Origin of the sequence: Neorhizobium turbinariae (assembly GCF_023223505.1) — a bacterium.
Taxonomy (GTDB): domain Bacteria; phylum Pseudomonadota; class Alphaproteobacteria; order Rhizobiales; family Rhizobiaceae; genus Neorhizobium; species Neorhizobium turbinariae.
The window spans coordinates 106049-220907 of record NZ_JALPRY010000012.1 but is presented as its reverse complement, the minus strand read 5'-3'; the positions used below and the strand labels follow the sequence as shown (position 1 = coordinate 220907).

At 60.6% G+C, this 114859-nt stretch carries 105 protein-coding genes, 1 tRNA gene and 4 pseudogenes (2 of these 110 cut by a window edge); 53 read left to right on the top strand and 57 right to left on the bottom strand.

The window, feature by feature from the left end:
• Together M0654_RS11805 and M0654_RS11800 are read left to right on the top strand one after the other, a co-directional pair.
• Positions 1-1002 carry the 3' portion of a methyl-accepting chemotaxis protein gene (locus M0654_RS11805; protein WP_248683249.1) on the top strand. The gene continues 936 nt to the left of window position 1, outside the view, so 1002 of the gene's 1938 nt are visible here — the last part of the coding sequence; its start codon lies off the left edge, out of view; it ends in the stop codon at positions 1000-1002.
• Positions 1003-1112: 110 nt separating this feature from the next.
• Entirely contained in the window at positions 1113-2105 is a 993-nt protein-coding gene (locus M0654_RS11800; RefSeq protein WP_248683248.1) for a DUF4424 domain-containing protein, read from the top strand.
• Positions 2106-2120: 15 nt separating this feature from the next.
• On the opposite strand, the gene dxs is transcribed toward M0654_RS11800, so the two are convergent.
• The 7 genes from dxs to M0654_RS11765 form a co-directional block, all read right to left on the bottom strand.
• The gene (gene dxs / locus M0654_RS11795) at positions 2121-4040 is read right to left on the bottom strand and encodes a 1-deoxy-D-xylulose-5-phosphate synthase (RefSeq protein ID WP_248683247.1); all 1920 of its coding nucleotides are present in this window, start codon (positions 4038-4040) and stop codon (positions 2121-2123) included.
• Between the two features lie 100 nt (positions 4041-4140).
• Positions 4141-5064, bottom strand: coding sequence for a pirin family protein (locus M0654_RS11790; protein WP_248683246.1), 924 nt, complete (start codon positions 5062-5064; stop codon positions 4141-4143).
• A 117-nt stretch (positions 5065-5181) separates the two neighbouring features.
• Positions 5182-5526, bottom strand: coding sequence for a DUF1850 domain-containing protein (locus M0654_RS11785; RefSeq protein WP_248683361.1), 345 nt, complete (start codon positions 5524-5526; stop codon positions 5182-5184).
• Between the two features lie 23 nt (positions 5527-5549).
• The gene (locus tag M0654_RS11780; RefSeq protein ID WP_248683245.1) at positions 5550-7661 is read right to left on the bottom strand and encodes a TRAP transporter permease; all 2112 of its coding nucleotides are present in this window, start codon (positions 7659-7661) and stop codon (positions 5550-5552) included.
• Between the two features lie 139 nt (positions 7662-7800).
• Entirely contained in the window at positions 7801-8736 is a 936-nt protein-coding gene (locus tag M0654_RS11775; RefSeq protein WP_118848861.1) for a TAXI family TRAP transporter solute-binding subunit, read from the bottom strand.
• Between the two features lie 144 nt (positions 8737-8880).
• Entirely contained in the window at positions 8881-9135 is a 255-nt protein-coding gene (locus tag M0654_RS11770; RefSeq protein ID WP_118848862.1) for an exodeoxyribonuclease VII small subunit, read from the bottom strand.
• A 2-nt stretch (positions 9136-9137) separates the two neighbouring features.
• Positions 9138-10070, bottom strand: coding sequence for a histone deacetylase family protein (locus M0654_RS11765; protein ID WP_248683244.1), 933 nt, complete (start codon positions 10068-10070; stop codon positions 9138-9140).
• Between the two features lie 137 nt (positions 10071-10207).
• Between M0654_RS11765 and M0654_RS11760 the strand changes: the two genes are divergently transcribed.
• Positions 10208-10606: an acyl-CoA thioesterase gene (locus tag M0654_RS11760; protein ID WP_245450380.1), complete on the top strand. Its 399-nt coding sequence runs from the start codon at positions 10208-10210 to the stop codon at positions 10604-10606.
• Between the two features lie 6 nt (positions 10607-10612).
• Here M0654_RS11760 and M0654_RS11755 read toward each other — a convergent pair whose 3' ends face one another.
• The 3 genes from M0654_RS11755 to M0654_RS11745 are packed head-to-tail and all read right to left on the bottom strand — an operon-like array spanning position 10613 to position 12485.
• Positions 10613-11176: a biotin transporter BioY gene (locus M0654_RS11755; protein WP_118848864.1), complete on the bottom strand. Its 564-nt coding sequence runs from the start codon at positions 11174-11176 to the stop codon at positions 10613-10615.
• Between the two features lie 2 nt (positions 11177-11178).
• Complete coding sequence (locus M0654_RS11750) at positions 11179-11808, bottom strand: energy-coupling factor transporter transmembrane component T family protein (RefSeq protein WP_248683243.1); 630 nt, start codon at positions 11806-11808, stop codon at positions 11179-11181.
• Positions 11805-12485: an energy-coupling factor ABC transporter ATP-binding protein gene (locus M0654_RS11745; protein WP_248683242.1), complete on the bottom strand. Its 681-nt coding sequence runs from the start codon at positions 12483-12485 to the stop codon at positions 11805-11807. The genes M0654_RS11750 and M0654_RS11745 overlap by 4 nt, the downstream gene beginning before the upstream one ends.
• A gap of 108 nt (positions 12486-12593) precedes the next feature.
• Here M0654_RS11745 and M0654_RS11740 point away from each other — a divergent pair, with 108 nt between their 5' ends.
• Positions 12594-13787 carry a winged helix-turn-helix domain-containing protein gene (locus tag M0654_RS11740; protein ID WP_248683241.1) on the top strand — a complete coding sequence of 398 codons (1194 nt, stop codon included), beginning with the start codon at positions 12594-12596 and terminating at the stop codon, positions 13785-13787.
• Here M0654_RS11740 and glgB read toward each other — a convergent pair whose 3' ends face one another.
• From glgB to M0654_RS11720, 4 genes are all read right to left on the bottom strand, one after another.
• Complete coding sequence (glgB, locus tag M0654_RS11735; RefSeq protein ID WP_248683240.1) at positions 13788-15995, bottom strand: 1,4-alpha-glucan branching protein GlgB; 2208 nt, start codon at positions 15993-15995, stop codon at positions 13788-13790.
• A complete protein-coding gene (gene treS, locus M0654_RS11730; protein ID WP_248683239.1) occupies positions 15995-19300 on the bottom strand; it encodes a maltose alpha-D-glucosyltransferase in 3306 nt (1101 codons plus the stop codon). The genes glgB and treS overlap by 1 nt, the downstream gene beginning before the upstream one ends.
• A gap of 13 nt (positions 19301-19313) precedes the next feature.
• Positions 19314-22568, bottom strand: coding sequence for a maltotransferase domain-containing protein (locus M0654_RS11725; protein WP_248683238.1), 3255 nt, complete (start codon positions 22566-22568; stop codon positions 19314-19316).
• Between the two features lie 121 nt (positions 22569-22689).
• On the bottom strand, positions 22690-23190 hold the full coding sequence (locus tag M0654_RS11720) for a cupin (RefSeq protein ID WP_248683360.1): 501 nt from the start codon (positions 23188-23190) through the stop codon (positions 22690-22692).
• A gap of 193 nt (positions 23191-23383) precedes the next feature.
• Between M0654_RS11720 and M0654_RS11715 the strand changes: the two genes are divergently transcribed.
• The gene (locus M0654_RS11715; RefSeq protein ID WP_248683237.1) at positions 23384-24388 is read left to right on the top strand and encodes a Gfo/Idh/MocA family protein; all 1005 of its coding nucleotides are present in this window, start codon (positions 23384-23386) and stop codon (positions 24386-24388) included.
• A 3-nt stretch (positions 24389-24391) separates the two neighbouring features.
• On the opposite strand, the gene ribB is transcribed toward M0654_RS11715, so the two are convergent.
• From ribB to M0654_RS11700, 3 genes are all read right to left on the bottom strand, one after another.
• A complete protein-coding gene (gene ribB, locus M0654_RS11710; RefSeq protein ID WP_248683236.1) occupies positions 24392-25492 on the bottom strand; it encodes a 3,4-dihydroxy-2-butanone-4-phosphate synthase in 1101 nt (366 codons plus the stop codon).
• 8 nt (positions 25493-25500) lie between these two features.
• A complete protein-coding gene (gene aroC, locus M0654_RS11705) occupies positions 25501-26598 on the bottom strand; it encodes a chorismate synthase (RefSeq protein WP_248683235.1) in 1098 nt (365 codons plus the stop codon).
• A 132-nt stretch (positions 26599-26730) separates the two neighbouring features.
• On the bottom strand, positions 26731-29886 hold the full coding sequence (locus tag M0654_RS11700) for a bifunctional diguanylate cyclase/phosphodiesterase (RefSeq protein WP_248683234.1): 3156 nt from the start codon (positions 29884-29886) through the stop codon (positions 26731-26733).
• Between the two features lie 298 nt (positions 29887-30184).
• Between M0654_RS11700 and M0654_RS11695 the strand changes: the two genes are divergently transcribed.
• Positions 30185-30445 carry a DUF1344 domain-containing protein gene (locus tag M0654_RS11695; protein ID WP_118851438.1) on the top strand — a complete coding sequence of 87 codons (261 nt, stop codon included), beginning with the start codon at positions 30185-30187 and terminating at the stop codon, positions 30443-30445.
• 24 nt (positions 30446-30469) lie between these two features.
• On the opposite strand, the gene M0654_RS11690 is transcribed toward M0654_RS11695, so the two are convergent.
• From M0654_RS11690 to M0654_RS11675, 4 genes are all read right to left on the bottom strand, one after another.
• Positions 30470-31057 carry a histidine phosphatase family protein gene (locus M0654_RS11690; RefSeq protein ID WP_248683233.1) on the bottom strand — a complete coding sequence of 196 codons (588 nt, stop codon included), beginning with the start codon at positions 31055-31057 and terminating at the stop codon, positions 30470-30472.
• A gap of 22 nt (positions 31058-31079) precedes the next feature.
• A complete protein-coding gene (fabI, locus tag M0654_RS11685; protein WP_118848874.1) occupies positions 31080-31898 on the bottom strand; it encodes an enoyl-ACP reductase FabI in 819 nt (272 codons plus the stop codon).
• Between the two features lie 131 nt (positions 31899-32029).
• Positions 32030-33121 carry a DnaJ C-terminal domain-containing protein gene (locus tag M0654_RS11680; RefSeq protein ID WP_248683232.1) on the bottom strand — a complete coding sequence of 364 codons (1092 nt, stop codon included), beginning with the start codon at positions 33119-33121 and terminating at the stop codon, positions 32030-32032.
• Positions 33122-33314: 193 nt separating this feature from the next.
• Positions 33315-33773, bottom strand: a complete 459-nt coding sequence (locus M0654_RS11675) for an RT0821/Lpp0805 family surface protein (protein ID WP_245450383.1) — start codon at positions 33771-33773, stop codon at positions 33315-33317.
• Positions 33774-33829: 56 nt separating this feature from the next.
• On the opposite strand from M0654_RS11675, the gene pdxH reads away from it, so the two are divergent.
• Complete coding sequence (pdxH, locus tag M0654_RS11670) at positions 33830-34450, top strand: pyridoxamine 5'-phosphate oxidase (protein WP_248683231.1); 621 nt, start codon at positions 33830-33832, stop codon at positions 34448-34450.
• 2 nt (positions 34451-34452) lie between these two features.
• Here the strand turns inward: pdxH and M0654_RS11665 are convergent, their stop codons facing one another.
• From M0654_RS11665 to M0654_RS11650, 4 genes are all read right to left on the bottom strand, one after another.
• Entirely contained in the window at positions 34453-35505 is a 1053-nt protein-coding gene (locus tag M0654_RS11665; protein ID WP_248683230.1) for a polysaccharide deacetylase family protein, read from the bottom strand.
• Positions 35506-35660: 155 nt separating this feature from the next.
• Positions 35661-37076, bottom strand: coding sequence for a metalloprotease TldD (gene tldD, locus M0654_RS11660; protein WP_248683229.1), 1416 nt, complete (start codon positions 37074-37076; stop codon positions 35661-35663).
• Positions 37077-37228: 152 nt separating this feature from the next.
• Complete coding sequence (locus M0654_RS11655) at positions 37229-37840, bottom strand: invasion associated locus B family protein (protein WP_245450385.1); 612 nt, start codon at positions 37838-37840, stop codon at positions 37229-37231.
• Positions 37841-37869: 29 nt separating this feature from the next.
• Positions 37870-38232: a hypothetical protein gene (locus M0654_RS11650; RefSeq protein WP_248683228.1), complete on the bottom strand. Its 363-nt coding sequence runs from the start codon at positions 38230-38232 to the stop codon at positions 37870-37872.
• A 16-nt stretch (positions 38233-38248) separates the two neighbouring features.
• On the opposite strand from M0654_RS11650, the gene coxB reads away from it, so the two are divergent.
• From coxB to M0654_RS11590, 12 genes are all read left to right on the top strand, one after another.
• Complete coding sequence (coxB, locus tag M0654_RS11645) at positions 38249-39133, top strand: cytochrome c oxidase subunit II (protein ID WP_118848879.1); 885 nt, start codon at positions 38249-38251, stop codon at positions 39131-39133.
• A gap of 18 nt (positions 39134-39151) precedes the next feature.
• A complete protein-coding gene (ctaD, locus tag M0654_RS11640) occupies positions 39152-40852 on the top strand; it encodes a cytochrome c oxidase subunit I (protein ID WP_248683227.1) in 1701 nt (566 codons plus the stop codon).
• Positions 40853-40916: 64 nt separating this feature from the next.
• Positions 40917-41870, top strand: a complete 954-nt coding sequence (locus M0654_RS11635; RefSeq protein ID WP_248683226.1) for a heme o synthase — start codon at positions 40917-40919, stop codon at positions 41868-41870.
• Positions 41870-42010 carry a hypothetical protein gene (locus M0654_RS11630; RefSeq protein WP_248683370.1) on the top strand — a complete coding sequence of 47 codons (141 nt, stop codon included), beginning with the start codon at positions 41870-41872 and terminating at the stop codon, positions 42008-42010. The genes M0654_RS11635 and M0654_RS11630 overlap by 1 nt, the downstream gene beginning before the upstream one ends.
• On the top strand, positions 42003-42623 hold the full coding sequence (locus tag M0654_RS11625; RefSeq protein ID WP_390920089.1) for a cytochrome c oxidase assembly protein: 621 nt from the start codon (positions 42003-42005) through the stop codon (positions 42621-42623). The genes M0654_RS11630 and M0654_RS11625 overlap by 8 nt, the downstream gene beginning before the upstream one ends.
• Positions 42624-42674: 51 nt before the next feature.
• Positions 42675-43550, top strand: coding sequence for a cytochrome c oxidase subunit 3 (locus M0654_RS11620; protein WP_118848882.1), 876 nt, complete (start codon positions 42675-42677; stop codon positions 43548-43550).
• Positions 43551-43616: 66 nt separating this feature from the next.
• On the top strand, positions 43617-44390 hold the full coding sequence (locus tag M0654_RS11615; protein WP_248683225.1) for an SURF1 family protein: 774 nt from the start codon (positions 43617-43619) through the stop codon (positions 44388-44390).
• Between the two features lie 82 nt (positions 44391-44472).
• Positions 44473-44838 (top strand): DUF1304 domain-containing protein, encoded by a 366-nt coding sequence (locus M0654_RS11610; protein ID WP_248683224.1) that lies wholly within the window; start codon positions 44473-44475, stop codon positions 44836-44838.
• A gap of 3 nt (positions 44839-44841) precedes the next feature.
• Positions 44842-45867, top strand: coding sequence for a 4-hydroxy-3-methylbut-2-enyl diphosphate reductase (gene ispH / locus M0654_RS11605; protein ID WP_248683223.1), 1026 nt, complete (start codon positions 44842-44844; stop codon positions 45865-45867).
• Positions 45868-45988: 121 nt separating this feature from the next.
• Complete coding sequence (locus tag M0654_RS11600) at positions 45989-46954, top strand: homoserine kinase (RefSeq protein ID WP_248683222.1); 966 nt, start codon at positions 45989-45991, stop codon at positions 46952-46954.
• On the top strand, positions 46951-47391 hold the full coding sequence (gene rnhA, locus M0654_RS11595; RefSeq protein WP_248683221.1) for a ribonuclease HI: 441 nt from the start codon (positions 46951-46953) through the stop codon (positions 47389-47391). The genes M0654_RS11600 and rnhA overlap by 4 nt, the downstream gene beginning before the upstream one ends.
• A gap of 97 nt (positions 47392-47488) precedes the next feature.
• A complete protein-coding gene (locus M0654_RS11590) occupies positions 47489-47797 on the top strand; it encodes a Dabb family protein (protein ID WP_118848886.1) in 309 nt (102 codons plus the stop codon).
• Between the two features lie 43 nt (positions 47798-47840).
• Here M0654_RS11590 and M0654_RS11585 read toward each other — a convergent pair whose 3' ends face one another.
• Positions 47841-48326 (bottom strand): peroxiredoxin, encoded by a 486-nt coding sequence (locus M0654_RS11585; RefSeq protein WP_118848887.1) that lies wholly within the window; start codon positions 48324-48326, stop codon positions 47841-47843.
• A gap of 85 nt (positions 48327-48411) precedes the next feature.
• Positions 48412-49227, bottom strand: coding sequence for a protein-disulfide reductase DsbD domain-containing protein (locus M0654_RS11580; RefSeq protein WP_248683220.1), 816 nt, complete (start codon positions 49225-49227; stop codon positions 48412-48414).
• Between the two features lie 190 nt (positions 49228-49417).
• On the opposite strand from M0654_RS11580, the gene M0654_RS11575 reads away from it, so the two are divergent.
• The 3 genes from M0654_RS11575 (at position 49418) to M0654_RS11565 (ending at position 51531) form a co-directional block, all read left to right on the top strand.
• On the top strand, positions 49418-50023 hold the full coding sequence (locus M0654_RS11575) for a YqgE/AlgH family protein (RefSeq protein WP_118848889.1): 606 nt from the start codon (positions 49418-49420) through the stop codon (positions 50021-50023).
• 103 nt (positions 50024-50126) lie between these two features.
• Positions 50127-50318 carry a CsbD family protein gene (locus M0654_RS11570; protein ID WP_118848890.1) on the top strand — a complete coding sequence of 64 codons (192 nt, stop codon included), beginning with the start codon at positions 50127-50129 and terminating at the stop codon, positions 50316-50318.
• An 88-nt stretch (positions 50319-50406) separates the two neighbouring features.
• Positions 50407-51531, top strand: coding sequence for a zinc-binding metallopeptidase family protein (locus M0654_RS11565; protein WP_248683358.1), 1125 nt, complete (start codon positions 50407-50409; stop codon positions 51529-51531).
• Here the strand turns inward: M0654_RS11565 and M0654_RS11560 are convergent.
• From M0654_RS11560 to thrC, 4 genes are read right to left on the bottom strand one after another with little or no spacing between them, the layout of a single operon-like run.
• The gene (locus tag M0654_RS11560; protein ID WP_390920157.1) at positions 51488-54349 is read right to left on the bottom strand and encodes an EAL domain-containing protein; all 2862 of its coding nucleotides are present in this window, start codon (positions 54347-54349) and stop codon (positions 51488-51490) included. The two genes, M0654_RS11565 and M0654_RS11560, sit on opposite strands and share 44 nt — an antisense overlap.
• Before the next feature lie 47 nt (positions 54350-54396).
• Positions 54397-55008 (bottom strand): GNAT family N-acetyltransferase, encoded by a 612-nt coding sequence (locus M0654_RS11555; RefSeq protein WP_118848892.1) that lies wholly within the window; start codon positions 55006-55008, stop codon positions 54397-54399.
• A gap of 30 nt (positions 55009-55038) precedes the next feature.
• Positions 55039-56337 carry a M16 family metallopeptidase gene (locus M0654_RS11550; RefSeq protein ID WP_118848893.1) on the bottom strand — a complete coding sequence of 433 codons (1299 nt, stop codon included), beginning with the start codon at positions 56335-56337 and terminating at the stop codon, positions 55039-55041.
• 34 nt (positions 56338-56371) lie between these two features.
• Entirely contained in the window at positions 56372-57763 is a 1392-nt protein-coding gene (gene thrC / locus M0654_RS11545; protein ID WP_248683218.1) for a threonine synthase, read from the bottom strand.
• Positions 57764-57910: 147 nt separating this feature from the next.
• Here thrC and M0654_RS11540 point away from each other — a divergent pair, with 147 nt between their 5' ends.
• The gene (locus M0654_RS11540; RefSeq protein WP_248683357.1) at positions 57911-58480 is read left to right on the top strand and encodes a PilZ domain-containing protein; all 570 of its coding nucleotides are present in this window, start codon (positions 57911-57913) and stop codon (positions 58478-58480) included.
• Between the two features lie 125 nt (positions 58481-58605).
• The gene (locus M0654_RS11535) at positions 58606-61494 is read left to right on the top strand and encodes an autotransporter outer membrane beta-barrel domain-containing protein (RefSeq protein WP_248683217.1); all 2889 of its coding nucleotides are present in this window, start codon (positions 58606-58608) and stop codon (positions 61492-61494) included.
• Positions 61495-61500: 6 nt separating this feature from the next.
• Here M0654_RS11535 and M0654_RS11530 read toward each other — a convergent pair whose 3' ends face one another.
• Positions 61501-62190 (bottom strand): HAD family hydrolase, encoded by a 690-nt coding sequence (locus M0654_RS11530; RefSeq protein ID WP_118851446.1) that lies wholly within the window; start codon positions 62188-62190, stop codon positions 61501-61503.
• Between the two features lie 108 nt (positions 62191-62298).
• A complete protein-coding gene (locus M0654_RS11525) occupies positions 62299-62979 on the bottom strand; it encodes an ArsR/SmtB family transcription factor (RefSeq protein ID WP_248683216.1) in 681 nt (226 codons plus the stop codon).
• Positions 62980-63050: 71 nt separating this feature from the next.
• Between M0654_RS11525 and M0654_RS11520 the strand changes: the two genes are divergently transcribed.
• Both M0654_RS11520 and M0654_RS11515 read left to right on the top strand, forming a co-directional pair.
• Positions 63051-63380: an NIPSNAP family protein gene (locus M0654_RS11520; protein WP_248683215.1), complete on the top strand. Its 330-nt coding sequence runs from the start codon at positions 63051-63053 to the stop codon at positions 63378-63380.
• On the top strand, positions 63377-63724 hold the full coding sequence (locus tag M0654_RS11515; RefSeq protein ID WP_248683214.1) for an antibiotic biosynthesis monooxygenase family protein: 348 nt from the start codon (positions 63377-63379) through the stop codon (positions 63722-63724). Before M0654_RS11520 ends, M0654_RS11515 begins: the two co-directional genes overlap by 4 nt.
• Here M0654_RS11515 and M0654_RS11510 read toward each other — a convergent pair.
• Both M0654_RS11510 and M0654_RS11505 read right to left on the bottom strand, forming a co-directional pair.
• Positions 63721-64071: a HepT-like ribonuclease domain-containing protein gene (locus M0654_RS11510; RefSeq protein WP_313791080.1), complete on the bottom strand. Its 351-nt coding sequence runs from the start codon at positions 64069-64071 to the stop codon at positions 63721-63723. The two genes, M0654_RS11515 and M0654_RS11510, sit on opposite strands and share 4 nt — an antisense overlap.
• On the bottom strand, positions 64071-64367 hold the full coding sequence (locus tag M0654_RS11505; protein ID WP_248683213.1) for a nucleotidyltransferase family protein: 297 nt from the start codon (positions 64365-64367) through the stop codon (positions 64071-64073). Before M0654_RS11505 ends, M0654_RS11510 begins: the two co-directional genes overlap by 1 nt.
• A 137-nt stretch (positions 64368-64504) precedes the next feature.
• Here M0654_RS11505 and M0654_RS11500 point away from each other — a divergent pair, with 137 nt between their 5' ends.
• Positions 64505-65635, top strand: a complete 1131-nt coding sequence (locus tag M0654_RS11500) for a site-specific DNA-methyltransferase (protein WP_118848901.1) — start codon at positions 64505-64507, stop codon at positions 65633-65635.
• 121 nt (positions 65636-65756) lie between these two features.
• On the opposite strand, the gene M0654_RS11495 is transcribed toward M0654_RS11500, so the two are convergent.
• Entirely contained in the window at positions 65757-66071 is a 315-nt protein-coding gene (locus tag M0654_RS11495; RefSeq protein WP_248683212.1) for a hypothetical protein, read from the bottom strand.
• A 216-nt stretch (positions 66072-66287) separates the two neighbouring features.
• Between M0654_RS11495 and M0654_RS11490 the strand changes: the two genes are divergently transcribed.
• Complete coding sequence (locus tag M0654_RS11490; RefSeq protein WP_248683211.1) at positions 66288-67058, top strand: S24 family peptidase; 771 nt, start codon at positions 66288-66290, stop codon at positions 67056-67058.
• A 12-nt stretch (positions 67059-67070) separates the two neighbouring features.
• Here M0654_RS11490 and M0654_RS11485 read toward each other — a convergent pair whose 3' ends face one another.
• Complete coding sequence (locus tag M0654_RS11485; protein WP_248683210.1) at positions 67071-67688, bottom strand: HAD family hydrolase; 618 nt, start codon at positions 67686-67688, stop codon at positions 67071-67073.
• Positions 67689-67707: 19 nt separating this feature from the next.
• A complete protein-coding gene (gene mutY / locus M0654_RS11480; protein ID WP_390920073.1) occupies positions 67708-68793 on the bottom strand; it encodes an A/G-specific adenine glycosylase in 1086 nt (361 codons plus the stop codon).
• 96 nt (positions 68794-68889) lie between these two features.
• Between mutY and M0654_RS11475 the strand changes: the two genes are divergently transcribed.
• From M0654_RS11475 to ppdK, 4 genes are all read left to right on the top strand, one after another.
• Positions 68890-69405, top strand: coding sequence for a DUF721 domain-containing protein (locus M0654_RS11475; protein ID WP_248683208.1), 516 nt, complete (start codon positions 68890-68892; stop codon positions 69403-69405).
• A 137-nt stretch (positions 69406-69542) separates the two neighbouring features.
• Positions 69543-70247: a DsbA family protein gene (locus M0654_RS11470; protein ID WP_248683207.1), complete on the top strand. Its 705-nt coding sequence runs from the start codon at positions 69543-69545 to the stop codon at positions 70245-70247.
• A 39-nt stretch (positions 70248-70286) separates the two neighbouring features.
• Entirely contained in the window at positions 70287-73748 is a 3462-nt protein-coding gene (gene smc, locus M0654_RS11465; protein ID WP_248683206.1) for a chromosome segregation protein SMC, read from the top strand.
• Between the two features lie 332 nt (positions 73749-74080).
• Positions 74081-76765, top strand: coding sequence for a pyruvate, phosphate dikinase (gene ppdK / locus M0654_RS11460; protein ID WP_248683205.1), 2685 nt, complete (start codon positions 74081-74083; stop codon positions 76763-76765).
• A 14-nt stretch (positions 76766-76779) separates the two neighbouring features.
• On the opposite strand, the gene M0654_RS11455 is transcribed toward ppdK, so the two are convergent.
• Positions 76780-77055, bottom strand: coding sequence for a hypothetical protein (locus M0654_RS11455; protein WP_248683204.1), 276 nt, complete (start codon positions 77053-77055; stop codon positions 76780-76782).
• A gap of 102 nt (positions 77056-77157) precedes the next feature.
• On the opposite strand from M0654_RS11455, the gene M0654_RS11450 reads away from it, so the two are divergent.
• The gene (locus tag M0654_RS11450; RefSeq protein ID WP_248683203.1) at positions 77158-78051 is read left to right on the top strand and encodes a DUF1499 domain-containing protein; all 894 of its coding nucleotides are present in this window, start codon (positions 77158-77160) and stop codon (positions 78049-78051) included.
• Positions 78052-78055: 4 nt separating this feature from the next.
• Here M0654_RS11450 and M0654_RS11445 read toward each other — a convergent pair whose 3' ends face one another.
• Complete coding sequence (locus M0654_RS11445; protein WP_248683202.1) at positions 78056-78967, bottom strand: MBL fold metallo-hydrolase; 912 nt, start codon at positions 78965-78967, stop codon at positions 78056-78058.
• A gap of 205 nt (positions 78968-79172) precedes the next feature.
• Between M0654_RS11445 and M0654_RS11440 the strand changes: the two genes are divergently transcribed.
• Positions 79173-79247 (top strand) — tRNA-Gln (locus tag M0654_RS11440).
• Between the two features lie 73 nt (positions 79248-79320).
• On the opposite strand, the gene M0654_RS22885 is transcribed toward M0654_RS11440, so the two are convergent.
• A complete protein-coding gene (locus tag M0654_RS22885) occupies positions 79321-79590 on the bottom strand; it encodes a hypothetical protein (RefSeq protein ID WP_248683369.1) in 270 nt (89 codons plus the stop codon).
• Between M0654_RS22885 and rfbC the strand changes: the two genes are divergently transcribed.
• The 9 genes from rfbC (at position 79474) to M0654_RS11390 (ending at position 88237) form a co-directional block, all read left to right on the top strand.
• The gene (gene rfbC, locus M0654_RS11430; protein WP_248683355.1) at positions 79474-80010 is read left to right on the top strand and encodes a dTDP-4-dehydrorhamnose 3,5-epimerase; all 537 of its coding nucleotides are present in this window, start codon (positions 79474-79476) and stop codon (positions 80008-80010) included. The two genes, M0654_RS22885 and rfbC, sit on opposite strands and share 117 nt — an antisense overlap.
• A 38-nt stretch (positions 80011-80048) precedes the next feature.
• The gene (rfbB, locus tag M0654_RS11425; protein WP_248683201.1) at positions 80049-81119 is read left to right on the top strand and encodes a dTDP-glucose 4,6-dehydratase; all 1071 of its coding nucleotides are present in this window, start codon (positions 80049-80051) and stop codon (positions 81117-81119) included.
• Positions 81116-82033, top strand: coding sequence for a dTDP-4-dehydrorhamnose reductase (gene rfbD, locus M0654_RS11420; protein ID WP_248683200.1), 918 nt, complete (start codon positions 81116-81118; stop codon positions 82031-82033). Before rfbB ends, rfbD begins: the two co-directional genes overlap by 4 nt.
• Positions 82030-82899, top strand: a complete 870-nt coding sequence (gene rfbA / locus M0654_RS11415) for a glucose-1-phosphate thymidylyltransferase RfbA (protein ID WP_248683199.1) — start codon at positions 82030-82032, stop codon at positions 82897-82899. Before rfbD ends, rfbA begins: the two co-directional genes overlap by 4 nt.
• A 369-nt stretch (positions 82900-83268) precedes the next feature.
• Positions 83269-84039 carry an ABC transporter permease gene (locus M0654_RS11410; protein ID WP_248683198.1) on the top strand — a complete coding sequence of 257 codons (771 nt, stop codon included), beginning with the start codon at positions 83269-83271 and terminating at the stop codon, positions 84037-84039.
• Between the two features lie 66 nt (positions 84040-84105).
• Positions 84106-85236, top strand: coding sequence for a capsular polysaccharide export protein, LipB/KpsS family (locus tag M0654_RS11405; RefSeq protein WP_248683197.1), 1131 nt, complete (start codon positions 84106-84108; stop codon positions 85234-85236).
• A 234-nt stretch (positions 85237-85470) separates the two neighbouring features.
• Positions 85471-86241: an ABC transporter permease gene (locus M0654_RS11400; RefSeq protein ID WP_248683196.1), complete on the top strand. Its 771-nt coding sequence runs from the start codon at positions 85471-85473 to the stop codon at positions 86239-86241.
• A complete protein-coding gene (locus tag M0654_RS11395) occupies positions 86238-86897 on the top strand; it encodes an ABC transporter ATP-binding protein (protein WP_248683195.1) in 660 nt (219 codons plus the stop codon). The genes M0654_RS11400 and M0654_RS11395 overlap by 4 nt, the downstream gene beginning before the upstream one ends.
• Before the next feature lie 2 nt (positions 86898-86899).
• Positions 86900-88237 carry an RkpR, polysaccharide export protein gene (locus M0654_RS11390; RefSeq protein WP_248683354.1) on the top strand — a complete coding sequence of 446 codons (1338 nt, stop codon included), beginning with the start codon at positions 86900-86902 and terminating at the stop codon, positions 88235-88237.
• Between the two features lie 454 nt (positions 88238-88691).
• Here M0654_RS11390 and M0654_RS11385 read toward each other — a convergent pair.
• From M0654_RS11385 to M0654_RS11375, 3 genes and pseudogenes are all read right to left on the bottom strand, one after another.
• Positions 88692-89527, bottom strand: a pseudogene (locus M0654_RS11385) (integrase core domain-containing protein).
• Between the two features lie 88 nt (positions 89528-89615).
• Positions 89616-89801: an IS110 family transposase gene (locus tag M0654_RS22940; protein WP_248683194.1), complete on the bottom strand. Its 186-nt coding sequence runs from the start codon at positions 89799-89801 to the stop codon at positions 89616-89618.
• The gene (locus tag M0654_RS11375; protein ID WP_248683193.1) at positions 89801-90370 is read right to left on the bottom strand and encodes an IS110 family transposase; all 570 of its coding nucleotides are present in this window, start codon (positions 90368-90370) and stop codon (positions 89801-89803) included. The genes M0654_RS22940 and M0654_RS11375 overlap by 1 nt, the downstream gene beginning before the upstream one ends.
• Before the next feature lie 362 nt (positions 90371-90732).
• Between M0654_RS11375 and M0654_RS11370 the strand changes: the two are divergent.
• The 5 genes and pseudogenes from M0654_RS11370 to M0654_RS22935 form a co-directional block, all read left to right on the top strand.
• A pseudogene (locus tag M0654_RS11370) lies at positions 90733-90870 on the top strand (IS256 family transposase); the annotation flags it as partial.
• 159 nt (positions 90871-91029) lie between these two features.
• The gene (locus M0654_RS11365; RefSeq protein ID WP_248683192.1) at positions 91030-91437 is read left to right on the top strand and encodes an adenylyltransferase/cytidyltransferase family protein; all 408 of its coding nucleotides are present in this window, start codon (positions 91030-91032) and stop codon (positions 91435-91437) included.
• 25 nt (positions 91438-91462) lie between these two features.
• Entirely contained in the window at positions 91463-92623 is a 1161-nt protein-coding gene (locus tag M0654_RS11360) for a CDP-glycerol glycerophosphotransferase family protein (protein WP_248683191.1), read from the top strand.
• A 422-nt stretch (positions 92624-93045) separates the two neighbouring features.
• Positions 93046-93498: pseudogene (locus M0654_RS11355) on the top strand (transposase); the annotation flags it as partial.
• Positions 93499-93713: 215 nt separating this feature from the next.
• A pseudogene (locus tag M0654_RS22935) lies at positions 93714-93980 on the top strand (transposase); the annotation flags it as partial.
• Positions 93981-94315: 335 nt separating this feature from the next.
• Here M0654_RS22935 and M0654_RS11345 read toward each other — a convergent pair.
• A complete protein-coding gene (locus tag M0654_RS11345) occupies positions 94316-94714 on the bottom strand; it encodes a DUF1515 domain-containing protein (protein ID WP_248683190.1) in 399 nt (132 codons plus the stop codon).
• 1021 nt (positions 94715-95735) lie between these two features.
• Between M0654_RS11345 and M0654_RS11340 the strand changes: the two genes are divergently transcribed.
• The 3 genes from M0654_RS11340 to M0654_RS11335 all read left to right on the top strand — a co-directional run bounded on the left by M0654_RS11340 (position 95736) and on the right by M0654_RS11335 (position 97821).
• Positions 95736-95999 carry a DUF982 domain-containing protein gene (locus tag M0654_RS11340; protein ID WP_248683189.1) on the top strand — a complete coding sequence of 88 codons (264 nt, stop codon included), beginning with the start codon at positions 95736-95738 and terminating at the stop codon, positions 95997-95999.
• Between the two features lie 76 nt (positions 96000-96075).
• The gene (locus M0654_RS22930; RefSeq protein WP_390920060.1) at positions 96076-96441 is read left to right on the top strand and encodes a DUF982 domain-containing protein; all 366 of its coding nucleotides are present in this window, start codon (positions 96076-96078) and stop codon (positions 96439-96441) included.
• A 609-nt stretch (positions 96442-97050) separates the two neighbouring features.
• Entirely contained in the window at positions 97051-97821 is a 771-nt protein-coding gene (locus M0654_RS11335) for an ABC transporter permease (protein WP_248683188.1), read from the top strand.
• Positions 97822-97984: 163 nt separating this feature from the next.
• On the opposite strand, the gene M0654_RS11325 is transcribed toward M0654_RS11335, so the two are convergent.
• Together M0654_RS11325 and M0654_RS11320 are read right to left on the bottom strand one after the other, a co-directional pair.
• Entirely contained in the window at positions 97985-98251 is a 267-nt protein-coding gene (locus M0654_RS11325) for a hypothetical protein (RefSeq protein WP_248683186.1), read from the bottom strand.
• 1 nt (position 98252) lies between these two features.
• Entirely contained in the window at positions 98253-99278 is a 1026-nt protein-coding gene (locus M0654_RS11320) for a glycoside hydrolase family 19 protein (protein ID WP_248683185.1), read from the bottom strand.
• Positions 99279-99449: 171 nt separating this feature from the next.
• Between M0654_RS11320 and M0654_RS11315 the strand changes: the two genes are divergently transcribed.
• Together M0654_RS11315 and M0654_RS11310 are read left to right on the top strand one after the other, a co-directional pair.
• Entirely contained in the window at positions 99450-99665 is a 216-nt protein-coding gene (locus M0654_RS11315; RefSeq protein ID WP_248683184.1) for a hypothetical protein, read from the top strand.
• Between the two features lie 58 nt (positions 99666-99723).
• The gene (locus M0654_RS11310; protein WP_248683183.1) at positions 99724-100110 is read left to right on the top strand and encodes a hypothetical protein; all 387 of its coding nucleotides are present in this window, start codon (positions 99724-99726) and stop codon (positions 100108-100110) included.
• On the opposite strand, the gene M0654_RS11305 is transcribed toward M0654_RS11310, so the two are convergent.
• The 10 genes from M0654_RS11305 to M0654_RS11260 all read right to left on the bottom strand — a co-directional run.
• Complete coding sequence (locus tag M0654_RS11305) at positions 100099-102258, bottom strand: FkbM family methyltransferase (RefSeq protein WP_248683182.1); 2160 nt, start codon at positions 102256-102258, stop codon at positions 100099-100101. The two genes, M0654_RS11310 and M0654_RS11305, sit on opposite strands and share 12 nt — an antisense overlap.
• Before the next feature lie 40 nt (positions 102259-102298).
• Positions 102299-103114 (bottom strand): S1/P1 nuclease, encoded by an 816-nt coding sequence (locus tag M0654_RS11300; RefSeq protein ID WP_248683181.1) that lies wholly within the window; start codon positions 103112-103114, stop codon positions 102299-102301.
• 154 nt (positions 103115-103268) lie between these two features.
• Positions 103269-105647, bottom strand: coding sequence for a bifunctional glycosyltransferase/CDP-glycerol:glycerophosphate glycerophosphotransferase (locus tag M0654_RS11295; RefSeq protein WP_248683353.1), 2379 nt, complete (start codon positions 105645-105647; stop codon positions 103269-103271).
• A gap of 528 nt (positions 105648-106175) precedes the next feature.
• A complete protein-coding gene (locus M0654_RS11290) occupies positions 106176-108254 on the bottom strand; it encodes a hypothetical protein (RefSeq protein ID WP_248683180.1) in 2079 nt (692 codons plus the stop codon).
• 272 nt (positions 108255-108526) lie between these two features.
• Entirely contained in the window at positions 108527-109822 is a 1296-nt protein-coding gene (locus M0654_RS11285; protein WP_248683179.1) for a hypothetical protein, read from the bottom strand.
• Complete coding sequence (locus M0654_RS11280) at positions 109717-110613, bottom strand: hypothetical protein (RefSeq protein WP_248683178.1); 897 nt, start codon at positions 110611-110613, stop codon at positions 109717-109719. The genes M0654_RS11285 and M0654_RS11280 overlap by 106 nt, the downstream gene beginning before the upstream one ends.
• A gap of 10 nt (positions 110614-110623) precedes the next feature.
• On the bottom strand, positions 110624-111025 hold the full coding sequence (locus tag M0654_RS11275) for a DUF6950 family protein (RefSeq protein ID WP_248683177.1): 402 nt from the start codon (positions 111023-111025) through the stop codon (positions 110624-110626).
• A 412-nt stretch (positions 111026-111437) separates the two neighbouring features.
• The gene (locus M0654_RS11270) at positions 111438-112007 is read right to left on the bottom strand and encodes a hypothetical protein (RefSeq protein ID WP_248683176.1); all 570 of its coding nucleotides are present in this window, start codon (positions 112005-112007) and stop codon (positions 111438-111440) included.
• Between the two features lie 2 nt (positions 112008-112009).
• Positions 112010-112720, bottom strand: coding sequence for a hypothetical protein (locus M0654_RS11265; RefSeq protein ID WP_248683175.1), 711 nt, complete (start codon positions 112718-112720; stop codon positions 112010-112012).
• Positions 112713-114859, bottom strand: partial view of a phage tail tape measure protein gene (locus M0654_RS11260; RefSeq protein WP_248683174.1) — the 3' portion only. The gene runs 61 nt beyond the window's last position; 2147 of the gene's 2208 nt are visible here — the last part of the coding sequence; its start codon lies beyond the right edge, outside the window; the stop codon is at positions 112713-112715. The genes M0654_RS11265 and M0654_RS11260 overlap by 8 nt, the downstream gene beginning before the upstream one ends.

Below are 114859 nucleotides of genomic sequence, written 5' to 3'. Positions count from 1 at the left end.
GTTGCCTACCGTCTGGACCAGCCGTTCGTAGGCCGCCTCGACCGCCTGCGCACGGACTTCAACCAGTCGCTCTCGCGCCTCCAGGCCGCACTCCAGGCCGTCGGTGCCAATGCTGCTGCCATCAACGCCGGCGCTGCCGAAATCCGCTCGGCTGCCGATGACCTCGGCCGCCGCACGGAGCAGCAGGCTGCCGCCGTCGAGGAAACAGCTGCGGCTCTTGAGGAAGTCACCACCACCGTCAAGGAATCGGCCCGTCGGGCCGAGGACGTGGGACGCCGCGTCGAGCGCGCTCGGCATGGCGCCGAGAAGTCGGGCGAGGTCGTTCGCCGCGCGGTCTCGGCAATGGAGCAGATTTCCAAGTCGTCCGGCGAGATCATCAACATCATTTCGGTGATCGATGACATCGCCTTCCAGACCAACCTTCTGGCGCTGAACGCCGGTGTTGAAGCGGCTCGTGCAGGGGATGCAGGCAAGGGCTTTGCCGTTGTCGCACAGGAAGTGCGCGAGCTTGCCCAGCGCTCGGCAAATGCGGCGAAGGAGATCAAGTCGCTGATCACCACCTCCAGCCACCAGGTGGATGCCGGCGTGGCGCTGGTTGGCGAAACCGGCAATGCGCTGGAAGCCATCGTCGGCGAGGTGCAGCAGATCAACGAGCACCTTGATGCCATCGTGGTCTCGACCCGCGAGCAGTCGACGGGCCTGCAGGAGATCAACGCTTCGGTCAACAACATGGACCAGAACACCCAGCAGAACGCTGCCATGGTGGAAGAACAGAACGCGGCAAGCCACAAGCTTGCCCAGGAAGCCCAGGCGCTCGACGCCCTGCTGCGCCAGTTCAACTTCGGCGGCGCACCTGCGCAGCAGTCGCGTCCGGTGGCAGCCACAGCGGAAGCCCGTCCGGTCGCGTCCCCCGCGCAGATGCTGCGTTCCACCGTTGCCCGCGCCTTTTCCGGCAAGACTGCAACGGCAGCGGCCGTGAAGGAAGAATGGACGGAATTCTGATCAACCCCTGAATGACTTTGCGAAAAGGCAGGCGGAACACCATCCGCCTGCCTTTTCTGTTTTGGCGTCCCGGCTTAATGTCACGACGCGCGTGACATGAGGGGGTGGGGATGCGTTGGACTTTTCTCGTCGGTGGCCTGCTGCTGGCGGCTTCGAACAGCTGGGCAAATGACACGACAGCCGAACTGACGACCGGCGGGCTCATCTATGTCCAGACCACCGATGTCGTGATGGAAGAAGAAGACCTCTACCTTTCGCGAGAGGAGGTGCTGGTCGACTACGTGTTCCGCAACACGAGCGAAAAGGAGGTGGAAAGCATCATCGCCTTCCCGATGCCCGATGTCGTTGGTGGCGCCCAGAACGATGTCGCCGTGGGTGACATGGAAAGCGACAACTTCCTTGGCTTCTCGGTGGTTCAGGACAGCCGCCAGATCAAGCCGGAACTGCAACAGCGTGTGCTGGCACTCGGTATCGACCGCACCGACGAGTTCGAGACGCACAAGATCCCGGTGCTGCCCTATAGCGACAAGACTGCGGAGGCGCTGAAGGCGCTGCCGGTGGATGTGAAGGCGGACTGGATCAGCAAGGGACTGATCTATGTCGACAGCTACGATGCCGGCCAGGGCTGGGAGGAGGAGATCCGCCCGGCCTGGACGCTGCGCTCGACCTACTGGTGGAAGACCAGCTTTCCGCCGAACAAGCCGGTGCGGGTGAGCCACCGCTACAAGCCAAGCGTTGGCGGCACGGTGGCCATGACCTTCATCGAAGGGGGCAAGCCCGTATCGAATTACAAGGCTTATGCCGAACGCTACTGCATCGACAGCGCGTTCATGAAGACAGCGGCAAGGCTGGAAGCGGCGGCCGCCAAGTCAGGACCGCATTATACCGAACAGTGGATTTCCTATATCCTCACCACCGGCGCCAACTGGAGCGGTCCGATCGGCAAGTTCAAGCTGACTGTCGACAAGGGGCGCGAGAAGGATTTCGTCAGCTTCTGCGGCACCGGCGTCAAGAAGGTCGGACCGACGACCTTCGAGATGTCAGCAACCGATTTTTACCCGCAGAAGGACCTGCACGTCCTCTTCCTGAATGCCGTGGAGTAGTTCCGCAGGCGAAGCTCAGCCGGCGAAGCCGACGCCGACGCGGCTTTGCCCGAGTGCCTTGAAGACCACCGATACGATGCCGGCGCGGTCGAGGCCCGCCTTGACATACATCGTCTCGGGGCTTGCCTGCTCCATCCACACATCCGGCAGTACCATCGACCGCACCTTGAGCCCGTTGTCGAGGAGGCCTTCGCTTGCCAGGAAATGCAGGACGTGGCTGCCGAAGCCGCCCACCGCACCTTCCTCGATGGTGATCAGCACCTCGTGGTGGCGCGCCAGCTGGCGAATGAGGTCGTGGTCCAGGGGCTTCGCGAAGCGTGCATCGGCAACGGTGGTGGAAAGACCGGCGGCATCGAGATCCTCGGCGGCCAGCAGACAGTCCTTCAGCCGCGTCCCGAATGAGAGGAGGGCAATCTTGGAGCCCTGCTTCACCACGCGGCCCTTGCCGATCTCAAGGATCCGGCCACGCTCCGGCATCTCCACGCCGACGCCTTCGCCGCGCGGGTAACGGAAGGAGATCGGACCAGCGTCATAAGCTGCGGCGGTCCGCACCATGTGCTTGAGTTCTGCCTCGTCGGCTGCCGCCATCACCACCATGCCCGGCAGGGTGGCAAGGAAGGTGGTGTCGAACGAGCCGGCATGTGTCGGGCCGTCTGCGCCAACAAAGCCGGCACGATCGATCGGAAAGCGCACGGGAAGCCCCTGGATCGCCACGTCATGCACAACCTGGTCGTAACCGCGCTGCAGAAAGGTGGAATAGATGGCGCAGAAGGGCTTGTAGCCTTCCGCGGCAAGGCCAGCGGCGAAGGTGACCGCATGTTGCTCGGCAATCCCCACATCGTAGGTGCGCGACGGAAACACTTCCGCCAGCTTGTCTATGCCGGTGCCGTTCGGCATGGCCGCGGTAATGCCAACGATCTTGTCGTCCAGGCGCGCTTCCTGGACAAGCGTTTCGCCGAAGACGCTTGTATAGGAGGGGGCATTCGGCTTCGATTTCGCCTGCGCGCCGGTAATGACATCGAACTTGTTGACGCCGTGGTATTTGTCGGCAGCCGCTTCGGCGGGTGCGTAACCCTTGCCCTTCTGCGTCACGACATGGATCAGCACCGGGCCTCGGCCGTTGTCGCGCACATTGCGCAGCACCGGCAACAGGTGCTCGAAGGAATGCCCGTCGATCGGGCCGATATGGTAGAAGCCCATCTCCTCGAACATCGTGCCGCCGGTAACGTAACCACGTGCATGTTCCACGGCACGGGTGATGGCTCGGTCGATCGACTTGCCGAGATAACCGGTGAGCTTCTTGCCCACTTCGCGCATGCCCAGATAGGTGCGGCCAGAGGCAAGGCGCGCCAAATAAGCGCTCATGGCGCCCGTCGGCGGTGCAATCGACATGTCGTTGTCGTTGAGGATGACGATCAGCCGCGCATCGAGCGCGCCCGCATTGTTCAGCGCCTCATAGGCCATGCCGGCTGACATCGCACCGTCACCGATGACAGCAATCACGTTGCGCTTTGAGCCGGAAAGGTCTGCCGCCACTGCCATGCCGAGGCCGGCCGAGATGGAGGTTGAGGAATGGGCGGCACCGAACGGATCGTATTCGCTTTCGGCCCGACGGGTGAAGCCGGAAAGGCCGCTCTCCTGGCGCAGTGTGCGGATCCGGTCCCGGCGACCAGTGAGGATCTTGTGCGGGTAGCACTGGTGGCCGACATCGAAGATCAGGCGGTCGTCCGGCGTGTTGAATACCTTGTGGATGGCGATCGTCAGTTCGACGACGCCGAGACCTGCACCGAGATGCCCGCCGGTCTTCGACACGGCGTCGATCATCTCGTCGCGCACCTCCCGCGCCAGTTGCGGCAGGTCGCGGTCATCCAGTTTGCGAAGATCTCCAGGCAGGTTGACCTTGTCGAGTAGTGGCGTTGCGGGCAATGATGTCACGAAGTTTGCCTTTTCTCGTCATGGTCAGAAGCTTGCGTCCTCAGAAGATGAGAAGAAAGCAGGCTTTTTCAAGTTTTGTGATGGGCTGTTCTAACCGATTTTATCCGACCGGCAAGGGTACGAACTCTTCTTCATCCCCCGGCACAATGTCGAAGCGTCCGGTGCGCCACTCCTCCTTGGCCTTCTCGATCCGTTCCTTGGACGAGGAAACAAAGTTCCACCAGATGTAGCGCTTGGAGTTGAGCGCGGCACCGCCGAACAACATGATGTGGCAGCCCGGCTCTCCCGCCTCGAGCGTGATGTTGTCGCCGGGGCGGAACACGAGCAGTTGGTCTGCCGCGAACCGATCTCCCGCAACCACCAGTCCTCCCGACAGGATGTAGATCGCCCGTTCCTCATGCGCTGCCGAGAATGGAAAACGACGGCCGGGCTCCAGCCGCAGGTCCACGTAAAGCGTATCGGAGAATGTCAGCACCGGTGAGCTCAGTCCTTCGAAGGAACCAATCACCACCCGCCCGGTTGCGCCGCCTGCGTCGATCGTCGGCATTGCCTCGCGGCTGGTATGGGCGAACCGCGGGTCGATCTCCTCCTGGTTGTCGGGCAGCGCCAGCCAGGCCTGCAGTCCCGACACCGACATCGGGTGGCCGCGCAGGTTCTCGGGCGTGCGCTCCGAATGCACGATGCCGCGGCCGGCCGTCATCAGGTTGATGTCTCCCGGCTTGATGACGAGTTCGGTGCCGAGACTGTCGCGATGCTTGATCTCGCCGTCGAACAGATAGGTGACGGTGGAGAGCCCGATATGCGGATGCGGCTTCACGTCGAGCGCTTCATCCGCCCTGAGCAGCGCAGGGCCCATGCGGTCGAAGAAGATGAACGGCCCAACAAGTCGTCGGTGGCGCGTCGGCAGCGCACGCCGCACCGCAAAGCCGCCGATGTCGCTGCTGCGCGGGATGATGAGGTTCTCGATCGCGTCACAGGCAAAGGCATCGCCTGCAACAGGATCGGTTCCGGGAAAGAAGGACATGGCTTACTCGCTAAGGCGCTTCCTGATCTTCAGGATATTGCGCCAGGAAAGACTTCAGTTCAACGAGCAGGGGCGGGAGGTCGGTGGTGATGATCTTCCAGGCTTCTGGTGAGGCAGCTAGTCGCACGGCTTGAGCAGGACTTCGTCCCCCGCCGTCGCACCAAGTTCCGTGCAGCCACCCGTGTGGCAAAGCCGCCAGGCACTCGGTGTTGCACCGGAGGCCGCAAGCGAGATCTCCCGCTGCGGCGGCAGTTTGGGATGCCACACATACCAGCCGTCGCGCATCACCGCATCCGGCCCGGGTTCCATACCGGCGCCCGACCCCTTCACGGCGGCTTCGGTCAGTTCAAGGCCGGAGGGTTGCACGGACCAGGCCTCGCGCCACTCTGTCTTCTGGACCGAATGAGTCCAGGACAAGGTGAAGAGTGAGACGGCAAGGGTCGTCGCCTTGCCGCCGGCCATGATGCAGAGAGCTGGCACCGGCTCTACGGCGTCACCGTCGCCGCGCCCAGCTTGCGGCTGCGCCACCAGTGTTGTGCGACGAGGATGATGCCGAGCGCCCAGCCGACTTCGTCGGTCCAAGGCAGGGCCACCACAAGGCTCGCACCGGCAACCAGAGCAATCAGGCGTTCCCATGCCGCCGCCCGGGTAAACAGGAAGCCGACGACCGCCACGCCCCAGAGACCGATGCCGAAGCAGGCCTTGGCGAAGAGGTAGATGACCTCGACCGGGTAACCCCATGCAGCCGAGATGGCACCCGGATCCTGCAGCATCAGCGCCGGCGTGTAGACCGCCATGAACGGCACGACGAAACCAGCGCTCGCAAGCTTCGTCGCTTCGATGCCAATCTTCATGCCGGATGTTTTCGCCATCGGTGCTGCCGCAAATGCTGCCAGCGCCACCGGCGGCGTCAGGTCGGCCATGATGCCGAAATAGAAGACGAACATGTGGCTGACGATGAGCGGCACGCCAAGTTCCAGCAGTGCCGGGCCGGCCAGTGAAGAGGTGATGATGTAGTTCGGGATCGTCGGAATGCCCATGCCAAGGATCAGGCAGGTGATCATCGTCAGCACCAGCGACAGGAAGAGATTGTGCTCGCCGACCCGGATGATGGCGCCGACGAAGGTTGAGGCAATCCCGGTAAGGCTAAGCGTGCCTATGACGATGCCGACGATGGCGCAGGCAATCCCGACGGGCAGCGCGTTCTTCGCGCCTTCCGCCATGGCGTCACGGCAGATGATGAGCGTTTCGCGGCCACCCTTGACGAAGACGCAGCCGGCGATCAGGCCAAGAATGACGATGACGAGGAAGTTGACGCCAAACTTCATGAAGGATGCGGCGGCAAGGCCGAGTGCGACCCAGAACACGATGCGGAAGATGAACGGGCCGATGCTGGCGGCAAGCGGCATGCCGAGGATCAGCACGATCACCAGAGCGAGGCCCATGGTGCCGGCGAAGATCGGCGTATATCCGGCAAACAGGAGGTAGACGAGGGCTGCGAGCGGCAGGATCAGCGGCCAGTGTTCCTTCACCGCCGTCCACGGATTGGGAAGTTCAGCCTTGCTCATGCCCTTGAGCCCGGCCTTTCCGGCTTCCAGGAAGACCATCCAGAAGCAGGCACCGAAGTAGAGAACGGCGGGGATGATGGCCGCCTTGACGATCGAGGCATAGGAGACGTTCAACGTCTCGGCCATGATGAAGGCCACCGCACCCATGACCGGCGGCATGATCTGGCCGCCCATGGACGATGTCGCCTCGACGCCACCCGCAAAGGCAGAACGGAAACCGAAGCGTTTCATCAGCGGAATGGTAAACTGGCCGGACGCCACGACGTTCGCCACGCCGGAGCCGGAAATCGTGCCCATCAGCGCCGAGGACAGCACGCAGACCTGGGCCGGCCCGCCGCGCCATGTGCCGACGAGCCCGAGCGCGAAATCGTTGAACAGCGCCAGCATGCCCGCCCGCTCGAGGAAGGCGGCGAAGACCACGAAGATGAAGATATAGGCGGCCGAAACATAGATCGGAGTGCCGTAGATGCCTTCCGTGCCGAAGGCGAAGGTCTCGATGATCTGCTCGAAGCCGTACCCGCGGTGGATGAATGGTCCCGGCGCATATTCGCCGAAGAAGCAGTAGGCGAGAAAGATGCCGGCGATGATCGTCAGCGGCAGGCCCATCAGCCGGCGCGCCGCTTCAAACACCAGCACGATCAGCAGGGTCCCGACGACCAGGTCTTCGGTGGTGAGGAAGCTGCTGCGCTGGATGAGGTCAGCGTAGAAGATCCAGTTATACAGGCCGGTGGAAAAGCCGGCGATGCCAAGCACCCAGAACCAGATCTTGCCGAGCGGCGTCTTGGCCACGAGGTTGGCAATCAGCACGAAGCCGAGAAGCAGCAGGAAACCGACATGCATGGCACGCACGATCTGGCTTGCAAGCGTGCCATAGGCGGCTGTCCAGATCTGAAAAAGCGTGAAGGCACAGGCGATCCAGAACGCGATCCTGCCGCTAATTCCGTCTCCGAAGCCGGCTGGCAGGCCTTCGATGGCCTCTTCTGCCGAATGCGGTGCATTGGAATCATGAAGCATGGGCGTAACGGTCATGGGCTCTTCGCAATGTTCAGGCCCCGCTTCTGCCGTCTGACCCAAAGGGCGTCACGGCTGCTCCGTGGGGTAGTTACCTCAGATTGAAGCGCGCCCCGTCAGGAGACGAGACGCGCCCGTTTGGCAGTTTGAAAGCGTCCTACTTCAGCAGGCCAACTTCCTTGTAGTAGCGCTCGGCACCCGGATGCAGCGGCACCGGCATGCCTTCGATGGCCTTCTTCACGTCGATGGCCTTGGCGGCGGCATGCGCTGCGGCAAGCTGCGGCAGGTTGTCGAACAGAAGCTTGGTCATCTGGTAGGCGGTCTCGTCGGAGACACCCGAATGCGTGATGAGGAAGTTGCCGACGGCTGCCGTTTCCACATCCTCGGTCTGACCTTCATAGGTGCCGGCCGGGATCTTCACGGACACGTAGGGAGCGCCGATCTTCTCGACCTCAGCGGCCGGGATGGCAACGACGTTGATCTTCAGCGAGGTTGCAAGGTCGCGGATCGAAGCGACGCCCAGGCCGGCCGACTGCAGGGTTGCGTCCAGTTGGCGATTCTTGATGAGTTCAACGGATTCCGCAAACGGCAGGTATTCGGTCTTGCCGAGGTCCTTGTAGGACATGCCGGCGGCTTCGAAGATCGCGCGGGCGTTGAGCTCGGTGCCGGAGGCCGGTGCGCCCACCGAAAGGCTCTTGCCCTTCAGGTCCGCCAGCGTCTTCACGCCGGATTCAGCGCTCGCAACCACCTGGATGTAGTTCGGATAGATCGCCGCGATGCCGCGCAGCTTGTCGAGCTTGGCCGGGAAGCCGGCTTCCTTGTTGCCCTTCCACGCTTCCTGGACCGAGTCACCCAGCGAGAAACCGATTTCGCCGCGGCCCGCCTGCAGCAGGTTGAGGTTTTCAACCGAGGCCTTGGTCGCCTGCACCTGTGTGCGCGAATCCTTGATGTTCTTGCCGTAGATCTCACTCAGCGCCACTCCGAGCGGATAATAGACGCCAGATGTTCCGCCGGTCAGGACGTTGATGAACTCGGCCGCCTTGACGCTGGTGGCCGAAACGGCTGCCGAGACGGCAAGCGTTGCGGCGAACATAAGGTTGATTTTACTGGACTTCACGATCAGCTCCTCCCAAGCCACTATCAGATGGCGCTATCATGGGGAGGGGCTTCTTTCAGGTCAACCGGTTTGTCATCCGCAGCCGGAAGGCCGTTTTGCGACTTTAGTTGAAGATCGTGATCAGCCGGCGTCTAGCGGTTCGGTGCCCTGCGGCTTGCCGGCGCGATCAAGCCGGATCTTCTCGATGCGGTTCTCGGCGGCGTTGAGCAGTTTCTCGCAATGCTTCTTCAAGGCCTCGCCGCGCTCGTAGATGGCGATGGACTCATCGAGCGCCACGTCGCCGCGTTCCAGCCGTGCGACGATGCTTTCGAGCTCGGCGACGGCCTTCTCGAAGGAGTAGCCGCTGACATCGATGGTGTCGGTGTTCTCGGTCATGACTAGCCCCTCATCAGTCTTGAAATATGCATGCCGGCCGACTCGGCCAGACCTTCCAGATCATAACCGCCCTCGAGCAGGCTGACGAGCCGATTGCCCGCGTATTTGCCGGCGATCTCCATCAGCCGCCCGGTTGCCCAGTCGAAGTCGTTGCCGACGAGGTTGATCTGCGCCAGCGGGTCGCGATGATGGGCGTCGAAGCCTGCCGAAACGATCAGGAAGTCCGGCCGGAAGTTGTCGAGGGCCGGCAGCACGCGGCTCTTGAACGCCTCGTGGAAATGCTCGCTTCCGGTGTCGGGAGACAGCGGCGCGTTGACGATGTTGTTTTTCGTGCCGGTCTCGTCCTTCGCCCCTGTGCCGGGGTAAAGCGGCATCTGGTGCGTCGAGCAGAAGAGAACGGAAGGATCGTTCCAGAAGATGTCTTGGGTGCCGTTGCCGTGGTGCACGTCCCAGTCGACGATCGCGACCCGCTCTACGCCGTATTTCTGCTGCGCGTAACGGGCGGCAATCGCGGCATTGTTGAACAGGCAAAAGCCCATGAACTTGTTCTTTTCCGCATGGTGCCCTGGCGGACGGGCAGCAACAAAGGCGTTGTCCACCTGGCCCGTCAGCACGTCATCGACGGCGGCCATGGCGCCACCTACACCGGTCAGCGCGGCCTGCAGGCTTTTTGGGCTGACGTAGGTGTCGGATTCGATCTGCCGCACCGTGTCTTCCTCCGGGATCGCGCGCATGACCGAGCGAAGATAATCTTCCGGATGGGCAAGAAGGACGCTGTCCTCGTTCGCCTGCGGCGCTTCCTTGCGGTCAAGATCCGCAAAGTTCGGATGCTCCAGCGCGATGTTCAGCGAGCGCAGCCGGTCAGCCCGTTCGGGATGTCCTTCCGGCGTGCGATGCTCGAGGAAAATCTTGTGCTCGTAAAGGCGCGTGGTCATGAGCGGTCCCGTCGGGTGGGAAATGCGGAGCCGACGACATGGCGCAATTCATGCGTTTTTTCAAGGCGCGCCTCTTGCTCTCCCCGGCTTAAGCTTGGAAGAATGAATGTCCAGAAGAGCATGAACCAGAGGGTGCATTGGCCAAAGACACGAAAAAACCGTTCGAGTTCCGGGTTCCGTTCCGCGATGTGGATATGAACGGCGAGATGTTTCGGGCCGCATATGTTTCCCGGGCCGAGGAAGCGGTGGCGGAGTTCTGGCGTCGGCGCGATGCGCAGCCGAGCGACCCGTTCTTCACCATCGGCAAGGTCACCTGCAACTTCCATTCGCCGCTGAAGCTCGGCGATGTCGTTCACACAACCGTTGGCGTCAGCAAGATCGGCGGCAAGTCGGCGGGCTTCCTTGTCCGCATGATGCGCGGTTCGGAAGCCGTGGCGGAAGCCGAAATCCTGTGGTGCGCCTGCGATGCGGAAAGCCGTGAGCCGGTGGCCCTTCCCGAGGAACTGCGCGACTGGCTCTACCAGTACCTGGATTAGCTTGGCTCAGGCGCGCTGCGGCAGCAGCGGGTAACCGACCATGACGGCGCGACCGGCAAGCGCCGCGATTGCCGCCTTCAGGATGTCGCCGGGAATGAAGGCCAGGTCGCCCAGGAACGCGGTGCTGAGCCCGGTGCCGGTGCCATAGGCCAGCCACAGGATGCCGAGACCGTGGAGGATCACGACGCCGCCGATCATCGCTGCCATGAAGAAGCCGGTGACCTGCACGAGTGCGCTTTGCGAACGGCCGACGAAGCGCTCCGAGCAATAGCCGATCGCAACGGCGGCAAAGAACCAGCCCACAAGGTAGCCAGCGGTCGGCAGGACAAAGGTGGCAAGGCCGCCGCGGCCGCCCGAAAGAACCGGCAACCCGATTGCGACGAGGACGAGCACCAGCAGAACGGCAAGCCCGCCGCGCTTTGCGCCGAGGATGACGCCGGCCAGCATGACGCCGAGCGACTGAGCGGTGATCGGCACCGGGATGAAGCCCAGCATGATCGGCGGCACGAGGCCGAGTGCGACGATGATGGCTGCGAAAAGCGCTGCCAGAACGAGATCCCGTGTAGCCATGTTCAGCTCCCTTCGCCGAGTTTGCGGTTGTTCTGCCCGCGGATGCCGCGAGCGTCAATGGCGGCGGCAATCTCGTCGGCATGGCGCAGCGTCTGGATGATCAGCGGCACCGCGAGCGTTAGCGGTCGCTGTTTCAACCCGCGCGCGTGGTGGGCATCGCGGATCGCTTCGTACCGGGCCAGCACTTCCGGCACGAAACGCACCACGAGGCCGATGGCAAGACCAAGATCCGCCGCCTTGACCAGCCCGATGCGCTCGAGTGGGCGTGCGCCCGCGGTGATCGTGTCGATGAACTCGGCCGTGCTCGTGGTTGCCGTTATAGTTGCAGCGAGGACCGCAAGTGCCACCAGCCTCAGGAAAACAGCGAGCGCGTCCGCCGGGCCGTTCAGAAGCAGCGTGAAGACTGTGAGGATGGAGATGGAAAGCAGAATCACCCGCAACTGCTGCCATGTCCGCGCCACGCCGAAGCACATCGACGCGTGAATTGCGCCGGCAAGGAAAACAGCAGCCGCCAGCACCACCGGGGAAGCGGTCACGAAAAGCAGCAGGCTGAAGACGGCAAGGCCGCCAAGCTTGAGGCCCGGCGAAAGCCGGTGCAGCCAGGTGTCGCCTTGAACGTAAAGCGTCTTCATGCGGCGCAGAGCGTCCGGTACTGGTCGATGACAGCCGGCGGCTCGCCATCGGCCAGCAGCCGGCCTTCGTGGAACAGCAGGACGCGGTCGAAGCCGGCGATCAAATCCAGATCGTGGCTGATGACGAGGACGTTTTCTTCGAGCGAATGCACGGTCTTTTCCACCAGGGCCCGATTGCGCAGGTCGAGCTGGTTGGTCGGCTCGTCCATGATGAGGATTTCAGGTCGCGTCACCAGTACCGAGGCGAGCGCCGCGAGCTGCAGTTCGCCACCCGAAAGCTCATGAACGCGCCGGTCCGCCAGATGCTCGATCCCGAAACGAGCGAGCACGGCGTTCACTTCCGCCTGCTTTTCCTCCCGCGAGAGTTTCCGGCTGGTGAGCCCAAGCGCGATGTCTTCCTTGAGGATCGGCAGGACGATCTGGTTCTGCGGGTTCTGGAAGATGAAGCCCGCCGCCGAGCGCACCTGCTCCCCATCGCTTGCCGTATCGAAGCCGTTGACGGTGACGCGTCCGGCTGCGGGCGTGACAAGCCCGTTGATCATGCGGGCAAACGTTGTCTTGCCGGAGCCGTTAAGGCCGATGATGCCGATCCGCCGCTCGCTGAGCGTAAGGGTCAGCGGATGAAGAACGGTGCGTCCCTCGAACCGTGCTTCTGCCTGTTCAAAACGAATGTCCAAGGGCACCCCTCGCGTTCGCCGCCTCTATAGACCGTAACGACGGGGAGGGAAATGCAGAACTGAACGTGAACATTGCAACCTCGGCCTCGGCATTCTAGTCTTTCCTCCATGGCGATTCTCATTGCGAATGACCAGGCACGAAGGATCTTTCTGGAGCGACAGCAGCTGTCGGCGTCACCGACGCGGTCGCTGAACAAGCAGGCCCTGCTGCAGCTCATCGATGACCTCGGCTTTGTGCAGGTCGACAGCATCGCGACGGTGGAGCGCGCCCACCACATGATCTTGTTTTCGCGCAACCAGACCTATCGGCGCGAGCACCTGACGGCGCTGCTCGAGAAGGATCGCGAGCTTTTCGAGCACTGGACGCATGATGCCTCGATCATCCCGGCGCGCTTCTTCCGCTATTGGAAACACAGGTTTCGCCGCCGCGAGCCGATCATCGCCGAGCGCTGGCGCAAGTGGCACGGCGAAGGCTTCGATTCCGCCTTCGAGGATACGTTCCGCTACATTGCCGAAAACGGCGCGATCATGTCGCGTGAACTCAAGGCCGAAGAGCACAAGTCCGGCGGCTGGTGGAACTGGCACCCGAACAAGACAGCGCTCGAATATTACTGGCACACCGGCAAGCTGGCGATTGCCGGCCGCGAGAACTTCCAGAAGATCTACGACCTGACGGAGCGGGTGATCCAGCCGCAGCACCACGAGCCGGAAGTGAGCCACGAGGAGTTCATCGACTGGGCCTGTCGCAGTGCTCTGCGTCGTCTCGGCTTTGCCACCTCGGGCGAGCTCGCCGCCTTCTGGGATCTCGTCACGCCGGACGAGGCGAAGGACTGGGTGAAGGCGCATCGCGACGAACTGGCGGAAGTGCTGATCGAGACTGCCGACGGCAGTCGTCCTCGCGCTTCGTTCGCGCTCGCCGGTTTTCCGGAAGCCCTTGGCGATGTGCCGGAGCCGCCGGCGCGGGTGCGTGTCCTCAGCCCCTTCGACCCGCTGTTGCGCAATCGCGACCGCGCCGAGCGCCTGTTCAACTTCTCCTATCGCATCGAGGTCTTCGTGCCGGAGCCGAAGCGGCAATATGGATATTACGTCTTTCCGCTCATGGAAGGTGCGCGGATGATCGGCCGCATCGACATGAAGGCCGACCGCAAGGCAGGCAGCCTCAATGTGAGGAAGCTGTGGCTGGAAAAGGGCGTGCGCCCCTCCGCCGGGCGCCTGGAGAAGCTCGACGCAGAACTCTTGCGTGTGGGGCGCTTCGCCGGCGTCGATAAGGTCACCTATCTGAGCGGTTGGCGAGACACCTGATCAGGCTCGCCAGCGCAGGAAGACGGTGGCGAGCGGCGGCAGGTTCAGCGAGATCGACTGACCGCGGCCATGGCACGGGATGTCTTCCGTCCACGCTTCCGTCTGGCCGAAATTCGACCCGCCATAGATCCCGGCATCAGTGTTGAGGACAACCTCCCAGCGGCCTTTTTCGGGAACGCCCAGGCGATAGTCATGGCGCGGCATCGGCGTCATGTTCGACATGATCAGCATGCGCGTCGAGCCATCCTGCGAGGAGCGCAGCATGCCGTAGACCGAGCTTTCCGCATCGTCGGAAACCGCCCATTCGAACCCTTCCGGATGGAGATCGCTGAACTGCAGTGCCGGCTCCTTTGCATAAAGCGCGTTGAGATCGCTGATCAGGCGCTGCACGCCCGCATGGTCCGGCCGGTCAAGCAGGTCCCACACAACGGAGCCGTCGTGATTCCATTCGGTGTCCTGCGCCACTTCGCCGCCCATGAACAGCAGCTTCTTGCCCGGGTGCCCCCACATGAAGCCGTAATAGGCGCGCAGGTTCGCCATCTTCTGCCAGTGGTCGCCCGGCATCTTGCCGAGCAGCGACCCTTTGCCGTGGACCACTTCGTCGTGGGAGAGCGGCAGGATGAAGCGTTCCGAATAGGCGTAGATCATGCCGAAGGTCATGCCGCCATGGTGGTATTTGCGGTAGATCGGGTCGTCGGACATGTAATGCAGCGTGTCGTGCATCCAGCCCATGTTCCACTTGAAATCAAAGCCGAGCCCGCCGTTCTCGACCTTGTCGGTCACGCCCGGCCAGGCGGTCGACTCTTCCGCCGCGGTGAAGGCATGCGGGCAGCGGTCGTGAATGATGCTGTTGAGGTGCTTGAAGAACTCAACCGATTCCAGGTTCTCCCGGCCGCCGTATTTATTCGGGATCCATTCGCCAGCATTGCGGCTGTAGTCGCGATAGAGCATCGAGGCGACCGCATCGACACGCAGCGCGTCGACGTGGAAATGCTCGAGCCAGTAGAGCGCCGAGGCGATCAGGAAGCCCTTCACTTCGTTGCGGCCGAGATTGTAGATGAGCGTGTTCCAGTCCTTGTGGAAACCCTCGCGCGGATCTTCATGCTCGTAGAGCGCCGTGCCGTCGAAGCGCGCCAGTCCCCACATGTCGGTCGGGAAGTGCGCCGGAACCCAGTCGAGGATGACGCCGATGCCCGCCTCGTGGCAGCGGTCGACGAAATAGGCGAAATCTTCCGGCGTCCCGTGCCGGCCGGTCGGGGCAAAGAGGCCAAGCGGCTGGTAGCCCCAGGACCCGCCGAACGGATGCTCCATGATCGGCAGCATCTCGATATGGGTAAAGCCAAGGTATTTGACATAGGGGATCATGCGCTGGCTGAGCTCGACCCAGTCGAGCGAACGGTTGCCTTCTTCGGAAACCCGCAGCCACGAACCGAGATGCGCCTCGTAGATCGACATCGCGCCTTCGCGCTCGCGGTCGGCCCGCTGGCGTGCCATCCACGCATCGTCGCTCCAGCGGAAGGGCTTGGACGATGCAACGATCGAGGCGGTCGACGGTGCGGCTTCACTTGCACGTGCCACCGGGTCTGCCTTCTGCGGCAGCGGATGGCCGTTGCTGTCCAGCAGCTCGAACTTGTAGCGCTCCCCATGCGTCAGGCGCGGGATGAACAGTTCCCAGATGCCGGCCTGCTGGCGCAACCGCATCGGGTGGCGCCGCCCGTCCCAAGAGTTGAAGTCGCCGACCACCGAAACGCGACGGGCATTTGGCGCCCAGACAGCAAAACGCACGCCGGCGACGCCGTTGATCTCCATCGGCATTGCGCCCAGCGTGCGGCCAAGGTCATAGTGGGTGCCTTGCCCGATCAGGTGCAGATCGAGATCGCCGAGCAGCGGCCCGAAGGAATAGGGGTCTTCGGTTTCCTGCACGGCGTCCGGCCACTGGATCCGGAAAAGGTAGGGCGCCGGGCTGCCGATCAGCCCGGCAAACAAGCCGCCGTCATGGATCGACTCCAGTTCCGCCAGGATCCTGCCGGTATGGGCTTCGATGACCGATACGCCCTGCGCACCAGGCAAAAGCGCCCGCACCACGGTGATCTCACCATATTGGTGACGTCCGAGAATCGAGAAGGGCTCACCATGGCGGCCTTCGACCAGGGCCTGCAGCGCCTCCTCGACGGTGCCGATCATCAGGTCCGTGCGCTCGTATCTCATCAACGTTTCTCCAGCAGTCTTGATGCGATGGCCGAGAAGCCAGCAAGGGGGAGCGGCAGCCAGTGCGGCCGGCTGCGAACTTCGTAGGCGATCTCATAAGCCGCCTTTTCAAGGAGGAAGAGATCGAGCAGCTTGTCGCGGACATGGTCTGTCCGCGTCAGTTCGTCCGATGCCTCGATCGCCTTGAAATAGGCCTGCAGGAACGCGGCCTCGGCCCGCTTGATGAAGCGGTCGACCAGTTCCTTGTGGCGCGAATGGTCCACCTCGCTGACGACTTCGCGCTCGAGGTCCGCCGACGCTGCAAGATAGCTCAGCGAGCGCAGCAGGCCGGCGACGTCGCGCAGCGGGTTGCTCTTGGCGCGCCGCTCATCGAGGTTCTTCGTCGGTTCGCCTTCGAAGTCGATGATATAGGCGTCGCTTTCAGCAACCAGGATCTGGCCAAGGTGGAAGTCACCGTGGTTGCGCGTCATCAGGGTTCCGTTGGCAGCCTCCGCCAGCTGCGAGGCGATCGCCAGCAGTTCGTCGCGACGCTCGAGCAGCATCCGGGCTTCGTCCTGCAACGAACCTTCGAGCCCCTCCACCGTGCGCTCCAGGAGCGACAGGCTCTGGATGATCTGATTGGTCACGCTTTCGCGCCAGTGGGCGGCATCGTCGCGGGTGGCAACGACGGGCTGGAAGTCGGGATCATCCGTGGGCTGGGCGAGGGCCACATGCAGTTCGCCGAGCCGCGTGCCGATGGTGGCGGCAAAATCGACGAGCGGCTTGAAGTGCTCGTCGGCCGCCTCACCCTCAAGGGCGGTAACCACCACTTCGTCGATCGAGCGGCGCAGGTTGGACAGCATCCAGTTCCAGGCGTCGCCCTGGTTGCGGATCGCTGCCTGCACGATGATCAGCGTATAGCGGTTGCCATCCGGGTCGATGCGGGCGACTTCGCCCAGCAACTGCGCCGTGTTCTGGTAGCCGACATTGGTAAGGTAGCGGGTCATCTCCACTTCCGGGTGGATGCCGGGGAAGATGTGCCGGATCAGCTTCACCATCGCCATGTTGCCGAGGATCAGCGAGCTGTTCGACTGTTCGGCCGACAGCCAGGTAACCTGCATGTCCTCCTGGATGCTCAGGCAGTCGAGCTTGTCGGTGCCGAGGAATTCGAGCGTGCCGGCGCGCCCGGAAATAACTGCGCGATCGCAGAGGCCCCGCAGCACACCGCGGGCAAGCCCCTCGGTCGCAAAACCATCGGTGAGGAACCCGACGCGGCGCCCGCGACGGATGCGGGCCATGGCCAACTGCTGCGCAAGGGCGCTCGGCTGCGTATCGTCCCAGGCAACCGCGAGCGGCAGGAGGTAGGTGTCCTTGCGGCCGCTGAGATCAACCTCGAGCTCGCAAAGCAGCACGTTGTTGGCAAACGCCACCGGGGTTGCGGCAGCCAGACGCGCGCTGATCAGCACCTCGCTTTTCGAGCCAAACCAGCGCCGCTTGGCAAGATAGGGCGGTAGCACGTCGTTCGAGAACGAGTTTGCCAGCCGCGGCTCGTTGACGAGGTCCTGCAGGTCGCGGCGCACCACCATGGTCACCATGTCCTGCATCTGTTCCGGGGGCTCGGTGCGCCAGACCGGGCCATCGGATTCTTCCGCCAGCTGGAACCAGAAGAAGCCATAGGGCGGCAGCGTCAGCAGATAGGTAAGCTGGCCGATCGGCGGGAAGGGCGACATGCCGGTGAGCTCGATCGGTACCCGACCCGCGAACTGCGCCAGATCAAGCTCGACTGCCTGCGGCAGGCGCGAAAGGTTTGCAACGCAGAGGATCGTCTCGCCTTCGTATTCGCGCAGATAGGCCAGGATCTTGCGGTTGCCCGGGGTCAGGAACCGCTGCGTGCCACGCCCGAAGGCCGGATGCTTGTTGCGAAGCGCCAGCATGCGGCGCGTCCAGTTCAAGAGCGAATGTGCATCCGCACCCTGCGCTTCGACATTGACCGCCTCGTAGCCGTAGAGCGGGTCCATCACCGGCGGCAGTACCAGCCGGGCGGGGTCAGCCTTGGAGAAACCGCCGTTGCGGTCCGGCGACCATTGCATCGGCGTGCGCACGCCGTCGCGGTCGCCGAGATAGATGTTGTCGCCCATGCCGATCTCGTCACCGTAATAGATGACGGGGGTGCCGGGCATCGAAAGCAGCAGCGCATTCATCAGCTCGACACGGCGGCGGTCTCGCTCCATAAGCGGCGCCAGCCGGCGGCGGATGCCAAGATTGATGCGCGCGCGACGATCGGCGGCGTAGGTGTTCCAGAGGTAATCGCGCTCCTCGTCAGTGACCATTTCAAGCGTCAGCTCGTCATGGTTGCGCAGGAAGATCGCCCACTGGCAGTTGTCCGGGATTTCCGGCGTCTGCCGCATGATGTCGGTGATCGGAAAACGGTCTTCCTTGGCGATCGCCATGTACATGCGCGGCATCAGCGGGAAGTGGAACGCCATGTTGCATTCGTCGCCGTCGCCAAAATATTCGCTGGTGTCTTCCGGCCACTGGTTGGCCTCGGCAAGGAGCATCTTGCCCGGGTGGCTGCTGTCGAGCGCGGCCCGGATCTTCTTCAGGATCTCGTGGGTTTCTGGCAGGTTCTCGTTGATCGTGCCTTCGCGCTCGATGAGGTAGGGGATGGCATCCAGCCGGAAGCCATCGATCCCGGTTTCCAGCCAGAAGCGCATGACGCCGAGCAGTTCTTCGAGAACCATCGGGTTATCGAAATTGAGGTCCGGCTGGTGCGAATAGAAGCGGTGCCAGTAGTAGGCGCCGGCGACCGGATCCCAGGTCCAGTTGGACTTCTCCGTATCAAGGAAGATGATGCGGGTTTCGGGAAACTTCTGGTCGGTGTCCGACCAGACATAGAAGTCCCGCTCCGGCGAGCCGGGAGGTGCGTTTCGCGCCCGCTGGAACCACGGATGCTGGTCCGACGTGTGGTTGATGACGAGCTCGATGACCACCCGGAGCCCGCGTTCGTGGGCCGCTGCAACGAAAGCCTTGAACTCGTCCACGGTGCCGTAGTCCGGGCTGACATTGGTATAGTCGGCAATGTCGTACCCGTCGTCTCGGCGCGGGCTTGGGAAGAACGGCAACAGCCAGATCGTATTCGCGCCCAGCGAGGCGATGTGATCCAGCTTCTCGTGCAGGCCCTGGAAGTCGCCGATCCCGTCGCCATTCGCGTCGTAGAAGGACTTGACGTGCAACTGGTAGATGATGGCGTCCTTGAACCACAGCGGATCGTCGTTCAACGGCTGGGTCTGCCCCTCGGCTTGGCCACGGCTGCTCGTCATGTCCATCTATCTTCCTCTCTTATCGCACGCGCCAGATCAAGAATGGCAGGCCACCATGCGGGTCGAGCCGGATCCGCTGCACCTTGCCGGTCAGCGTGAAGCGGTTGCCGCCCACAACGTCTTCCAGATCAAGCGATCCGTGGTCGGGGAGGTTCCATGACCAGAGCGGAATTTCGACATCCGCCTCGTGGGCATTGTACGGGTCGAGGTTCACGGCGATCAGAATCGCGTTTTCGCGGCCTGCGCTGGTCTTCTCGAAGAACATGATATTGTCGTTCCAAGCCGTCAGGAGCTGCAGGCCCAGATGCGAGTGGAGCGCCGGGTTCTCGCGGCGGATCCGGTTCAGCATCGCGATCTCGCCCTTGATGTTGCCGGGGCGGTCATAGTCCCAGGCACGAATCTCGTATTTCTCGGAGTCGGCATATTCTTTGCGCTTGGCGTCCGGCCGGCCTTCGCAAAGCTCGAACCCGTTATAGACACCCCAGAGCCCGGACAGCGTGGCCGCCAATGCTGCACGGATCAGATAGGCGGGGCGCGGCGCGTTCTGCAGGAAGTCCGGATTGATGTCGTGCGTGTTGACGAAGAAGTGCGGCCGGAAGAACTCCTTCGGTTCTTCAGTGGTGATCTCGCGCATGTACTGCTCGAGCTCCCACTTCGCATTGCGCCAGGTGAAGTAGGTGTAGGACTGCGAGAAGCCGACCTTTGCCAGCCGGTACATGACCTTCGGCTTGGTGAAGGCTTCCGACAGGAACACCACTTCCGGATGGCGCGAACGGATGTCGGCGATCAGCCACTCCCAGAACGGAAAGGGCTTGGTGTGGGGGTTGTCGACGCGGAACAGCTTGACGCCGTTGTCGACCCACTTCTGGACCACATCGCGCAGCTCGATCCACAGCGACGGCACGGCGTCGCGGGCGTAGAAGTCGACGTTGACGATATCCTCGTATTTCTTCGGCGGGTTTTCCGCATAACGGATCGTGCCGTCCGGGCGCCAGTCGAACCAGCCGGGATGTTCCTTCAACCATGGATGGTCCGGCGAGGCCTGGATGGCAAGGTCAAGGGCGATCTCCAGGCCTTCTCGGCTCGCCGCCTCCACCAGGCGCCGGAAATCTTCGAACGTCCCAAGCTCAGGATGGATCGCATCGTGGCCGCCATCCTCCGAGCCTATAGCGTATGGGCTGCCGGGATCGTTCGGCCCCGCCGTCAGGGCGTTGTTCTTGCCCTTGCGGTTGGTCTTGCCGATCGGGTGGATCGGGGGGAAATAAAGGACGTCGAAGCCCATCTCGCGGATCGCTGGCAGGCGACGGATCACATCATCGAAGGTGCCGTGACGGTTCGCGTCGCCGCTCTGGGAGCGCGGGAATACCTGGTACCAGCTGGCAAAGGAAGCGGCAATGCGCTCGGCATCGACCGGAATGACAGTCGAGCGTGCCTTGTGCGGACGGCGGTCGGCTTCCGCCATCAGTTCGGCGGTCGCGGGCGCAAGCAGCGTTTCGACGCGCTGCTGGTCCTGCTGCCCGGTCAGCTTGTCGAACAGCACCTTAAGTTGGGTCTTCAGCGTGCCTTCCGCATGGTCGAGCGCGTCGAGAACCAGGTTGATGCCCTCCTGGATCTCCAGGCGCAGGTCGAGCCGCGCCTCGTACTTCTTGCCGAACTCATAGCGGAAGATCTGGAACGGGTTCTTCCAGGCCTCGACGACGAACTCGTGACGCCCCAGCCGCTTCAGCGGAAACTCTGCCTGCCACCGATCATTGAGGATCAGCTGCATCGGAACTTCCTGCCAGTCCGTCTCGTCGGCGGCACGCCAGCGCAGCGCTGCCGCAAGTGGGTCATGGCCATCGGCGAAGATATCGGCTTCGACCTTAACGATGTCACCCACCACCCGCTTGACCATGAACCGGCCCTCGTCGACGGCGGGGGTGACCTTCTCGATTGCGAGGCGCGGAGTAGCGGCCGCTTCCGAAGCCGAGGGAACGGCAACCGCATTGACGATCGGCGCCGACGCACGGCCTTCGAAGATGCGAAGTTCGCCGGGCTTCAGCGTCAATTCGCTGGTGAAGATGTCGTTCTCGTCGTCCATCCCCGTCAAAGGCAGGAAGGGAGCGGCGGCCTCGCGCAGTACATTGTAAGGCGCACGCGTTGCGCGGCGCAGGTCGCGGTTGAGCACCACCACGCGGACTTTCTGCGATGTGCGGATGTCCTCCTGGTCCGTCTGCAGCAGCGCGACTGCCGGCGACTGGCTCGGCGAAATCACCCGCAGCGGCTGGCGAGCAAACCCGGCGGCGGTCTTGTTGGTCGACGCGTTGATGGCGCGGATGTCGCTCGACAGGTCGAACGAGCCGCGATCGCGCAAGCCGCGCAGGCCCAGACCGTCGCCATGCAGCGGATCGAGCGGCACGCCGGCGCCAAATTCAAAGCCCATCGGGATCATCAGCCCGCTGGCAAAGGTGGAGGCCAGCCGCAGCGCCCGCACGGCCTTGCGCTCCAGCACCTCGCAGCTGTCGGTGCCGTGCGCCAGGCGCTTTGCGAAGGGCGCTTCCGGGAAGGTGATCTGGTATCCCAGTTCGCGCTGGATCTGGTACTCGTCCATGATCCAGCGTTCTTCGAGGTTCCACCAAGCAAATGACGAGAAGCTGCCGTCGAAGCCGGCACCCTGAAGCGCCTTGCGCTCCTCGAAAGCGGTGCCAGGCGTCCAGGCGATGAAGGTGGTTTCGGGTGCGGCACTGCGCGTCGAGGCAATCAGCGCGTACCAGGCTTCGGGTGCAATGCGGCCGATACCCATGCAGCGGAAGCCGGCGACGCCGAGGCCCGTCAGCCACTTGAGGCGGCCGTGCCAATCCTCGATGTGGCGCGACTCCTGCATGAAGTCGATCCTGCGGCTTTCGTTCTCCTGCGGCGGCTTGCGTGGATCGGCGACCACCGGCCGCGGATGCGCGTCATCGGTCGCCACCTGGTCCACCACGAGGTCGAACATCAGCTTGATGTTGGCAGCGCGCGCGGCCTCCACCAGCGAACGGATGCCGTCCTCGATATTGTCGCCAAGGCCGAGCTCGGGGTCGAGCCGATCAAAGTCGCCCGTGACGAAGACGCTGGCATTGCGGCCACGCTGGTAAAGCGGGGCGCTCAACACGGTGTCAAAGCCGAGATCGCGGACATGCGCGAAGAGTTCCTGCCAGGCTTCGATGCCCCTCAGCATCAGCGGATGAACGTAGTAGATCTGGGGAGGCACCTGCGACAGCGAGATCCGAGAAGCGAATTGGGGGCGCGTGTTCATCGGTTTGGCCTTGCCTTGGATTTTCGGGCAGAGTTCGGGCGACTAACTGTCAGACGGTGCGTGTGGTTCCGATGAAAAGCTTCGGGCACGACCGGCAGGATCAGCAGCCAACTCCAGCGATCTACTTGCGCGACCAGAAGCGGGACAAAGACCCGCCTGTGCCGCCCAGCGGATCGGTCGCCGGGATCGGCAGCGTGGCGATCTTCTGCAACTGATCCTGACTTGCCGGGCCGGTCTGGATATCCGCCTCCTGCCCGGGCGGATAAGCGCCGACGACAAGGAAGTCGCGACTGGCATCGATGCGCATATGCCCAGTGCCTGCGGGAAGCACGAGACAATCACCAGCGACGACGCTCAGTTCTGCTCCGCCCGGTCCGCCGATCAGCAACCGGGCCCGGCCGCCGGCAATGCCGAGCACCTCGTGGGCGCCTGTGTGGTAGTGCTGGTAGTCAAAAACGCCATCCCGCCAGATGCCCTGCCAGCCATTCTCCCGGAACCGCTGCTCGAACTTCGGTGCCATCTCGCCTTCAGGTGCAATGGCGCAACGGTAAACGAGGGCGGGGAGCTGGGGATGGTTCGGCACCCAGTCGCTCGGCAGGAAGGTAATCGGCTCGACCGTCATCCCACTGGCCGGAACCGTGGCGTTCGAGGGTGCCGCACCGACATCCGAGGCTGCGATCTTGATACTGCGATCCATGTCTTTCTCCGCCCTGTGTCCTTGCCCCACCAAAACTAGGTGTTGGCGCGGATGTTCCTCTGGCGGCGGCGCGCCTGTGGTGTAGTTTGCGTGACAAGTGGGATGCGGGAGGAAATGCATGGAAAAGCTTCGGGTGGCGATGATCGGCCTTGGCATGGCGGCAGGGCACCATGCGCGGGCGCTGCTTGATCTTGCCGATCAGGTGGAGTGTGTCGCGGCCTTCAGCCAGACCGAAGCCAGGCGGCACGCCTTTGCCACGCAATATCCGGCGATCCCGACCAGCGGTGATCTCGACGCGATCTTTTCGAACACGAAAATTGACGCGGTGCTGATCCTGACGCCGCCAAACAGTCATCTCGAGCTCGTTGAACGTGCTGCGTCCGCCCTCAAGCATATCCTCCTGGAAAAGCCGCTCGACATCTCGCTCGATCGCTCCGAGCACATTGTTCGGGTGACGGAGGAGGCTGGCGTCCTGCTTGGCGTGGCGCTGCAGAACCGGTTCCGAACCGCCGCACTGCAACTGGATACGATCGTCCGCTCGGGCCGGCTTGGCGATCTGGTCGAAGCGTCTGTCGCGATCCGCAACTGGCGGCCGCAGAGTTATTATGATGTCGAGGGGAGGGGGACGCGGGCGCGCGATGGCGGCGGCGTGCTGCTCACCCAAGGCATCCACATGATCGATCTGCTGTTGAGCCTGGCCGGCACGCCGGTCGAGGTAGCGTCTTATGGACGCACCACGGCCATGCACCGGATGGAGACTGAGGATCTGGTGACGGCGACCTTCGCCTTCGAGAACGGCGCAATCGGCACGCTCAATGCCACGACCTGCGCTTATCCCGGCCTGCCGGACCGCATCGAACTGATCGGCACCCGCGGAACGGCCGTCTTCAATGGCGACACGCTGGAGGTAGTCTTCATGGACGGCACCCGCGAAAGCGTCGGCGGCGAAAAATCAGGGAGCGGGGCGGGCGCCGATCCCATGGCCTTCGGCCACGAGATGCACCGCGCCCTGCTTCAGGATTTCGTGGATGCGATCCGGAAGGGCACGCCGCTGCGCGTCACCGGCGAGGATGCACTGAAGGCGCACCGGTTCATCGATGCGATCCTTACCGCCAGTCGCTGACGATCAGCAGAACACCGTCTCGGCGATCTTGATGCCGAAACCTTCAAGGCCGACATAGTGCCGCTCGCTGCGGGTGAGCAGCTTGATCGACGAAACGCCGAGGTCCTTGAGGATCTGCGCGCCCAGGCCGATTTCCAGCCATTCGCTTTCGCGCGCCTGCGCCTCGGCATGCGCTTCGAAACCCTTGCGGATCTTGCGGCCGTTGTCGGTCTGGCCGACGCCGACTGAACCTTCGCGAAGGTAGATCACGATGCCGCGACCCTCTTCGGCAATCTTGGCCATGTACCGGTCGACCGAGCGGTCGGCGCCAAACACGTCACGCGCGACGTTTTCAAGATGCAGCCGCACAGGAATGTCCACACCGTCGCGGATGTCGCCGAAGATAAGCGCGACATGCTGCATCGGGTCCCAGGGCAGCGAATACGCATGTGCCTTCGCCTTGCCATGCGGCGTCTCGACATCGAAGCTTGCATGCAGTTCGATCAGCGTTTCCTTGCGCTGGCGGTAGGCAATGAGGTCCGCCACAGAAACCTGCTTCAGCCCGTGCTTCTGGGCGAAATCCGCCACCTGCTGCCCGCGGGTCACGGTGCCGTCGTCGTTGACCAGTTCGCAGATGACGCCGATCGGCGGAAGATTGGCGAGCTTGCAGAGGTCAACGGCGGCTTCGGTATGGCCGGAGCGCATCAGCACGCCGCCTTCGCGGGCAATCAGCGGGAAGATGTGGCCCGGACGCACGAAATCCGCGGGGCCGACATTCGGGTTGGCGAGGTTGCGCACCGTCAGCGTGCGGTCTTCGGCGGAAATGCCGGTGGTCGTGCCGTGCTTGAAGTCCACCGTCACCGTAAAGGCGGTGGTGTGGGCGCTGTCGTTTTCCGCCACCATGGCATTGAGGTTGAGGCGCTTGGCCTCCTCGCGCGGCATGGGCGCGCAGACGATGCCGGACGTATGGCGGACGATGAAGGCCATCTTGTCGGGCGTGCAATGCACGGCGGCGACGATGAGGTCGCCCTCGTTCTCGCGGTCATCGTCATCGGTGACAACGACAATCTCGCCGGCTTCGAATGCGCGGATCGCGTCAACGACGCGTTTTTGATCATATGCCATGGGAAATCCTAGATGCTTTGACCGGTCTGACCGCGGTGTCGAAGGAAATGGTCGGCGATGGCGCAGGCGACCATGGCCTCGCCAATCGGAACGGCGCGAATGCCGACGCACGGGTCATGGCGACCCTTGGTGCGAACCTCGACATTGTTGCCGTCGGCGTCAATGGACTGACGCTCGGTGAGGATCGAGGAGGTCGGCTTGATCGCGAAGCGCGCAATAACGGGCTGGCCGGTGGAGATGCCACCAAGGATGCCGCCGGCATGGTTGGACAGGAAGAGCGGCTTGCCGTCATTGCCCATCCGCATTTCGTCGGCGTTTTCTTCGCCGGAAAGTTCCGCGGCACCAAAGCCGTTTCCGATCTCGACACCCTTCACGGCGTTGATCGACATCAGCAGGCTAGCGATGTCCTGATCGAGCTTGCCGTAGATCGGCGCGCCGAGACCTGCAGGAACGCCTTCCGCGATGACCTCGACAACCGCGCCGACCGAGGAGCCGGACTTGCGGATGCCATCGAGATACTCTTCCCAGACATGGACGATTTCCGGGTCAGGCGCAAAGAACGGGTTCTGGTCGACCTGCGCCCAGTCCCAGTTGTTGCGGTTGATCTTGTGCTTGCCGATCTGGATCAGCGCGCCGCGCACGGTGACGCCCGGAACGACCTTGCGCGCAATCGCGCCGGCCGCGACGCGCGCTGCCGTTTCACGCGCGGACGACCGTCCGCCGCCGCGATAGTCGCGGATGCCGTATTTCAGGTCGTAGGTGTAGTCGGCGTGGCCCGGACGATAACGCCTTGCGATCTCGCCGTAATCCTTGGAGCGCTGGTCGGTGTTCTCGATCAGCATCGAGATCGGCGTGCCGGTCGAGATCATCGTCGTACCGTCTTCATCCAGCATCACGCCGGACAGCACCTTCACGAAATCCTCTTCCCGGCGCTGAGTCACGAAGCGGGACTGGCCCGGCTTGCGCTTGTCCATCCATGCCTGGATCTCTGCCTGGGTGAACCGGAGGCCCGGAGGGCAGCCGTCGACGACGCAGCCGAGCGAAGGCCCGTGGCTTTCGCCCCAGGTGGTGACGCGGAAAAGATGACCGAAAGTATTATGCGACATTCACGGCGTCCGGGTCTGGCGGAGCTGTGGCCAAGCTGCCAGCTCCTGTCGCGGGTTTCTTATGGAAAAGGCTCTCGGCGAACAAGCCTTTTCCATCCGGATTTTGACCTCAGGAAGTGAACACTGCGTCGCTCAGGCCGCGGCTCGGCGCCAGCCGCTGTCCGCCGCTTGCGTGAAATCCGCGAAGGAGAGGGGACGGGCGAAGGCATAGCCCTGCAGGAGGTCGCAGCCCATCTCGCGCAGCATGTCGGCATGCTTCATCGTTTCCACGCCTTCCGCAATCGTCTCTACGCCAAGCGAGCGGGCGATATCGATGATCGAGCGGACGAGCGAGCGTTCCTGCGGCGATGTCAGGATCGGCATCACGAGCTGGCGGTCGATCTTCAGCCGCTTCGGCTTCAGTTTCAGCAGGCTGACGATCGAGGTATGGCCGGTGCCGAAGTCATCGATCTCGATGTCGATGCCGAGTTCCTTGATGCGGTCGAGGTTGCTGGTTGCCGCGTCTTCGCTTTCGTCGAGGAAGATCGACTCCACCAGTTCGAAGGAGATCTCGCCCGGCACGATCTGCAGGTTGCGCAGCGTGTCGATGAGCCGCTCGTCGTGAAGCCGCTTGGACGACACGTTGACCGATACCTTTGGTAGCCGGATGCCGAGCGCCGCCCAACGCATCTTGTCCTGCAACACCCGCTCCAGAACGATCTGGTCCAGCGCGGCCGAAACATTGAGGTCCTCGGCGATTTTCAGGAAGCGGTCGGGCGCCAGGATTCCGTGATGCGGGTGGTTCCAGCGGATAAGCGCCTCCACACCCGTCAGTTCATGCGTGCGCGCATCGAACTGTGGCTGGTAGAAGGTGGTGAACTCGTGGTTGTCGATGCCGGCAAGCACTTCGTCTGCTGTCCGCTTGTGGCTGACGATCTCCGCCTGCAGGTTCTGGGTAAAGAACTCGTAGCGGTTCCGGCCGAGGCTTTTGGCTCGGTAAAGCGCCATGTCGGCATTCACCAGGGTACGGCGTGCATCGATGTTGAGGCCGCTCACATGCGCAATGCCGATCGAGATGCCACAGCGGCAGGAGAAGCCGTCGAAGTCGAGCGGCTGGTGGAACTCGGCGATGATCCGCTGTGCAAGCTCAGCCATCTGGTCGGTGCTCGAACTGTCGAGCATGACGATGACGAACTCGTCGCCGCCGATGCGCGCCACGATGTCGCCGGTGCGCACACCGCTGGCAAGGATGCGCGAAGCATGCACCAGCATGGCGTCGCCTGCCGCATGGCCCAGCGTATCGTTGATCTGCTTGAAGCGGTCGAGGTCGAGATGCAGGATCGAGAAGGTCTGGCGTTCCTTCTGGCTGGCGCGCGACAGCCGGTCGAGTTCGAGGTCGAGCTTGCGGCGGTTTGCCAGCAGCGTCAGCGGGTCATGCAGCGAGTTATGCTCGATCCGGCTCTTGGCAGCCTCTAGTTCCGCATTCTTGGCGTCCGCCTCATCCTTTGCTGCCTTCAGCTTCTGGGCGAGCACGGCATCCTGGGTTACGTCAAAGGCAATGCCTACGACCTTCTGCGACCCATCGCGGGTCGTGTGCAGCTTGCCGATTGAGCGGATGTAGCGTTCCGAGCCGTCCGGTTGCGGGATCCGCACCACGAGTGAATGTTCGGTAAAATCCTCGATGAAGTGATGGGAGCTCCTGCGGGCAAGCTCCTGGTCCTCCGGATGCACGAGCGCCAGCCACTGCTCCGCGCTGATTTTGCCGTCGGTGAAGGGGACGCCGTGCAGCTGGCACATCCGCTCGTCCCACATCTCGACATGGGTAACGGGGTTTGACTCCCAGATGCCGCAATTGGAGGAAGCGAGCGCCAGGTCGAGCTTGGTCGACAGCTCTTCCAGTTCCTGCTCACGGTTCGAAAGCTCGTCGAGTGCCAGTTCCAGCTCGGCGTTCTTGATCTCAGCGTTTTCCTTGGAGCTCCTCAGTGTCTGCGTCATCACCACGTCGGCGGTCACATCCCAGACGATGCCGGTGGTGCGTCGGGTACCGTCGGCATTGCGATAGCTCGCGCCGGCGGAGCGCAGGTGCCGGAACGTGCCGTCCGGCTGCTGGATGCGGTAGACTTCAGTGCAGGGTGCGGAGCTGCGGGTGCAGTTGTGGAAATGCATCTCGACCGCGGCCTGGTCCTCGGGACAGACCGACGAGATCCAGTCGCTCAGGGGATGCGAGGCCTCACCGGATGATTTCCCGAGCAGGCTTGCCGCGCGCTTGTCCCAGAACAGCTGATCCTCGCCGGTAATTTCCCAAATCCCGATATTCGAGGCTTCCATCGCAAGCGAAAAGCGCTGGGAGAGTTCCAGCAGGTTGGCCTTCCGCAGCTTCAGCGCGGCGATGTTCTTGTTGCGCTCCGTGACAAGCGAAGTGGTGATGAGAACCGGAACGATGATCGCAAGGCCGGCCATAGAGACAAGGAGACGGAACGTCCAGCGATCCGGCGGCATCACGTCCCAGCCAGCGCGCGGCGCGGCGAACAGGGTCCAGTTCACGCCGCGGAAGCCGAGCGGCCACAGCATTGGATCCTGCGCTTCGATCGTGTCCTCGCCGTAAAACGCAAAGAAGCCCGGCTTTGCGGCATCGCGCAACGTAACATTGAGCCAGCTGCGATCGATCAGAGCGCGGTTTTCCTTTTCCTGAAGCTGGAAGGCAACGCCCGAGGGTTCAAGCAGCGCAAGCTTGTCGATCAGGATGGCGATGGCCCCTTTGGGCTTGGCAGTCGCGTCGTCCTCGTGAACCGGAACAACAAGCGTGACATAGTCTTCCTGGGTGCCGGTCAGAACCGACATGGCGGATGTGCCGCGCACGGATGCGAGGTCTTTCGCCAACTGGCCAAGGTTGATCTTGTCGGCCGCGCCCAGCGCAGCATGATGCATGCCGTCGCGGGTCACGGTGCCGGCAAGCTGGAAGTCCGGCGCGATGGCGATGCCATGGAAGTGTGGGTAATCCGCGAGCGTCCGTTTCGCGGCCGCCTTGAAGGCTTCCGTCGACTCAGCATCAAAATGAAAGGTGTGAACAAGGTGGTCTGCCGCGGCCATGTCGCTGTCGAGGCGTGACGCAATCCGCCGTATCAGCAGTCCAACCACCCGTTCCGTCGTGACACGAACCTCGCCCCGGTAGTTTTCCGTATGGTTGCGGTCAATGATGACGCCGATGGAGACGACGACCAGCGTGATCAGGGCGGCGATGACAGTGGGGGCATTGGCGCGGCGGAGGAGGCGTAAAGATGTCAGAGCGGACGGCAGTCGGGTATTCAAATGCGCGGACCTTCTCGTAAACACTTCTGGCTGTGAGAAGAGACCCTAGGAACCGCAAGTTAATTTCCTCTTTTGGGAACATCCATGAAATACCCCATAAATTATTGGGCGAAAAATAGAGCCTAAGGTTTCCAAGGCGTTAATGCAGATTGGAGCAGCCCCAAGAGCTGGAAACCAAGGGTTAACCATAGCGCTCATAGCGGCACGTTAATGCCTCTCCTGCGGGCAAATTTCGCCACAATCCACCGGCTAACTGTGTCTCGAAACGAAGCAACAGATTCCCCTGCAGGTGCCGGAAATGCGTATCCTCATCGCCGCCTTGTTGGCCACGGCCAGCGTGTTTTCGCCCCTGAACAGTTGGGCGCAGAGCGTTGACGTCGAGGCCACGATCAAGGCCGTCGACGTGGATTCCCTAAGCCTGACGCTGGATGACGGCAAGGTCTACAAGCTGCCGGAAGAGTTCAACTTCGAAGGGTTGAATGCCGGCGTGAAGGTGCTCGTGTTCTACACGGTCGTTGATGGCAGCCGGGTGGTGGACGATCTCGAGATCGTTCGCTGATCTGCCGGTCCCGCGGTTAAGGGGCTAAAGCCACTCAAACGTCCCCGCCTGCTTGTCGAGGCGCAGGATCCGGTCCTGTGGCGTCGGTGCAACCGCGGCTTCATCTTCCGACATCTGGCCGACGAGGCGGTAAAGCGCGCGGATGACCCCGCCGTGGCAGACGCAGACGGTCCGCTGGTTGACCGATTCCAGCCATGCGCCGATGCGCCAGCACAGGATCTCATAACTTTCGGCAGCCTCGCCCGGCGGGATGAAGCTCCATTTGTCTTCGATGCGGGCCGCAAGCCTCTCCGGCGCAATCGCCTCGATCTCGGGGAGGGTATGTCCTTCCCAGTCGCCGAAGGAGACTTCCACCAGCCGGCGATCGGTCTCATAGGCGAGGGGATCAAGCCCCATCGCCTGCCGCAGCAGTTCCATCGTGGCGCGGGTGCGCGAAAGCGGGCTGGCGACAAAGGAATAGCCGGCTGCATCGCCGATCAGGTCACGCAGCCGCTCGCCGTTGCGGGCGGCCTGGGAGCGGCCGAGCGCGTTGAGCGGAATGTCCTTCTGGCCTTGCAAGCGGCCTTCGGCATTCCAGTCCGTCTGACCGTGGCGGATCACATAGATGAGCACGGTCGAACGTCCTTCAGGCGCCTTATTCCTTGACGACGGAAATATCCGGAGCGTCGACCGCCTTCATGCCAACGACATGGTAGCCGCTGTCGGCGTGGTGCGTTTCGCCGGTGACGGAGCGCGACAGGTCGGACAGCATGTAGAGGCCGACATCGCCGACTTCCTCGATCGTCACCGTGCGGCGCAGCGGAGCGTTGTATTCGTTCCACTTGAGGATGTAGCGGAAATCACCGATGCCGGAAGCTGCGAGCGTCTTGATCGGGCCGGCGGAGATGGCGTTGACGCGGATGTTCTTCGGGCCAAGGTCGACCGCCAGATACTTCACGCTTGCCTCGAGCGCGGCCTTGGCAACACCCATGACGTTGTAGTTCGGCATGACCTTCTCGGCACCATAATAGGTGAGGGTCAGCATCGAGCCGCCGTCGGTCATCAGCTTTTCGGCGCGACGGGCAACCGACGTGAAGGAGTAAACCGAGATCTGCATGGTCTTGGCGAAGTTGTCAGCCGTGGTGTCGACATAACGGCCGGTCAGCTCGTCCTTGTCGGAAAAACCGATCGCGTGGACTAGGAAGTCGATCTTGCCCCAATGCTTCTCCAGGTTGCTGAAAACCTCATCGATCGTGGCCTCATCGGCAACGTCGCAATGGCCTGCCATGAAGGCGCCAAGTTCAGCTGCGAGAGGTTCAACACGCTTTTTCAGCGCTTCGCCCTGATAGGTGAACGCGACTTCACCGCCGTGGCTGTGGATTGCCTTTGCAATGCCCCAGGCGATGGAGCGGTTGTTGGCCACGCCCATGATGAGACCGCGTTTGCCTGCCATGAGGCCTGAAGCCTGAACCATACCTAGTCCCCTCAAACTTTCGTCGAGCGCTGCCTATGGCATAGGCAGCACGAGGGTTCAAGCTGGCGCAGATCATCTCGTGTTAAAGGCTGCAATCAAGGGTGCATAAGCGCTAAAAGGTTGCCTATTCCCTAGACATAAAGCCCGTGGCGCATGTGCCGCATGAGATCGGTCACCTTCTCGTTGGGCTTTTCCCACAACAGGACGCGCAACTCCACGACCAGGTCACCACGACCGCCGGCATCGTCATGAAGGCCAAGACCCTCGAGCTTGATGGTCTGGTCGGAACCCGACCAGGGCGCGACGGTGACGGTGCGAGGGCCTTCCGGCGTGTCCACAGTGGTTTCGGTGCCGAGCACGGCATCTTCGAGCGAGATCGGCAGCGAGGTGTGGAGGTTGAAGCCCTCGATACGGAACTGCGGGTCGCGCGCCGCCTTGATGGTGACGACGAGATCACCCGGTTTCATGCCGTTGACCCTCAGGCCCTGGCCCTTCAGCCGCAGGACGTAGCCATCGGTCATGCCCTTCTCCAGGGGAAAGCGCACCTCGCGCTCGTCCGCCAGCTTGTGGGTCACCCAGTTCTGCTTCAGCAGGTCCTCGAGCTTGACGGTCGCCTCGGTGAACATGTCCGGCGCCTTCTCCGTCGCGGAGGACGGATTGCGGAAGCGACGGATGAGCGATGCGATCAGTTCGACCCCGAGAAGCGGCAGGGGAGGCTTTTCCGCAGGCGCGTCGGTCTTGGCCTGCTCGGTCTCACCGCTGGCGCTCCGGGCCTGTGCCTTGGCCTGTTCGCTGGTGCCGGCGCCGAAGATACGGTCGATGACATCTTCGGGCGTTTCAGCGCCAGGCATGGCTTGGCCAGCGCCCTGCGAACGCGACCGTCCTTGTGCCTGAGCACGCTGGGCTTCCGCCTGTGCGAGCTCTTCCATCACCTTTTCTGCATTGGCCTTGGCAGCCCGGGCACGCTCGGCAGCCGCGCGGGCGGCATTGCGCTGCTCCATGATCGTCTGGTGCATTTCGGCAGCGGTGTCGTATCGCTTGCGGCGCTCCGGATCCTTTAGGACCTCGTATGCCTGGCCTATTTCGGCAAAGCGCGTGGTCGCGAGCGGATCATCCTGATTGGCATCGGGATGCACGCTTTTCGCCTTGGTACGCCAGGCCGCTTTGATCTCGTCGGCATCGGCATTGCGCTTGACGCCAAGAACAGAATAGGGATCACGCATTGTCGGACCACCCAGTTTACCTAAAGCAGCCGGCCGAATGCTCATGGCCTTGTGCCCGTGACGATACTGACGTCCCCCGCCGTTTCATCATGCCGCGGCACAAGGGTTGCCTGTGTGGAACAAAGCTAGGTCGCGACTCGTGAATCAGTGGTTACAGCTAAGCAATCGCGATGGAATAGGGTAAACGAAGCGTCTACTGGCGGTCGAAGGCGGTCAGCATCCAATCGCCGCTGCCCGTCATGCAGGCCTTGCCGGAAAACATGGCGATGCCTTCGTAGGAATGGCGTGTCGTCATGAAGTCGCGGCAGACATTGCCTTCGCTGCGTGCCTCGCGGATGTTGGAAACGACGCCGGCACTGCCTGTCGCGGCATTCGCCCACGGCACGGATGCCGTGCCAACCTTGGTGAGGTCCGCAGAGGTGACTGCGTTGCGCACCGTCGCCTCGTCGGATACCGCATTGGGCTCCTGCTGCTTGCGACCGGACACTGTTCCCGTGGAGATCGAGCGGTCGACCTTGGCCGAGTCACCGAAGAGATCGAGGCTGCTCGTGCAGCCAGTAAGCACACCCACCAGAACTGAAACGACGGTCACACGTGCGATGACGTCAAGCGGCCTCTTTGTCGGGCTCTTTGGTTTTGCTATCACTTCCACCAGGCGTCCTGTTCGAACTGGGTATCGGGGCACTCTTATGGAGTATTTTAGCTAATATGTCTGAAAGCAGGTTAACAACCGGTGACTTCACCGAGGAGAATGAGCCCTTCGCCTTGTTCGGTTCATGGCTGAAGGATGCAGAATCCACGGAATTGAACGATCCGAATGCGGTGGCCGTCGCGACCGTCGACGAACATGGCATGCCCAATGTTCGCATGGTCCTGCTGAAGGGTTATGACGAGAACGGCTTCGTGTTCTACACCAACTTCGAGAGCCAGAAAGGTCGGGAAATCCTCGGCCAGAAGAAGGCCGCCATGTGTTTCCATTGGAAGTCGCTGCGCCGGCAGGTGCGGCTGCGCGGGCATGTGGAGGTCGTGAGTGACGCGGAAGCTGACGCCTATTACCAGTCACGTGCTCGCGGCAGCCGGATCGGCGCCTGGGCATCAAAACAGTCTCGCCCGCTGGAGGGTCGTTTTGCGCTGGAAAAGGCGGTTGCCGAATACACGGCCCGCTACGCCATCGGCGACATTTCGCGCCCGCCTTACTGGTCGGGCTTCCGCATCAAGCCGGTGTCGATCGAGTTCTGGCACGACCGGCAGTTCCGCCTGCACGACCGCATCGAGTTCCGACGCGCCGAGCCCGACGGGGCCTGGGAAAAGGTGCGGATGTATCCCTAAGCCTACCGCATCAGCTTGAACGGGATGCCGGACGCCAGCGCCGACACATAACGGCGCTGCTGGAAGTGCCCGTTCAGCGAGATCCGCGGCAGCCCGGTCAGGCGGTTCGTCCAGTTTTCGTCGATCGTTCCGGGCTGCGTCGTCACCGCGACCTCGAACTCTAAGTCCCGCGCGATGTCGATGTCCCGCTGGCTGACGGCTGCCCGAAAGCCGTAAGGGTAGGCGAGGGTCTTCGGACGCTTGCCCGTCAGCGTTTCGAGCCAATCCGCTGATTGCCCCATCTCGCGCCGGGCTTCGTCGGCGGACAGGCGAGCAACATTTCGATGACTGAGCGTGTGAGCACCGGCAGAGGCGAGGGGATGCGCGGCGAGCTGCCGAAGCTCGTTGCAATCCATCACGAGATCTTCCGTGATCTTCAACGGATCGATTCCATGGTCGCGGGCGAGTGCGTCGATGCGTTGAACGGCGACATCCTCGGGCTGGCTGGCGACGAAACCCGCAAAACGGTCGAAGGCCTGCAGCTTCAGCGCCTCAGTGGAGACGTCGAGATCTTCTTCGCCATGGCCGAAATCGAACAGCAGCCTGTCTGACTGATCAAGCAGAACACCCAGCGTCTCCCACCAGAGCGAATGCGTGCGCTCGCAAAATCCACGGGTGAAGAAGATGGTGAAGGGGACACCGTGGCGCTCGAAGACCGGCAACGCGTGCTCCACATTGTTGCGATAGCCGTCGTCCAGCGTGAACACCGCGAACGGACGTGTTTGGGGTGAACGCAGCCGCGACGGCACCTCATCCAGGGGAATGAACTCGTAACCGTCCGCGTGAAGCTGGGTGATTGCTTGGTGGAGAAATTCGGGCGTGACTTCCAGGTGCCGATTGGCCGCAAAGCCCAGTCTCGTTGCCGGCCGGACATGGTGCAGCGTCAAGATCGCGCCGCGGCCTCGGGCGCTGCCCAGCACGCCCGCCCGTGAAACGAGCGCTGCCGCTTCAAGTGCGCCGGCAATCGCCCACCGCTTGCCTCGGCGCTTCAACAGCGCCTTCAACCGCGTACTCATGGATATCGACCCGCCCCAACGTGTTCCGTCGTCCCAAGCCTACGTCCCGACCCTTAAACCTTGCTGAAGAAGCGAGGAGGTGGCTCGGAAGGTATCGGCACAAGGCAGGAAGGGGTAAGCCTCTTCGGAGCCCCCCTTTCAAGATCGCCGTCGCGTCAAGCCTTGGTGCCGCCGACCGTCACCTGGTCCATCCGTAGATGCGGCTGGCCGACGCCAACAGGAACCCATTGACCGCCCTTGCCGCAATTGCCGATCCCGGTGTCGAGCTTCATGTCGTTGCCGACCATGGAGACGCGCTTCATCGCTTCCGGTCCATTGCCGATCAGCATGGCGCCCTTGATGGCCGGGCCGATCTTGCCGTTCTCGATCATGTAGGCCTCGGTGCAGCCGAACACGAACTTGCCCGATGTGATGTCCACCTGACCGCCGCCAAAGGAAACGGCATAGATGCCCTTCTTGACGGAGGCGATGATTTCTTCGGGGCTCTTGTCGCCGCCCAGCATGTAGGTGTTGGTCATGCGCGGCATCGGCGTATAGGCGTAACCCTGGCGCCGGCCATTGCCGGTCGGCTTGACGCCCATCAGCCGGGCGTTCTGCCGGTCCTGCATGTAGCCGACGAGCTTGCCGTTCTCGATCAGCACGTTGTAGCCGGACGGCGTGCCTTCATCATCGATGGTGAGCGAGCCGCGGCGATTGTCGATCGTGCCGTCGTCAACGACCGTAACACCGGGAGCAGCGACCATTTCGCCCATCAGTCCGGCGAAGGCGGATGTCTTCTTGCGGTTGAAGTCACCCTCTAGCCCGTGGCCAACCGCCTCGTGCAGCATCACGCCCGGCCAGCCCGAGCCGAGCACAACGTCCATCGTGCCGGCGGGTGCATCGATCGCCGTCAGGTTGACGAGCGCCTGGCGAAGCGCCTCGTCGGCACCCGTCTGCCAGTTGCCGCCTGTTACGAAGTCGCCGAAGCCGACGCGGCCGCCGGTGCCGAACGAGCCGCTTTCCTGGCGGTCGCCATCACCAACCACGACGGAGACGTTGATGCGTGTCATCGGCCGGATGTCCTGCACCCGATGCCCATCGGCGCGCAGGATATCCACGACCTGCCAGCTGGCGGAAATCGTTGCCGTCACCTGCCGGACCTTGTCGTCCTTGTTGCGCAGATAGGCGTCGATGTCGGTCAGGAGTTTGACCTTTTCTTCGAAGCTAGGGGAGCCGATCGGGTTTTCGTCGCCGTAATATTTCTTGTTGGTGCGCTGGGGCGCTGCTGCGTAGGACCCGGAATAGCCGGCGGTCACGGCACGAACCGCATCCGACGCGCGCGATAACGCTGCGGCGGAAAGTTCGCCGGAATGGGCATAGCCCACGGCTTCGCCCGCCACGGCACGCAGCCCGAAACCCTGGTCCGTGTTGAAGGAGCCGCCCTTCAGGCGCCCGTTATCAAAGGTCAGCGATTCCGCCTGTGCATGCTCGACATACAGTTCCCCGTCATCCGCCCCGGTCAGTGCATCGGACAGGATCGACCGCAGCTTCGTCTCGTCGCGGTCGAATAGGGAAAGAAGGTCGGTGTTCATGGAAAAGGCTCCTTGGATTGCTTTCACGCGGGGAGCGGCATGGAAAGCTGTTGGAGCCGATGTAGGTCCGGGCAGGCGAGTAAGCAAGCGCCGCGGCGATCGGATCCCGGAGCATCACCCACTCCGGGACCTCGACATTATATATAAGCCGGTCAGGGGAGGGCGTCGTAGCCCGGTGCAAAACCCGTCAGCTCGATCGGAATGCCGACCCGGTCCTGGTCGGCCGACTCGCGCAGTGCAAAGACCGCGCTCTTGCCGGCGCGCAGGATGCGCATCAGCTCGTCATCGATCTCGACCTCGACATAGCAGCCTTCGGAGAAGCAGCGGGTGAAATAGGCGCGGCCGATATTGTTGTTGTCGACGTAAAGCTCCATGCCGTCCTTCAGCAGCACGCCGAGCGGCGCCAGGATGCGCAGGATCTTCGCCTTGCGGTCGGCGGTCTTCAGGACCACGACCGACAGGCCCACTTCCGGCCTGTCTTCGGCAATCACGTTCTGCATCAGCGCGCACTGCTCGGCCGAAGCGCCGGCCGGCCTGTCGCAGATGATCGACCAGGCGCCATGGTTTTCACGCACGTTGCCAGGCTGCTGTGCCTGCTGGCCGGGCTTGGGCGGTTGCGGCGTCGGCGGCACCGGCTGCTGGCTCGCACCCTGATCTGCGGGCGCCGCAGGTGTCGGGGCCGGCTGCTGCGCAAGCGATGGGATAGACGTAGCTGCCGCAAGCATAACAGCCAGACCGGCGCGGAGCAGGGAGGGACGACCCATGGAAACCTCTGGTAGACGAATCAGTGCGGCTATTCTTGTCGCTCGGCCGGCAAAATGAAAAGACCCGCCCTATTTTCAGCCGACTGCGGCGAAAGTTGGGACTGAAGATGATGCTGCCCGTCGACGGCGTTTTCGAACCGAATTGTAAACGGCTTCGTCGCATGGCGCAGGTTTACGCACACTTTATTATCAACAGGTGATTTAGATGCCGGAATCGCCGCCGCAAGCCTGCCAGCCAGCGCCCACCGTGCCCGATGAAATCCACGGGCATGGGAAGGCGCAAAATGCCGCACAGGCTTTTCCCGGCAGATATTGCGGCGGCAGGCAAACTGTGATTGAAGCACACCATATGGCTTGGATTCTGCGTTCGGTTTGATCCAGATCAGACGCATGGGGAGAATTGTTGTGATGACTAGAGCTTATGCAGCGATGACGGGGCTCATCTGTCTGCTCTTCGCATCCGCAGGTTATGCGGATCAGCCACATCCGTGGCAAATCGATCTTCAGGCGCCTGCTTCGCCGATCATGCACCAGGTGCGCTGGTTCGAGCATTATACGCTCTGGTTCATCGTGCCCGTGACGCTGCTCGTTCTCGTCCTGCTGGTCATCGTGGTGATGAAGTTCCGCGCCAGCGCCAATCCGGTGCCGTCGCGCACCAGCCACAACACGATGATCGAGATCATCTGGACCATTGGTCCGGTCCTGATCCTCTTCTTTCTGGCTATTCCATCGTTCAACCTTCTCAATGCCCAGCTCGAAATTCCCGAGTCTGACCTGACGGTGAAGGCAACCGCCACCCAGTGGCAGTGGAACTACGAATATGAAGGTGCTTCGGCGCCGATCGCATTCGACAGCTTCATGCTGAAGGAAACCGACCGCGACTCGACCGGCAAGACCGACATGGCCCGTTACCCGCGCCTGCTTGCCGTCGATAACGAAATGGTCGTGCCGGTTGGCAAGACGGTTCGTCTTCTCGTGACCGCTGCTCCGTCCGACGTCATTCACGCCTTCGCTCTGCCGGCCTTCGGCCTGAAGATCGACGCTGTTCCGGGCCGTCTGAACGAAACCTGGTTCATCGCCGAAAAGGAAGGTATGTACTACGGTCAGTGCTCCGAGCTTTGCGGCAAGGACCACGCCTTCATGCCGATCGCGATCCACGTCGTGTCGCAGGAAAAGTATGATGCCTGGCTTGCTCAGGCTGCAACCGATCTCCCGGGCGCGTTCAAGGGTCTCGTCGCTCAGGCCGATAAGCCTGTAGACGGCCTTGCCGTCGCTGCGAACGTTTCCAAGTAATAAAGAGGAGTGAGGACAATGGCTGGACATTCCGCTCACGACGATCACGCTCATGCTCGCACCTCTCATGATGCGCATGCCCATGACGACCACAATCATTCCCACACGCCCGGCTTTGCCGCGCGTTGGTTCTTCTCGACCAACCACAAGGACATCGGCACCCTCTACCTGATCTTCGCGATCATTGCCGGTATCGTTGGTGGCCTGCTTTCCGTTGCCATGCGCATGGAGTTGCAGGAGCCTGGCATCCAGATCTTCCACGGTCTGGCGTCCATGGTTTATGGCTTCGAAGGTGATGCTGCCATCGACGGCGGCAAGCACATGTACAACGTCTTCACCACCGGCCACGCGCTGATCATGATCTTCTTCATGGTCATGCCCGCGATGATCGGCGGCTTCGCCAACTGGATGGTGCCGATCATGATCGGTGCGCCGGACATGGCGTTCCCGCGTCTGAACAACATCTCCTTCTGGCTCATCGTGCCGGCATTCGTGCTGTTGCTGCTTTCCATGTTCGTGGAAGGTCCGGCAGGGGCGTTCGGCGTCGGTGGCGGCTGGACGATGTATCCGCCGCTGGCGACCATGGGGCATCCGGGGCCGGCCGTTGACCTGGCGATCTTCTCGCTGCACGTCGCTGGTGCGTCCTCGATCCTCGGTGCGATCAACTTCATCACCACGATCCTGAACATGCGCGCGCCGGGCATGACGCTGCACAAGATGCCGCTCTTCGCCTGGGCTGTTCTGATCACTGCCTTCCTGCTGCTGCTGTCACTGCCGGTTCTGGCTGGCGCCATCACCATGCTGCTGACCGACCGTAACTTCGGCACGACCTTCTTCGCGCCGGAAGGCGGCGGTGACCCGATCCTCTACCAGCACCTGTTCTGGTTCTTCGGTCACCCGGAAGTGTACATCCTGATCCTGCCCGGCTTCGGCATCATCAGCCACATCGTGTCCACCTTCTCGCGCAAGCCGATCTTCGGTTACCTCGGCATGGCCTACGCCATGGTCGCCATCGGTGCCGTCGGCTTCGTCGTGTGGGCGCACCACATGTACACAGTCGGCTTGTCGCTCGACGCACAGCGTTACTTCGTCTTTGCGACGATGGTTATCGCCATCCCCACCGGCATCAAGATCTTCTCCTGGATCGCGACGATGTGGGGCGGCTCGCTGCGCTTCACCACGCCGATGATCTGGGCGATCGGGTTCATCTTCCTGTTCACCGTCGGTGGCGTTACGGGCGTCCAGCTTGCCAACGCCGGTCTCGACCGCGCACTGCATGACACCTACTACGTCGTGGCTCACTTCCACTACGTTCTGTCGCTCGGTGCCGTCTTCGCGATCTTCGCGGCCTGGTACTACTGGTTCCCGAAGATGTTCGGCTACATGTACAGCTCAGCCATCGGCAACCTGCACTTCTGGGTCATGTTCATCGGCGTGAACCTCGTGTTCTTCCCGCAGCACTTCCTCGGTCTTGCAGGCATGCCGCGCCGTTACATCGACTATCCGGATGCATATGTCGGCTGGAACTATGTCTCCTCGATCGGCTCCTACATCTCCTTCGTCGGCGTCCTGATCTTCCTTTACGGTGTTTGGGAAGCCTTCTCGAAGAAGCGTATTGCCGGCGACAACCCGTGGGGTGAAGGTGCAACCACGCTGGAATGGCAGCTGTCTTCGCCGCCGCCATACCACCAGTGGGAGCAGTTGCCCCGCATCCGCTAAGCGGACGAAGATCAAGGGCATCGCGGTTGCCGCGATGCCCTGAAATTGCAGACAGGACGGTTCAATGACAGTTATCGACAATCACGACGTACTTGGCTCCGAGGAAGGCTTGCGCCTTTCGGAAGCGAATGCGCGCGATTTCTTCGAGCTGCTGAAGCCGCGCGTGATGTCGCTCGTCGTCTTCACCGCCTTTGCCGGCCTGATCCTGGCGCCCGGCGAGATCAACCCGATCCTCGGTGCCATTTCCATTCTCTGCATCGCGGTGGGCGCTGGCGCCTCCGGTGCACTCAACATGTGGTACGATGCCGACATCGACGCGGTGATGAGCCGTACCGCAAAACGTCCCATTCCGGACGGACGGGTTCAGCCGCGGGAGGCGCTTGCCTTCGGCCTGACACTGTCGGTCTTCTCGGTTGCCATCCTTGGCCTTGCGGTCAACTGGTTCGCAGCCGGCCTTCTGGCATTCACCATTTTCTTCTATGCCGTCATCTACACGATGTGGCTGAAGCGCTCGACGCCGCAGAACATCGTCATCGGCGGCGCATCCGGCGCATTCCCGCCGATGATCGGCTGGGCCTGCGTGACGGGCGGCGTGTCGATCGACAGCATCATCCTGTTCCTGATCATCTTCCTCTGGACGCCGGCGCATTTCTGGGCGCTCGCGCTCTTCAAGATGCGCGACTATGGCTCCGTCGGCGTACCGATGATGCCGAACGTTGCAGGCGAAGCTTCGACCAAGAACCAGATCGTCCTCTACACCATCCTGACGATTGCCGTGGCTGTTGCGCCCACTGCGACCGGCCTTGCCGGCATCGGCTACGGCATCTTTGCCGCCGTGCTTGGTGCGATCTTCCTCTACTGTTCGGTCGCCGTATGGCGCATGCCGGACGGTGACGAGAAGATGGTTCCGGCCAAGAAGATGTTCGCTTATTCGATCGTTTATCTTTTTGCGATCTTCTCGGCGCTTCTCGCGGATCATTGGATCGGCGGCGTTTCCAAGCTCTTGGGAGCCGCTTGATGATCGACAAAATCGAACTCAACGAAGCGCAGAAGAAGTCGCGCCGCAACCGCAACATCGCCCTTGGGCTCGTTCTGGCGGCGCTGGTCGTGCTCTTCTACATCATGACCCTGGTGAAGATCGGTGGTCTGAATGTCTAAGCCGGAAACCACCAACCAGATGGCGCCGGGCGGCCAGAAGCGTGTCAGCAATGGCGCGATCTTCGCAGGCTGCGCCGTGTTCGTCGGCTGCATGGTGGGTGCGGCCTATGCTTCCGTTCCGCTCTATCGCCTGTTCTGCCAGGTCACCGGTTACGGCGGCACGACGCAGCGCGTCGAGCAGTATTCCGAAACGATCCTCCAGAAACCGATCCAGGTGACGTTTGACGCAAACGTGTCCTCGGGGTTGAACTGGGAGTTCAAGCCAGCCAAGACCGTTAACCCGAAGATCGGCGAGACGGTCCAGGTCGAATATACGGCGACCAACAGGTCGTCGACTGCCTCCACCGGCACGGCCGTGTTTAACGTGACGCCGATGGAAGCGGGTGCCTACTTCAACAAGGTGCAGTGCTTCTGCTTTACCGAGCAGACCTTGGAGCCGGGTCAATCGATCACCATGCCCGTGGTGTTCTTTGTTGATCCGGAAATCGCCAAGGCACCTGAAACGAAGAACATAAAAACGATTACCCTGTCCTACACCTTTTATCCGAGCGAGAAGGCCCAGCCGGTCGCCGCTCTGCCAAAGGGTGAGACGGTCGGGGAAGGGAAACTTTAAGAGGGTCGCCGGGTTTTCCGGCGTAGCAAGGCAATATCCGGGGATTCTGACATGGCCGACGCGCATCAGAAAAATCACGACTACCACATCATCGATCCGAGCCCGTGGCCTATCCTGGCTTCGCTCGGCGCATTCGTCCTGACTTTCGGCGGCGTTGGCTACATGCGCTACCTGAATGGTGGTGCGTTCAACATGTTCGGGATCAACTGGGCGACCCCCTGGGTCTTCTTCATTGGTCTCGCCATCGTCATCTACACGATGATCGGCTGGTGGTCGGACACCATCAAGGAAGGCAATTCCGGCGCCCATACGCGGGTCGTGTCGCTGCACCTTCGCTACGGCATGATCATGTTCATCGCTTCGGAAGTGATGTTCTTTGCCGCCTGGTTCTGGGCCTTCTTCGATGCAAGCCTTTACGCCAACGAAGCGATCCAGGCCTCGCGCACCGAATTCCTCGGCGGCCAATGGCCTCCGAAGGGCGTTGAAGTGCTTGATCCGTGGCACCTGCCGCTCTACAACACGGTTATCCTGCTGCTTTCGGGCACCTGCGTAACCTGGGCACACCACGCGCTGCTGCACAACGACCGCAAGGGCCTCGTCAACGGCCTGGCGCTCACAGTGGCACTCGGCATCCTGTTCTCGTTCGTCCAGGCCTATGAATACGCTCACGCTCCCTTCGAATTCTCGAACTCGATCTATGGCGCGACCTTCTTCATGGCGACCGGCTTCCACGGCTTCCACGTCCTGATCGGCACGATCTTCCTCCTCGTCTGCCTTATCCGGGCGATGGCCGGTGGCTTCACGCCGACCCGCCACTTCGGCTTCGAAGCCGCTGCCTGGTACTGGCACTTCGTTGACGTGGTCTGGCTGTTCCTGTTCTTCGCCATCTACATCTGGGGTGGCTGGGGCGCACCGGTCGCTCACTAAGAGCCAGGCATTTCATGAGGAGGGGCGGCGAAAGCCGCCCTTCTGCGTTTCAAGCGGGATTTGACCATGGCCACGACGCCGCAGCACGAAGAAATAAGCACCGGCCGGCCGCGCAGCACGGTACGTACCGTTGCAACGGTTGTCGGCATCCTCGTCACGCTGGCGGTCTTGCTGTCGCTCGGCACCTGGCAGGTGGAGCGCCTCCACTGGAAGGAGGCGCTGCTGGCCGATATTGCCGAGCGTCGCGCGGCAGACCCGGTCCCGTTGGCCGAGGTCGAGGCAATCGAGCGTGACGGCGGCGACATCGAATACCGACGGGTCTCGGTGACGGGGACCTTTGACCACGACAAGGAGCGGCACTTCTTCGCGACGTTCCAGGGCCAGACCGGCTTCTATGTTTACACCCCGATGACCTTGGCAGACGGGCGGGTGCTCTTCGTCAACCGCGGCTTCGTGCCCTATGAGATGAAGGACCGCTCGACGCGCGAGGCGGGCGAAGTGTCAGGCGTGCAGACCGTCACCGGTTTTGCCCGTACGCGGCTGGACGAGAAGCCCTCGGCCATCGTGCCGGATAATGACCTCGGGAAGAACATCTTCTACTGGAAGGATCTGTCGGCCATGGTGTCGACGACGGGGCTGGAGGCATCGCAGGTGCTGCCGTTCTTCGTTGATGTTGACGCCTCGGTGGAAAACGCCGGCGGCTGGCCACGTGGCGGCGTCACGCAGTTCGACCTGCCGAACAGCCACCTGCAATATGCCGTTACCTGGTATGGCCTGGCGGCAGCCTTGGTGGCGGTGGTCATCGGCATGTGGTTTCGCGGCCGGCGAAGCCAGGGCTGACATCGCCAAGGGTAACAGCGTAAGGGTAATGGTGCCGCGTTGAGGAGCAGGTTATGCTCGCCACCTCAATAGGGGGTGAGGCATGGCGATCCTGGCAACTTTCTTCGTGGCGTTGACAGCGCTTCTCCACCTCGGTTTCCTCGTCCTCGAGATGTTTTTCTGGACAAAGCCGTTTGGCCGCAAGACCTTCCGCATGTCGGCCGAGCAGGCGGCTGCGACAAAGGTGCTCGCTGCCAACCAGGGCCTCTACAACGGGTTCCTCGCCGCCGGCCTTGTCTGGTCGCTGCTGCATCCGGATCCCGCCATCGCCTATCAGTTGAAACTCTTCTTCCTTGTGTGCGTGATTGTAGCCGCTATATATGGCGCATGGTCGGTCAAGCCGCGCATCCTGCTTGTTCAGGGCGGTCCCGCCATGATCGCTCTTGTCCTGACCCTTCTGGCGTTCTGATTGATGGCATTTCCCGTTTCCGACAAAAGCCCGCTGACGATCCGTCTCTGTGGCCCGCGTGGCTTCTGCGCCGGCGTCGACCGCGCGATCCAGATCGTCGTGCTGGCGCTGAAGGCCTATGGCGCGCCGGTTTATGTGCGCCACGAGATCGTCCACAACCGCTATGTGGTGGAGGGGCTGGAAGCCAAGGGTGCGATCTTCATCGAGGAACTTAACGAGATCCCGGAAGAACATCGCCAGCAACCGGTAGTCTTCTCCGCCCACGGTGTGCCGAAGTCGGTTCCGGAAGATGCGCAGGCGCGTAATCTGTTTTACCTCGACGCCACATGCCCGTTGGTTTCGAAGGTCCACAAGCAGGCCATGCGCCACCAGCGGCTCGGCCGCCATGTGGTGCTCATCGGCCATGCCGGCCATCCGGAAGTGATCGGCACCATGGGGCAACTGCCGCCGGGCTCCGTATCGCTCGTCGATACCATCGCCGATGCGGAAGCCTATATGCCGCCTGACCCTGACAATCTCGGTTACGTGACCCAGACGACGCTTTCGGTGGATGATACGGCTGGCGTGATCGCCAAGCTTCAGGAGCGCTTTCCGAACCTGATGGCACCGGCGGCCGATTCCATTTGTTACGCGACCACCAACCGGCAGGTGGCGGTGAAGGAAGCAGCCCCCGGCTGTGACCTTTTCCTCGTGGTCGGCGCACCGAATTCCTCGAACTCGAAGCGGCTGGTGGAAGTCGCGCTGCGGGCCGGCGCCAAGCGCTCGCTGCTGGTGCAGCGCGCGGCCGAACTGAACTGGGACGAGATCGGCCCGGTCCGTACGCTCGGCATCTCCGCCGGAGCGTCTGCGCCGGAAGTCATCGTCGATGAGATCATCGCGGCGTTCAAGGAACGCTTCGATGCGCAGATCGAGCTTGCGATCACCGCCGAGGAAACCGAAAACTTCCTCGTCAACCGCGAGCTGCGCGACGTTCCTCTGACGCACGAAGACATGGAATGGGTCAACGGCCGCAAGAGCGTCCCAGCCTGACCTGACTGATCCTGTGAATCACGCCTCCGATCTGCGGTCTTCGGCCCTAGCGGAGGCGATGGCGAGCGGTTAGGAAGAGGCGGAGTGCCGCGTCTGCGGCTGACACATCGCGGGATAGATCTTGGCCGTTTACACTGACATTACCGAAGACGACCTGAAGCGTTTTCTGACCGAATATGACGTCGGCGAACTGACCTCCTACAAGGGCATCGCCGAAGGGGTCGAGAACTCGAACTTCCTGCTCCACACCACGCGAGATCCGTTGATCCTGACGCTTTATGAAAAGCGCGTGGAGAAGGCAGATCTGCCGTTCTTCCTTGGCCTGATGCAGCATCTTTCCGCCAAGGGGCTGTCCTGCCCGCTGCCTCTGCCGCGCCGCGACGGGCAGTTGCTCGGCGAGCTTTCCGGCCGCCCGGCCGCATTGATCTCCTTTTTGGAGGGCATGTGGCTGCGCAAGCCCGAGGCTCGGCATTGCCGCGAGGTCGGACGCGCACTCGCTGAAATGCATCTGGCGGGCGAGGGCTTCGAGATCGTCCGCCCTAACGCGCTGTCGCTCGAGGGTTGGAAAACGCTCTGGGCCAAGTCTGCCGATCGCGCCGACGAGGTGGAAACGGGGCTGCAGGACGAGGTGACCGCGGAACTCGAATATCTCGAGGCTCATTGGCCGAAGGATCTTCCGGCCGGCGTCATCCATGCGGATCTTTTCCAGGACAACGTCTTTTTCCTCGGCGACAACCTTTCGGGCCTGATCGACTTCTATTTCGCCTGCAATGACCTGCTGGCTTACGATGTGGCGATCTGCCTCAACGCCTGGTGCTTCGAGAAGGATGGCTCCTATAACGTGACCAAGGGAAGCGCGATGCTGGACGGCTACGCGAGCGTCCGGCCGCTTTCCCCGGATGAAGTCGCAGCACTCCCGGTTCTCGCAAGGGGTTCGGCGCTGCGGTTCTTCCTGACCCGCCTTTACGACTGGCTGACAACGCCGGCCGGCGCGCTTGTCGTGAAGAAGGACCCGCTCGAATATCTGCGCAAGCTGCGGTTCCACCGCCAGGTACGTTCCGCCACTGAATATGGATTGTCTGCATGAAACAGGTCGAAATCTTCACCGATGGCGCCTGCTCGGGCAATCCCGGTCCCGGTGGCTGGGGTGCGATCCTGCGCTACGGGGAGACCGAGAAAGAGTTGTTCGGCGGCGAGGCGGAAACCACCAATAACCAGATGGAGTTGATGGCGGCCATCCAGGCGCTCAATGCGCTGAAGACGCCCTGCGAAGTCGAGCTTTACACCGACAGTTCCTACGTCAAGGACGGCATTACCAAGTGGATCTTTGGCTGGAAGAAGAAGGGCTGGAAGACCGCTGACAACAAGCCGGTGAAGAATGTCGAGCTCTGGCAGCAGTTGGAAGAAGCGCGCAACCGCCACAAGGTGACGCTCCATTGGGTCAAGGGTCATGCCGGCCACCCTGAAAACGAACGTGCCGATGAACTGGCGCGGCTCGGCATGGCGCCGTTCAAGAAGAAGTAGCGGGATCGCCATCTAGCAGCTTGCGTGACGGCGGCTTGCACTTCGCAGCTGTGGCGCTAGTTTCTGCGTGTCGATCGAGAGAGGGTTGGGAGGTCACATGATCCTGCATTGCGTCTTCGCACGGTTCAAGTCGTCGCTGCAGGCTGCCGACAAGCAGTCGCTCTATGACGCGATCGTCGCCCTCAAGGAGGTCACGCCCGGCATCCTCGACATCAAATACGGTCCGAACATCTCCCGCGAAGGCCTGGACGGCGGTTTCCGCGATGGCTTCATCGTCACCTTCGACAGCCCAGAGTCGCGTGACGCCTATCTCGTCCACCCTGATCACCTTGCGGTTGGCGAACGGATCGTTGCCTCCGCCGATGGTGGCGTTTCCGGTCTTCTGGTGTTCGACCTGGAGATATGAAAAGAGCGCCCGCAGGCGCTCTCAAATCAACACTGCAGAGACGTCAGAGCGCTTCAAGCATAGCTGCGGCGCCGGAAACCGTTGCCTGGCCCGGGCTTTCCTCGACGTTTAGCGACTTCACCACGCCGTTTTCGACCAGCATGGAATAACGCTTGGAGCGCACGCCGAGCCCGCCGCCGGAAAGGTCGGCATCCAGGCCGAGAGCCTTGGTGAAGGCACCGTCCCAGTCGGCGAGGAAGTGGATCTTGCCCATGCCGCCGGTATGCTGCGCCCAGGCCCCCATCACGTGCCAGTCGTTTACGGCAACAACGGCAATGTCATCGATTCCCTTGGCAAGAAACGCATCGCGGTTTTCCAGGAAGCCCGGCAGGTGGTTCAGCGTGCAGGTCGGCGTGAACGCGCCCGGCACGGCAAAGAGAATGACCTTCTTGCCGTCGAAGAGCTGCGACGTGGTGATCTCGACCGGGCCGTCGGCGGTCTTTTCTTTGAAGGTGGCGGCAGGCAGTTTGTCGCCGACTGCAATCGTCATCAGGCTCTCCTCGGTTGTGCGGACGCGGTATCGGTCCGGCAGGGTGAGGGGACTATAATGCGGCTCCCATGCAAGGCAAGCTGGCTTAGCGGAAGCTGAGCGAGCTTTCCATGGCGCGCTTGCCGGCAATCACCAGCACGCCCCATTGCTTGCCCTTGATGTCGTAGTTCTTGGGCAGCTTGCCGACCGGCATGTCGAGCGAATAGCTGTCGCCGTCCTGGGTGGCGTTCTGACCATCAAACAGCACATGCCCTTCCGGTCCCGTCACGATCACCTGCGGCGGCGTGGTCGAACCCGGCGGCAACTTGAGCTTCAGCGACAGCACGTCGTTGTTCTCGCTGATGGAATGGTCGGCGACTGCGAACTCGTCGGACGGCGCTTCAGGGATCTTGGACGCGGCGGCGTTGAGGATCATCGCTTCCTGCACCGGCGTGCCGCCCACGGCCTCAAGCTTCAGCGTAAAATCCGCCTGGAACGGAATGCAGATATTGCGGCAGAGGCCGACGAATGCCGACGCCGTCAGGTCCAGGGGCTGGCCGGGTTGGCGCACCTTGAGCTCGAACGGCAGCGATACCGGATGGTCGTAGCCAAGATCGCGAAGCTCGCCATTGTCGATCCGCTTCGGAACCGGGTAGGAGACACGCGTCAGTGTCGCACCATCCGCCTCGGGCAGCATGATCTGCGGCGGAATGCCCGCATCACCCGGCTCACGCCAATAGGTGATCCAGCCGGGCCGCGGCTCGATCTGCAACGCGCCGCGCACTGTCCCGTCGGGCTCCGGCGGCATGGCGACGATGCGCATCCGCCCGCCTTCATTGGTGGCCCAGGGTGAAATTTCCGCATGGCAAACGCCGGCCAAGCCAAGAGAACCGGCGACGAGGGCGGCGGGCGCCAGTTTCATGAGGTTTTTCAACCAGGAGTGCGTCATTGCGTTGCATGTAACGCAAGAGGCAGGCCGAGGCGAGTCACGACGCAACCATCGCAATCATATTCCGTTGATTGGATATGTCGGGTGCCCCATGTCCATTATCGTTTTTTGATATAAGCTTGATGAATAAAGAGTAGAGGCAGCGAGCGTGGCCGGAGGCAGTATGGTTTTGTCGACCCTCAAGCACGATAGGGAGCGCGGCTTCCTGGACGGCCAGTTCCTCATTGCCATGCCCGGCATGCAGGACGGCAATTTTGCGCGCGCAGTGGTCTATATCTGCGCCCATTCCGATGCCGGCGCGATGGGCTTCATCATCAATCGCGCCCAGGAAATCTCCTTTACGGACGTCCTCCTGCACCTGAAGCTCATGGAGGAGGCAGACACGATCATGCTGCCTCAGCCAACCCGCGACATTCCGATCCTTGCCGGTGGTCCGGTGGAAACCGGTCGTGGCTTCGTGCTTCATTCGGATGACTTCACCAGCGAGTCCTCCGTGCCGGTGAGCGAGGATATTTCATTAACGGCAACGCTGGATGTCATCCGCGCTATCTGCGACGGGCGTGGCCCGGCACGCGCGACCATGCTGCTCGGTTATGCCGGATGGGGCCCCGGACAGCTGGAGATGGAAATTGCCGCCAATGGCTGGCTCAACTGCCCGTCGACGGATGAGCTGATTTTCGACACTGCTCTCGAGGAGAAATACGAGCGGGCGCTGGCTCTCCTTGGCGTCAGCCCGGAGATGCTCTCCAGTGAAGCTGGCCACGCCTGACGCGACCCAACGCTTATTTCGACAAGAGCGGAACGAAGACTCCGGACCCGCGTTCTCTTCTGGCAAGGCGCGAGAAAGCGCCGCAAAAATGAGGAGTTACGTTATGGGAAGCACCAGCGACAAGATGTCCGGGAAGGCCAATGAACTGGCTGGCAAGGTCAAGCAGGCTGCAGGCGACATGACCGACGACCACAGCCTGAAGGCAAAGGGTGCCGGCCAGGAAGCCAAGGGTCACGCACAGCAGGCCAAGGGCAATCTGAAGCAGGCCGCCAAGGATGTTGTAGACCGCGCCTAACGGTCACAACTGCATTCTCTTTCAAAAACCTGTTCCGGTTCGGCTGGAGCAGGTTTTCTGTATGGGCAAGCCAGAATGGATCTCACCGATGCGCCTCTACGACTGTGATCATTGCGGCCAACCGATCTTTTTCGACAACCGCTCCTGCGTGAACTGCGGTCATCGGCTTGCCTTCGTTCCCGAACAGCTTGCCATGCATGCGCTGGAACAGGAGGACGGGGCGGAGGGCACATGGCATCTCATCGCCAAGCCGGAGCACAAGGTGCGGCTTTGCGCAAACGCGGCCATGGACGTCTGCAACTGGACGGTTCTTGCCGATGATCCGAACCCGTTCTGCCCAGCCTGCCGCCACAATCGCCTCGTGCCCGATGCATCGACGGAGGAGGGGCTCAGTCAGTGGCGGCGCATCAGCCAGGCGCAGCGGCATCTCTTTTATTCCCTGATGCGCTGGAACCTGCCGCGCACCAACCGGGAAGAGGATCCGGAAGGCGGCCTGGTGTTCGATTTCCTCGTCGACGAGGTCAAGGAGGATGGCTCGGTCGTGCCCGCGATGACAGGCTACGAAGACGGCCTCATTGCCATTCGTGCGGCCGAAGCCGATGACCTGACGCGCGAGCAGGTTCGGGTCTCGATGAACGAGCCGTACCGCACGATGCTCGGGCACTTCCGGCACGAGACCGGACATTACATCTGGGACAAGCTGGTGCGCGACGGCGGCAAGATCGAAGAATTCCGCGCCGTCTTCGGCGACGAGCAGGCTGATTACGGTGAGGCGCTACGGCGCAACTATGAAGAAGGCCCGCCGCCGGAGTGGCAGCAGTTCCATATCAGCACCTATGCCAGCACCCATCCCTGGGAAGATTTCGCCGAAAGCTTCGCGCACTATCTCCACATCGTTGATACACTGGAGACGGCGCGCGCCTACGGCATGTCGATCGAGCCGCGCCGGCATGAGGAGCTTGCCGCCGAGGTCGCCTTCAACCCGTATAATGCAAAGAGCGCCGAGCAGCTTGTCTCGGCCTGGATCCCGTTCAGCGTGGCGATCAACAGCCTGCACCGGTCCATGGGTGTCCCGGACCTTTATCCCTTCATCCTGACGCCGGCGGTGGTGGAGAAGCTTGAGTTCATCCACCAACTGATCCATTCGGCGCATCAGGCGCCGGGAGCGGTCACGCCCGCTTCGTCAGCGGAAAGCGCTCCTTCAGGAGCTTGATGACTGCATCGGCCGGGGCGGGCGGGCCGAACAGGAAGCTCTGGCCGAAATGGCAACCCATTTTGGCGAGATCTGCCGCATCGTCGTCGGTCTCGATGCCCTCCGCCACCACGGTCATGTCGAGCGCGCGGGCCATGGCGATGACCGAGCGCAGCAGGATCGTGCGCTTTTCCGCACCGCCGCCGACCAGTTCCTTGTCGAGCTTGATCGTATCGAACGGGAACTGCGTGAGGCAGGCGAGCGATGAGTAGCCGGTGCCGAAATCGTCGAGCGCAAGGCTCAAGCCCGTTTCCTTCAGCTTTCCAAGAACAAGCCGCGCCTGTTCCGGGTTTTCCATCATCAGGGATTCAGTCAGTTCCAGCTTCAACTGGTGCGGGTCGATCTGCGTCTTCTGCAGCAGCGTTCGCACGTCATTGTAGAGATCGGCGTTGAGAAGCTGGGCGCTCGAGAGATTGACCGATACGAAGACGGGAAGATCACCCGTCTGCCGCTGCCAGTTCATCAGGTCGGTTGCGGCCCGGTCCATGGCAAACAGCCCGAGCGGTCCGATGAGATCAGAAGTTTCCGCGATGGGGATAAATTCCGATGGCGGAATTGGCCCGCGCTTCGGGTGGTCCCAGCGCATCAGTGCTTCGAAGCCGGCGATCTCGCCGTCCTTCAGCCGGATGATTGGCTGGTAGGCGAGCGACAGTTCCTTGCGCTCGATGGCGCGGCGAAGATCGGTCTCGATCTGCAGCTTGTCGGTTCCGGCGGAGCGGAAGGCAGGGCGGAAAGGTTCGACTCGATTGCCGCCGCTGCGCTTGGCGCGATACATGGCAAGTTCCGCATCGGCCAGCATGCCGACAGCGCTTTCCTGCTGGTCCACCCAGGAGGCAAGGCCGATCGAGGCGGTAAGGATGATCTCGCGGTTGGCGAAATTGATCGGCACCATGATCGCCTTGGAGACGGCGTCGGCGAACTCCGCAACCTTGGCTGGATCGCGTTCCGAAACCAGGATCAGGCCGAATTGGTCGCCGGCGAGCCGCGCAAGCGTATCCTGCGGCTTCAGCAGGCGGCGCAGGCGCCGCGTCAGCGCGATGAGGATATTGTCGCCGGCAGCAATGCCGAGGCTGTCGTTCACCTGCTTGTAGCGGTCGATATCGACCGACATCACCGTCGGGCGAACGGTCTCGCCACCCGGTGCGAGGGCCAGCACGGCCTGCAGACGGTCAAGGAAAAGCTGGCGGTTCGGCAGGCCGGTGAGGTTGTCGTGCAGGGCATCCTGCAGCAGCCGCTCGACGGAATTCTTCTGTTCGGTCACGTCAACGATGGTGCCGACGCAGCGAATGATTTCGCCGTTCGAGCCAAGCACCGGACGCGCGCGAATCTGCAGCCAGTGGAAATGACCATCCTCGGCACGCACCCGGAATTCGTGGTGCAGGCGGCCGCGGCGATGCTCAAGCAACACGTCGAGCGTCGCCCGGAAACGGTCCCGGTCATCCGGATGCAGCCGCGGCACCCAGTTGCGTACCGCGCCGTCCATGGAGCCTGGCGCAAGGCCGAGCCGTAGCGAGATATCCGGTGTGGTGACGACGCGGTCGCGCGCCACGTCCCAATCCCAGACCGTGTCGCCGCTGCCGGTCAGCGCCAGCGATTGCCGCTCGAGATCCGAGAACAGCCCCTGCTGGTAGGCGCCGCCGGCAAAGGCATGCTGCATGACGGTGAAGCCGATCAGGAGCACGATCAGCACGAGGCCACCGCCGAGCGCCGGCTGGATGATGTCGTTGTCGAGCTTGCCCATCACGGTCAGCCAGCCGCCGAACAGCCACACCAGGATCAGTGCCCAGGTCGGCACGAGCAGGATCGCCCGATCGTAGCGGTTGAAGCCGAGATAGATGATGAGCAGGATGCCCGCCGTACCCGTCAGCGCAAAGGAGATGCGCGCGATGCCGGAGGCGACGGACGGATCATAAACCGCGACACCGCCAAGCAGCACCAGCCCGACGATCCAGGCGAGCGTCGCGTAACCAAGGTGCACGTGCCAGCGGTTGAGGTTCAGGTAGGTGAAGAGGAAGATCACCAATGAGGAGGCGAGCGCCACTTCCGCGCCCGCCCGCCAGATGCGCTGGTCGCTCGAGGTGATGGTGATGAGCTTGTCGAGGAAACCGAAATCGACGCAGATATAGGCGAGCACCGCCCAGGCGAGCGCCGCCGCGGCCGGCAGCATCGAGGTGCCCTTGACCACGAAAAGGATGGTCAGGAACACGGCAAGCAAGCCGGCGATGCCGAGCACGATGCCGCGATAAAGCGTAAAGGCGTTGACCGTGTCCTTGTAGGCGTCCGGCTGCCAGAGATAGATCTGCGGCAGTGACGGCGACGTGAGTTCGGCAACAAAGGTAATGGTCGCGCCGGGATTGAGCGTGATGCTGAAGACGTCGGCATCCGGGCTCGGCTCGCGGTCCAGCGCGAAACCTTCCGACGGCGTGATCGAGATGATGCGCTGCGACCCGAGGTCCGGCCAGAACATCTTGGAGTTCACCAGCCGAAAATGCGGCGCGACAATCACCCGTTCCAGCTGTTCTTCGGAGACGTTGGAGAGCGCAAAAACGGCCCAGTCGCCCTGGTGGCCAGGCGAGCTTGCGCGCACTTCGATACGCCGGCGAATGCCGTCCGAACCGGCGGCGGTCGAGACCTGAAAGGCCTCGCCCTGGTTGGTGTAGATGTCGGTGGTGCGGGTAAGATCGAGCGCCGTGTCGTCCCGGGAGATTTTAACCGGCTCTGCGGCCGATGTGCTCGAAGGTGCGAGCAGCGCAATCAACGGCAAAAGAATGACGACGATCGCTGGAAACAGGCGAACCAGCGATGCAAGGCGGGATCTGCGCATGGTCATGGCTTTTGGAGCTTCCTCGGATCACCGTCTTCGGACAAGCGGGAGAACATCACGTGATCGCGCCATTCGCCATTGATTTTGAGGTATTTGCGCAAAAGACCTTCCCGTTCGAAGCCGGCCTTCTCGAGAAGCCGGATGCTTTTCCAGTTTTCCGGAATACAGGCTGCCTCGATCCGGTGCAACTGAAGTCCGGTATAGATGTAGGGGATAGCCACCTGCAATGCGGCCAACATATGGCCCTGACCGGCATATCGCTCGCCCATCCAGTATCCGATCATGCAACTCTGTGCAGCACCGCGGCGGATGTAGCCGATCGTCAGTCCCCCAACGAGGATCTCATCCTCTCGCCGGAAGACAAGAAGCGGTACGGCGAGCCCGGAGGAATATTCCTGGCCGCTGCGCACGACACGGGCGCGAAAGGCGCTTTCGGTCAGCTCGTCACTGCGCCAGATCGGCTCCCACGGCTGCAGGAAGTTGCGGCTTTCGGAGCGCAGCCGCTGCCACTGCTTGTAGTCGCCATAACGGGGGAGGCGGAGCAGATGGTTTTCGCCAAGAAGCTCGGGCGTTTCCGGCTGTCGCGAAAGAAACCGAAACACCGACTTCGACATTCTGCTGCGCTCCGGGCAGGTGTTGCCGGATTAACCGGCAGCCTTCTTGGTCTCGATGCCCGGCGAAGACAGCGCTGCGGTAATCTCCGCCAATGGCGCCAGTTGTTCGATCGGACCGACCGCTGACAATGTCGGAACTGTATCGAAAAACAGCCGTCCGGCAAGGTCCGTCAGGCGCTCGGTGGTGAGCCCTGCGAGCCGCTCCATCATCTCGTCATTGGGGATCGGGCGGCCATAGAGCATCATCTGCCGGGCGATCTGTCCGGCGCGTGCGGCCGGGCTTTCCTGTCCCATCAGAAGCTGGGCGCGGATCTGGGCGCGGGCCCGGTCGATTTCCTGCTGGTGCACCGTTTCCGAGCACTTGCGCAGTTCATCGAGGATCACCGGCACGAGTTTCGGAAGGTCATCGGCGCCGGTCGCGGCATGGATGCCGAAGATGCCCGTATCGGAGAAACCCCAGTGGAAAGCGTAAACCGAGTAGCAGAGGCCACGGTTTTCGCGCACTTCCTGGAAGAGGCGCGAGGACATGCCGCCGCCCAGGATGTTCGCCAGAAGCTGCGAACAATAGAAGTCGCGCATGTGGTAGGCCTTGCCCTCAAAGCCGATCAGCACCTGCGCATCCATGAGGTCGCGGACCTCGCGGACCTCGCCGCCGACATAACGGGCGACATCAAGGACCGGCTGGGCGCTCGGCTTGGTCGGCAGCTTGGCGAACCGCGTTTCCACCTGCTTCACGAAAGCATCGTGATCAACGGCGCCGGCGGCCACCACGAACATGCGGTCGGTGGTGTAGTTGCGGGACAGGTAGTTGCGGATCTGGTTCGGCGTGAAGCTCTTCACAGTTTCCGGCGTTCCCAGAATCGGGCGCCCGAGCGTCTGGTCGCGGTAGGCGACCTCGGAGAAGCGGTCGAAGATCACGTCGTCCGGCGTGTCGTTTGCCGCGCCGATTTCCTGCAGGATCACGTGTTTTTCGCGGCGCAGTTCCTCCTCGTCGAATTCCGACTCGGTGAGGATGTCGGCCAGGATATCGACGGCCAGCGGCACATGGTCTTTCAGGACGCGGGCATAATAGGAAGTGGTTTCGGTCGAGGTGGCGGCGTTGAGTTCGCCGCCGACGTTTTCGATCTCTTCGGCGATGTCGCGGGCGCTTCGGCGACTGGTGCCCTTGAAGGCCATGTGTTCCAGAAGATGGGCGATGCCGTGCTCATCTTCCGTCTCGTTGCGCGATCCCGACTTGATCCAGACACCCAGCGCGACGCTCTCCAGATGCGGCATGTTTTCGGTGACGACAGTCAGGCCGGAGGCGAGCCGAGTGATTTCTACAGTCATATCTTTTCTTTCCGGCGCCGCCGATACTTAGCACTCAAGCGCGGGCATGCTGGTCGATGAAGGACTCGACGGCCTTAAGCTCAGGCTCCAAGATATCGAAGCGCTCCTCCCTTTGCATAAGATCAGCAAGCCATGATGGAAGGGGTGGATCAATTCCGCAAGCGGATTTTACCGCGGCCGGGAATTTGGCCGGATGCGCGGTAGCAAGCGTCACCATCGGGCTCAGCGGGCGGGCGTTCTTCTGCGCCACGAAGACACCGGTGGCCGTATGGGGGTCGAGAAGGTAGCCGGTGGCGTCGAGCGTTTCGCGAATGGTCGCGGCAACTTGGCGTTCGGTGGCGCGGCCGGCGCGGAACTCGCGCTTGATCGCCTTCAGCGTGTCCGGCTTGATCTCGAAGGCGCCAGACTGTTTCAGGCTCGCCATGGACGAGCGCACGGCGGCGGCATCGCGACCGTAGGATTCAAACAGCAGGCGTTCGAAGTTGGACGAGATCTGGATGTCCATGGAGGGCGAAGTCGTCGCCTTGACGCCCTTCATCTCGTAACGGCCGGTCTTCAGCGTGCGCGCCAGGATGTCGTTGTCGTTGGTGGCAATCACCAGCCGGTCGATCGGCAGGCCCATTTTCTTCGCCACATAGCCAGCGAAGATGTCGCCGAAATTGCCGGTCGGCACGGTGAAGGAGACCTTGCGGTCCGGTGCGCCGAGCGCCACGGCCGAGGTGAAGTAATAGACCACCTGCGCCATGATGCGCGCCCAGTTGATGGAGTTGACGCCCGACAGGCTGACGCGCTCGCGGAAGGCGACGTCGTTGAACATCTCCTTTACGAGGTTCTGGCAGTCGTCGAAATTACCCTCGATGGCGAGCGCATGGACGTTGCCGGCCTTCGAGGTCGTCATCTGGCGCTGCTGGACAGGGGACACCTTGCCATGCGGGAAAAGGATGAAGATGTCGGTGCGCTCGCGGCCCGCGAAGGCATCGATCGCCGCGCCACCGGTATCGCCCGAGGTGGCCCCGACGATGGTTGCCCGTTCGCCGCGCTCGGCAAGCACGTAGTCCATCAGCCGCGCAAGCAACTGCATGGCAACGTCCTTGAACGCCAGCGTCGTGCCATGGAAGAGCTCAAGCACGAAGTCGTTCGGCCCGACCTGCACGAGCGGCGCCACGGCCGGGTGCCGGAAGGTGGCATAGGCTTCGCTGATCATGTCCTTGAGCTTGTCGTCGGGGATCTCGCCGTCCACGAAATGCTTCAGGACTTCAAAAGCGACGTCCTGGTACGACTTGCCGCGGAAGCCGCGGATCTCCTTCTTCGAGAGGGTCGGCCATTCACGAGGCACATAAAGACCGCCGTCCCGGGCAAGGCCCGCCAGAAGCGCATCACGAAATCCGAGGGCTGGAGCTTCGCCCCGGGTAGAAATGTAGTCCACGACCTTCAATCCCCAATCGATTTTTATTCGCGCCGCTGATATAGACCATCGAAATGGGCGGTGAAAGACCGGATTATGACGCTCCGGTTCGCCAAGAACCATGACCGTATCGAAGGTCATCACTGGGATGGAAGAGGGTTGAGTAGCGTGTCTGGCAAGTTTTCGCGTGGTCTTCTGGCGGTTTCCCTGGTAGCGGCTCTTGCAGGCTGCAACTCTTCTTCCCCAACCGAAGGTCTTGCCCCCACGGCCCAGGCATCCGCCCAGCCGGCCGCAACCCCCGTTGTCCAGGCCTATTGCCCGCAGGTCGTCATGCTTGAGCAGACGGCGATCTACCAGGCTTATGCCCGCGGTGGCGAAAAGACCCCGGAAAAGCTTCTCTACCAGGCCTCGCTCGTCGATGCGACGCGCCAGTGCACGGCAAACGAAACCACCATGACGATCAACGTGGTCGCGCAGGGCCGTCTCGTGCAGGGCCCGGCTGGATCACCCGGTCCCGTGACGCTGCCGGTCCTGGTCGAAGTGCTGGATGGCGACACCGTCGTTTCCTCCCAGAAGGTTGCCTTCCCGGTGGATATTCCAGCCGGTGCCACGCAGTTCATCTTCAACAAGCCGGACGTGCAGATCCCGAACAGCCAGGGTGGCGCCTCGCGCTTCACCCGCGTTCGCCTTGGCTTCGACACCGGCACCACGACCAAGCGCCCGAACCGCCGCGGCTGATGGTTGGCTTGACGCCGCATTAACGCGCGGCGTTAAAGCCTGATTAACCATAAATTCCTACCCTGACGAATATATCGCGGAGGGCTTCGAGCCCTCGGCGTCTTCTGACGTTAGGGAATGAAGCAATGGCTGAGGCGAAGGAATCGGGCGCGAGACCACGGCTGCGCCTTTATTCCGCGCTCCTGTCGCTCGCTGTCCTTCCTCCCTTGACGGCCGTGGCGCAATCCACTTGGACCGGCGCCGGCGGCAGTGATTTTTCCGATGGCACCAACTGGGATACTGCCCCGGCGGCGCCCGGCGCCGGTGATGCCGCGGTCATTCCGTCCGGTACGCCCATCGCCGGCAGCAGCGCCGAAGTGCGCACGCTTGATGTCTCCGGCGGCACGCTGAAGGTTGATGCAGACCTGACCGTCTCGGATGGCACCCAGATCTCCGGCACGGGCCGCGTCGAGGTTTCGACCGGTGGCGAATTGAACTCCAATGTCGGCTTGACGGGCGGTTATCTTGGCGTCTCCGGCACGTTGACTGGCGATGTGAACGGCTCCGGCGGCACCTTCATCAACGATGGCACTGTCGACGGCCAGGCCGGGATCAACGGCGGCACCCTCACCAACAACGGGACGCTCCGGGATCTCGGCATCACGTCGGGCGGCATCGTCACCAACAATGCGACGGCCACCGTGACGGGTACGACCGGTGTCGAGAACGGATCCCTGACCAACAACGGTGCGCTGAATGCCATCGATGTCGGCTCCGCCGGCATCTTCACCAACAACAGCGGCGCATCTGCCGGCGCCGTGACGAATGCAGGGACGGCATCCAACGCCGGCAGCGTCTCCTCGCTCAACAATACCAGCGGTTCATTCACCAACGGCTCGGGCGGGACCATCACCGGCAACACGACTGTCGCCGGTGGCACGGTCACCAACAACTTCTTGGTGACGGATGTCGACGTCGCGGAAGCCGCCGCCTTCATCAACAATGCGGGTGCAACTGCCGGAGCGGTCACCAATGCCGGGACAAGCTCGAACGGCGGCACGATCGCCTCGCTCGATAATACCGGCGGATCGTTCACCAACAACAACGGCGGTACCCTCACGGGCACGACCACGGTCACGGGGGGCACGGTCACCAACAACTTCGTAGTGACGGATGTCGACGTTGCGGAGGCCGCTGAATTCGTCAACAATCTCGGCGCGACGGCCAGTGTCGTCACCAATGCCGGCACCGCCTCGAATGCCGGGACGGTCGCGGCACTGACGAATACCGGTGGCACCTTCAGCAACAATGCGGGCGGCACCATCACCGGAACCACCACCGTCACCGGCGGCACGGTGACGAACAATTCGGCGATGGCGGACGTGGACGTCGCGGCAGGCGGCACCTTCGTTAACAATTCCGCCGGTAACGCCGGTGCCGTGAGCAATGCCGGTGCGGGCTCGAACGACGGGACAATGGCCTCACTCACCATTACGGGCGGCGGTTTTGCCAACACTGGCACGATTACGGGCGCAGCCACCGTAACAGGCGGCACGCTGGTGAACGACGGCACGGTCTCGGGCACGGTCGCGATCTATACCGGCGGCATCCTGGCGGGCACGGGGTCCACCGGCGGGCTGACCGTCGGGGCAGGGGGCGTCGTTTCGCCGGGACCGGGTTTCGCGACGATCAGCGTTACCGGTGACGTCACCTTCGAGGCTGACTCCACCTACCGCGCCGATATCGATCCTTCGGGTCTCTCCGATCGCATTGACGCAACCGGCGCCGTGACCATCGACGGTGGCACGCTCCAAATCCTCGCCGCAAGCGGCAGCTACGCGCCGACCACGATCTACACTCTGCTGACCGGCAGCAGCGTTTCTGGCGAATTTGACGCGGTGACGACTGATCTCGCCTTCCTGTCTCCCACGGTGACCTATGGGGCAGGCGACGTTTCGCTCGAAATCGAGCGCAATAGTGTCGCCTTTGCCGATGTCGCCGATACCGCCAATGGCCGCTCCACCGCCGCTGCAGTCGAGGCGCTGGACCCTGCCAATCCGCTGTTCAGTTCGATCCTGCCGCTCGACGCCGGCACCGCCCGTACGGCCTTCAGCCAGCTCAGCGGCGAGACCCATGCATCACTGAAGAGCGCGCTGTTCCAGGATAGCCGCTTCCTGCGCGGCACGATCATCGACCGCGCTACCGGTGCTGCGCCAACAGTTGAACTTGGCGGTGGCAGCCTGTGGTTCGCGACTTTCGGCGCCACCTCCCGTTTCGGGAGCGACGGCAATGCCTCTGGCTTTACCGGCCGGACCGGTGGCTTGGTGGCAGGTGCGGATGGCGAAGTTGTTGATCGTCTTCGACTTGGCGGTCTCTTGGGCTACAGCCAAACTTGGGCAGGGCGCGAGGCAGATGTCGAGAGCTACCATGCCGGCCTCTACGCCGTTGCCGACTGGCAGCCGCTGACCTTCACAGGCGGCGCGCTTTATGCCTGGAATCAGGTCTCGACGGACCGCTCCATCGATTTCGGTAACTTCTCCGATCGCCTGAAGGCCAATTACGACAGCCGCACGGCGCAGGTGTTTGGCGATCTCGCCTGGACCGTACCGGCTGGCGATGTCGTGCTGCAGCCCTTTGCCAATCTCGCTTATATCCACCTCGATACCGACCGCTTTACCGAAAGCGGTGGCGCAGCGGCCTTGACCGGACGGGGCGGCAGCGAGGGGATTGGCCTTGCGACGCTTGGCCTGCGCTGGTCGGCTGATATTCCGGGTGAACTTCCGGCGACCTTCTCCGGCATGTTCGGATGGCGCCGTGGCGTCGGTGACCTGGCGCCATCAACGGCGCTAGCCTTCGCAGGCGCAAGCCCGTTCATGATCGAAGGCGTGACCCTGGCGCGCGACAGCGCCGTCGTTGAGGCGGGCGTCAGCGCGCAATTGTCGAGAACCGCACGATTGAAGTTCACCTATAGCGGCGAGTTCGCCGGCGATCTCGCCGTTCATGCGCTCAAGGCCAATTTCAGCGTCGATTTCTGACCGCGGTCAGAGCGCGCCTTCCCATTCCACCAGCGCGGAAACCACCGCCGGCAGGTCGCTCATGCGCGAAATCACGGTTTCGGCGCCGGCATCGGTCAGCCGGTCGGCATGGCTGGGATAGGTATGTGACGCGCCGGTAAAGCCGACGACGCGCATGCCGGCCGCCCTTGCACCATGGATGCCGTGCACCGAATCCTCGACCACCAGGCACTTGTCCGGTGACACGCCGAACTGCTTTGCACCATGCAGGAAGATGTCCGGCTTCGGTTTCACGCGATCGGCGCCGAGATCCTTGGCGGAAAACACATGCGGCGCGAAATATGGCTTCAAGCCGACCTTTTCCAGCATCATGTCGAGGCGGTGCGAGCTTGAGTTCGAGCAGATGCAGCGCGGGGTGGTGAGCCGCGACAGCGCGAACTTGACGCCGTCAATGATCTTCACGTCTCGCGCCAGCCTTGCGTCGAGCAGCTTTTCCGACTTGTCCAGCAGCGAGGCCGACAGCGGGATGTTCGCTTCCTTTTCCACCTGCAGCAGGATGTTCTTCCAGGTCATGCCGGCAAAGCGCTCGCCCATTTCCTCGACGCTGATCGGATAACCCGCCTCCGTCAGCAGCCGGGATTCGACCTGGGCCGCAATGATTTCGGAATCGACGAGCACGCCGTCACAGTCGAAGATGATGAGGTCGAAACCGCTCATGGAAGATGCCTTGTCCTGGAAATTGGTCACGGGCCTCTTATACCGCCGGCCGCCAAAGCTCAATCGACAGTCCTGCATGGCTGCTGGTAGCGGGGCGAGGGGCCGGTTCTAGAGGGGAAACAGCGAAAGGAAGCGACGTTCGCCTTCGGGCGTGAACAGCACTGCACGGCTTTCGCTGCTGCGCCGCGCCCAGCCGTTGTCGAGGAAGTGCTGGAACAGCGCCTTGCCGAGCGTGCCGGCGAGATGCGACCGCCTTTCGCTCCAATCGAGGCATGACTTGCAGAGTGGCCTGCGACTTGGCGCAAGCTTCTCCAGGTCTATGCCGAGCTCGCTGATGGCCTGCCGTCCGCTACTCGTCACCGCCAGGTTCTCGCCATCCGTTTCGATCACTTCCCGGGCGATGAAGCTGTCAAGGATCCGTACGCCGTAGTCTCCGGCAAGGTGATCGTAGCAGACGCGCGCCTTGCGCAGAGCCGGATCCTTGGGACCCGGCCGTTGGCGCAGGTGTCCACGGCTGGCGGCAAAACCCATGATGCTTTCGAGCAGGCTGCCTGCCGCCGAATCCGCCAGGGCAAAATACCTGTGCCGGCCCTGCTTGCGTTGGGTGATCAGCCCGCCGTCCTGCAGCTTGGAGAGGTGCGAACTTGCGGTCTGCAGCGAGACGCTGGCCGCTTGCGCCAGCTCCGTTGCGGTCAGCGCCTGGCCACCCATCAATGCGGTGAGCATGTTGGCGCGGGCGGGGTCGCCAATCAATGTGCCGATACGGGCGATGTCCGGGCCTTCCTTCATACTTCGATCTTAACCGAAGCATTCACGTTCGGCAATGTGCGAGAACGGGGTCGCACGAAGGAGTGAAGACCATGATCACCTGTTTCATCCGCTACGAAATCGACCCGTTCAAGCGCCCGGCTTTTGCAGACTATTCCCGCAACTGGGGGCAGTGCATTCCGCGATGCGGTGCCGATCTCATCGGTTATTTCGGGCCACATGAGGGTTCGGCCACCACGGCTTACGGCGTCTACAACATCGAAAGCCTCGCCGCCTATGAGGCTTATCGGCAGCGTCTGTCGGCCGACCCCTTGGGCAAGGAAAACCACGTTTTCGCCCAGCGTGAACGCTTCATCCTCAAGGAGGACCGGATCTTTCTCAAGAACCTTTCCACCCCACACCTCGAAAGGACCCAGCCATGATCGCGGTCATCTTCGAAGTCTTGCCTTACCTCGGCGAGCGGCATCGCTACCTTGATCTTGCGGGCGAATTGCGCGCCGAGCTCGAGACGATCGACGGCTTTATCTCCATTGAACGCTTCGAAAGCCTGACGACGCGCGGCAAACTGCTGTCCTTGAGTTTCTGGCGTGACGAGGAAGCGGTGCGCGCCTGGCGCAATGTCGAGGCGCATCGGGCGGCGCAGAAGGCGGGCCGGGGCAGCATCTTTGCCGACTATAGCCTGCGCATCGGCCACATCGTGCGGGACTATGGCATGATTGAACGGGCAGAGGCGCCGGTCGATAATCGGGAGGTGCATGCGGGTTAGCTACGGTCTCCCAAGTCGCGCAAGATAGCGTCGATGGCGATGCGAAGTCGCGGTATCTCGTCCACGATCACGCCCCAGATGATCGTGTCCGACAGACCATGATATTCGTGTCTCAAGACGTTGCCGATTCCCTTGACCTTCGGCCATGGAACTTCGGGACGAGAGGCCTTGAGGTCATCTGGGATCCTGCGGCTTGCCTCAGAGATGATCTCGACGGCTCGCTCCAGCCCTAGTCGCAGGATCGCATTGTTCTGGTAATCGGCGAATGTCACAGCGTCCGTTGCACGCTCGATGATCGTGATCGCCTCACGGATGTCGTAGAGGAAGTGCCGAAACTCTCGCGACATCAGAAGACCTTCAGAGCAGAACTCTCGATGCGGTTCTTGAGGATCGGATGGAGGCTGTCGCGGGTCGTCACGTCGACAGACAGATCCAGTTCGTCCTCCAGAAACAGCTTGATGCCAACCAGATCGAAGGCGTTGAAGCGGCTCTGCGGGTCATAGTCGATAAACAGGTCGAGGTCGCTGTCTGGGCCTGCCTCGTCGCGGGCAACCGAGCCGAAAAGGTAAAGCGACGTCGCGCCGAGCGCCCGCACGGCCTCAGCGCGCTGTTTGAGTTTGTCGAGCGCTTCTTCCTTCTTCATGCCCTTGAATGTAGCGCGCTTTGGGCCGTCATGCCAGCGGGCACATTTTTCGCGAAATCGGACACGGCTTCAGGCTTTGGTAACCAAAGTAGGTAACCATAACAGCCAGTAAACGAGTATAGCGTAGCGAGTAACCAATGGCGGCAGTTCTTCCTCTGGCTGATCTGAAAAAGCAGGTTCGCCCGGCGACCTGGATCAACACCATTATCAAGGGCGACTGTGTTGCCGCCCTTGAAGCCCTTCCGGACCACTCCGTGGATGCGATCTTCGCGGACCCGCCATACAACCTCCAGCTCGGCGGAAGCCTGCACCGGCCGGACCAGTCACTGGTCGATGCCGTGGACGATGAGTGGGACCAGTTCGCTTCCTTTGATGCCTATGACGCCTTCACCCGCGCCTGGCTGCTTGCCTGCCGCCGCGTGTTGAAGCCGAATGGCACGATCTGGGTGATAGGCTCCTACCACAATATCTTCCGCGTCGGCGCGATCATGCAGGACCTGAACTTCTGGCTCCTCAACGACATCGTCTGGCGCAAGACCAACCCGATGCCGAACTTCAAGGGCCGTCGGTTCCAGAACGCTCATGAGACGATGATCTGGGCGAGCCGCGACGCGAAGTCGAAGGGTTATACCTTCAACTACGACGCCCTGAAGGCCGCCAATGACGACGTCCAGATGCGCTCCGACTGGCTGTTCCCGATCTGCTCGGGTGGCGAGCGCTTGAAGGGCAACGACGGCAAGAAGATCCACCCGACCCAGAAGCCCGAGGCGCTGCTGGCGCGCGTCATCATGTCCTGCACCAAGCCGGGCGACGTGGTTCTCGATCCCTTCTTCGGCTCCGGCACCACCGGTGCTGTTGCCAAGCGCCTTGGCCGCAACTTCGTCGGCATTGAGCGCGAACAGGATTACATCGATGCGGCTTCCGCCCGCATCGCTGCGGTCGAGCCGCTCGGCAAGGCCGAACTGGTCGTAATGACCGGCAAGAAGGCCGAGCCGCGGGTTGCCTTCAACGTGCTGGTGGAAAGCGGGCTCGTTAAGCCCGGCCAGGTCCTGACGGACGCCAAGCGTCGCTACAGCGCCATCGTGCGCGCCGACGGCACGCTTGCCGCGAACGGGGAGGCGGGATCGATCCATCGCCTCGGCGCCAAGGTGCAAGGTTTTGATGCCTGCAACGGCTGGACCTTCTGGCATTTCGACGACGGCAAGAGCCTGCGGCCGATCGATGATCTTCGCGCAGTGATCCGAAACGACATGGCGAAGATGGACTGATCCACCGGTTCTGCCAGGTCACGAATTCCTTGTCCGGTTTTGTACCTCTAGTCCCGGACGAGGAAATTGACGCCCGGGGGCTGACCCCGGGCGTCATTTTCCTTCGAGACTTGCATCGTCATCAGAAAAAGCGTGTCCGGCGAAGCCTCACGCGATCCGACAGCAGCGCACAACTGCTCGTCAAGTAGATGCCGCTGACCGCTTCCACCAGCGACATCGGACCGTCCGCCTCGAAACTCTCCTCGGTTTCATCAGCGGTTTCTGTCTGGATATAGCGGATGACCACCTTCACCGAGCGACCGTTGCGCGAGAGGCTGACGACCTTCCCCAGATCCTGTTCGATGGCAAACGAAAACACCCGCACGAAATCCGTCTCATCGATGCTCGTTTCACCGGACAGCGCGTTTTCGGGGTGCAGGAAAGTGCGTTCATCCATCGAGATTGCAGGCCGTAGCACGCCGCAATCGCGGCAAGGCGATTTCTGTTGACTCTTTATCGAGCTATCTGCGATCCGTCGTCTATTTCCGGTTGTGGCTCGTCCTGATGCTGCGGCTGCGCGAGTACGCTCGATATATGTAACTGGTGATTGCAATGGCAGAACTAGTCCAAAAACATTCACTTGTAAATGGCCTGCTAATTGGATGCGGGTGCCATGAAGCTTGAGGAGGACGTCGCCGAAGCGATCACCAAGAGGCTCGAAAAGTTCAGCCGGAAATGGCGCGAGCTTTCGGAGCAGCGCCGCGATATCGCCGCCAAGATGGTGATCCTCTGCGAAATGGCCGGTGGGCGGGACAAGGCTGCGGCCGCACTCGATGTATCCGACAATACCATCGACAACTATCGCCATGGCAGCCGCGAGCCGAAGCACAGGGTATTGGCGACGCTGCTGGAGCATGTCGACCTGCCGCTGTCGGCGCTGACGAGCCGGTGGATCTTCGAAGGCCAGGATCTGCGGTTCCTTGACGCGGACGGCACGATCTCCGACGAGCCCAGGCCAGCCGCGCGATATGACGACCCGCCGGTCGCCTATGTGCCGGGTTATGATGATGTGGCGCGTCCGCAAGGATTTGCCGAGCCGGACGAGCTCACCACCTCGGCGCTGTTTCCGTGGTACCGGAGCCAGCTCAGCCTGGAGCCGAAGCAGGTGCTGCCGGTGATCGCCCCGGATGCTGCGATGGAGCCCGCCATACCAAAAGGCTCGCCGGTCTTCGTGGATATCGGCGATCGCGAGCTCACCGATGGCGCAGTTTATGTCGTCGATCTGGAGGAAAACCGCTTCATCCGGCGCGTACGCCGGATGGACAATGGCAGCGTCGAGCTGTTGGCGGAGAAAGCCGAGGCCTATCCGCCGAAGCGGATCAAGAAGGCGGGCGTGGCCCGCCTTCAGGTTGTCGGCCGGGTGCGGTTCCCGGACGTTGGCTAGGCGGGATCCGTTTTATGGCAGCGCGATGCCGTATTCCGCCAGATCCTTGCGCAGCGTCGGTGCATCGATGAAATGCACCGCATGCCTGCCGGCAGCGCGCGCCCCTTCGACGTTCGGATAGCTGTCATCGATGAACAGCGTCGCCTGCGGCGTCAGGTTGAAGTCACGGGCATGTTTCTCGTAGATCGCCACATCCGGCTTGATCAGGAAGATCTCGCCGGAAACGGTCACGCCGCCCGGCTTGTTGAGGAACGGAAACATCTTGCGCGCTTCGACAAAGGTGTCTGCGGCAAAGTTGGTGAGCATCGTCACGTCGCGTCCCTGCGCGATCAGCGCTTCCATAATGGCGACGCTGTCTTCATAGGCATGCGAGACCATTTCGTGCCAATGCTTGCGGAAGGCGCGGATATGCTCTTCCCGGTCCGGATGACGCTCGATCAGCAGCGCTTCGGCTTCCGCCCAGCCGCGGCCGCGGTCCTGCTCCAGGTTCCAGTCATGGGTGCAGACATTCTCGAAGAACCACTTGCGCTCCGCCTCATCGGAAATGATGCGGCTATAGGGCAGGTTCGGATCGTAGTGGATCAGCACCCTGCCGATGTCGAAGACGATGTGGTCGATCTGTTGGGGCATGTCGGTCCTTGAGGCTCAATCAGGGTTTGGCTGGCGCAAATGCCAGTGGAACGGCTTGGCTGATCGCCTTTTTCATCACCGTCGGCAAGGCCTGTGCGTCGAGGCTGGTTACCGGCTCCCACCATCCGTCGGTACTTTCTACCCTCGATGTCCTTGCGCGGAAGACGCTGAGGCGCAGTTCGAAGTGGGTGAACACATGGACTACCGTGCCGCAAGGCTCCCAGGCGGCGGCGAATGGCGCGTGTTGGGTCGTGGTGCCGCCGTCAAGCCGCGATGTCCAGGCCGTGGTCGGCACCTCGGTCATGCCGCCAAGCAAGCCGCTGTTGACGCGCCGGCGCAACAGGACCTCGCCATCGGGCGTGACGGCCACGAAGGCCGCGCCCTGGCGCACCGGTTTTTCCTTCTTCGCCGCCTTCACGGGGAACCGTTCCGGATCATGTTCGGCAAAGGCAAGGCAGACATCACGGAAGGGGCAGAGGGCGCAGGTCGGCCGCTTCGGCGTGCAGATCGTGGCACCGAGATCCATCATCGCCTGGGCAAAATCACCCGGCCGATCCGGCGGCGTCAGTTCCACCACCTTGGCCTTCATCAACGGCTTGGAACCGGGCAACGGCGCGTCGATGGCGTAAAGGCGGGAGACGACGCGCTCGATATTGCCGTCCATCACCGCAGCCTGGCGTTTGAAGGCAATCGCCGCCACGGCCGCTGCCGTATAATCGCCAATCCCCGGAAGCGCCCGCAGCCCCGCTTCGGTGTCCGGAAATTTGCCGCCGTGCCCGGCCGCGACGGCTTCGGCGCATTTCTTCAGGTTGCGGGCGCGCGCATAATAACCAAGGCCAGCCCAGGCGGCCATGACATCTTCGACCGGTGCTGCGGCGAGATCGTTGACGGAGGGCCAGAGCGACAGGAACTTGTTGAAGTAGGGTTTGACCGCCTGCACCGTCGTTTGCTGCAGCATCACTTCCGACAGCCAGATATGGTATGGGTCAGCCGACTTGCCGGCCTTGGCAGAGGAGGGACTGACGCGCCACGGCAATTCCCGGTGGTGGCGGTCGTACCAGGCCAGGATCAGTTCGGCATGTGGTTTGGGAGAATTCTGCAGCATCATTTGCCGTTATAGGAGATCACCTATATCTGGAAGTGGAATGCGCCGGCATCAAGAACCGGCACGGCCGCAGGCTATGAGTATTTGGTGACGATCATGAACCACCCGAAAAAGCGGGAGATGCAGATCTCCGAAGTGGCGAACGGCATCGTTGATCCGGTGCTGGCGCGCCGCGCCGGCATTTCCACCTCGCTGCTCGGATCCTGGGACGAGATCGCCGGCGAAGACTTTGCTGATTGCACGCGCCCCGAAAAGATTACATGGCCCAGAGGTGGATTGAGCCGTGACGAAGGCATGAGCAGCAGCGGCGGCGGTTACCAGCCGGGCGTGCTGACGATTGCCTGCGAGGGCGCGCGCGCTCTCTTTCTAAGCCATGCGCAGGGCGAGCTGATCGCCCGCATCAACGGGTTCTTCGGCTTCCCGGCAGTGCGGCAGATACGCATCGTCCAGAAACCGGTGTCGCAGACCTTCAAGCATCCGCGCAAGCCGCCGCCGCTGAAGGGCGAGGCAGCACGGCGTCTGGAGGATATGATGGATGGCATCGAAAGCGAGGCACTGCGCAAGGCGGTGGAGCGGCTGGGTACTGCGGTTCTCCAGAAGAAGCGGCGCTGATTTCTGGCCGGCAGTCCTGCAACCTCGGATTTGTCACAATTCTTTGAAGGAAGTTGGCTTCCGGCAGCTTGTTCGCGCTCGGGCGCCGCGATACGGGATTGTCAGGTAATTTTATATCTCTTGCACACGGGTGTTCCATGCAGATGAACGATATGACGACGACCAGGCGCGCACTTCTCGGTGGAGTGGCTGCAATGACGCTGTGCCTCGCGCTGCCGCTGGGCGCCAGCCAGGCTTTCGCGCAGGAACTGCCGGAAGCCCAGGGTGATGTCGACATGGCGGCGGCGCTGAAGCCGGGTTCGTTGCCGGATATGACGCTCGGTGAAGAAAACGCGCCGATCCAGGTCATCGAATACATGTCCATGACGTGCCCGCATTGCGCGAACTTCCACAACAAGACGTTCGAAGCAATCAAGACCAAGTATATCGACACCGGCAAGGTGCGCTTCACGGTGCGCGAGTTCCCGTTCGATCCGGTTGCGACCGCAGCCTTCATGCTGGCCCGCTGCAACCCGCAGGACACCCAGCAGATGGCGGCACCGCAGCAGTACTTCGCCATGATCTCGATGCTGTTCAAGCAGCAGCGCGCATGGGCCGCCCCGGCTGACGGCAATGTCCGCAACGCCCTGCTTCAGGCGGTCAAGCTTGCAGGTTACTCACAGCAGAGTTTCGAAGCCTGCTTGACGAACCAGAAGCTTCTCGATGATGTGAACGCGGTAACAAAACGCGGGGCTGATGAATTCGGCGTCAATTCCACGCCGACCTTCCTGATCAACGGGAAGAAGTACACTGGAGATATTTCGGTTGAGTCCATGTCGAAGCTTTTCGACAGCCTGGCATAAGGACGTTTCTCCCCGAACGGGTGAAGCGAGGGGCGCGGCATGAAATTCAACAAGCTGCGCCTCGTCGGTTTCAAATCCTTTGTCGAGCCGACCGAGTTCATCATCGAGCGGGGGCTGACCGGCGTCGTTGGCCCCAATGGCTGCGGCAAGTCCAACCTTGTGGAAGCGCTCCGCTGGGTGATGGGCGAGAACTCCTACAAGAACATGCGTGCGTCCGGCATGGACGACGTTATCTTTTCGGGCTCGGGAAACCGTCCGGCCCGCAACACGGCCGAAGTCGGCCTTCACCTCGACAATTCCGATCGCACGGCGCCGGCCGCTTTCAATGATGCCGACGAGATCCAGGTTACGCGCCGCATCGAGCGTGAGAACGGTTCCGTCTACCGCATCAACGGCAAGGAAGCGCGCGCCAAGGATGTCCAGCTTCTGTTCGCAGACGCCTCCACCGGCGCCCGCTCGCCCTCCATGGTGGGGCAGGGACGTATCGGCGAGCTCATCCAGGCAAAGCCCCAGGCTCGTCGCCAGCTTCTGGAAGAAGCGGCCGGCATTTCCGGCCTGCATTCGCGTCGCCACGAAGCCGAATTGAGGCTGAGGGCGGCCGAAGGCAATCTCGAACGCCTCGACGACGTGCTCGCCCAACTGGAAAGCCAGATCGAGAGCCTGAAGCGCCAGGCGCGGCAGGCGAACCGCTTCAAGATGCTGTCGGCGGATATCCGCGCGCGTGAGGCGCTGCTTCTGCATATCCGCTGGGTGCAGGCCAAGGAGGCCGAGGGCGAGGCCGAGAGCGCGCTGAACCAGGCAACCATGGTCGTCGCCGAAAAGGCGCAGGCGCAGATGGAAGCCGCCAAGAATCAGGCGGTGGCTGGCCTGAAGCTGCCGGAACTGCGCGAAGAAGAAGCCAAGGCAGGCGCCACCCTGCAGCGCCTGCAGATCGCCCGGGGGCAGCTGGAGGAGGAAGCCAACCGCCTCCTGAAACGGCGCGACGAACTTTCCCGCCGCCTTGTCCAGCTCGGGGAGGATATTCGCCGCGAAGAGCAGCTCGCCGCTGAGAACACGACGTTCCTCAAGCGGCTGGACCAGGAAGAAGCGGAGCTTCAGGAGATCCTCGCCGACGCAGGTGCCGAAGCCGAAGAGTTGCAGGCTGCCTTCGACGCCGCGACCGAAAGCCTTGCCGCCAGCGAAAAGCTGTTCGCCGATCTCACCGCAGAACGCGCCGAAGCCGCTGCCGGGCGCAACCAGCTGGAGCGGCTGATCCGTGACCTCGGTGATCGCCGCGGCCGTCTGGAGCGGCAACTGGCGGACGCCGATGCCGAACTTGCCGCAATCGACGGTAAGCTTGCCGGGCTCGATGATCCGCACGAAAAGCGCGAGGCCGCAGAAGCGGCCGAGATTGCTGTCGAGGATGCAGCCATCGCCGTCGAGGATGCCGAAGCCGCACTAGCCTCGGCTCGGTCGCAGGAGCATGAGGCGCGCGCCCCTGTCGAAGCGGCGCGTTCAGCGTTGAATGCATTGGAAACGGAAGCGCGCACCATCGGTCGCATGCTGGCCGCCGGCGCGACGCCGGGCGAGTTTACCGCAGTCGCGGAGATGATCCGCGTCGATCGCGGGTTCGAGTCAGCCCTTGGCGCCGCCCTCGGAGACGATCTGGAAAGCCCGGTGGATAGAAGTGCCCCGACCTACTGGTCGCTGAATGGCTCGCCCGCCGATGATCCCGCCCTGCCGGAAGGGGTGGAGCCGCTCGCCGCGCATGTCACCGCTCCGCCGGAGCTTCTGCGCGCGCTTGGGCAGATCGGTATCATCGCGGATGCGGACGCTCCCAAGCTCATGCCGCTGCTCAAGCCCGGCCAGCGGCTGGTGACGCGCGAAGGCGCCGTGTATCGCTGGGATGGGCACGTGACCGGGTCGGAGGCGCCGGGTGCCGCCGCACTTCGCCTTTCGCAAAAGAATCGCTTGTCGGAGCTTGAAGCGGAGATCGACGAGGCACGCATCGCCCTTTCCGAAAGCGAAGCGGAAATGACGGCGGCCGCGGCCCGCACCGCAGCCCACGAGCGCCAGCTTGGGGAAGCCCGCGATCGCGCCCGGCTTGCCGCCCGCCAGCTAGCCGATGCCCGCGAGGCGCTGACGGCCGCGGAACGAGCTTCCGCCGACCTGATGCGCCGCCGCGATGTCGTCACTGAAGCCGTGCATCAGTTGAATGCGCAGATCGAAGATCTTGGCGTGCAGGAGGAGAATGCCCGCGTCGAGCTTGAAGACGCGCCAGATCTTTCTGACCTCGACAACCGACTTCGCGAACAGCAGATGGTGGTCGCGACCGATCGCGGTTACCTTGCCGAAGCCCGGGCCCGCTTCGAAGGCCTCAGCCGCGAAACCGAAGCACGTCGGCGGCGGTTGTCGGCGATCGCCCAGGAGCGGGCGTCCTGGACCGCGCGTGCGGCAAGTGCCGCAAGCCATATCGAAAGCCTGCGCGAGCGCGAGGAAGAAGCGCGCGACGAGATCGTCGAGCTTGAAGCCGCACCGGAAGAGTTCGACGAAAAGCGCCGGACACTGGTCAACGAGTTGCAGAAGGCCGAAGAGGTGCGCCGCGAGGCAGCCGACCGGCTGGTGGAAGCGGAAAAGCGCCAGCGAGAGGTGGATCGTGTCGCCGCGACCGCCTTGTCGGAACTGGCCGAAGCCCGCGAAAAGCGCGGCCGTGCTGAAGAACGCCTCGTGTCTGCGGCCGAAAAACGCCATGAAACGGAAGAGCGCATCCGCGAAGCGCTGGGTGTTCCGCCGCATGAGGTTCTGCGCGTCGCGGGGCATAAGCCCGATGCCGCCATGCCGGATATCCGCGACATCGAGCGTGAGCTCGACCGGTTGCGCATGGAGCGCGAGCGGCTGGGCGCGGTCAACCTTCGCGCCGAAGAAGAGCAGAAGGAGCTTTCCGACAAGCTCGAGATCCTGTTGCGCGAGCGCGCCGACGTGATCGACGCGATCCGCAAGCTGCGCGGCGCGATCCAGAGCCTGAACCGCGAAGGCCGCGAACGGCTGATCGCCGCCTTTGATGTCGTCAACACGCAGTTCCAGCGCCTCTTCACCCACCTGTTTAACGGTGGCACGGCCGAGCTTCAGCTGATCGAATCAGACGACCCGCTCGAAGCAGGTCTCGAAATCCTCGCGCGCCCGCCCGGCAAGAAGCCGCAGACCATGACGCTGCTTTCCGGCGGTGAGCAGGCGCTGACGGCGATGGCGCTCATTTTCGCGGTCTTCCTCACCAATCCGGCACCCATCTGCGTGCTGGACGAGGTGGACGCACCGCTCGATGACCACAATGTCGAGCGTTACTGCAACCTGATGGACGAGATGGCTGCTTCCACGGAAACGCGGTTCATCATCATCACCCACAACCCGATCACCATGGCCCGCATGAACCGCCTGTTCGGCGTGACGATGGCGGAGCAGGGCGTGTCGCAACTGGTCTCGGTTGATCTTCAGACGGCAGAACTGATGCGTGAAGCGAGCTAGAACGAACCATCTCGGTAGTTACATACGTCGAATCACCCATTTGGGGGATGCAAAAAACACGCTAAAGGTGTTTTGTTGTGAACATTCGATGACGAGTGGAGGGCGGGCCCTCCAGCCGCTCCAGAAATTCCTACCCCCCGTTCGGGTTTCCTGTCCCGAGCGGAAAGCTTTGCGGGGCCGCCTGTGATCCGGCCCCGCAAAGCTTTATTTTCCACCACACTCCTGCGCATCCATTCTTGTTGCGGCGCAACATAATCCTGCCGCCATCCGTTCCCAAACCGCCTCAAACGCGCTAACAAGTTGAAACTGACTGCGTTTGGGTGGAGAGCAGCATGTCGAAATGGGTCTATCGCTTCGGTGGAGGCGAGGCGGAAGGCAGGGCGACAGACAGCGTCCGCCTTGGCGGCAAGGGTGCCAACTTGGCAGAGATGGCGGCACTTGGCCTGCCGGTGCCTCCGGGGCTGACCATCGTCACCGATGCCTGCACCCACTATTTCGAGAATGGGCGCCAGCTTCCCGATGGCCTGCAATCGCAGGTGCTCGACGGCATTGCCGCCATGGAAGAACTGACCGGCCGTGTCTTCGGCGGGAAATCCAAGCCGCTGCTGCTTTCCGTTCGCTCCGGTGGACGCGCTTCCATGCCGGGCATGATGGATACCGTCCTCAACCTGGGCCTCAATGACGATACGGTGCAGGCGCTCGGCCATGACGCCGGCGACGCACGTTTTGCCTGGGATAGCTACCGCCGCTTCATCCAGATGTATGGCGATGTGGTCATGGGCCTCGACCATGAGGTCTTCGAGGAAATCCTGGAAGACGAGAAGGCAAGGCTTGGCCACGAATACGACACCGATCTGTCCGCCGTGGAATGGCAGCATGTCGTGACGCTCTACAAGCAGGTGATCGAGGAGGAACTGGAAGAGGTTTTTCCGCAGGACCCGCATGTCCAGTTGTGGGGCGCAATCTCTGCCGTCTTCTCGAGTTGGATGAACCCGCGCGCCAAGACCTACCGCACCCTCCACCGCATTCCGGAAGAATGGGGGACGGCGGTCAATGTCCAGGCCATGGTCTTTGGCAATCTCGGCTCCACCTCGGCCACCGGCGTTGCCTTCACCCGCAACCCGTCCACCGGTGAGAAGGCGCTTTACGGCGAGTTCCTGGTGAATGCCCAGGGCGAGGATGTCGTCGCCGGCATCCGCACCCCGCAATCCATCACGGAGGAGGGGCGGCTTGCCTCCGGCTCCGAGAAGCCGTCGATGGAAAAGCTGATGCCGGAGGCTTTCGCAGAGTTCAAGGCGATCTGCGAACGGCTGGAAAAGCACTACTGCGACATGCAGGACATGGAGTTCACCATCGAGCGCGGCAAGCTGTGGATGCTGCAGACGCGCTGCGGCAAGCGCACGACGCGCGCTGCGTTGAAGATCGCGGTCGACATGGTGGAAGAGGGGCTGATTACGGAAGAGGAGGCGGTGAGCCGCATTGAGCCGCCATCGCTCGACCAGCTTCTACACCCGACCATTGATCCCCAGGTTGAACGCCAGGTTCTGGGCTCCGGCCTCCCCGCATCGCCGGGCGCGGCAACCGGCGAGATCGTCTTCACCTCGGAAGAGGCAGTGGCCGCCGAAGCGGAAGGCCGCAAGGTCATTCTGGTACGCATTGAAACGAGCCCGGAAGACATTCACGGGATGCATGCCGCGGAAGCAATCCTCACCACCCGCGGCGGCATGACCAGCCACGCGGCTGTGGTGGCGCGCGGCATGGGCATCCCCTGCGTAGTTGGTGCGGGCTCGATGCGCGTTGACGCCCGCAACGAGGTCCTGATCGGCTCCGGCGGCGTGTCGCTGCGCCGCGGTGAAGTCATTACGGTTGATGGATCCTCCGGCCACGTGCTGAAGGGTGCCGTGCCGATGATGCAGCCGGAGCTCTCGGGCGATTTCGGCAAGCTGATGCAGTGGGCTGACCGCAACCGCCGCATGACGGTGCGCACCAACGCAGACACCCCGCAGGATGCCCGCGCCGCGCGCTCTTTCGGGGCAGAAGGCATCGGCCTTTGCCGCACCGAACACATGTTCTTCGAAGGCGAGCGCATCCATGTCATGCGCGAGATGATCCTGGCCGAGGACGAGCAGGGCAGGCGCGAGGCGCTGGCAAAGCTCCTGCCCATGCAGCGCTCCGACTTCACCGAGCTCTTCTCCATCATGCACGGCCTGCCGGTGACGATCCGCCTTCTTGATCCGCCGCTGCATGAATTCCTGCCAAAAACCGAAACCGAAATCGCCGATGTGGCAAAAGCCATGGGCATGCCGCCGGCATTCCTCGCCCGCCGCATCGATGCGATCCACGAATTCAACCCGATGCTCGGGCATCGCGGGTGCCGGCTGGCGATCTCTTATCCGGAGATCGCCGAGATGCAGGCCCGCGCCATCTTCGAGGCAGCAGTCGCCGCCGCGAAGGAAACCGGCGAGCCGGTCGAGCTTGAAATTCTGGTGCCGCTCGTCAGCCTGCGCACCGAGCTCGATTACGTGAAGGGCGTAATTGACCAGGTTGCAGCGGATGTGGCCGCCGAAACTGGAACCTCCATCAACTATCTCGCCGGCACGATGATCGAACTGCCGCGGGCCGCCATTCGTGCCCATGTCATTGCCGAAACTGCGGATTTCTTCTCGTTCGGCACCAACGACCTCACCCAGACCACCTTTGGCATGTCACGCGATGATGCCGCCGCCTTCATTCCCACGTACCAGCGCAAGGGGATTATCGAGCATGATCCCTTCATCTCGCTCGATTTCGATGGCGTCGGAGAACTGATCCAGATCGCCGCGGAACGAGGTCGGTGCACCCGCAACGACCTGAAGCTCGGCATCTGCGGCGAGCATGGCGGCGATCCCGCCTCGATATGGTTCTGCGAGGATGCCGGGCTTGACTACGTGTCCTGCTCGCCGTTCCGCGTGCCGATCGCCCGGCTGGCGGCAGCACAGGCGGCAATCGCCAAGCGCCGATCACCCCAGGCCTCCTGAGCGAGGTTCCTGGCCTAGCGGCGCTCCACGATGACGCGGCGCTCGACCACCAGGGGCGGCCACATCATGGAATCCAGGCGGGCATGCACAGCGCGCGTCTCCGCCCGTCGATCAAGCTCAAGCTCCAGCAGGCAACGCGCCATGGCCTCCGATCCGCGGCGGAAACCATATCCGGCGCAGGTGTTCTCGTCCGCGGCCCGTCGTTCCTGCGAAGACATGGTCTGGCAGGCCGAGAGCAAGGCCGCCATCAAGGCAACCGAGGCGATGGGCAGGAGGCGGTGGAAGGTCATGATCTTCCCTTTCTGCTGATCTGGGCAATCCGTGATTCCATTCCCGATCAAGCTGTTCTACACAAGGAGCACCAGTTTGCCACGGAGCATTGCCGTCATCCGATGACCGTCCGTTTTGTCCGGCCTGTTTCCCAATCGGCTTATGTCGCCCGCCGGCTGGGCTACTCCGCGCTGATCCTCTTCCTGCTGGCAACGGCGGCACATCGTTTCGGCCCGCTCACCACGCCCGATTTCATCGTGCTGGTTCTGGTCGCCGCCGGCATCGGGGCGGTTTCCGTACCGCTTGCCATCATCGGCCTGGCACGGCTGTGGCAGGTTGGCGCCGAGGGCGGCGTGGCAGCCACAAAGGGCCTTCTTGCAGCCTGTATTCCGCTCGCTCTCGTCGCAACCGGTACCTTCTATTACCATACCTTGCCGCGCATCTACGACGTTTCCACCGACCTTGCCGATCCGCCGCCATGGATTGCCGAACCGCAGGCAAACCAGCAATGGCTGCCGCGGCCGCTTGGCGTGACCCCGGTGGAACGGCGCCTCCAGTTTGCGGCCTATCCTGGCCTCACCGGCCGGCGTTACGAAGGCGCGATCGACCGCGTCTACCAAGGCGTTACCCGCGCTGCGACGTCGGCGCAGATCGGCATCACCCACAAGGAAGGCGTCGAGCTCGTCGAACCGGATATTTCCGAACGTCCAGCGCGTGAGGATGAACAGGCGCCGGTGCCGGATGTTGCGCCCATTCCGCTGCCGCGGCCGGAGCTTTCGCTCGCTCCTGTCTTCGGCACGTCAGGCGATGTGCTCCTGCAGGGGGAAGCGCGCACGCTGGTGCTGGGACTGCGCTTCGACGTCGTCATTCGCCTGCGCGAAGACGATGACACGACCTCGGTCGATATGCGCGTTGCCTCGCGTTACGGACCGCATGACCTTGGCCTGTCGGAATCGATTGCCGAAGATTTCCTCGACCGGCTGGATGCCGAACTGCTCGGCATCGCCGGCGGCTGAACCCTCAGGCAATCCAGTATTCGCCGGTGAGCGACGGCGCAGCGTTCGTGGCGACAATGCCCTTGCCTACCAAATCCTCCAGATGCGCCAGCACGGAGAGCGCGGCTGCGCCATGCAGCCGCGGATCCGTCGTGGCATAGATGACCTTGACCATGTCGGGGATCTTCCGGTCGCCTGCCTTGACCCGCTCCAGCACCGCGCGTTCGCGCATTCGCCGATGCGTCCTCAAGCCGCGCATGAAGGAGGCGGGCTCCCGCACCGGTCCGCCATGGCCTGGAAAGAAGATCCGGTCATCACGCAACAGCAGTTTGTCGAGTGAGGCCATGAAATCGGCCATGGAGCCATCGGGCGGCGCGACGATCGTCGTCGCCCAGGCCATGACATGATCGGCGGAAAACAGCACGCCAGTGCCTTCCAGCGCAAAGGCGCTGTGATTGGCCGTATGGCCCGGCGTATGCACCGCCGTCAGCGCCCAGCCGTCACCTTCCACGGTTTCGCCGTCGGCAAGCGCGAGGTCAGGCGAAAACTCGGAGTCGGAGCTCTCCGCAAACGGGTTTGTCTCACCCTCGTGAAGCGGCCGCGAAGCGCGGTGCGAACCTTCCGCCACCGTGATCGCACCGGTCGCTTCCTGCAAACGCCTGGCAAGCGGCGAATGGTCCTTGTGGGTGTGGCTGACGAAGATATGGCTGACCCTCCGCCCTTCGAGTGCCCGCATCAGCGCTTCAAAATGCGCTTCATCTTCAGGCCCCGGATCAATCACCGCAACCGTCGATTTGCCGACAATATAGCTATTGGTGCCGTGGAAGGTGAACGGGGAGGGGTTGTTGACGGTGAGCCGCTCCACTCCCTGCGCGACCGGCACGGGCACGCCATGCGAGGGAGAAAACTGCAGGTCAAAATCGATGTCGTCTGCCATGGGCTCTTTCGTCTTCCGGTGCAGTGCCTCTTAGCACTGCTGATGCGGCCATGCCTACCCGAAGCTGCCCGAGTGATGGAGCGCGGGCGAGGAACCGGGAAAAGTGCCGGGCGATGAACTTAACCGTTGAGAGGATGAAAAAGCTTTGCTAGAGCAGGCCACACTTGCGAGGGCGGGCCGTTGCTACGGGCGCCCAAATGCATGTTGGGGCGTCGCCAAGCGGTAAGGCACCGGTTTTTGGTACCGGCATTCCCAGGTTCGAATCCTGGCGCCCCAGCCATTTTATGCAGTTCGATCTCAGGCCTCACATGGCGCAGATGCGGGCGTGCGGAGACGCGTCGCCCGACTTTCGTCTATCTGTGCTCGGAAATGAAGCGTCGGCGCCTTTCCTGTACTATGGAAAAGGCGTTGATTCCCATGGACTGGTTTTGCGGCCTGACAATCAACACGATCGTATCTGGCACCAAGGCAGTTTCGGCACATCGATGCTCTTCAAAGTTACCCAAATCCCTGAGATTGTCCTTATCGAGCCTAAGCGCTTCGGCGATGCGCGCGGGTATTTTTCGGAGACATTCCGGCAGGACCTGTTCACGCAGAATGTTGCGGATGTCCAGTTTGTCCAAGACAATCGCTCCATGTCTGCGGCCGTTGGCACAGTCCGTGGCCTGCATTTTCAGCTCGAGCCGAAGGCGCAAGGCAAGCTCGTGTCCTGCACCACGGGCGCATTGCTGGATGTCGCAGTCGATATCCGTACCGGATCTCCCACCTATGGTAAGTTCGTGGCCGAGGAGCTTTCGGCGGAAAACGGGCGGCAGCTTTGGGTGCCGCCGGGGTTTGCCCACGGCTTCTGCACGCTCGTTCCGAATACCGAGATCAGCTACAAGGTAACCGACTACTATAGCGCGGAACATGATCGAGGACTGCTGTGGAATGACCCGGCACTCGGGATCGATTGGCCGGTCGCGGCCGAGAAGGCCGTATTGTCTGATAAGGATAAGAAACAGCCGAAGCTTGCTGACCTCGGTGAGGTCTTCCGTTACTAAACCACTCTGAATGCTGGCTTGATATTGGAAGGATGAATATGCGTGTTCTGGTCACGGGCGGTGCGGGTTTCATCGGCTCAGCCGTTGTGCGTCATCTTGTGCTCGACAAAGACTATGAAGTCCTCAATGTCGACAAGCTCACCTATGCGGGAACGCAAACCTCGCTGAACGCAATCGGCAACCGGCCGGGCTATCGCTTCCTGAAGGCCGATATCTGCGACCGTTCGGCAATCTCGGAGGCGCTCTTAAGCTTCCGCCCGGACCGCATCATGCATCTGGCGGCCGAAAGCCATGTCGACCGTTCGATCACCGGTGCGCGCGATTTCGTCGAAACGAATGTCATGGGCACCTTCAACATGCTGGAATGCGCCCGGCATTACTGGATGGAGCTTGAGGCGGAGAGCAAGGCGGCCTTCCGCTTCCTTCATGTGTCGACAGATGAAGTCTACGGCTCGCTTGGCGCCGATGGCCTGTTCGAGGAGACGACGCCTTACGATCCAAGCTCTCCTTATTCCGCGTCGAAGGCAGCCTCGGACCATCTCGCCAAGGCATGGGAGCGCACATACGGCCTGCCGGTCGTGGTTTCGAATTGCTCGAACAACTACGGCCCCTATCATTTTCCAGAAAAGCTCATCCCGCTGACGATCCTCAACGCCATGGAGGGCAAGCCGCTTCCGGTCTATGGCAATGGCGCCAATATTCGTGACTGGCTTTATGTGGAAGATCACGCGCGTGCGCTTGATCTTATTGCCGAGCGCGGGCGTGTCGGCGAGACCTACAATGTCGGCGGACGCAACGAGCGGCGCAACATCGATGTCGTCACCCGCATCTGCGAACTGATGGATGCCCTGGCGCCCAAGCCCGTTTCGCATGCCTCGCTCATCACCTATGTCGCCGACCGCCCGGGCCATGATGCGCGTTATGCGATCGACGCAACAAAGCTTGAGACCGAGCTTGGCTGGAGGGCGCAGGAAAACTTCGACACCGGCATCGAGAAGACGGTTCGCTGGTATCTGGAGAACGAGTGGTGGTGGCAGCCGCTGCGGCAAGGCTATAGCGGCGACAGGCTCGGTCTGCTGAACTCAGATAAGAAGACGGGCGCCGCATGACCTCGACCAGGAAGCGTATGGTGGTGACCGGCCGGCAGGGTCAGGTCGTGCAGTCGCTGCTGGAGCGAGGGCAAAATGGTCCGTTCGAGATCATCACGCTCGGCCGGCCCGAGCTCGATCTGTCACGGCCCGATGTGATAGACGCCGTTTTGCGTGCCGCAGAACCGGATGTCATTGTCTCGGCTGCAGCCTATACGGCGGTTGACCAGGCCGAAACGGATGAGGAAGCGGCGACGGTCGTCAACGGTGTTGCGGCAGGCAAGATCGCAGAAACGGCGGCAGCGCTTGGCGTTCCCATGATCCACCTTTCGACCGACTATGTATTCGACGGAAGCAAGCTGGCGCCGTATGTCGAGACCGATCCCGTCGCACCGATTGGCGCCTATGGGCGCTCCAAGCTCGCCGGTGAGCGCGCGGTGGCAGCGGCTAGCAGCGATCATGCGATCCTGCGCACCGCCTGGGTCTACAGCCCCTTCGGGAAGAACTTCCTGAAGACCATGTTGAAGCTGGCGGAAAGCCGCGACAGCCTGAACGTTGTGAACGACCAGATCGGCAATCCGACCTCGGCACTCGATATCGCTGATGCGGTGCTTCAGGTGGCGCAAAATCTTCTGCGCTCGGATGCACCTGATTTGCGCGGGATCTTCCACATCACCGGAACCGGCGAATGCAACTGGGCCGAGTTTGCCACCGCCATCTTTGCGCAATCTGAAGCTCACGGCGGTCCACACGCGGCCGTCAAGGGCATACTGTCTGCGCAATATCCCACACCGGCGAAACGACCTGCCAACTCACGGCTCGACTGCACCCTCCTCAACGCACGCCACGGCGTCAGGATCCCGGATTGGCGGGACTCGACGGCTCAGGTCGTCGGTCGGCTCCTCAACCACAACCATACGGATGGACAACAATGAAGGGCATTATCCTCGCCGGCGGCAGCGGAACGCGGCTGCACCCGATGACGAAGGTGATCTCGAAGCAGCTGATGCCGATCTACGACAAGCCGATGATCTATTATCCGCTGTCGACGCTGATGCTGGCCGGGATTCGAGACATCCTCATCATCTCGACGCCGCTGGACATGCCGCTGTTCGAGCGCCTCCTTGGCGACGGTTCTCAGTGGGGCATCAACCTCAGCTACGCGGTGCAGCCTTCCCCGGACGGTCTCGCACAGGCCTATATCATCGGCGCCGATTTCGTGGGAGATAGCCCGTCCTGCCTGATCCTCGGCGACAATATCTTCTATGGCCACGGGATCACGGAGTCATTGGAAAGAGCTGTTGCGAACCTGCAAGGCGCCACCGTGTTCGCCTACCATGTGGCGGATCCTGAGCGGTATGGTGTGGTCGAGTTCGACGCTTCGATGAAAGCCATTTCGATCGAAGAGAAGCCTGCCAAACCGCGCTCCAGCTATGCGGTAACGGGCCTGTATTTCTACGACAGCAGCGTGGTCGATATCGCCGCCAACCTGAAGCCTTCTGCCCGAGGCGAACTCGAGATTACAGACGTAAACCGCGCCTATCTCGAGAAAGGTCTGCTCAATGTCGAGATCCTCGGGCGCGGTTACGCCTGGCTCGACACCGGTACGCCAGACAGTCTTCTCGACGCTGCAGACTTCGTTGCGACGCTGGAGCGCCGGCAGGACACTAAGATCTGCTGCCCGGAGGAGATCGCTTACTACAAGGGCTTCATTGATCAGCGGGCGCTATCGGATTTGGCGAAGGCCTACGGCAGCAGCGCATATGGGAGATATCTGCGGAAGTTGCGACTGCATTCGTGACACCCTCACAGAATCCGCTTTAGCAAGATGCTCCCCAAAGAGCAGGTGAATCTCTGTGGCTTCTTCATTCTAGATGCGGCCTCTCGCATGTTTGAGCGGCCGGCAAGTATGGAATTGACGATATGATTCGGTCCTAGAGTAAGCAACATGTCCAGACTGTAATCTTCATTGACGGCTGCCTAAGACGTACCCAGTGTTCTGACGGCTTCGATCAATGTTGCACTTAATGGCCAACCAGGGCAGACGGAAGCGGGATGCTCCTTATAGTTACCTCCGCGTGCTAATTTCCCACCGCGTCCGAAACATAAGCGTGTGCAAACAGAGGAACTGTGTGCTAAGGGCGCGGCGTTAGCCACCTAAAGGTCGATCGTGCTCACCCTATCGTCGCATCTTCGAGTTGTTTTCGCTTTCATCGTACGAGAAATCGCCTCGCGCTACGGCAGGAGTCCGGGCGGATATCTGTGGGCCGTTGTCGAGCCTGTCGCATATGTGGGTATGATGAGCCTTCTCTTCGGTGCTCTCGCGCGAACGCCGGCCGTGGGCACCTCGTTTCCCCTGTTCTTCGCGACCGGCTATATCGCGTACAACATGTATAACGGGATGGTCGGATACCTTTCCTCTGCCATAAGTTCGAACAAGAGCCTGCTGCAGTACCCGCTCGTCGCGCCGATCGACCCCTTCATTGGGCGTGGGATCTTGCAGGCCGCAACCTCGGTGGTGGTGGCGATCATTGTACTTTGGGGGGCATATTTAACGGATCCCTTTCCTCACGAGATCATTTGGAGCGCTCTCCTGCAGGCCACGGCCTTCGCCTGGACGCTTGCGGCTGGGATAGCGTTGACGAATGTGGTGCTATTCGAGCGGTCGAAGCTCTACGAAAAGGTCTTTGGCGTTATCACTCGGCCTTTATTCCTTCTTTCTGGGATCTTTTACGTCCCGAGTCAGATGCCTCATCCGTTCCAAGATATCCTCCTCGCTAGTCCCATTACGCAGATCGTCATCCTCTTCCGGGAAGGGTTTTACGGCGCAAGCGTGATGGACGGCTTCGATATGTCTTACTTGTTCTGGTGGGCTCTCACAGTGATATCGATGGGCTTCTTCATCTTTACCATGTGGCCTGTAGTTCGGTTGCGCACCTGATGCCGGCATCCACCCGTTCTTGCGCTAAACATAATCCCTCGGAATTGTCTCGACGCATGGTTCGATATGCTCGCAATCGTTGAAAGATTCAGAGCCTTGTTTGAACATCGTGGTGTTGACCTGCAGCCGCGTGCCTTTGTCATAGGGTTGCGACCTTGGAAGAAGTTCATCGTTTATTGGCTACCTCATGAAAGGGTTGTGCGTATCAGTCGATGGATCACGAGTTGGCGCTTCCACACGATCATTGGCCCGTTGATTCTCACTCAGCCAGGCTCGAAGGTTTATGTGTGGGGCTACAAAGCTCCTCGGTTCGTAGACGAGTTCTGCCGCCGTCATTCCATCCCTCTAATTCGAATTGAGGACGGGTTCATACGCTCCGTAAAACTGGGCGCTAAACGGACCCCGCCTCTGTCATTGTGCTTTGACCAGTCAGGGATGTATTTCGATGCGACCTGTCCTTCAGACCTTGAACATCTACTTCAGACCTATGATTTCGCGGCGGATCCTGCGCTCCTTCAGCGGGCGAGGTGCGGCATTGAAAAGCTAATCAATTCTCGCTTGTCTAAATACAATACGTCAGAGTCAGCGGACATCTCCGAGATCTACGGACCGAAGACCCGCAAGCGCGTGTTGGTCGTGGGTCAAGTGGAGGGGGACGCTTCCATCGAGAAAGGATGTAGCCGCAAAATCGACAACAATGACCTCGTAAGGATTGCTTTCGATGAAAACCCCGATGCGCAGATCATCTACAAGCCGCACCCCGAGATCCTGCATGGAACTCGGCCCAAACAGTCCAACCCCTACGATGTTCGGCATCTTTGCCTACTTCTTGAACAGGACATAGCATTGGCAGACGCGTTTGAGACCGTGGATCACGTATATACGATTACTTCACTCTCCGGCTTCGAAGCGCTTATCCGCGGGATCAAGGTTACCTGCATAGGCATGCCTTTCTACGCAGGTTGGGGTGTTACTGATGATCGACAAGAATGTCGCCGCCGCACCGCAAGACGAACCGTGGAAGAGATTTTTGCAGCGGCTTACATCCTCTACGCTAGATATTTCGACCCAATTCTGAAGAAAGAGCTGACTTTTGAGCAGGCGCTCGATCTGCTTGGACAGATGAAGATGGAGCAGAACGTGCACGAAAGATCTCGTCTCCGCCGACTTTGGCTGAAATCCAACATGAGGCGCTGAATATCCATGCTTTACCGGAGCAAAAAGAGGAAAGCTTCATGTCTTTGCCCGAAATTCGCACCTATTTGTCCTAGATCAAGCTCAGACAGTGCGCGTCGTCGGAACGGGGCATGCGTTTAACCGGTGGCCCTGAGAACCTCTGCAGCGGAAGCGAGGGTGGACTGGCGTGTCACATGCAAAAGACATATTTAGGTACCAGAGCATGTCGTTGACTGGAGTTGAGGTATCAGAGTATTGAACTACGTTGGAACGCACGCCAGAGTCGTCGCCGCGTTGTTGATACGCGAGATGTCGACGCGGTTTGGCAGCAAGCCTGGCGGCTACCTTTGGGCGCTGCTAGACCCGATAGCGCATATTGTGTTTTTGTCCGTCATTTTCATGGCGATCGCTCATACGCCTCCTTTAGGCACGAGCTTTCCAATGTTCTTCGCAACGGGCTACATCGGGTTCCAGTTCTATCAGGCTAGCGCCGGCTACTTGAACACAGCAGTCAGTTCCAACAAGTCGCTGTTGAGCTACCCTAATGTGGCGCCAATAGATACGGTCTGGGCGCGTTACATCCTTCAGCTCATTACGACGATCGTTGTGGGTATCTGCGTTCTGAGCCCAATTGTTGCGCTTACTCGTATCCAGCTGTCGATTCAGTTTCACCATTTGATTGAAGCCGCTCTGACTGGAAGCACGATCGCACTCGGCACCGGGCTCGCGAATAACGTGCTGTTTGTCAAGTTTCCCCTCTACGAGAAGGTCTTCGGCATTGTAAGCCGGCCGCTCTTCCTTGTGTCGGGTATCTTTTACCTTCCAGATTCGCTGCCGCCGGGCGCAAGGGAGATAATCTTGATGAACCCCTTGGCCCATCTCGTCATGCAGTTTCGCATGGGCTTTTATTCCCAATATCGCGCGGTGGGCTTCGATGCCGATTATCTACGCTCATTTGCGCTAATCTCGTTGTTCTTCGGCTTCGTTCTGTTCACGATGTGCAAGGGAGCTCTGAGAGCACGATGATCCGGCTGGAGAATGCTACAAAGTTCGTTCGGATGAAAGGCGTGAATAAAACGATCATTAATGACGTCTCGATGACTATTCCGCGGGGCAGGAGCATCGGATTATTAGGACGCAATGGAGCTGGAAAATCGACGCTTCTGCAGATCATTGCAGGTACGCTTGACCTTGATAAAGGACGCGTAGTCCGGAAAGCGAAAGTATCATGGCCACTGGGGTTTGCCGGCAGCTTCCAGGGCAATTTGTCGGGCGAGCAGAACGTTAGATTTGTGGCTAGAATATATGGCGTTGATACCGAGGAACTCGTAGATTACGTAGCAGAGTTCTCGGAACTTGGGGAATTCTTTCGCGCGCCAGTACGCACCTATTCATCGGGTATGAAGGCGAGGTTAGCTTTTGGCGTCAGCATGGGCGTCAAGTTCGACTACTACCTTGTGGACGAGATCACCGCCGTTGGCGATACCAACTTCAAACGCAAATCTCAGAGGGCATTTAAGGAACGCTTAAGCGATTCTGATGTGGTAATGGTCTCTCATAGCCCATCCACGTTGCGGGACTATTGCGAGGCTGGAGTCGTACTAGAAGATGGCTCTCTAACCTACTATGATAAACTCGAAGAAGCGATTGCCGCCCATGAAGGCAATTTGAAGAGGCGTTGACCGTGACGGAACAGGCATCGAAGATAATCGCAAATGACACTGGTGTCCTGCGCGGGAAACAGACTGCCGAACGACCGCCTGCGCCGCGGAACCTACGCCTGCTTCAGGCGCTGCTGGACACACCGGCAGCTGCGCCAGCGATGGAAGGGGTTACGCAGCCGGAAAGGACGCTCGACGAGGCGCCTACAACTGAACAGAAGCGTGGCTGGGTTAGCCGGTTCAAGACACGACATTTGGTGATCGGCGCCGCTTTCCTTGCAATCGTGGCGATCCCTTCTATGGTGACCTCAGTCTACATGGCCTTCGTTGCCGCAGACCAATATCACAGCTCGACATCATTTTCGGTGCGGAGCATCGATTCGGTGCAAGCATCCGATATTCTGGGGATGTTCTCCCAGTCTACGAGTGGAAGTACTGTCTCTGACTCCTACGTGCTGCTCGATTACATCCTGAGTGAGCGCATGGTACAGATAGTGGACGAGGCTTTTGGCCTGGAAAGGATCTTTGCGCCGAGAGGAAGCGACTTCTTTTTTGGGCTTGGTGCCGATCAACCTATTGAGGACCAACTGGCCTACTGGCGCAGCATGGTAACGGTGGATTTCGATCACACCTCCGGCATCATCAACCTGCGGATCAAGGCGTTCGAGCCAGAGACAGCACAAAGAGTTGCGGAATTCGTCGTCACTCAAGGCGAGAAACTGATCAACGACCTTTCCATTACTGCTCGTAATGAAACGCTCCGCGTCGCGCAGTCTGAAGTCTCATCGGCTGAGGACCGCCTCTACAGGACCAGAGCGGCTTTGAGAAACTACAGAGACGAATCCCAGGAAGCGGATCCGGTTGAGGGTGCTAAGCTTGCCGCGCAGCTTGTTGGCGCCATTGAAACTCAGCTCGTCCAGTTGAAGACAGAGTTATCGACTGCGCTTACCCAGATGGGGGAAGATACGCCGCGGGTTAGGGTGCTGCGCTCTCAGATCGCCAGCTTAGAGAAGCAACTTCAGCGCGAACGACAGCGGTTTGGCAGTGGCACGGCGGGGAAGCAGGGTCGCAACGCCGGACAGATGGCCGATGTTGCCGGGCGGATTCAGGAATACGAGGGGCTGCAAACTCAAAATGAATTCGCAGAGCGAGCTTATACTTCATCACTAGCGGCTTTGGAAAAGGCTCGTGTTGAAGCGGCTGCGAAGCAGCGCTACCTCGCGGTCTTCATCAAGCCTACCCTCTCTGAGTTTGCGCAATATCCTCACCGGATCATGAGCTCGTTGCTAGTTCTGCTAGGATCGGTGCTGCTTTGGGCCGTTGCCGTGATGGGCTATTACAACATCCGCGACAGGAACTAGCGGTTTGCGACCAGACGGCTGGGACATCCACGTGCCTACGTAGGGGCAACTACTGCCTGGCTTCCGCGAAGCCGCGAACAGGAGAGGCTGTATGAGACGACCGCGTCGGAACCGAAGCTTGGGCCCTTGAGCGAGGAGCGGCAGTCGCCGCCCCTCGAGGTGAGTAGACGTTGGTGGAATAGGTCCTGCAGTCGGACATGCACGCCGTAAGCATCCGATATAGACTGCGGCTGGTGCGGTCACGGTCACGTTCGCTCTGGCCTCTTTCTCTCGGAGAACTTGGCGGCACGCGAGCCTGATCAACGCACTCATTGATGATGTCGCCTCCGATGTGCAGTGGTCCGAAGCTCGCGCTACGCGGCTCCACGGCCTCACGATGTTGCGGATGACGTGGCTCATCCGGTAATCCCGCCGTTCTTAACGGGGCTCCGCAGTACAATTCACGCGGCCATTTTCAGTTTTGTGCGGGTGTGACGCCGCCGATCCCAATATTGGGCCGTTCATTGTTGTAGGTCCATAGCCACTGCGTGGCGAATTCCTGTGCCTCTTCGATACTTTCAGTGATGTATGGTCGAGCCATTCATGCCGGACGGTGCGGTTGTAGCGCTCGACATAAGCGTTTTTGCTGCGGCTTTCCGGGCTCGATGTGGCTCAAAGCAATCTCTTGTTTCGCTGCCCATTCGATGAGCTTGCCGCTTTGGTTTGATCCTGAGGTTCAACTCCAGCTCGCGGTAGATGCGGTATACGCGCTTGTGGTTCCAGCGATATCCTCGGACATTACCGCAGGTAAAGGAAGCACAGGCCAAAGCCCCAGGTGTTCTTTGACCGCGTCGGCCCGATGAGGAGATCGGCGATCTGCTGGTTCTCGTCGTTCAGCTTGGCGCTGTAACGATAACAAGTCTCGCTGACGTCGAAGGTACGGCAGGCAAACGCAATGCTCACCCGTGCAACGCCACTGCTTTCCCGGCCATCCACTGGTTGGTAGGCAATGATTGCATCGCCGTAAGGTTGTCGGCGTTGAAACGGCAGTGTTATTTTTCCCAAAGCTTCCTTCAGCAGTTCTGCTCATGCTCATCTCGGCATACATTTTCTTCAGCCGACGGTTCTCATCCTCCAGAGCCTTCATCTGGCGGATCATCGAAGCGTCCATGCCGCCATACTTCAAACGCCACTTGTAAAAGCTAGCAGTGCTCATCCCGTGTTCCCGGCATTACTCGGCACCGGAACGCCGCCTTCTGCCTGACGCAGAATGGCGAGGATTTGGGGTTCGCTTAATCTCCTCGTCTTCATAAAAATCTCCTCGATCATAAAGCCTGAGAAATTCTACTTTTGAAGCCCGTCGATTGGCGAGGGAATTACCCTACCATTGAAGCTCGTATCAATCGGTGTTGGCCGCCCATGCTGCCCCCACTAGCATGACCCGCGCATGGCTGCGACCGATCTTGCTGATACGTCGTGATGAGCAGCGCCAAGTCCAGGACTGGCGAACACGCGGATTGAGCCCGAAGTAGCTGACCAGCTTCTGCGGGCTTTCAAACCGGCTGATATTGCCGATGGCCGCCATTAATCCCACCGCGACGGTGAGATCGACTGTGATCGTGAGCAGCCGTTTGACGCGGGATCATCCATGGTGCCTTCGGCAATTTGCCGATCGAGCACCGCAAGATCTTCACCGAGCTTGTCGAGTTCGCGTACATGCCGGTCGATTGCGAACTGCTCATCGTCAGGCAGAGGCTGACGTTTAAGCCATTCACGCCCACGGCCGTTGAACAGGTCGGCATGTGGACACTTGGGGATCAAGTGAGCATTCAAGATGGAATGGATCTTATTCTTAATCCGCGTACGGTGATGCACGACCTGATGGCGACGGGGCACCAGCCTGCTCATGCGTTCTGTGGCGGCGTCTAGTGACCAGATATCCGGCAGATAGCCAGCAGCATAAAGGTTGGCCAGTGTGCCAGCATCGATCTTGTCGGTCTTGACGTGCGCCTGCGCGATCGCTTGCACCTGCAGGGGATTGGCAATCGCGACCCGTCGCACGGACGGCGAAAGGACGCGAGATACTGCCATGCAGTTTCCCGCCGCCTCGATGACAACCTCGTCTGTTGCGTAAGTGTCTTGCCGAACCCTCAAGAGCTGTTCGCGTCATGTCGACGCGCCCACCATGGCGGAGCCGGCCGTCTTCGCAGAAAACTACCTCACCAAACGTTCGGTGGATATCAACTTCGATAACCCGTCGCATAAGCCTCTCCTGTCGATTGAACAACGGGAGTTACGGGCGACACGACAACTTCGGACTCGCGCTCTCGGCGCAACCGAGAGTCGCATCGACGGCCACCTACTAACACGAGCTCACAGCTCATCGAATTGATCGGCCTGCCCCCTCCTTCGTGCTCCCGGTGCCTCTGTCCCGGATGCTCGCAGCATACGCCGCAATTCTCAAACTGCAGCAGAACGTCAGCACCGAAGGTCTTAAACCGGTTACCAAGGATGATGCCATCGTGCGCCTGGTCGGTGCGCTATTGCTCGAACAGAATGATGAGTGGGCCGTCCAGCGGTCCCGCTACATGACACTTGAGACAATCGCTCCGATCAGCGATGATCCGCTCATCAGCCTGCCAGCCGCAAGCTGATTAATTCCGGCTCTGTCCACAAGGCACGGCGACCGCCAAAGCTACACCACGTCTTGCGCCACGATCGTACCAATCCTTCCGAACCTTATGGTCGCCTCTTGCTCGAATGTTACAAAACATTCATAACGCTGCTTCGCTTGCCACGACGAAGGAGCCACTATGAAGCGAGTTATCACCTTCGGTACTTTTGACGTTTTGCACGTAGGTCACATTCGCATCTTACAACGCGCTAAGGCGCTAGGCGATCATCTAATAGTGGGGATCTCAACTGATGCGTTGAACTATTCAAAGAAGCAGAAAAAAACTGTATATTCTCAGTTCGACCGCCTCGAAATCGTTAAGTCGATTTCGGGCGTGGATGAGGTCTTCTTCGAGCACTCGCTCGAGCAGAAGGGGGACTACATCAAGAAATACGGTGCTGACATCTTGGTCATGGGAGATGACTGGATGGGTCGGTTTGACGAATTCAAGAGCCTCTGCGAGGTAATTTATCTACCGAGAACGGAGGGCATCTCTACGACAGAGATACTCGCAGAAATTAGGGCTGCGTCGGCGACTTATGCTTAAGTTCTGCTCTCCGCGGGTGGCTTTTGTGGTTAAAAACAGTTTCCAGCTAGCTCACTTCTGGGAGTTGATGTTCAGTTACACACGCGCGGAGATTTTACTTGTTGATAGGCCTACGCTCTGGGATGAGTTCTCTCGGACGGATCTTGAGTCATGCCCGATACGCGTTTCAGTAGTTTCTCGTGCCTCTATCGCTGCTCGCGCATCTGAGTTCGATGCCCTGTTTTTCCAGACAGTATTTCCTGGAATCGAGGAAGTTGAAGGCGTCCCACTGGTGTCGGTTCAATATGGCTTGGCTAAGGAAAGGCACAACTACGGGGAATGGCGTTCGCTTGCGGATCTGAATCTGATGTATGGAGATTACTCTGCATCGAAGGTGTCGCATTTTTCGCCAAGCTACCCCGTTGGAAATGTGAAATTTTCTGGTTGGAGCCCTCGGGTCAAGAGACAAGCTTTGCGGCAGAACAAGATTGACCTGGGCTTCGATCCATCTCTGCCCGTGGTGCTATACATGCCGACTTACGGGGAGCTCGGGACGTTCAGCGAGCTCTTGGAGCCATTGTCAACACTTCGCCGCGATTTCAACGTTGTAATAAAGATGCATCATAACAATGAGATCAGTGGCAGACACTGGAGGCGCGAAGCCGCCAGTTTAGGGATCTCACACCTTTTTGGTGGTGGCGACGATCAGAGAAAGCTTCTTGAGGCCGCAGACGTGGTTTTGAGCGACTATTCTGGTGCGATATTCGATGCCGTTTATGCAGAGGTACCTGTAGTACTGTACCAGCCATGGGCGCACAACAAGATAGGTGTGCAAAAATTTGATCTGTCTTCAATCGAATTTCGCAGGCGAGATGAGCTCGGTTTAGTGGTATCGGAAGCAAGAGATCTGGCGCGGGCCCTGAAAGAGGCGCTGGCTACAGCCGATGAACTCGTTGGCAAAGCAAAAGGAATTCGCCGTGATGTGTTCTGTGACACAGCGCCCGATCTGATAGTTCCCACGGCGTGCCAGCGTGTTGACGAATTACTCACCGGTCGTCTCCCTGGACAGACAACTGAACAACGATACGTGCGGGAGTCCGTCAGGGCACTCTTGTCTGCACGACGGGCGCTCAACAGGTCGAAATCAAAGCCCCGCCCGTTTTTGCAGAGGCTTCTTAGCAACTGGCGCTCGCCGAAGCCCGATTGATCTAGCTGCTAATGTTGCCGAAAGCTTGCTTTGATGTGGCCCAGCATTGGTACCTAGGCCCGGGCGAGCATCGTGAACGTTGGTTGCAACGGCGATAGGTGACTGATTTTGCGGGTATCAACGCCGATGATGATGTGATTCATTGGGTGCGGCTAACGTTGCTCGGGGCAAAGAGGGCAGGAGGGCAGGGCCGTGATGGTGCGCTGACCACGAAGCCTCATCGATTCAAGCGTCTCCCGCTGAAAGGCACACTTATGGCGGAAATGTCGACGCAACCAATAATTACCGTCGGCCAGATTATCGAGCCGACGGCGGCGGCTATACGACAGCGTCGAGGCATGGAACCGCGCCGGCGTAGCGGTGGTCACCAGTGTTTTCCGATAGGGTCAGGCTGCTCAAAGCCAACCTGACGGACACCACCGATGATCGACGACATGAAGAATCTGCGCTCGCTTGTTGAGAAGCGCGGATGCTAATTTGCTCCGTGAGATGATCGGTTTGCTGCCGAGAAACTGATGGCGCTGGAGGTTGGCACGAAGACTGGCGCGGGTTATGGCGAAAAATTGTCTCCGACTGGCCCAGTGCAACGGTTATCGCGACCGGGACTGGGAGACACGGGCGGGCACTGTCGAACTGCGCATCCAGCAGTTTTGCACCGGCAGTTATTTTCCAAGCTTCCTTGAACCGCGCCGTATGGCGGAAAAGGCTCTGACGGCGGTGATCCAGGAGGCATATACCAGAGCGTTTCAACCCGATCCGTCGACGACCTCGGCAAGGCCATCGGCATGAGTGGCATCTCCAATAGCCAGGTATGGCGGCTCTGCGAGGAGGTCGACGAGAAGGTGAAGGCCTTTCTGGCCAGGCCGATCGAGGGCAATTGACTTAGCTTCTGAAAGGCCTGGACATGCTCCCCCACTCAGCTAACGGGTAATGTTGGTATTATGACCATCAGAGGTGGCTCGGTTTGTCTGAACAATTTCGGGCGTTTTGCTACGTGGATTTCCACCTCGATTAGGCCGCGACCATCACTGGTGCCAGCGCGTTGAAGTAGGCATGGTCCGGCGTCTGTCGGTCACGGATGAAGCTGGGCGGACGACCAGGGATCGATCCGGAGGTCGCGGTCCGGCTAATGCTTGTGGGCTTCCTGCTCGGAATCGTTCACGATCGTCGCCCGATGCGCGAGGCGCAGGTCAATGCAATCGTCAGACTGATCGGTGCATTGCTACTCGAACAGAACGACGAATTGGCCATCCAGCGATCCCGCTACATGACGCTGGAAACCATCGCCAAAGTGAGCGATCGTCCGCTCATCAGCCTGACAGCAGAAATCCGACATTCATCCGGCCCTCCCGGATGAACCGTGGTCGTCTAAGCTACACCACGTCTGGGACACAATCCTTGCGACCCCCGCGTCCCGAACGGAGATTACTTCGCGAAAACCCACCTTTTCCGGGACTCGAAGGGGCGTATGATCCGGCTTTGTTCCGCTATTCAGAGCCCAAACGGTCCGCAATCGGTCCGCGATCTGGCTATGTTCTGTAAGGAGGGCAGGGGGCTGCCAAGCTATGAATGAAAAAGCCCGCTGCACCCAATTGGGCGCAGCGGGCTGATACGCCACATGGTCCGCCGCGGACAAATGTACGGAATCGTACGGATGATGCAACTACACCTTTTGAGGTAGGGCCAGCGCGGCTAGCGCATCAGGAGCTTGCCGAGCCACGGTCTCACGCTGTCCCAGAACGTGAAGAACACGCCGCCTGCCGTAAATCCAAGACTGACGAAAATCATCGAGGCGGTTCTACCAAGACGCTTGATATCTTTCACCTCATCGATCGTCGGCCGGATGTCCTTTTCGACTGTCTCCTTTAGGCCGGCAATGACGTCTCTTTGCTGGGCCACCGTCTGGCCGCTCAGCACGACAGTTGTCTCAAGGTGCGAAAGATCATCCTGCTGTCTGTCGAGCCGTGTGTGGATCGCTGCGCGACTTTCGCGAGCAGCGGACTTCTCGTCCTGGAAGTCCTCACGGAGCAATCGGACGCTTTCCTCCAGCCGCCCCAGAGCGCGCAGCACTTCATCATTCTGGCCTGCCATCCGCCTCGCTTCTCATTTCACGCTTCATCAGTGCCACAACGGTGTCTAGCTCCATTGATGTTCTGGTTCCGGTCCCGTTGATCCGGTAAAATGACCTCCCATCTTTGACCTTCTCCACGTGCGGATCGCTTCGTAGGAGCTACGACACCGCCAACGCGATCTATACCGGTGTCGCTAAGGAGAGCTGGTGAGGCCACAGATGACGAACTGTCACCGTTGCAGAGACACCGGCTGGGTATGTGAGACGCATTCCAACAAGCCTTGGAATGGCCCGAAGGCGTGCGGCTGCGGTGGCGCCGGCATGCCGTGTCCTCAGTGCTGCATGGACGCAGACTGGAACGCGGATCCGAAACGGCCGCCGGACGTGTCGAAGGTGTTCACGTCCGTGCTGAAAGCGCCCGGCAAGACGGTGAACTGACCCGCAGTCCGATGTCGGCGAGCTGAGCATTAGCCCAAAGGTTCTAACCTAGATGGGTGATTGCAACCGTTCCAGAATGATGCATCCTGAAGACGTATCAAACAGCTTTGGGCTCAGGCGGGAAAAACGGCCGGGCCCTTCTTCTTTTTAGGTAGCCTGTACCGCGTTTGTAACGATACCCGGCATGGCGAGGTCGAGCTATCTTGTTTTCAGCCAACCACCCAACCGGTTCGGCTATCAAACCTCACCTCCAATGAGGCTTGAAGGAGAGCTACCCCCGCCAGGGTGGCTCTCCTTTGCTTTATACGATCCCCGCCATTGTGGTCACGGCACTACCCGAATGTTCATGCCGCCCGGTGCGCAGAACGTAAGCAACCTCCCCAGGGCCGAGGTTCTTCAAGCGCCTGGGCACGCGCGTGAGCGACGGTGACGCCGTCAGTCACCAGCACCATTTCAGCATCTGTTAAGCCACCGTCCTTCGCCCTCCGTCGCCCTGCGGGTCGCCCGCTCCACCCAAAGAGGTAGCCAGGCGAGACTCGCGTTCATTGTAGAAAAGCGGAATATTCCTTTCGAGCTTACACAGATGAGCTAAGGGGGAAAGATATGTCGCAGATTATTCCTGTGCTGTTTCACGGACGATGGCACCCGCCGGTGAACCTTGTTGAGAAGACACGTGTTCGCCAGATCACTGGGCCGGCAGAGGCGGTTCGCTACATGAGAGAAAACTTCACGGTCACAAACCCCGCCTGCTCCAGAGCGATCAGCATCTGTTGCGCAGCACTACGCCTTGAGGCGGACCACGAGACGGCTAAGATGTTCTTCCTCGCGGCATACGAGAGCGAGATCAAAGTCAGAAAAAGCCACTAGAACAACCCGACCTGCAGGTGAGCGAGCCTAGCACAAGCTTCAGTTTCCATGATCTCTGCGGTCGGAGGTTTGAAATATGTCTCAGCGACGGAAGTGGAAAGTGGATCTATCGGTGGTGGACCCGCATTGGGCTGACTGGTCTGCTCCCATAGTCTTGCGGCTAAGCTCATACAGGCGGGAGGCGGTCACTAACCCTGCAGAGGCCCTCTCTTTCCTCTCCAACCGGTTCGCCGGCGAGCGAGACGCGCTCTACCTCGCAGCGCGTAACGCCTGTTCTGCGGTTCTTCGACGTCGTCTCCCTACAGAGCAAGCGCGGCTTATCTTCGCGAAATTCGCGCAAGATGCACTGCTGCTAGGCGAGCGAGCCGCCCCCAGTGGTAGCGACACGGCAAAGGCCCTGCCTATTTTTGCGCCCCATCTTGGCTCGAACGGCTTACCCTGATCGGGAGCTATGACTTCTCCGTTCAATGCACCCTGCCGGTGTATCCGGCAGCCTTGCAGGCCGGCGCGGGGAAAACGATCCAGCACGTTTGTGTGCCGCCACCTTTGGGAAAGGCAATCTCCTTCGGGCGTGCCACTCGACCACCTGTCACGACTTCGAAGTCCCGCTCTACATCTTTCGATGGAATTGCCCTGTTACGCCATTGAAGTACCATTCAAACGACCGAGCACAGAAGAGCCTCGGTTTAGCGAGAAGCGCGTGCTCTTGGGGGATGCACGCGCTTCTTCGTTTTCCGCACTTTTCGCGTGACCAAGTCCTCAGATACTCAGTACGGCACAAACCCCCTCTTATTTGAGGGGGGCACCAACCGAAGTTGGCGTTGATCAAACCTCCCTATAAGTTCCAAGATCAGTTGCTCGGCGCGCGCATGAAAAACCGAGCAGGCGGTCGAGGTGGTTCCCCCTATCACCTCGGCCGCCGCCCTGGCGGCCGCCATCGCCGCTCTACCGAAGTGACCGGTGACTAATGTGGGAGCCGAACGGTGAAGCCATTACTTGATTCCGCCACAAACTGGGAGGTATGAGACGGTCCCCCTGAGGAGTCGGCGATTTGTATTACCTGAAAGCTCATTTGCGCGTAGTATCGGCGTTCATCATCAGAGAGATGGCCACAAGATATGGCCGCAGCCCGGGCGGCTACCTCTGGGCCTTCCTGGAACCTATCGCGTTCATAGCAATCATGTCTGTCCTGATGGGTGCCTTGGGAAGGATGCCCCCGAAAGGCGATAGCTTCACCCTGTTTTATGCGACCGGCTTCATAGCCTTCAATATGTACAAGGGCATGCTCGGCTACGTCACGTCCTCAGTCAGTGCGAACAAGAACCTCATGACGTTCCCCACCGTGGCTCCGATTGATGCCGTAGTGGGGCGAGTGATCTTGGAGGGAGCCACATCCGTTGTTGTCGCGACAATCATATTGTTCGCCGCTTCATTCACGGCCCGTTATCCGTTTTCTGTCGAATGGTCGAAGATAATCGAGGCAACAGCATTGGCGTGGCTTCTTGCCATGGGTGTGGCTTTAGCGAACATCGTTCTCTTCGCAAGGTTTCCACTCTACCAGAAGACATTCGATATCGTCATGCGTCCGCTTTTCCTTCTATCTGGCGTCTTTTTCAACGTTGCAGATATGCCAGCAGGGGCGCGCAACATACTGCTCTGGAACCCGGTGGCCCACGTCGTCATATTGTTTCGGCAGGGCTTCTACGGCGATGCGGGGACCGATTACGTGGACGTTCAATTCCTCGCCGAAACATCGTGTACAGCACTGATGGTTGGCATGATGTTGTTCACGTTCTTTTCGGTCGCGCGGCTGCAGGACTGAAACTGCGGCGGATTGGTATCACCGCACGACCGCATCGTGTGCTGCGCATTCTTCCTTCGTCCAGGCCTTGGATGCACAAAGACCCGCAACAGTGTCGTCGATTTTGTCCTGGTCCCGCTCTGTTGCGCCACGGGCGCCGATCAGTGATGTGCCAGCGATTGATCTAGCGGTTGATTGCAGCTGGCCTTTCGCCACACTGGCCTGTTTCGTGGAGGTACATGCCGCCACGCTCAATGCACAGGCGACGACGGACGCGAGCCTTGTCAGCTTCATTGGTCAGTTCTCCGATTGCGGTGTTGGTTGCGGCAGTCAGGCGATCCGCTTCAGCCTTTCGCGCGTCACTGACGGCACCAGGGACGTATAGGAGCATGCACAGCACGAAACCGACAGCGGCCCCGACGCCGAGCTTGATGATGTCGAACAGGCTCATGTCACGCCTCGATCTCGCGTCGGATGGACTTGACCCGCCGGACGATCCACTCGCCGCCAAAAAGGATGATGCCGCCGCACAGAAGGCCAGCGCCGACGAGGATGATGATCAACTGCGGGTTCGCGTTGGCAAGCCATGTACCGAGGCCACCGAGCGCGCCGATCGCGGTCGTGAGCCATGCGCCCCAGCTGGACTTCTGCCGAACCTCCTTCTCGACCTTTTCAGGCACCACGGGGCGGTCAACCGGAACCGGTACAGACTTCTCGATCACGGTCTCCTCGACCACTGGCGACGATCGCACCGTTTCATCACCTGAGGCTGCAGATCGGGCCAGCAGCGCTTTGTGCAGCGCCGCGCGTGTTTTCGGACCTACGTCGCCGTCAACGGCGTCGCCGGTGAAGCCCGCCGCCCGCTGGAAGGCCTTGGCGCCAGAGACATCAGGCGAGTAGCCGCAAACGACCAGCGCCAGCCGACCGTAGTAGTCGATCCTGTCGGCAAGTCCGTTCTTGCCGCCGTTGATCTTCTTGGTGATCGTCTCGATGTCGTTCTGGTCGGCCCACCGGTTCAGAGATTGACCGGTAGCCTCGTCCCAATACCAGATCGGAACCAGACCTTCCCACGGATCAGAGTTGATCGCGTCCGGATCGGCCACGAAGTCAGGGCACCTGTAGCCTTTGCGGCGGCACCAGTCCCGGAACGATGTGTAGTTTCCCTTGCCCGTGAGCTGGATCGGCCCGCGACCGCGGTACAGGAAGCCGTCGCCATCCTTCTCCGGTGTGTTACCCAGATCGGTGCGCGTATCGTAGCGCTGCTGCGCCGGCGTTGGTCCCCAGATCTCCTTGTCAAACTTAAAGCTACCGCTCTCGTGCATGAGCTGCGCGAGGTAGTGAACCAGGCGGTGCAGGCGATCGAGGCCAACATCGGCGCCGTAGCGATCGAGAGAGGTCAGTACAGATTGCAGGTTCGCAGCACTCCCCACGGCCTTGGCAGCCGTGCGGATCTGCTGCACCGTGATGGGCACAGTCATGACGTTCTCCGATGTTTGACTGGAGGGTTCGTTAGTAGTAGGCGAGAGCGATGAAACGTTATTCAGCCACCCGAGAATTAGTCGTCTGCTTGGTCAGTATCGCGGTAATTGCAGCCGCTGCAGTCGGTGCGGCGCATTGGCTGGTCGGTTAATCAGCCGCCGGAGCTGGCTATGACTGATCTTATCCCTGACGAGATTGAAACTTTACGCATGCTTGCCGGCCAGTTGCCGCGGCGCATGGGCGTCGTTCATATGATATGTCTGATGCAATTAGTGGCATTCGGTTTTTGCACTCCCGACGAGCCACCGCAGATCACAGATGCCGGGGTCCAGCAGCTGGAAGAAGCGACCGGCACCATCGATTTTAGGTCGCGCAGCTCTTCGTGATTGTCACCCCCTAAAGGGAAGGGCTACGTAGGGCGCTCGAAAACAAGAGGAAGAAGACTTGAGTATCCAAGACCTCATCGACAAGCTTTATGAGCTAAAGGAACCCAGCCGGGATCTGGAAATCGAAGTCGCCCAACTCGTTGGCTGGAAGCAGCGATCGGAGAAGTTCCTCGATGATAAAGGAAACGTGAGAGAGCGGACGTTGTACCTAGTCCCAAATGGGGACAAGGAAGGGAAGGTACCTCGTTATACGCTTTATCTTCACGATGCCTTCAATCTGGCCCAGTTGATCGCCCCAGATCACGTTGGCGGTGTAGCTTGGGAGAACGGGATGGGCAGCGCTCGCATCAACAACGGTCCTTACGTACAGGCCGCGTCAGCGCCGATCGCTCTCACGATCGCTGCACTGACGCTGCTACAGCAGAAAGTTACATCACGACGGTAAAACCGCGATGGCGGCAGCTGCGGCGGCCTTCATTCGGTTCCCGGATTCAAGCCGCACATGCCCTACGGTCTTTTTAAAAAACTCGCTGCAGATGCTTAAGATCGCCGGATCCGTAAGCGCCTCTTGCCGCAAGAACACGATATTGTGCTGCCATTTGTGGCGCTGAATATCTCGAAGAACCGGGAAGAGGCCGAAGCCGGCAAGTTGCTGGATAACCTCTCGGTCCAGCACCTGCCCCTCCCACCGAGGAGACGCTTCCAGTTCCGCAAAGAAAAGGATGCACTTTTGCAGTGACTTCTCCGCCCCTGCAAGCACTGAGCCGACGGCCCCCTCAACATCGACCCACATCGCGTTGTTGAGCCCGTCTTCGCCTAAGAAATCGTCAAGACGTTGCCCCTGTACTTCATAAGTCGATTCAGCCGGCGCACGCTGGTTCGTCAGAAGACTTCCCATTGTCGAGTGTTCTTTAGTCGTCGCCGGTACGTTGAACCTATAGGTTCTGTTCTCGTCCGCTATGCACTGGAAATGGTATTCAACTCCCAAAGCCTCCACCTCTTCCCGGTACCTCCCGTGGACTCCGGGGTTGGCTTCGAACGCCACAACACGAGCGTCTGGCATCGCTAACTTGACGGAACGTGAGAACTCAGCTCCATGCGCGCCGATCTCCAAGACAATTTGCGGCTTTAGATAATGCACCATTTGCATGACTGCCGCAGACAAATCGTCAACGGTTCGCTGCCGGGCTTGACCGTGTTCATTTTTATCTCGAGGTAGCGCGTGGTAGTGGAGCGCTTCCTGCAGCTTCATCGTGAATTCCGGATAAGCACTTCCTGCGACCAGTCCTCCAGCAGCTTGGCTATGGGGCAATACATTGCTGCCAGTCATTCTTTTCACGTCTACGATCGTCGCTGAATATAATGTTTTGAGAACCGCGGCCAACTTTGCCAAAGGAACGCGTAGCCTCTCGAGAGAAAGACGATCGTCCGTAGCTACCAGGTTGAAGCCCGGGAGAAGACCCGCGTGCTCTGCCAGTTTCCCACGCCAGAGTTCCGTCTTCACAAGAAGAGGTGCCTCACAATGCAGCGCGACGGTAAACGTGTCCTCGCCGGTCGCCCTCAGTTCATAGTGGATGGCTTTGTCTATTCCCCTCATGTGCAGCGGGAAGTATCTTTTCGAAAAATTCGAGGGGGGCACGAGCTCCACAGGCAAGGACATGCGTATTGTTTCGTATGCCCTTCTCCATGTCTCCGTGTTGTTGAATACCTCCAAGATATTCTTTGATTCGGTGGGGACGAGATCACGCCGCGTGACCGGCCCGCTATACGCCTTTCCGCCCGCAGCAATCCAGGCTGCATTGTTCTCTTGCCATTGGGGAAAAGCCAGCGCGACCACTGCATCGTTCCAAAATTTACGCTCCCCGATGGGGTGAGTGATCACCGTGCTTTCGTCGGCGTGGCCGTACCATCGGTTAAATTTGACAGGTAACAGCGTGGCAGAGATACCGTGCCGGAACGCCACCCAACCAAATGCGGTTTCGTCGATGGTATACGCAATCTTTCCGAGATAAGTAGAGATGAAACGATACGCATCATCCAACATCTTCTCGTGCGGGAGGTCATCTGTGACAAAAATCAGGCCACCATTGGGGATGGTTTGCCGGTCTGTTATGCCCTTGAAATCATCATGTTCTGTCGTGAATGGGTGGAACTTCTGAATGAGTTTTTTTGTACCCTCCCGCCAAGCCATTGGCCGGTGCTGAAGGATCGGCGATAAGTCTCCGGATATGAGCATGTCAGCGTCAAGAAAAAGGACCTGACGGAACTCTTTTAAGAGATCAAACACGTCGAGCTTGACCAACATGAAATGCGAATACCGCCCGAGAGCATCGTTGACACGCCGTTGGACTTCCATGTCTTGGTCGTCGCCGAAGTGCCGGCGCAGCCATTGATCCTTCGTTAGTTCCCGGAACTCGCAGCGCTCATCCAGCTGTATCAGCGCCGCTTTTTGATCCTCTGGAATACCGTCGTGAAAGATGACGATAGTATCGTACATGTCCGGGTTGTGCTTCCGGAGCCCGACGATCATGTTCCCAACTGCAAAGGCCAAGTTGGCCGTTACGGCAAACATGATCGCTAGATTACGCTTCATCTCTTTCCCCATTAGTTCCTACGAACCGTTGCAAATTGCATTAGCGCATCCGAATGCCATTTAGAAGACTAGCGAGACGAAGCCCCGCCTGTTCTAACCGAAGACGCACAGCTGGCCAGTGCCGCTCCAAGTAATCATCTGGAAGAACCAACATGGCGGTGGCGCGTTGAGCGCCTAAGTCTCGTAACAACACGTCTCTGGCGAGATTGCGGCTCTCTATCGCCCAGGACACTGTTGAACCTCCCGCAGGAGCGTTACCTCGCTCGAAATCGTCGACCATGTCAGCAATGTCGTGGACGGACATTTTGCGGCTGCGAATGAATGCGCTGTCCCAGACGTCATGGAACGTCATCTCCTTCCCTTTGAAAATGACTTTAAATACACCTGGATCTTCGCTTGCGTGCAAAGGCTGATGGATGTCGCCAACGAGGTGCACAATGTACTTAAGCGCAGCTACCTTAGCTTCGGTAGGGAGAGCCGGATCGTTAAGCGCTGCGACGCTTTCATCGATGGCGCCAATGATGCAACGGTGGTTTTTGCATTGCTTGGCAGGATCATATTCTCTCTCATCCAACGGAAGCCGAACCAGATGCGAAGGCTGCACCCCCACCTTCAGGTCTCTAATTCGGTCGGCCCATCGCGCCACTTCCACAATTGAAGTCTTCCCTTCGGCAGAAAGCAGCTCGCCAACCCACAATCTGCCTGTAGCTGTTAGATGCTTTTCTGCAATCGCTGCCACCACCTCGTGACCCATGCCGTTCCAAGCAAGTGCAGAACCCGTCTGAATCATGGTAAACATACCCATGAATGCCAGCGCGACTGCGCTTCTCATGATGATAACAACGGTGCCTCTCACGCTTCCTCCAACTAATTGGCCTCGGCCGAAACTCCCCTAGGCGACAGCTCTGATGCGTGCCTTGCTGGGGAGGTAACGCTCTTGCTGAACCAATATCACGATGGGTACGGATTCACGCTGGCTGATGCGAAACATTTCGCACCAGCATTTGCTTCTAGATTTTTAGTACGTCAGCGACGCGTGCTGATGCTTTACCATCTTCCCAAGCACAGAACTCCTCGACAAAGGCGCGGTACTTCGTCGCGAAGCGTTCTTGGTACGATGGCAGCTCTCTTACCTCAAGGGCGACCTGTTTGGAGGTAGTGACGAAAGGCCCAGGGAATTTCTCCTGTGGGTCAAAATAAAAGCCGCGTTTCTCGGATGCATACTCGGCCATGTCAGGGCAGAAGAACAGCATCGGCTTTCGGGTGTTTGCGTAGTCGAAACAGATGGAGGAATAATCTGTAATGAGCAGGTCAGCCGCCAAGCAGAGCTCTTGAGGGTCATCGTATTCGTCCACCAAAGCCGTCTTTACGAAGGGGGCATAGGGCGTGGGATCAAACCGCCCCCCCGATAAAAGGTGGGCTCGCACAATGAGGACCCAGTCGTCCTGAAGTTGATTTTGGAGCTCCGCCAGGTTTAGGTTGAACTTGATTGGCGTGTCTCGGTTTCCGTATTTCTTGCTGTCCTTGAAGGTCGGCGCATACAGGATGATCTTCTTGTCCTCGGGAATGCCGAGGCTGCTGCGTACCTTTGAGACAATTCGTGCCTTTTGCTCTGGATCTGCATAAAAGATATCATTCCGCGGATAGCCAGTCCTCATCACGGGCCCGCTGTACTTGTATGCCGAGGAGAAGCGGTCGGCCGTGAACTCGTTTGGTGCGACGAAGAAATCCCACTGCTTTGACTGAGGGTACATGACGTTCTCGGTGGAGTTCCGGTTCAACTCCCGACCGACAGGTGCGGTTACGTCGAAGCCTAGCTTCTTCAGCGGTGTGCCGTGCCAGGTTTGGACATATGTTGCGTTCTTTCGCTTTTGGAAGAACTGAGGGAAGCTCGTTCCAGTGAACAGATAGCCGGCTCTCGCCAGGTAGTAGAGGTACTTCAGAGATGTCTTCAGTACGATCTCCGCCCCGTCCAACTCCGCCGCATTTCGGTCCACCCCGTCCTGCTGTTGGAACGCCCAAACATGCTTAGCCTTTGGTGCGCGACGTTTGAGCTCCTGGTAAATGTACTTCTCATTGCCTGCATATTGACGGCCCGACACGCCCTCGTAGAGGAAGATGTTTTTGCTCACCGGAAACAGATGAGTGCACAGATTATAGAACACACCAACACGGAAGCTCAGATACGGCAGTCGACGCTTCTTTTTTGCGTACTGATAAGGCGTCCGCCCCAGGTAGTATGCGGCAGCGAACGGTGCGGCGCACGCGTAAACAGCGCCAACCAACGCCTTCTTGATCGGCGCAGGTGTATGCTTTTTTAGGAGGGCGGCGGTTTCGCGGTAGAACAGAATGATCTCTCCCAAGGTGTCAACCTTGTGGAACTGACCCTTCAACATCCATCTGGCTATTAGCCTGTCGCCAAGCGGGAATTTCTTGAACACACTAGGACTTAGCCCGCTGAGATAACCCGGAACGGTCTGGCGAAACATGTCTCTGAAATACGCGGTGCCACTTAGGTACGGCTTCACGTAGTAAAGCACATCAGTCAGCTTGCGGTGATCCCAAGCGCGTTTGATGCTTTCAGGCGGTCCATATTTATTGAATTGGTCGTCCAACCAAGCATAAACCTTAAGACGCTCCTCAAGATTCGCGAAGTCCCCCTTCTGCTGAGTTACAGATTTGGCAGCACTGCCATCTCTAATTCGCCACTTATAAACCACCTCTGGCTCAATCGCGATCCGTGGGTCATGTAGGAAGAGATTGATGACGAAACCTACATCTTCGTAGTAGATCTTTTCGGGGTATCGGATTTTGTTTCTTCGAAGATAATCAACGCTAATGAGCTTGTTCCACGGCGCCCCATTGTAGACAAGCCAAGGATAATCTCGCCAATGAACGATCTGCTGCTTGAATACTCCTCCCATTTCGAATTTAGGTGTTGCCCAACCTTTTCGGTTCTTGGAGTTGAATCGAAGCGTCCGACCAAGCACAAGATCCGCTCCGGTCGACCGAATGCGATTGAGCATTAGCTCATAGGCTTTCGGGGGGACGTAGTCGTCGCTGTCAACAAAGGCAATGTATTCGCCTTCAGCCATATCGATGCCATGGTTTCGCGAATCACCTTGTCGCTCGTCATGCTCTACGTATCTGGTCTTCCAGCCGTATCTCGCCGCGAACTCCTCGGCAATTTCACACGACCGGTCGGAGCCGGGTTTCAGAACAAGAATGACATCTAGGGGCTGTAGCGTTTGGGCTGCAATCGAATTCAAACAAGTCCTTATGTAGGGCTCTACCTCATAAACCGGCACAACCACCGAAACCTCAGCTTTCGTGAGTTCGGCATCCACCCTCGAACCTGAGTTGACCGTATCATCATCGAAATCTACCATCTCGTTCACACAAGGGCTCCGCTCTTAAGAAACATTGAGTTTGTGTGCGGGTGCGAAATGGAAAAATCAAGGCAAATTCGGCTGGAGCGATCCTGAAGGTACGGCGCGCCCTAGTTAGATCCTGAATCGCGGATGGAGTAAGCTCGCGCTGAAATGACTAGATATGGCCTGCCACCGCCGGGACGGGTGAGTTGGAAGACCATCCCCGACTGATGCTTCGTGAGCTTGAGTAGGAGGCTACCTATAACTCTTTACACTCATCTCCACAGGTACCAGAAGCCGGTATCTGACATGTTCAACTCACCTGCCTGTCCGGCCGTTAAGGTTGCGATGGTTGATCCGTTTCCTCCATGCTTCACAACGAGATTGAAAGCGTCGGATCCACGCGGCAGAAAACTTGACGCCGGGGATAGCGTCTGTGGGTGACAACGTAAGTTCGCCAACGGCCCTCCTGTGGCATTTGCGAGCCGACTCCAATCACGCAACGCTCCACACGGCCTTGGTAGCCGAGCGGATCTTCGGCGCCAGCTAAACCGCAAAACACCCAACGCGAGTGATCGCGGCTGAACCGTTGATGGTTTTCCCGGTCGCCGAAGATGCTTCAAGACGGAAGTCGAACGTATCGTTCCCGCTGCAATCAATGATAGTCGGGGCGAATTCAACCGTCTGCCCACCTGTTGTGTTAGCAAAAAACTTCTCGCCCCTCTGCATAGATGCCCCGTTGCGGTAGAGATAGATCTGTAGCAACTCGTTGTCTGAGGGGTTGGCAACCTCAACCGCTCCGTAGAACATATGCATTCCGGGCAGCGGTCTGATCACATCGTTAGCAGCGTCATAGTATCCGGCGTAGTCCGTCATGACTGTGGACTGGAAGGGAATTTTCTGGGGGGTCGTGGACGCGACAGCAAGAGTAACGTTGCCAGAACGAGATAGCTGGACTGCCCTGTCAGCCTTGGACGGGTGCGACCAAGTCACGGCAGCGTTGGCAAAATCGATCGCGTCGGGAGCCTCCGAAAACTCTTCAAAAATCACGATGTTGAGGTCTGCCTCCATCGCATCCACGACGAACAACGAATAGATCGTCCCATCATTCATGACGTGAATGCCTTCGCCTTCAGATCGAATGGAGGAGACGCCCTTTGCGTTAAGAATGGCCTTCACACCCGCAGGATTCATTAGCGACGTGGCAATAGGGTCTTGCGTGCCGGGAACGAATAGTTTTGTGCCGCAGTACATATACGGCGTTACCGGCGCAGCCCCATCCCAATGCCCGCCGTAATTGAACGCATAGAAGCCAGGCCCTTCCGCCATCGTCTGCTGCTTCGGGATCTTGTCGATCCAGTATCCGGAAACACTGGCATGCAGGGCGCCAATGTCGAAACGGTCGATAATCGAGCCATCCAGGTTTCGGCGGGTGAAGCGATGCCGCTGACGGGTGTTAGAGCCGTGGTTTGTTGCGAAGTTTTCGGTGGTAAGAACCCCATTCCTGCCGCAGATGTTGTAGTTGAGATCCATATCGACCGACGAAGAAAGCGAGAGGGTCGAAAGGTTCGTCGGGTTGGTCGGGAAAGCATACTTTCCGACGTTAGGCGAAGCGTTCTTGGTATACAGGTAGCGCGTGCCGCCCTCGTAGCTGACATGCGCTCCTTGTGGGACAGTAGACCCAGCCTTCACGGAGAAGAGATAGTCGCCGTGGTTTCCGCCGCCCGGGTTCCAACGATAGACCTTGTGCCAGACCGCGGTCCCGACATTTAGAGTAGAGACGATAATCAGCTGACCCGCAACCTCGTCAATCGTCATTGCTGACGGATAAGAGTAGGTGGCGCCGGGGCTGCCTGCCAAAATCGCCGCTTCATCAGGGCAGATGATCGATAGCCGAAGCGCAACCTTGCGCCGGAAGAGTCGGCGGTTGAATGGCATAAGGATGGGCTTGACGAGGCTTTCCCGCAGGAAGTCAATCGTCGCACCGTGGAGCCGCTGAGGCCCGACATCCGGTGCTCGATACCACGTCCGCCCATCCTCACTCTCGAACGTGTCCGTGCTGCCTTTTTCGGTGTCAACGAACAGCCCACCAAGACTGTCACCTTCGGATGCGTCACCCTTCAGCGTGATGGAATGGATCGACGCATCGATCATCGCCGAGCTTGCGGCATTGCGGGTGATGAAGGTCAAGTTGCCGTTAGCGGCAGCCTGAGCGATGCTGGCCCAGCCTTCGGCCGCGGTAATGATCGCCGCACTCGCCTGATCGCTCACCAGGCGGAACGTCGGCCCGGACACGATACCCATCACGATAATGCCCGAAACGAGGCCGCCTGCGACAACGTCATTGCCACTGTTGGTCTTGATCGTGAGCGCAGCGCCGCCATTGAAGCTGACGGAAACCGGGGAGCCGGTATTGGTGGCGGCGATATTCAGCCACACCAGAGACGAACCGGAAACCGGAACGCTGGTGGTCGCCTGGATGGCGTTCGGTGTGCCTGCACCTGCGTCGGAGGCTATGATGAAGCTGAAGGGAAGATCCGCGCGCCGTGTCCAGGAACCGGATGCGCCAACCTTACCATAAACGCCGTTGCTGGCAGCTACAGGGTCTCCCATAACCCAAGCCATGGCATTCGCCGGCTTGGCGAGATCAGCGTTGAGGGCAGTCAGCGACGAGTAGATCAGGCCGCCATTCGACGTGAAGGCTGTGATGACGTTCTGGAACTGCCGGAGCAGGCGCCGGATATCCGGCTTTTTTGGAGATGTTTGCCTGAAGCAGGAACACCATCGGTCACGTAGTCACGAAACACTTCTTCAGGGGTCAAATCAGGCATCGGCTTTCCCACATGGCGGCGCTCCGGCGGTGAGCCAGAGGCAAATGATTGTCGGGTTGAGGTGCGTCAGGTGATGGTGAAGGAGCCGGTAGCCACCGCAGCGGCTTCCCGGCCGGAAGGGTTGATCGCCCTCAGCCAGCCGTAGTAGGTGCCGGCGGCAAGGCTGGTGATGGTGCGCAGATCAATCGCGCTCGGTGGTCCGTATTCGGTGCCGGCAAGCGTGGCCGCATTGGGGTCGTTCGTCGTGCCGACGTAGATCCGGCAGGCGAAGTAGTTGGCGCTGTTGGGCGCCGTCCATTCAAAAAGCGCCTGGCCAGCACCGGGAGTAACCGAGACACCGGTGACCGGCCCAGGCGCGACAGGGTCGGCGGTGGCGGTCAGCAGAACGTAGTCGGTCCAGTCCGATGAGGTGCCACCGCCCCATGCCCGCAGCCGAACCCTGTATTGCTCGCCATCCGCAAGGTAGCCGGTGCGAACCTGATTCTCGTCTTCTTCCGAGAACACCGACTGGATGCCCGAGCCGCCGCTGGTGCGCTCGTATTCAAGTTCGTAGGTCAGGCTCGTATCGACATGGTCCCAGCTGCCACGGATGAAGGCGGCCGTTGCGCCGCCAGCCACGACTTCGGTTTCAACAGCAGCGGTGAAGTTGACCGGCGTCGGCACGCCTTCCTCTGGCGCTGGCAGCGCCACTTCTCCGGGCTTGCCTTCCTCTGTCGCGGCATTGAAAGTGTAGAGCGAGCTCGACACGAGGATGCCGGAGAACGAGATCCGCATGTTGCGCAGGTCGATGCTGACGCTCGAGGTGATCTCGACAACCGCATTCACCAGCCCGCGGCCTGGATAATGAACCGCGACAAACCGCCGGTAGGGCAGGTTGCGCACGTTCTTTGCCGTGTAGTCAGCGACAACCGTGACCCTGCGCGCATTGGCGCGGATGAAGGTCAGCTTCTGCTTGCGCTGGCAGTGATTGTGGCTCTGGATCGCCTGGTTGTTGAGCGTCTTGGTGCGCTCTGTCTCATCCTGCTCGCCATAGGGATCACCGTAGATCGCCGCGTCTTCGGCGTTGTAGTCCTTGGCGGGATTGGTCCAGCGCCCGCGCACGGCAAGAACGGTGTTCGCCCGCCGTTTGTTCTTGTCGACGCGGATGCTGTAGATACTGTTGGCATCGAGCGTGATATCCGGCGCGACGTATTCTCCGGCATGAACACCAATGCGGCCATCGGCACGCTCATAAACGACCAGCTCCGCCGCCTCGTCTATAATCCGGCCAACTTCGGTCGGGTCATTGTTGCCCGAAACCAGAAGCCGCCATGGTAGCGCTTCTCCGTTCCGCCACTGCGGTTGGTGACATTCTGGTCGCAAACGGCGGCAGCATTGGCCCAGTCTGGCAGATACATCGCCGAATACGACATCTTGCCGCCGACCGGATGGCACAGGTGCCACAGGCGCATCAGCGCCAGGTTGGTGGAGAACTCCCAGGTGTTCGGGTTGGCGTATCGATGCGAACCTGACCCGCCCTGCGTGCTGTCCTTCCTAGGATCGTACAGTCGCATCCCTCTCCCAACCGCCGAGTGCTCCGGCATCTGGTTGGGGTAGATCTTCATATAGTTCTTCTGCGAGACGGTGTGGCAGCGCATGTAAACACTCGCCAGCCCGTCGCCGCGGTGGTTGCTGCCCCAGATCGTCGGGAACGCATCGACGATCGCGCCATAGGCGGTGCTGCTGTTCAGCCCAAGCCTGGTATCGATCCGAACGTTGGCGCTCCCGTCGAAAAAGAAGGGCGGGGTGGTGACCAATGTCCCGTCCACCGTCACCTTCTTGTCGTGCAGGTAGTGCTGCTCGAAACCGTCAATGCGGTGCGCAGCCCACACCATCACATGGTAGGCATAGCCGTTGCGCTCCTCCAGGAAGACATAGTCTCCGCCCTTCTTGACGCGGCCCAACACGTAAGGCAGCGACGGCACCTGCTGTTTGAGGTTATACGAGCCGTCTTCCGGCTTTGGCACGGCCGGCTTCTGCGCGAAGCTCTGCATCGCAGCGTAACCAATGCCGGCAATCGCCAGGGCATAGGTGCCGAGATAAAGCAGGTTTGCGGCAAAGGTCGTCGTCGCCAGCGATGACACGATCAGTGCCAGCGTTTCCAAGCCCGTCATGTGGTTTCCATTATCTTGTCGGGAGAGACCAGGCCGCCAGCACCCGCGCTGACATTCGTCCGAAGCCTTGTTTCTGCCGCACCACCCAGCCGCGCCCGTCGTGGATGGCGCCGAACTGGTGAAGCGCGTTGCGCGAGCTGCCGATCACGCCCACATCTCCGCGACGAGGCGATTGCGTGGGACTGGCGCCAATCGACCTGGCGCATTCCGTCAGCAGAGGGACGACGCCGGTCTGCCGGATGATCTGGCGGAACTCTTCATCGCTGCTGTAGGTGCCGCGGAACCGAGCGGCCGGATCTTCATGTCCCTGCCAGATTGCCCATTCGGCGAGGCACAGGCAGCAATCCACCTTGTGACCGGGAGACCAGGGCAGGGCGCCGTAGTGCTCCAGGAAGGCGTCGAGCGTATCCATGGTGACTCGACTCCAGATTGCGGTCGTGATTTTCTGCCGCTCTCAACGGGAGGAGAAACTATGCCGATTAGCATGACAGACTTACAGGACAGGCTAGATGCGCATCAGATTGCGCTACGAGCGATAATTCATGCGCTCACAGGTCTGGTGAAGGACGACAATCTTGTCGGCCGGATCGATCAAGGCCGCGTTGCGCGAAGAAGCCAACGGACTACCGGACGGATTAGCCAAGGATACGATCGAACAATTACGCGCTCCTCATAGTCAGCATAATGAGCGATAGCCTCTGCGCAGTAGACGTTCATCTTTTGCTCTGGAGGTGAGAGATTGTGGGGTACCTTTGTGTATCCCCATTCCTCATACGTCTTGAAGGTCGTCATTTTGTCCTGAAACGTCATTTCCGCTTTCTCCTTTACCAGTTCGGCCATTTGATCGTCTTGTCGCGCATTAGCGGCACGCGTTCGCAGAACCTGTCGTCTGGTGCCGAGGGGTTCAGGATCTTGGCACGTGCCCGCTGGTCCACATCGGAAAGCACGCCGCCACTTGTCAGGGTGCGCAGCGTAAAGCGGTTGGTGATCTCCAGGTTGACCTGAGATGTGATGCCCGCATCGCTCGCCTCGTCGGAAACGTCGAGGTTGTCGATCTCACCGGTAAACACGACGATCGGCTCCTCGTCATCCGGCTGCTCGTTCTCGTCCAGCACCTTCAGCTTCACGATGAAAGGAGACCCCTGGATGCTGGTCGTCTCGTCATATTGCCAGATCTGGTCGGCAACAGAGGAAGAAACCGAGATCAGCGACAGAGCCAGGGTGTAGGCCTCACCGTTGATCGCGGCCTCGATCTGCTGCAGGGCGTCATCGGTGAACTGCGCCGGCCGGTAGATATTGCCGTCGTCATCAACGAAAGATCCGCCGGAGCCATCCCACACGCGGATCGTGCGATCGGGAAGAACGGCATCACAGAGTATCCGGAGTGACGCCATGATCAGGATCCCGCCGCCAATTCAGCCCAATACTGAGTGTCCTCGACAAAACTGACGTTCGCCCGCTCGAACCGGTCTGCATTCATCGAGCGCTGCATCCCCACATCGTCCAGAAGGTTGCAGACACAGGTAGGGCGGTCGAATTCCAGATCAGCGTCTGCAGGTATCACCGCCCTGACTGCCGGCGAGACTTGCACCGTAACGATGTCGCCTTCGAGAGAAAGCACGCGACCTGTCTGATAAAGAGCGTGCTGGTAGCTGAAACGAACGCCAGCCAGGTCGACAGCACCAGCGATGACGCGCATCGAAATCTGTGTCGCAGCAATTCCAGTCACACCTACGCTCCGGATCGCGATCGCGCCTTGTTCATAAGGCATGCCGTCATCGAACAGGCTGTCGTCATCGTGCGGCACATCGACCAACGGCTCTTCGTTGCCACTGGCATAGGGTGCGCTGTCCATCGCCCAGGTTGGAACAGCGATCCGACCAGATGTCCCGCCAAGGTAAGTCGCTATCGCATCCCAAGCACGGCGACGATCGACACCGGTCATTGGCACCCCCATCAGATCCACCCGCCAGTGCCCGAGATCCGTCCGCACCGAAGGTTTCGTTCCGCCCAACGTGCGACCGCCCGATCGAGTAAAAGGATTAAGGTAGGCGCGGCATTCAAGCGGCGATAGCAGGAACTCAGGCCAGACCAAGATATCAGCCATTCCGCCACTCGCCTCCGGCCTTGTCGTTCTGATAGCGCGCCATGGTCGGCACCACCTGGCTGTTAGACTGCCTCACGATGGCGGGCGCCGCCCGTGACACGCGGCCGTCAGCCAGGCGCTCCACTTCAGCCTGCCAGTTGCCGTTTTGATCGACGTAAACCCGCACATCCGTGGCTCCACGTCCGCCCTCCAGTGTTTGTCCAGGCTTCGTGATATCCACCCGCTCGTTTGGCGACTTGCGGAATGCGACGAGCTGGCTATCCACACCGCCACCGCCGCCAGGGAGGATGGTGCCGCCGCGAGCAAAACCTAAGATGCTACCGAAGAGACCGGAAAGAAACCCACCGAAACCGCCGCCACCGCCACCGCCGAAGCCCGAAAACGCGCTCTGCATGAGCATCCCGAGGATGTCTTTCAGCACATCCTTCCAACTTTTGGTTCCTGCTATGGCGGCACCGATAGACGATCCGATGCCCTGAAATGCGTTCTCGATCTTGTTGGCCGTGCCTACGACACCTGATTTCACATCGACGCTCTGCATCCCGTTGTTGAGGCCTTGCATGATGAACTCGCCCAGCTGGTGCATGACGCGAGAAGGCGAGTGAATACCGAGCGTGCTCTTGATGCTGTTGGTGATGCTGTCACCAATCCCGACCACTCCCGCCTTGACGCTTTCCCATTTGGCCTGGATGCCGTTCCACAGACCGTCCATGATCTGTCCGCCGATCTCCATCATCTTGCCCGGAAGCTCGAGGAAGGCGTTCAGGATGTCAGTCGCGATCTGGACAACCTTTTCCTTGAACGCAGTGAAGGCTTGTGAGGCACTTTCAACCCCCGCCTTGATCCGTTCCCAGATCTCTCCCGCAAACTGCTGGAGGTATGGCAGAGCGATCTGTAGACCCTGGTAAAGGAGCGTGATACCGCCGACCACGGCCGTGATGGCGGCCACCGCAGCCAGTACTGGAGCGCTGATGGCCGATGCGGCGGTGACCAAAAGTCCCAAAGCAATCACGACAGGCCCGATCGCTGCGCCGGCGGCCGCGATAACCGTGCCCCATTTGAGCAGCTCCGGATTTGTGGTTGCCAAACTGTCGACGATGCCCGCGAGGCTGCTGACCAGCGACGTGGCGAACTCCAGAAGGCCGCTATTCGCGATCGTGATGGCGAGGGTTTCCAATGCCCCCGTCAGCTTCTCCATCTCGCCGTTGAAGCCTTTCATGCGGGCAGCAGACTGCTCATCCGCAGACCCGGCGCGAGAGACCGCCTCAGTCATCTTATCGATTCCGGCGGCTCCCTGATCCGCCAGGGCAATGGCTGTTCGCATCGCGTCGAGGCCGAAGATTTCCTTGACAGCATTGTTCTTAGCTTCGTCGCTGAGACCAGAAAGGGCGGTTTTCAGCTCCTCCGCGATCTCCGACATCGACTTCATCGAGCCGTTGGCATTGAAGAACTTGAGCCCCAGTTCTTCCATCTTGGCGGCCGCCGCATCGCTCTTCGGAACGAGCGTGGTCAGGAATGTCTTGAATGAGGTGCCTGCGTCAGAGCCGCTGTTGAAGACGGACGAGGTCGCAGCGATAGCCGCGTTGAACTCCTCGATGCTGACACCCAGGGCGCCAGCGACACCGCCGGCTTGGCCGAGCGCGGCCTGGTAGTCCTGGAACCCGAATTGCGATGCAAGCGTAACGTTGGTGATACCGTCAACAACGCGGCCGAGATCCTGCACCTCAAGCTTGAACTGTGCCATGACATTGGTCGCGACATCGGCCGCCGTCGACAGGTCGCCACCGGTCGCTTCCGAAAGCTTGATCGATGCAGCCGCTGCACCGCCGAGAATGTCTTCTGCCGAGACAACGTTCTTCGCCAGCATCTCCATGCTATCGGCGGCTTCTGATGCTGACTTCGACGTGTTGGCGCCGAGCTCCAAAGCCAGCTTCTGCATCTGCTGAAACTGCTCGCCGGATGCATTGCTCGCCGCCTGGACGCGGTTCATCGACGCCTCGAAGTCGCCGGCCGTCTTGATGGTGAGTGCACCCATGGCCGCGATTGGGGCGGTCAGATAGGCCGACATGCTCTTGCCGGCAGACTGCATGGACTTGCCCACGCCGCTCAAGCTGGCTTGCGCTTTCTTGAGGCCATCCT

Excerpts from the sequence above, each read along its gene's own strand:
- M0654_RS11290 (WP_248683180.1), bottom strand. The coding sequence starts at position 108,254 with ATGGCTTGGGTTATGGGAGACCCTGTAGCTGCCAGCAACGGCGTTTAT.
- M0654_RS11770 (WP_118848862.1), bottom strand. The coding sequence starts at position 9,135 with ATGACCGAGAACACCGACACCATCGATGTCAGCGGCTACTCCTTCGAG.
- M0654_RS11515 (WP_248683214.1), top strand. The coding sequence starts at position 63,377 with ATGATCGCGGTCATCTTCGAAGTCTTGCCTTACCTCGGCGAGCGGCAT.
- M0654_RS11275 (WP_248683177.1), bottom strand. The coding sequence starts at position 111,025 with ATGGATACGCTCGACGCCTTCCTGGAGCACTACGGCGCCCTGCCCTGG.
- M0654_RS11635 (WP_248683226.1), top strand. The coding sequence starts at position 40,917 with ATGACAGTTATCGACAATCACGACGTACTTGGCTCCGAGGAAGGCTTG.
- M0654_RS11520 (WP_248683215.1), top strand. The coding sequence starts at position 63,051 with ATGATCACCTGTTTCATCCGCTACGAAATCGACCCGTTCAAGCGCCCG.
- rnhA (WP_248683221.1), top strand. The coding sequence starts at position 46,951 with ATGAAACAGGTCGAAATCTTCACCGATGGCGCCTGCTCGGGCAATCCC.
- ispH (WP_248683223.1), top strand. The coding sequence starts at position 44,842 with ATGGCATTTCCCGTTTCCGACAAAAGCCCGCTGACGATCCGTCTCTGT.
- M0654_RS11490 (WP_248683211.1), top strand. The coding sequence starts at position 66,288 with ATGAAGCTTGAGGAGGACGTCGCCGAAGCGATCACCAAGAGGCTCGAA.
- M0654_RS11765 (WP_248683244.1), bottom strand. The coding sequence starts at position 10,070 with ATGACCACGCGCCTTTACGAGCACAAGATTTTCCTCGAGCATCGCACG.
- M0654_RS11475 (WP_248683208.1), top strand. The coding sequence starts at position 68,890 with ATGAACCACCCGAAAAAGCGGGAGATGCAGATCTCCGAAGTGGCGAAC.
- M0654_RS11585 (WP_118848887.1), bottom strand. The coding sequence starts at position 48,326 with ATGACGATTGCAGTCGGCGACAAACTGCCTGCCGCCACCTTCAAAGAA.
- M0654_RS11755 (WP_118848864.1), bottom strand. The coding sequence starts at position 11,176 with ATGGCTACACGGGATCTCGTTCTGGCAGCGCTTTTCGCAGCCATCATC.
- M0654_RS11345 (WP_248683190.1), bottom strand. The coding sequence starts at position 94,714 with ATGGCAGGCCAGAATGATGAAGTGCTGCGCGCTCTGGGGCGGCTGGAG.
- M0654_RS11525 (WP_248683216.1), bottom strand. The coding sequence starts at position 62,979 with ATGAAGGAAGGCCCGGACATCGCCCGTATCGGCACATTGATTGGCGAC.
- M0654_RS11530 (WP_118851446.1), bottom strand. The coding sequence starts at position 62,190 with ATGAGCGGTTTCGACCTCATCATCTTCGACTGTGACGGCGTGCTCGTC.
- M0654_RS11610 (WP_248683224.1), top strand. The coding sequence starts at position 44,473 with ATGGCGATCCTGGCAACTTTCTTCGTGGCGTTGACAGCGCTTCTCCAC.
- mutY (WP_390920073.1), bottom strand. The coding sequence starts at position 68,793 with ATGCTGCAGAATTCTCCCAAACCACATGCCGAACTGATCCTGGCCTGG.
- M0654_RS11320 (WP_248683185.1), bottom strand. The coding sequence starts at position 99,278 with ATGACTGTGCCCATCACGGTGCAGCAGATCCGCACGGCTGCCAAGGCC.
- ribB (WP_248683236.1), bottom strand. The coding sequence starts at position 25,492 with ATGGCATATGATCAAAAACGCGTCGTTGACGCGATCCGCGCATTCGAA.
- M0654_RS11570 (WP_118848890.1), top strand. The coding sequence starts at position 50,127 with ATGGGAAGCACCAGCGACAAGATGTCCGGGAAGGCCAATGAACTGGCT.
- M0654_RS11555 (WP_118848892.1), bottom strand. The coding sequence starts at position 55,008 with ATGTCGAAGTCGGTGTTTCGGTTTCTTTCGCGACAGCCGGAAACGCCC.
- M0654_RS11630 (WP_248683370.1), top strand. The coding sequence starts at position 41,870 with ATGATCGACAAAATCGAACTCAACGAAGCGCAGAAGAAGTCGCGCCGC.
- rfbB (WP_248683201.1), top strand. The coding sequence starts at position 80,049 with ATGCGTGTTCTGGTCACGGGCGGTGCGGGTTTCATCGGCTCAGCCGTT.
- treS (WP_248683239.1), bottom strand. The coding sequence starts at position 19,300 with ATGGACATGACGAGCAGCCGTGGCCAAGCCGAGGGGCAGACCCAGCCG.
- M0654_RS11715 (WP_248683237.1), top strand. The coding sequence starts at position 23,384 with ATGGAAAAGCTTCGGGTGGCGATGATCGGCCTTGGCATGGCGGCAGGG.
- M0654_RS11590 (WP_118848886.1), top strand. The coding sequence starts at position 47,489 with ATGATCCTGCATTGCGTCTTCGCACGGTTCAAGTCGTCGCTGCAGGCT.
- M0654_RS11535 (WP_248683217.1), top strand. The coding sequence starts at position 58,606 with ATGGCTGAGGCGAAGGAATCGGGCGCGAGACCACGGCTGCGCCTTTAT.
- M0654_RS11565 (WP_248683358.1), top strand. The coding sequence starts at position 50,407 with ATGCGCCTCTACGACTGTGATCATTGCGGCCAACCGATCTTTTTCGAC.
- M0654_RS11365 (WP_248683192.1), top strand. The coding sequence starts at position 91,030 with ATGAAGCGAGTTATCACCTTCGGTACTTTTGACGTTTTGCACGTAGGT.
- tldD (WP_248683229.1), bottom strand. The coding sequence starts at position 37,076 with ATGAACACCGACCTTCTTTCCCTATTCGACCGCGACGAGACGAAGCTG.
- M0654_RS11295 (WP_248683353.1), bottom strand. The coding sequence starts at position 105,647 with ATGGTAGATTTCGATGATGATACGGTCAACTCAGGTTCGAGGGTGGAT.
- M0654_RS11800 (WP_248683248.1), top strand. The coding sequence starts at position 1,113 with ATGCGTTGGACTTTTCTCGTCGGTGGCCTGCTGCTGGCGGCTTCGAAC.
- M0654_RS11265 (WP_248683175.1), bottom strand. The coding sequence starts at position 112,720 with ATGGCTGATATCTTGGTCTGGCCTGAGTTCCTGCTATCGCCGCTTGAA.
- M0654_RS11650 (WP_248683228.1), bottom strand. The coding sequence starts at position 38,232 with ATGCGTCTGATCTGGATCAAACCGAACGCAGAATCCAAGCCATATGGT.
- smc (WP_248683206.1), top strand. The coding sequence starts at position 70,287 with ATGAAATTCAACAAGCTGCGCCTCGTCGGTTTCAAATCCTTTGTCGAG.
- M0654_RS11405 (WP_248683197.1), top strand. The coding sequence starts at position 84,106 with ATGCTCGCAATCGTTGAAAGATTCAGAGCCTTGTTTGAACATCGTGGT.
- rfbA (WP_248683199.1), top strand. The coding sequence starts at position 82,030 with ATGAAGGGCATTATCCTCGCCGGCGGCAGCGGAACGCGGCTGCACCCG.
- M0654_RS11395 (WP_248683195.1), top strand. The coding sequence starts at position 86,238 with ATGATCCGGCTGGAGAATGCTACAAAGTTCGTTCGGATGAAAGGCGTG.
- coxB (WP_118848879.1), top strand. The coding sequence starts at position 38,249 with ATGACTAGAGCTTATGCAGCGATGACGGGGCTCATCTGTCTGCTCTTC.
- M0654_RS11485 (WP_248683210.1), bottom strand. The coding sequence starts at position 67,688 with ATGCCCCAACAGATCGACCACATCGTCTTCGACATCGGCAGGGTGCTG.
- M0654_RS11550 (WP_118848893.1), bottom strand. The coding sequence starts at position 56,337 with ATGACTGTAGAAATCACTCGGCTCGCCTCCGGCCTGACTGTCGTCACC.
- M0654_RS11455 (WP_248683204.1), bottom strand. The coding sequence starts at position 77,055 with ATGACCTTCCACCGCCTCCTGCCCATCGCCTCGGTTGCCTTGATGGCG.
- glgB (WP_248683240.1), bottom strand. The coding sequence starts at position 15,995 with ATGAGATACGAGCGCACGGACCTGATGATCGGCACCGTCGAGGAGGCG.
- M0654_RS11680 (WP_248683232.1), bottom strand. The coding sequence starts at position 33,121 with ATGCGTGATCCCTATTCTGTTCTTGGCGTCAAGCGCAATGCCGATGCC.
- M0654_RS11785 (WP_248683361.1), bottom strand. The coding sequence starts at position 5,526 with ATGGCCGGCGGCAAGGCGACGACCCTTGCCGTCTCACTCTTCACCTTG.
- M0654_RS11625 (WP_390920089.1), top strand. The coding sequence starts at position 42,003 with ATGTCTAAGCCGGAAACCACCAACCAGATGGCGCCGGGCGGCCAGAAG.
- M0654_RS11270 (WP_248683176.1), bottom strand. The coding sequence starts at position 112,007 with ATGGCGTCACTCCGGATACTCTGTGATGCCGTTCTTCCCGATCGCACG.
- M0654_RS11315 (WP_248683184.1), top strand. The coding sequence starts at position 99,450 with ATGACTGATCTTATCCCTGACGAGATTGAAACTTTACGCATGCTTGCC.
- fabI (WP_118848874.1), bottom strand. The coding sequence starts at position 31,898 with ATGGTTCAGGCTTCAGGCCTCATGGCAGGCAAACGCGGTCTCATCATG.
- pdxH (WP_248683231.1), top strand. The coding sequence starts at position 33,830 with ATGTCTGAAAGCAGGTTAACAACCGGTGACTTCACCGAGGAGAATGAG.
- M0654_RS11505 (WP_248683213.1), bottom strand. The coding sequence starts at position 64,367 with ATGAAGAAGGAAGAAGCGCTCGACAAACTCAAACAGCGCGCTGAGGCC.
- M0654_RS11280 (WP_248683178.1), bottom strand. The coding sequence starts at position 110,613 with ATGACGGGCTTGGAAACGCTGGCACTGATCGTGTCATCGCTGGCGACG.
- M0654_RS11775 (WP_118848861.1), bottom strand. The coding sequence starts at position 8,736 with ATGTTCGCCGCAACGCTTGCCGTCTCGGCAGCCGTTTCGGCCACCAGC.
- M0654_RS11740 (WP_248683241.1), top strand. The coding sequence starts at position 12,594 with ATGGCGATTCTCATTGCGAATGACCAGGCACGAAGGATCTTTCTGGAG.
- M0654_RS11340 (WP_248683189.1), top strand. The coding sequence starts at position 95,736 with ATGTCGCAGATTATTCCTGTGCTGTTTCACGGACGATGGCACCCGCCG.
- rfbD (WP_248683200.1), top strand. The coding sequence starts at position 81,116 with ATGACCTCGACCAGGAAGCGTATGGTGGTGACCGGCCGGCAGGGTCAG.
- M0654_RS11790 (WP_248683246.1), bottom strand. The coding sequence starts at position 5,064 with ATGTCCTTCTTTCCCGGAACCGATCCTGTTGCAGGCGATGCCTTTGCC.
- M0654_RS22940 (WP_248683194.1), bottom strand. The coding sequence starts at position 89,801 with ATGGCGGCCATCGGCAATATCAGCCGGTTTGAAAGCCCGCAGAAGCTG.
- M0654_RS11720 (WP_248683360.1), bottom strand. The coding sequence starts at position 23,190 with ATGACGGTCGAGCCGATTACCTTCCTGCCGAGCGACTGGGTGCCGAAC.
- ctaD (WP_248683227.1), top strand. The coding sequence starts at position 39,152 with ATGGCTGGACATTCCGCTCACGACGATCACGCTCATGCTCGCACCTCT.
- M0654_RS11725 (WP_248683238.1), bottom strand. The coding sequence starts at position 22,568 with ATGAACACGCGCCCCCAATTCGCTTCTCGGATCTCGCTGTCGCAGGTG.
- M0654_RS11695 (WP_118851438.1), top strand. The coding sequence starts at position 30,185 with ATGCGTATCCTCATCGCCGCCTTGTTGGCCACGGCCAGCGTGTTTTCG.
- M0654_RS11655 (WP_245450385.1), bottom strand. The coding sequence starts at position 37,840 with ATGGGTCGTCCCTCCCTGCTCCGCGCCGGTCTGGCTGTTATGCTTGCG.
- M0654_RS22930 (WP_390920060.1), top strand. The coding sequence starts at position 96,076 with ATGTCTCAGCGACGGAAGTGGAAAGTGGATCTATCGGTGGTGGACCCG.
- ppdK (WP_248683205.1), top strand. The coding sequence starts at position 74,081 with ATGTCGAAATGGGTCTATCGCTTCGGTGGAGGCGAGGCGGAAGGCAGG.
- M0654_RS11615 (WP_248683225.1), top strand. The coding sequence starts at position 43,617 with ATGGCCACGACGCCGCAGCACGAAGAAATAAGCACCGGCCGGCCGCGC.
- M0654_RS11500 (WP_118848901.1), top strand. The coding sequence starts at position 64,505 with ATGGCGGCAGTTCTTCCTCTGGCTGATCTGAAAAAGCAGGTTCGCCCG.
- M0654_RS11445 (WP_248683202.1), bottom strand. The coding sequence starts at position 78,967 with ATGGCAGACGACATCGATTTTGACCTGCAGTTTTCTCCCTCGCATGGC.
- M0654_RS11665 (WP_248683230.1), bottom strand. The coding sequence starts at position 35,505 with ATGAGTACGCGGTTGAAGGCGCTGTTGAAGCGCCGAGGCAAGCGGTGG.
- M0654_RS11450 (WP_248683203.1), top strand. The coding sequence starts at position 77,158 with ATGACCGTCCGTTTTGTCCGGCCTGTTTCCCAATCGGCTTATGTCGCC.
- M0654_RS11495 (WP_248683212.1), bottom strand. The coding sequence starts at position 66,071 with ATGGATGAACGCACTTTCCTGCACCCCGAAAACGCGCTGTCCGGTGAA.
- M0654_RS11575 (WP_118848889.1), top strand. The coding sequence starts at position 49,418 with ATGGTTTTGTCGACCCTCAAGCACGATAGGGAGCGCGGCTTCCTGGAC.
- M0654_RS11620 (WP_118848882.1), top strand. The coding sequence starts at position 42,675 with ATGGCCGACGCGCATCAGAAAAATCACGACTACCACATCATCGATCCG.
- M0654_RS11780 (WP_248683245.1), bottom strand. The coding sequence starts at position 7,661 with ATGACCGTTACGCCCATGCTTCATGATTCCAATGCACCGCATTCGGCA.
- aroC (WP_248683235.1), bottom strand. The coding sequence starts at position 26,598 with ATGTCGCATAATACTTTCGGTCATCTTTTCCGCGTCACCACCTGGGGC.
- M0654_RS11580 (WP_248683220.1), bottom strand. The coding sequence starts at position 49,227 with ATGAAACTGGCGCCCGCCGCCCTCGTCGCCGGTTCTCTTGGCTTGGCC.
- M0654_RS11750 (WP_248683243.1), bottom strand. The coding sequence starts at position 11,808 with ATGAAGACGCTTTACGTTCAAGGCGACACCTGGCTGCACCGGCTTTCG.
- M0654_RS11305 (WP_248683182.1), bottom strand. The coding sequence starts at position 102,258 with ATGAAGCGTAATCTAGCGATCATGTTTGCCGTAACGGCCAACTTGGCC.
- M0654_RS11510 (WP_313791080.1), bottom strand. The coding sequence starts at position 64,071 with ATGTCGCGAGAGTTTCGGCACTTCCTCTACGACATCCGTGAGGCGATC.
- M0654_RS11470 (WP_248683207.1), top strand. The coding sequence starts at position 69,543 with ATGCAGATGAACGATATGACGACGACCAGGCGCGCACTTCTCGGTGGA.
- M0654_RS11325 (WP_248683186.1), bottom strand. The coding sequence starts at position 98,251 with ATGAGCCTGTTCGACATCATCAAGCTCGGCGTCGGGGCCGCTGTCGGT.